This is a genomic window from Erythrobacter insulae (assembly GCF_007004095.1).
GTDB lineage: Bacteria > Pseudomonadota > Alphaproteobacteria > Sphingomonadales > Sphingomonadaceae > Erythrobacter > Erythrobacter insulae.
In genome coordinates this window covers 1,766,359-1,881,701 of the sequence record NZ_VHJK01000001.1, presented here as the reverse complement: position 1 = coordinate 1,881,701, position 115,343 = coordinate 1,766,359, and the positions used below count along the sequence as shown (strand labels likewise).

Here is a 115,343-nt window from a genome sequence, read left to right as displayed (position 1 = left end):
CGCTCACCGCCATCGACCGCCAGCTTGAAAGCGCGGCACAACCGCTGGACCGGGCGCAATCCGATCTGGTCATCGCCGCGCTGGAACAGGATGTATTTTACGGCGGCGCTTTGGGCCGCCTGACTGGTTCATATCCCGGCTGCACCACTGCAAAAGCGATCAAGAACATGGCATCCAGCAGGAGTGAGGCCGAAGAACGCGTGACCACACTGCTAACCCGCCGGTCCGAACAACTCGCTCAAATCCGCCGCCACCTGCGCATCCGTGCGCTGCTTGAAGTTTGGCTGTTCATCCACATTCCGGCGACCATCGCATTGATCGCCGCATTGCTCGCGCATGTCGTGAGCGTGTTCTATTATTGGTGAGGGCAAGAGCATGGCGTTCCTGATCCGCACCGTTGATTTCACCGCCGCCGGGCGGGAAATCGTCCGTGATCGCACCGTTGAGCAATCCGAGCTCACCATTGGCCGCGCCACCGATAATGACATCCACCTGCCCGATCTTGCGGTGGAGCAGCACCATGTTCGTATCCAAGAGGCGCCTGATGGCACGCTTATCATCGGGTCCGTTGGCGGATTGGGGTTCGGGATTGATGGCCGTACAGAGACTTCAGCCGAAATCGCTCCGTCTGCCGGGGCTGAATTGGCGCTCGGGTCTTCGCGCCTCACCATCGGGCGCGGTGGCACAACCAGCATCACGATCAAGCAGGCCGAGAATACCGACACCAAAGATGTTTTGCGGGGATTTGCGCTAGCAAGCGCCCTGCCCAGCAAACGGATTATGTCGTGGGCGTTTGCTGCGGTGATTTTGATTGCCCTTCTCACCGTTCCCATTGTCACGCACCTGACGCGGGATCCGGTTGAGAATGATCCTGAGTCCGAAATGCCGGGACAGGTTGTTTTCGATAGCACCTGGAGCACGGGCAAGCTCAGTCTGGCGCACCATCAATTGGAAGAAAACTGCGAGGCCTGCCACGTTACGCCATTCGTATCTGTGCAGGATGCGACCTGTCTGACGTGTCATGAGGAATTGGGCGACCACGCCGAAACGCCGCGACTGGCAAAAGGAATGCCGCCATTCAGCACCGGCGATGCCATCCAATGGAAGATTGCCGAAAGCTTTGGCAAGGAAGGCCCGCTGGGCTGCGTGAATTGTCACAGCGAGCACGAAGGACCTGTAAAGCTTGAGCCCGCCAGCCAGCAATTCTGCTCCGATTGTCATAATGAGCTTGATACCCGGTTGACCGACACTTCGATCGGTAATGCGCATGACTTTGGCGAGAAACACCCGCAATTCCGTCCGACATTCTACACCAAGCTCGCGGCGGAAGAACCGATGCGCGTATCCCTCTCTGCCGATCCCGTTGAGATGAGCGGCCTCATCTTCCCGCATGATATCCACATGGATGAACAAGGCGGCGCAGCCAAGATGGCTTTGAGTATCGGCAAATATGGCGCTCCGCTTGAATGCAGTGATTGCCATAGCGAAACAGAAGACAAGGTTGGATTTGAGCCGGTCGAGATGGAAGCATCGTGTGAAAGCTGCCACAGTCTGGTTTCGGGACGCTCCGGTTCGGGCTTTACCAGCTTGCGTCACGGCGACATTGATGATCTTCGCGCTGATCTGATGAAGGTCAATCGCGGGTCACGTCCCGCAGCTTCAAGCGGCCGCACGCGTCCGGGCCAATTCGCCCAAGGCCGCCGGTATTATTCCAACTTTGGCCGCCCATTTGGCGCATATCTTTCAATCACAAATGCGCTCGGCCCCAACGGTGTGTGCGGCGAATGTCACCTGCCAACCACCACGAACGGCACGCCGGATGTGATGCCGGTGAACCTGCCCGATCAATTCCTGATGCACGGCTATTTCAGCCACGAAGCGCACGAGGATGAAACCTGCGTAAGCTGCCATGCTGCCGACAGATCGGACGAAGCGACAGACCTGTTGATCCCGGATCTGGAAAGTTGCCGCGATTGCCACAAAGGCGAAGCCGCTGTGAAAACCAAGAAAATCGTGCCATCAAGCTGCGCTATGTGTCACGCTTATCATACGCCTGCGAAACCTTGGGCTCCGGATGAACCCGAGGATCTGCCGCCCAATCTGGTGGCAATTCTGGAAGGGATAAAGCGCTGAGGATTGGAGATTCCAAACCGGCGCTTTTGATCGCGCAGATTACCGATATTCATATCGGCTTCGATCCCAATGCGGGTGAGGAAGAATTCAACTACAAACGGTTTCTTGATGTGCGCGATCATATTCTGGCGCAAGATATTCACCCTGACATTTTGATCTTGTCAGGGGACTTGGCCGATGGCGGAGATCCCGATTGCTATGATCGGCTAAAGAAAGCTCTCGAGGCTTGCCCGTTCCCGGTGTACCCAATGACCGGTAATCACGACACGCGCGACGTGCTGGTCAAAGCCTTTCCCGGTTTCGAAGATGCTGACGGCTTTGTGCAATATGCAATCGAACTCGGCGGCTTTCGCGTGCTGTGCATCGACTCTCTTGATGAGGGACGCCATGGCGCCGGTTTTTGCGAGAAGCGTGCTGCCTGGCTAACGCGCGAGTTGGAATCCCATCCGACCACACCGACGATGATTTTCATGCATCACCCCCCGGTTGTTGCCGGAATCGACTGGATGGACCCCAAGACAACCGAAGACTGGTATAAGCGGTTCCACCGCACGGTGACCGGTTATAGCCACATTGTAGGCATTGCCTGCGGACATTTGCACCGCCCGCTATTCTCTGCTGTCGCTGGCATCCCTTTGAGTGTCACTCCTGCTGTAGCTCCGGCTGTCACTCTAGATTTGCGACCGCTCGATACCGAAATCGCGGATGAACGCGGCATCGTTGATGCAGAACCGCCATTCTACAGCCTTCATCGCTGGCATGACGATACGCTCGTCACGCATCTCCAGCCGGTGGGCAACTGGCAAACCCTGGCGCGGTATGGCGACAATCTAAAGCCGATGATGCAGGGCTTGCTCGACGAGCGCACCTGACATTTAATTACACGGGTAATCGCTTGTAGAATTGCGGCTACAATTGCGCAGGGCGCGCGGGCAGACGCAGGTCAGCAAAGCGCCCGAACCTGCCAGTCTATTCTCCCGGAAGCGCATCCTCACGCCGGCGCACATTTCGGGGCGCCTCGTCCAGATCTGCGCCCAGCCATGCGTTCATATTGACCTCGTCCGATACTTTCCATGGAATGCCGGATCGGGTCATGAACAATTTTTCCATCTCAGGCCGGGTAAACGGCCGCGAGCCTAACCGGCCAAAAACTGCCATCTGGCCGCCGGTTTCATCAACCGCGCGGTCACGCTCAAGCCCTTTTGAAAGCGAAATCGCCGGCGCCGAGGTTTTCGCAAACGCAACCAGTTCCGGCACCGGTTTCGGACTAAAGCCGTAAAAATTACGCTGGCTATCTGGGCTGGTGAGTTGGAGTACTTTCATACCGTTGCGACCGTCCGCTACATAGGCGAACAGGGACGCATTGGTCGATGCCACAATAACGTCTTCGGCATCGTTCAATGTGCCGCCCAACGTTACCTTTTGCGTGATGCGCGGGGCGCGCGGACGGGTCACGTCAATAATCACAAGCCCCTCATCCTTGGCCGCAACATAGGCATATGTCCGCGCCACATAAATCCGCCGCGCATCCGCAAGAGCCACTGTTCCATCGTCGACTGCGACAGGATTGCGCATGTCCGTCACATCAAACAGCTTCACGCCAGCGCTATCGGTCACCCAGAGATATCGGAACTGGATTGCACTGGCGCGGGCATCATCAAGCTCGCGAACCGCCGCAACTTTGGGTGAGGCGGGATCAGCCAGATCAACCACCACAAGCCCGCGTTCCGCCGTAATATAGGCAACCTCGCCAGCCAAATGGATGTGCCGTGCCCCGTTTAGAACACCGTTCGGGTTCCATGCGTTCGAGCCATCGGCAAACACTTTACGGTCAAGTTTGTTGTTGCGAAATTCGCCGTCAGCCAGCGTATTCACATTGACCAGTACCAATCCCTCGGCAGCGTCCGTGATCACCGCGTAATCGTAGATCGGCAGAAAGGCCTGTTCCTGATTAATCTTGCGCATTTCCGGTGTGCTACGCGTCGGGGCAATCGGTTGGTTTGTAGCCAAAGCCATGCATGTCGCATCGATCGTATCCACATGCGTATCATGACCCAGAGGCGAGAATGGCGCGGTGATGATCCGTTCCGACACACCCTTGTTCGCGATTGATGCCACATCATAAGCGCGGAACCCGCCGCTGCCCTCTGCAACGAACATATATTCGCCGCGCAATTGCAGACAGCCCACGCGATCCTTGGTTCCTTCGTGGGTATTGACGAATTCCTCAAACGGCTTGGTCTCACCGCTCAGATCATCGTCAAATGCCTGCCCGCGGATCCAGTCTTTGAGCTCGCGGCCATTCTTGTCGACATGCATGCCCCAATAATCGGGATAGGCGTATTTGTGCAGATATGATCCGATAACGGCCTGCGGCTCTTCGTATTCGGTGACCCTTACAGCGGTAAACCCGTCTTCCTGTCCGGTCCACGCATGCATCCCGACAAAGTTCACATAATTCGTGCCAAGCAGCAGCAGCTGCGACATGATGGCGTTGTTATCCTCTGCTTCGGACAAATGGCAATCCGAACAGCCCTTTGTCTCTGTGCCTCGCACCGTATGCGGGAAGTGCGGCGCAAAGGCCTGACTGGAAAAACCGATCGCGCTTATCGGCGGCTGCTGCACATAAATGCGTTCGCGGTTGATGTTGGTTGATGACAGGACCAGCGCCGAGGATGACCGGACCGGTGCGGTCTGATTGCCTTTGGTGGTCTGGTGCTTGCCCAGTTGGAACATCTGGTCACGGGCCACCTGGGGATTATACGTTGCGAAATTGCGGGTTTCGCCGCCTTCATAACGGTGAGACTTGGTCTTCCAGTTCGCCTCAATCGGCAAGTGACAACCGCCGCAAGACGTCGTCCAGGACAGGTGGCAGGTAAAGCACGCCATCTCCGGATCCTGATGCGCCCGGTCACCTTCTTCAACACCAGTGCCAAACTCGAAATTACCGGTCTCTGCGCCGTATTTGCTCATGAGTTTCGCACGCGCTGATTTCGCGTTGAAAGTTGGCGCTTTCGGGTCGACCGAATCTTTGACAAGGCTGACTTCCCACTCAAGTTCTGGATCGACAATTGAACGCTGGATCAGCTTGCGGGAGCCATCGCCTTGATCGATCCATTCAAACCGGCGCTGGCCATCCGGGTTGCGCAGCAGCGCAAGATCGTGACCCTTGGGCGGAGCCGCTGGGCCGCTGGTGCGCAAGGTCGGGTAATTGTCCGGTGTACCGTGGCAATCCTTGCAACCGATCTCAATCGCGTTTGCGACCTCGGCGTAGATCAAACCATTACCATGGCTGTCCTGTTCGTAATGGCAATCTGCGCATTGCATGCCGACTTCGGCGTGAATGCTCATCAGGTGAACGGCTTTCCCCGGATTGGTGCCGGGTTCCACGAATTTGCCTTCGCCTTCTTTGCGCCATTTTTCAGGATCGTCATTGTCGACAATCTCGCCGTCTTTATCGAGCAAGTTGCCTTCACGATCGCGCTTGAAAATTGCGCGGAAATTCCAGCCGTGGCCGTGGTAATCGGCAAATTGCGTGTCCTTGGCCTCTGCGTTGAGGTCATAGACATTGCGCAAGAAATCAAGATCGGCCCACTTGCCGCGCGGAGCCGCGCCTTCGGGATTGCGTTTGATGACTTCGCGCACTTCTTCTGCGGTCGGATATGCTTGTTCTTTCGGCCACATCAGCGGCGCGTCACTTTCGTAATCCCACATCGTGTAACCTAGATACGAATTCAGGAAGATGTTGGGCTGATGCATGTGGCAATTCATGCATTGCGCGGTCGGTATGGAACGGGTGAAAATGTGTTGGAGCGGGTGCCCCTTTTCTTTCATCTTGCCATCAATAGTCAGCGAATCATCGTCATAGGTCTTGCCCGGCTGTTTCAGCCCGCCGTGACCTTCATCATCCTTGTCATAGCTCGATGCTTTTTCAAGCTTGTTCGCAATCGTCGGATCGCTCGTGATCGTCTGACCATCACGGCCATATTTCGCGTAGGTTAGCGAATGGCGCGGCTCACGATCATTGGCATAAACGACATGGCAGCTGGCGCAGCCCGAGTGGCGATAATCGCCCGGCTGATCGTTGGTGCCCATGAACCATGTGAACGGATCATTGAGACGCGTCTTGTGAATGTTAAGCGCAGGGATCGCCACCCGCAATCCGGTGCCGGGCCCCCGGTTCGACTGTTTCAGATCAGGTCGTCCCGGCTCTTCCAACCGCTGTATCTGGCCAGTCGGATTAGGCAGGCCAATCTCGGGGAACTGCGAGTTTATCGTGCGACCGCCGCGTTCAAATACGCGGAAAATATCGCCCGGCGGGATCACATGCCATGTCGGCAGCGGATACATTTCCTTGATCGCGCCGCGCGCAATCTGGCGCTCTGTCAGCTCGCCCGTCGGGCCGGTTGGTGACACCAGCTTCGCAGGCTTTCCATTGCGCGTGTAAGCCTCTCCCAGCAGGTAGTTCTTGAACGGCAGAATTCCGTTGTTGTAGGATGCACCGCCCCACAACATGGCGCCAGTTGCCATAATCGATCGCTCTGCCGCTTCGATTGATTGGATGTGGCAGGAACCGCAGGCCTCACGCGCGACCCGGTAATCGGACGGGTTCACAAATTTGACGAATTCAGGCGCTTCTTTGTTCAGCAGTGCATATGACCGTTTCGGGTTCGCCGAAGACGGCCAGTGCCAGCTGTCAGGATATTTGGGCAATACATGGGCACGGTCGCGCGATGCGACATATTCGGGATGGTCATGCGGCAGCTCGGAATTGCCGCGCACACCTGCATCACCGCCATGACAATCGGTGCAACCTAGCCGAACAGCCGGCGTCGCATGCATGGTTGGAGCGTCTGTCTTGACATGACAGGTGTTGCACCCTTCCGATTTGGCCATCATGTCCGCGACCGATTGGTTCGCAGGAGCAGGCGGGGCAATCACGCGGCTGTAATCGCGTTTGACCGGTTTTTCCTTGTCCGCCGCCTGCGTCTCATTTGAAAAGACCGCGGCGCCAAGAGTAACGATCGCCAAAATCAGGGCAAGTTGCTGAAGCAGAGATGCACGTAGCTGTTTCATCAGTAAGTCAGCACCACATTAGCAAGGACGGAGACAAATTCATCGCCCCCGCCTCGCGCGTCGAATAGATCGCGGAAACCGTCACCGGCGACAAGCGCGGCGGCGGAAAGACGGAAAACAATGTTCTGGTTCGCTTTAGGCCGCCAGATTGCAGCGGCCGACAGGTCAAAGCCGATCTCTTTCGGGATAGACCCTTCATTTCGCAGGACCTCCAAAGAGGTCGTATCTTCGAACCAGAGGTGGTTGGCATTGGCGGATAGGCGGATTTCTGGGGTGAGATCGAAATCTGCACCAACTCCGGTCAAAATCAGGCCGGGATTGACGAAGTTCGATTGCCCCTGCTCTTTCGAGCTTCGTAAATTGTTGAGAATACCATTACGGCCATTCACCGATACTGCCCGTCCGCCGCCAGCGAACGGGACCGTTTGTCTGATCCAATAAGACGTGTCAGCCCCTGCAAAAACAGGGTTTTCAAAAATAGCGTCATAGCCGCCTTGCGTATCGTCAAACGGATCGCTGTCGCCGCTTTGATAGGCGCCTGACAGTCGGAACCGCATCCAGTCGCGGTCATAGCTGAGCTCGACAGCGCCAAACTGTGCGTTGATATCGGCTGGCTCACCCGTGAAGATGTTGTTGCGGTCTTCGCCTAATACCCAATAGGCACTCGCCGTCACATTGACGCGGCCGATGCGGCCATCGGCATTATAACCGATATAGAATGCGTCGTAATCGCGTCCACGCAAGTTACCGAGCAATGCCGGGCGAACCGGAAAACCATTATCGTCGATCTCGATATCGCCCGCTTCGCGGTTGCGGTTATAGGCGAAGGTTATCTGGCTCGTCAGTGCAGGGATCAAGAAATCCTGACGATAGGCGTTCGCGATAAACACGACATCATCACGCGGAGATTTCACGACCGAATTCAGGCCGCTATTGGTGTCTTTTTCCAACCGCCAAAACGCGCCAAGGTTGAATTGAAAACGGTTGTTGTCCCGGTTGCCAAACAACCTGACACCAAGCTGTTGATCGTTAAACAGGAACCCGCGGAAATCGGATTGGAACGGCTGAATACCGGCGCGGATTGAAATGAAATCGAACCGGTCATTATCAAACTGAGTAAAGTGATAATCGACGAAGGCTTCCTGAACACCAAGAAAGTGATCAAGCCGATCGCTTTCCAGCGACGGTTCAACAAACAGGACGCGACGCTCTGGGACGTCGACATAGTTCACATTGTAAGCAAGCGTTACACGGTATTCGACGCTGGGCGGTTTATACGCTGTGCTGCCTTTCAACAAAGCTGCGCCGACGATGAAAGTCTGCGACAGAACCGTCGAAAAATCATCGCCAAATACATCGAGACGATCAGCATCTTCGGTTGTCTGGACCCCGACGGGGATCGGAAAAGTGCGCGGCTCGTAAACGCTATCGCTGATGACATTGGCGACAAAAAACCAGTCATCACCTTTGATAGGAAGCCACGGAACCTTATCCGGATTGATCGGGCGATCACCCTTATAAGTGTTTTGATTATACGGATCTAGGATGTTCTCTTTAACGAGGTTCAGATCCTGAATCAGGCGCCAACGATCGGGAATAGGGATCTGATCGACGGGAAAAGCCTCCGGCGGCGGAGCGCGCAGCGCGCCTTCGTTTTCCTGTTCGACCCGATCGGGCAGCGGAGCATCAAAACCGGGCCGTTTGCGCCCGTCGATAATCTCCGGATCGACCTTTGGCGGTTCCTCTTCCCATTCCGGCTGCGCCGCATTCTCTTGCTGCTGCGTGCGTATCTGGGGCTGCTCGGCCTGCATCGCTGGCTGCGCAAGGAATACGAAAGGCATGAAGGCAGCCGACATTGTCAGAGACCCTCACAGACATTTTGCGCGTCCGTATCAAGAAACGGCGCGAACGGACAATTGACATAACGGAGCCGGACCTGACGTCCGCCTACTTGTACAACGATGCGATCCGCGCGGATATCTGGCGGCGCGTTGCCAACACCTCCCGCCCGCTGGCCCGCATTATGCAGACCAAGGAAGGAGATCATGTCATCCTGATCGATACCATCGCCTGACACGCCAATCCCGCCGACCAGCTCATTGCCGCGATAAATCGGCACTGATCCGGGGAAAATCTGGATCCCGTTATCAAGCCGCGTCTCGCCCGCGGCGATCTGGGGCAAAGACGTGCAATTGTCTGGCGTATCGGCATTCGCGCCCTGCACAAAGCCAAGATGCTGGCCAACATTGCCGACAATCAACGCGGATTGCAGACCGGTCGAGAACGGGTTGAATTGAGCGATAGGGCGAGAGAGCGGCCCGTGAGGCTGACCAACTTCCCCATCAGGAAAATATGGCCGCGACAGATTGCCTCCTGACCGATCAGCGAAAGCAAAGGCACCGGTAAGCGCAGCGGGGTCATTCAGAAACGTGCGAACACGGCCAACAAATTGCGGGATTTCACCGGGCGTCGCCAACAGTTCATTGGCGGCAAACGACCCCGAGAAGAAATTGGCAGTTCGCGCCTTTTGCAAGCTCACGTCGATCCCGAAAATCGGCGCATCGGGAGAACGCACAATGCCAAGAACGCGGCCGCGCGTATCGACGAGACTGATGGAAACTTGCGCGCGGCTATCAAGCGGTTGCCGGATTTGAGCACGTGCACGGCTCATGACCTTGAACGCTTCCTCCAGGATAGCGCGCGCCTCTGCGCTGGTGATCGGAGCGCCAATGTCTGCGCCGTCTGTTCCCCCGCGCACCGGAAAGCGGTTTGCGCCTGCTCCGTTCGACAGGACAAATGCATCGGTGATGGAAAATTCACCACTGGTCGAGGGCCGAATTCCCGATGCTTCGCTGCCATAGGCGGTGCCAGCAATCAACGCGGTGCCAGAATGATAGCCAGCTACCGGCACCAAAGCGCCCGGCGTACCAGCAAAGCTGACCCCGCCAACCGCGCTCAATTGGGAATAGGTAACGTCCGTGTAACGCAGCGAAGTTCCATCGGCAAAAATACGATCGGCACGAATGCTGACAGGCGCTTCGAACCCGATTGTACCTGCCAGCGCGATGGGTTCATCCGCATCATTATCAACGTCGAGAACATTCAGATCCGCGCCGTAAATGCCATCAGCGATGACGCCCACTCCGCCGACCACAACGCCATTCTTGTAAAGCGGGAAGCCGCCCGGATCAGCAGACAGCCCAAGCGGCGAACGCTGTGGTCCGATCATTCCATCGCTGGCGCGGTTAACGAGATCAGAGCACGGGAGCTGGCTGAATTGCACCCCAAACAAAGGCCCGCTTTCCAGCCCTACTGTTGTGGGAGCTGGGGGGAAATGCTCCTGCACGATCATACTGGCCGTGCGACTTGAAAATGCATTGCCGCCGCTGGAAAGATAAGCGCCCGTAATGGCTTTGGCGATGGCCGCGGTCGTTGCCGGGATCGTCAAGCCTTGAGCGTCGATATTCTGTCCATTGGGCGCGCCCGGAATGGCAGCCGTTGCGCTTGCACCCGGCATTTGAAACACGCCCAGAACATTGCCTACGCGGTCTGTAACAGCAATTGTTGCAGCCTCGCCCTGCTGCCCCGCCTGCGCGGCTGCCTGAGCGATGATTGTACCGACTTCGGACGCGCTCAAACTCTCCGCAGCGGGTACGCTGTAAACGCCATTTGCAGGGGGCGGATTTGATGGCGGCGGTGTTGCCGGACCTGATCCTGTACCGCCGCCGCTGGGCGTAGACCCCCCGCCTCCGCCGCATGAAGCCAGCACCATGAGCGGCGCTGCGGTCAATATTTTCCAGCCCCCCGCCATCAATTACCGCAACCTGCCAATTGCACCAGAGGCGGATCTGAGCGCCACGCGGAAATCAGCCGGACGATATCCATTAGGCTCTGAAACCGCAGCATAGGCCCGGTTAATGTCTCTTCGAATACCGGCCGCCGCGCCAACTGAGACACGGCCCTCTTTGACAAGCGCATTGAGCAAAGTGTCTATCGCCATCACAGCCTGAACCGATCCGGCATAATCGGTAAAACGAGCCGCAGTTGCTTCGCCTGAAATAATATCGATCACCCGGAACGCGTCGGCATTGGCGTAGGCCCGCTGGCTTAGAGCATCGGAAAGAGCATCGGCGCTGCGCGAAAGTGTTTGTGCAGCCGCACGGGCATCCGATGCGCTCGCCCCCATTGCGCGGTGAAAATCGCGGCTTGCAGCGCGGAAACTATCCGCTTGGCCCGGAACCAGAGCCCCTGCGACGGCCGATAGCATGATGATATTCTCATCATTGAACGGTGGATTGCCGAATGGAATCGGGCGTGCCGGATTGGTCTCAAATGTCAGCTTGCGCTGCTGCGCGTCGGTGATTGTACGGTGACATGAATGACAATCGTAGAAATAAAGCTGCGGGAACGCACCTTCTGATCCAAATTTTGGCTTTGCGAACAGGCTGGTCGCGCGCTTGACCGCCTCGGCCTGACCTACGGCCCAGAAACGCAGCGCATTCGGAGCGCGTTTGCGTGCGGTGTAATCCTGATCAATATCGTGATGCTGTTGCAGCGCGCTAAACAGGTCGAGCTCGAAGGAGACACGCGGGTGTCCCGCCGCCATCATGGAGTGCGTGACAAACTGGCCCGTCTTGGCCGAACCATAGTGGCAATCGAGGCAAACATTGGCGCGTGCCTGAGGATTTTCCAGCGGCGTCAGCCCCTTGGCAACATTGGAGGCATGGGTTGCAGGCCGCGCATAATGGGCCGCCAGCCATTCACCTGACGGACCATGGCAGCTTTCACAACCGACACCGTCGGATGTCAGAAACCGGTCGCCGCGCTGGGCAGATGGAACATAGGTCGCGTGACAGCCAAGGCAGGCTGGAGCCTGCGTTGCTTTACCAAGGCCGAGCGTGGAGGCAATTTGTTGACCCCGTTTGCCTGCCAAGACAGCATAGGCGCGGCTGTGGGCACCGCCGGGCGAGGAAGGTTCTTGCCACGTTGCGATTTCATCCTGACGAACAACGGTGCCGTTGCCTTCGGCGCGCCCGTGACAGGTCGATCCGGCACAACTGGCGACGCCTTCATAGGTCGCGTTTCCATTGGCAATGCTGGTAGGCACGGCAAGCAGCATGAAAAGAGCCGCCACAATTCTGGCCACGAATCCAATATTCCGGCCGGTCGCCTCTACGGGCAGCCAATGCAACTTTGGTGTCGTCATCTCTTTCCCCCCGCGAGATGCGCCTGTGTCTTCAATGTCCGCCGAACCAGACCCCAATCAATTCGGCTTCGACCGCTATCTCATCAAAGAGACTAAAGGCCTGCAAGGCAGAACGCTTGTAAGGTACCGCCACGTTCGGACTTTTAAGCCCGACTTTTACTGATCGTGCAACCCTGCATCTTGTCCCAAGTGTTGGCATACTACGCAACAAGAATTCGCAAAAGGGGCAAAAGCGGCCTTTGCGCGGCTTCGCGAGCGGAAATGAGCAGGTATCAGAAGTTCAGCCCGGCGCGGATATTAATCTCCGGGTCGTCGCCTTGATCGCGCGCGCCGGACCCGCCCAAAGGAAAGGCGCTCTCAAACTCAAGATCGACAATTCCCAAGCGTGCGCGCAGTCCCGGTCCGGCAGAGAATAAAGAGCCCTCCCCGCCTGACCGCGCGATGTCAGAGACATATCCGCCATCCGCGAATGCATAAAATTGCAGAAAGTCGAGCGGCAGGTCGCCGGTATCGACGGTGTATCGCATCTCAGCGAGTCCATAGATGCCTTCATCACCCAGCACCTCTGCAAAATCATAACCACGCGTTCGATAGGCCCCGCCCAGCCCGATTTCATCGCTTGCGAGCAAGGGACGGTCCGCAATCTGACCGCCAACGGCCAACAAAACGCTTAACCTTTTGGCCAAAGACACCCTTGTGTCCGCATTGAAGCGGACTTTTGTAAAGACCCCGTCTCCATCAAACCGGGATGCCAGAGCATCGCCCAATCGCGTCGCGCCCAGGACACCCAGTCCGCGTTCCAGCCACACCCCTGTTCGCGCGCTACCTCCTGCAAACGAAACTTGCGTGCGCAGGCCAATAGCTGCGGTGACAACGGTGTCAGTGCGCAGCAACGCGCCGAGATCATTCTGTTCGATGGAAATATAGGCAATTTCACCTTCCACCCATGCGCTGGCATCCTTGGTCCGCTTAACCGGCGCGGAAAGCCGGGCGCTTAGCCGCCGCGTATCCCCGCTGATCCCAGACCCGTCCAATGCACCGCCGGGATCGGTGCTGCCCAACCCGCCCGAAACATCCAGCGTTAATCCCTGCGCATCAAGCTGCGTCTGGTACGAGCCTGAAACGAATAGCAATTCGTCCGGTTCGATCGGATTGATCCGAACCAGAGTGCGCACTTCATCGGCCGAAGAAATCACATTGGCAATTCGCGCAGAGCCGCTCGCCCGGATCGGCCCGAACGTATCCGTGCCATAATTGTCGATCCCGATGCGGCCTTCTGCGCCGCGCTCATCAAGGGTGACGACAAGGGTGTTTTGGCCGTCTGACCGGCTGAGCTTTGCCCCGCGCAGGATCACTGACGGAATGTCCGATACCATCAACAGCGCCGATTCCAGATCGCGTTTCGATGCTGCCTTGCCGATCAGACGATCAAGCGTCCGCCGCGCCATCACGTTATCAAAGCCTTGGATCGTGATATCATCGATCCTGCCTTCATCAACTTGAACCTGCACAATACCATAGGCCGCAGCACCGCGATCAATCGTGGTGCGCGCGTATGGAAATCCTTCTTCCTTGGCCAATGCGGCCAATTCATCGGACAGCTGTTCGAGAATTTGATCCGTTAACTGTTCGCCAAAGAAGGCTTCTACGCGCGCCTGATATTTTAACTCGTCTATCGCTTCGTTTCCGGTGACGAGTACGGCGCTAATCGTGGGGCCGGATTCGCCGGGGCTGTCCGGCTCAGGCTCGGCAATTCGCAGAACATCAAGGAACGCGATTTTTGGACTGTTTTCAATGCTTTGAGCATGTGCTGAGGCAGCAGGAGCGCATGCTATCGCCCCCATAAACAGCACCTTTTTCGAAATCATTGCAGGCCTCCGGTTCGGGGAGCCAGATATCGAAACACACCTAAGAATTCCTTACCTCAATCCGCGAATTAACGCCTTCGAAAGGATCGGCTTTCACGCTTTGTAGACAAGCATAGGCCAAAGCAGGGGTGTAGAAATCCTTTTGTTTGTATTGAGATTATTGATGTTCAACCTTGCCAAACGAACGATCGCATTTGCGGCTTTTCTAGCCAGCACGAGCGCGCTCGCATCGACGCCGGACTGGAAAGTGTCCGAGGCAAGCGGAAGTGTCAGCATCGTTCGCGGCGGCCAAGTTTTGACAGCCACCAAGAACAGCGAACTTGAGCCCGGCGATCTCATCCGAACAGGCGCGAAAGGCCGGGCCGTTCTGGTGCGCGGTGAAGAATTCGTAGTCGTCTCTCCCAGAGCTGAATTGCAAGTTGCAGAGCCGCAAGAGGCAGGGCCGGTCATTCAATTCTTCCAATATCTCGGGAATGCGCTTTTCAAGATCGAAAAGAAAACGACCCCGCATTTTGGCGTCAAGACGCCTTATATGGCCGCCGTCGTGAAAGGGACGACATTCAACGTGTCCGTTTCCGCTTCGCGGGCGAGTGTTCAGGTCACCGAAGGCGCGGTAGAAGTGGCAACCAACAACGATCTGGAAGCAGCCTTGCTAACGCCCGGTCTTGTTGGTCTGGTCGGCGCAGACGATCTTGAAAGTCTGATGGTCATCGCTCCGGGCCGCTCCGAAGGTGAGAATATCAGCGCGACTGTACGCGGTGCCCCCAATTTCGTCAGCGCTCCGCCCTCAGCTGCGGCTAGCAATGACATCGCAAGTACACCGGCAGCCAGCGAAAATCGCGGTCAACCGCGTGCAAATGCCATGCGCCAGAACACTGCTGCTGTTACGAATGATACGCCCGCTGCAGGCCAGGCAAACACGAACATTGTGCGCAGCAACCAAAGCGATAACGGCGCAAATGCCATAGGAAGCGATAGCGGTCCTAATGTTGACCTCAATATCGCTGATGACATCGTCGATGATAGCGGCGTTGGACCTGCGGCATCACAGGCCGACCAAGCACGCGGCGATGGCCCCAGCGAGGGTCGCGGCATTGGCGGCGGCGCGGGACAGAACTATGGGGCCGAGCAAGACCTGATCGAGTCCGTTCTGGAAATCGAGGATCGTTCAGGTCGCGGCGATGCATCAAACGAAGACGGAAACGAGCGCGGCCAAGCGGATGAACAGGATCGTGCGCCTGACGGGATCGATGGTAAAGGCGAAAACCGCTCTGATCCATCCGCTTCCGACAATGCCGTTGCGATAGAAATCGGTGCGCCAGAAACCGCTGGTAAAGAGGCAGGCAGCGCAGCCACACCGTCTACGGCAAATGGCGCAGCTTCGAGCACCGATCTAGGCGGTCCTCTAGCAGATGCAGCCGGACAAAAAGGCGGCGATCCTTCGACAACTGGCGCCGCCAACGGTGCGCGTGATCAGGACATCGATCTGGGCCTCGGCGACAATACAGCTGAACCGGTGGATGCTCCCGCTGCGAAAGCGCAAGGACCAGGCGGCGATAAGCCGGACATTGAGCCTCCGACCGCCAAGCCGACTGGTCCGGAATCAGATATCGCGGACGGATCAGTCTGCACGGGCAGCACCTGTGCAGGAAATGGTCAGAGCGGCGGGAATGGCGGTAACGACCGTCCCGAAGCCGGAGCCAATGCAAATGACAATTCCGCAGGTGGCAATGTTGAGGCCGCTGAACTCGGTACCGCCGATGGTGATGTCTCCGATGTAAATGCCGCTGACAGCGCTCAAAGCGACGATATCAATGTAGGTTCGGATCTGGGTCTTGGCTTAGACCGGAATGGCAACGCGGATGGTACGGGCGGTGACGCATCCAATGGCAGCAACACCCGCGATAACGGGTCAGATGACCAAATCGACGAAACTGCGCCCGGTAATAAAAGAACCGATCCGGGGCGCATCGACAGAAGCGGTTTTGAGCTCGGCACGGATGACATCGCATTTGACAATGGTGAAACCGATCTCAGTTTCCAGCGATCCTCCGAACCCCGTATGGGAGCCGGAGAAGACCAATTTCGCAGCGCTGATCAGGACAACCTTCGCCCGTTCTAGGCACACGAACATGATGCCGATGCGCAGCTCGGCCAGCGCGCAAACCAGCCAGTAACACTTTTACTGCATAAGCAACCTTCGACCCGCACACCATTTGCGGAAATCTTGGAGGATGCCGGTTTTGGGCACGCAATCAAAGCATCAGAAAGCCGGCACGCGTATCAGCGGCATCGCTTTTGCGATTGCCGCTGTGATCAGCATGATCATCACCGTTTCAGGCTTTGCAAGCGGGGTCGAAAATGCGATCCGCGATAGCCGGGACCAGCTGCGGATGACGCCTGCTTCCGGGCAGATTGCAATTGTTGAAATCGACGGGCGATCACTTCTCGAATTGGAAAAATGGCCATGGCCAAGGCGGCATTATGCCGACGCCATCAAAGAGCTCGACCGTCTTGGCGCCGAACAAATCGCGTTCGATGTCGATTTTTCGTCCAGCTCCAATCCGCAAGATGATCGTCTGCTTGCTCAGGCCATAAACAATATCGGCCAACCTGTTATTCTGCCGACTTTCCGCCAGTTGAACCAAACAGCTGATGGAGAAATGGTTTCCGAAGCCCTTCCCATCCCGGAATTGCAGGAAAATACCTTTCTGGCTTCGGTCAATGTTTTCCCGAGCGCCGATGGGAAGATCACCTTTTATCCGAACGGGGTGACAACCAATGGAACGGCGCGGCCATCGCTGCCCAACATGCTCGCCAAACAAGGCGGCGAAGTCGGTGTTTCATTCCGCGTTGATCAAGCCATCGACGTTTCGACCATTCCGCGCATATCTTTCGTCGATCTGATCGAAAGACGCGTCGCACGCCGTAATGTGGCGGGTAAACGCTTTGTATTCGGCGCAACCGCCATCGAGCTTGGCGATCGGTATCCGACCGCGCTGTTCGGAGTTCAACCCGGCGTCGTGATCCAGGCTCAAGCAGCCGAGACCCTGCTTCAAGACCGTGTGCGCGGCGAAGTACCCTCCGCGTTAATGCTTCTTGTGTTGATTCCAATTTTAGCGATAGCGCTCTATGCCAACAAGAAATCCTCTCGGTTTCAGTTTAAACCGATCGGAATTACTCTTGCGGTGGGCCTGTCATTGACCGCAGTCGCCATGGCTTTCGATCAGGCATCCTGGATCTATCTTCCCATTGCTGGTCCCATCTTGTTTCTTTCCGGGTTTGTCGGATTAGAGCGCAGCCTGAATGCGGCAGCGGATCTGAAAGCGGAGCGAATGACGGATATCGCGTCCGGCCTCGCCAATCGCGCCGCTATGGATAAAGCTCTCAAGCGTAAATCCGATGCTGTGATCGTAGTCGCTCGCATGGCAGATTTTATTGATGTGATGTCGGTGGTTGAAAAAGACAGACTGGCCGCGCTTGATGGTCAGATTGTTAACAGACTTGGCCTGCTTGCCGGGCATAATACAGTTTACCGATTGGATAGCGGCCTTTTCGGATGGCTAATCGAAGCGCAGGAAAGCACCGATCCGGAAAGCCTGTTCGCTGGAGCTCGCGCCTTGTTCACGGCTCCGATTGAAATCGACAATGAACGCTTTCGCATCAACGCGAATTTTGGGCACACCCAATCCTCAATCGACGGGGCAATTTTTGCATCCGCTGATGCGCGCAAACGCGGACTTGTCTGGTCGTCCAACACCGAAGACGTGCATGAAAAAGCCCAATTCCGTCAACGTATTCTGGGCGAACTCGCAGATGCTTTGCATGATGGCGCAATTTCGGTTGTGTATCAGCCCAAATTACGGATCAAAAGCAACACAATCGATAGCGCAGAATGTCTCGTCCGTTGGTTTAGCACCAAGCTAGGCCATATTTCGCCAGCTGAATTTATTCCGATCCTTGAAGCACGAGGCAGGATCGATGAGTTAACGCGTTTTGTGCTGATGCAGGCGATTGGCGATCTTGAAACCTCGCGTGAGGCCGGTTTTTACCCAAGCGTCGCTGTGAATATCTCCGCTCAACTTTTGAGTGACGATAGTTTCCTAGACTTTGCGACCACTGTCATCGAAACGCTGGATCAAACGTCTGAAGGCGGGATCACGCTAGAGATTACGGAAAGCGCGCCTCTGGTTGACTCGATCAAGGCCCGTCAAGCGGTCGAGCGATTGCAGGCCGCCGGCGCTCGTATATCAATCGACGATTACGGAACGGGGCAGGCAACGCTCAACTATTTGCAGGATTTCCCAGCACAAGAACTAAAGCTCGACCAGAGCTTCATCCGCAGTCTGATCGTGGATCGCAAGGATCGAATTATGGTCCAGTCGACGCTTGAGCTCGCCAAAGCCCTCCAATACGATGTCGTCGCCGAAGGGGTGGAGGATGAGGCAACCTTGAATGCTTTGCGCGAAATGGGATGCGATTATGCGCAAGGCTGGCATATCGGAAAACCGATGCTGTGGGACGAATTTACCAAGCTGGCTTCTGGTCAGCGCAACATAACCGACGCAGCATAACCGGCGCAGAGTAGCCCGGATCAAAAAAGCCTTGGCAGGTTGGCGTATGGCTGCGCAATACTACACTCATAACATCATGAGCCCAATTCGATCCTTGAAGACGATGATATTACGCGCCGAAATTATCCTCGGCCTGATGTTCGCGCGCGTTTTGATCAAGCTTGTCCCATTCCGATGGTGGAAGCGTTTGCTTGGACCAATAGACAGTCAATCACATAGCGATCAGCAACGCCTTTCCGCCAAACAGATAAAGCAAGCGTCAGACATCGGCCGAATGATAAAACGATTGGCGCGCAAACAAAAATTCGAAGCCGTCTGCTTCCCACAGGCAATAACAGGCCGCTGGATATTGAAACGGCGCGGAATTCCATCGAACATTCTCATCGGTTCCCGCAAGGATCCCGGCACAGGCATGGCCTTTCATGCGTGGCTAAAGGTTGGCGATCAGGTCGTGACCGGCCAGCACGAATATTAACAGTTCGCGGTCTTTGGTCGCGGCGACGCAAGCCGTTAAGCGGTCTATTCGGCCAGTCGATCCGCAAGCTGAGAAAGCTGGGTGTTGCAACCGGCAGCGATCAAGGCTTCGGCCAACTGATCGGCGCGGCCATAGTCGCCTTCGATAAATGCAAAGGTGACTTCGGCGCTCGTTCCGCCTTCTGCCAGACTGGAAATCGAATATGTGCCACCGGGCGTTATCGACATCAGCACCGGATCAAGCGGTGTAACGCTGTCTTTGGCATCAAAGGTGATGTCGGCTGATCCGTCATCATTGCTGATTTTGTATGTCGCAATGGCTGTGCTGTCGGGTCGCCAGAACCGGACTGCGCCCAAATCGTTGAGGCAGATTGTTCCGCCCTGCGTCACATCGACATACCAGAGGTTGGGATTGGTTGGCGTGACAGAAGCATCATTGCTGCCACGGACGGCTCCTGTGCGGACCCGGTTGGCTGCACGTTTGCGTGTGAGTGCAGAAAAACGTGCGCGCGTCGCTTTGGGACGTTCACCGACTTTAAAAGAGCCCGCGCCTTTCATCACCTTGGTTCCGCGTGAAGTCAGCACTGTGATGCTGTCGCCCGCTTTCAGGGTGATGGTGGCGGTATCGGCAACTTTCGCGCCGACTGGATACTTCGCGGAAGAAGGCCCCGTTGATTTCACCACTACGCCTGCCATGGCGGCTGCGGGAGCAGCAAATATTGCAGCGGCCAAAGCCAGTCCTGCAATCCGTGTCTTCACTTTAGCCGAGAACATACGTTCCCCCCTCATCCAAATTGTCCAAGCGATTGATAAGATTCAATAGCGCCAAATCCTGCGGGTGGCCAGTGAGCACCTCCACTGCCAATTGCACAGCCATAGCAGGATCGGTTGCTGCAAGATTGGAAGATTTCGCCAATTTTTCCCTGTCTTCGGACGGGAACCCAGGCACGGGCTCAAATATATCAACCGGTCTGGCTCTTCCGCGCAGGCGCACACTGCCCATGGCCCGCCACCAATCCAGCCCGGACCGCTCGGCAAATTCGCGGCTTGCCATGACAGACGATTGCAGCGCCTTGTTGGCGGCCTCCAGCCGGGCGGCGGTGTTCATACTGTCGCCCAGCGCAGTATATTGAATTCGGGTTTCTCCGCCGAAATTACCGATCACCGCTTCGCCAAAATGCAAACCGACACGTGTCTTGCCGATTTTCGGAAGGCTTTCGTCCATCGCGGCGACTTCTTGGCGAAAGGCCTCTCCTGCCTGCCAAATCGCATAGCCGGCCTTTGCAGCGCGCTCTCCATCATTGTCTCGCGCAATTGGCGCGCCCCAGAACGCCACAACTGCATCGCCGACAAATTTATCAATGACACCGCCATGGTCGAGCACGACCTGGCTGAGCATTTCAAGATAACGGTTGAGCAGTTTTGCAACCATCTCAGGTTCTATCGCATGGCTCATCTTGGTAAAGCCTTCCAGATCGGAGAACATCACGTAGATCTCTCGTTTTTCTCCGCCCAGCGATAACAGCTCGGGTTTGTCGATAATCTGTTGGGCAATGTCTTTTGGAATATATTTCCCGAGGGCGCCTGTGGCGAAATTTCGCTGCTTGCGGCCTACGGATCGCGCGGCTGCCGTTACCGCGGTAAAGGCGATAATCCAGCCGACCAGCCACCCGACCGCGGGAAGCCCGTATGTATCGACACCGCGAACATGCAGCAGAACCGGAATGCCAACGAAAAGCGCGGCCATTAACAACAACAGCGGGACAAGACGGCGTGCAGGCCATTCAAGCAAGGCGGTGAGAACCGCGCTTAACACCACAATACACGCCATGATCCAAAGCACAGCCGGAGATATCTGCGGCATCACCCGCCCATCCAGCATTTGAGAGATCATTTCCGCATGGACCGCGATCCCCGCAGGGACATTGCCTGTTACCGATGTGAACGATGTCTCGACCCGGTCATAATCGACAATATCCCCGCCGATCAGGATATATTTGCCCTCAATCGCTTCGGCGAAGAACGGGATAACTTCAGGATCCAGGTCGACGAATGCTGCGATGTCGAGCGACTGGAAGAGTGGCTGAGAAGTATTCTCGTCACTTTTGGTCAATTCATCAGCGGATTGCTCTTCAAAAAGGCTGCGGCGATATTCGATTGATCCCTCGTACCCTTTGAACAGATCAACTGGCCCGCCAGCATCTTCGAGCATAGCCCGGCCCAACAGCGGCGGAAGATCCGCCTCGATGCTGGGCCAAACTCTGGTCGCGCCGAATGTATTGTCCAATCGGATGCTGGCCGGTTTTGCATCGCTGCCGTCCAGCGCTGCGATAAACTCTTCAAGATAAAGCTGCTGCTCATACGTAATGTCGGCCTCGTTCGTCGCGACGGACGCATAACCGACCGCTACCGGCGTATTCATACCGCGAAGCGTCTCGATCAATTCGGGGTCTTCATCCTGCGGTTGATCAAAGAGAATATCGATCCCGATTGCTTTCGGGTTCATTTGGTCCAGATTGCGCAACGCCTCGGCCAGCAGATCGCGCGGCAAAGGTGAGCGTTTGCGAGCATCGATAAGCGTCTGATCGGTAAAAACGACCAGAACCACACGGTCATCCTGCTCTACAATATCCGCCGCGAAATAACTGCGCAGATCGTACAGAGCCCGCTCGGCTTCGCTAGTCAGAGGGGTCGGCAACTCGCCATCGGGCAAGGTCCAGCTGAACCGGGCAATAAACAAAGCAAACGCGACCAGAACGATTGTCGCCAAGATCTGAATCGTGCCGGCTTCGCGTACGTTACGCCATCCACGGTGCAACACGCGCACGCCCCACGGAGCCTGCTTGGCTGTTTCAGACATAAATGCAGATACCCCCCAGATATCTAAGTCGCCAAGCCAATCGCAAAGCCACTGCGCTCCTGTCTTAACGAACGGAGCGTGCCAGAGACGATACGAGAATTCGTCTTGAACTCAAGTGACCAGCAATAATGAGCCTGCATCGCCTGGCTCGAACGCTCAAGCTTGAGGTCTAAACTGCGCATCACAGCGACCATCTGGCTGGCTAATGCCGCCGTATTCCAACGCCATTTCGTGACAAGGTAACGATTGGATCGACGGTAAAAACCGGCATCATGGTTAATTTTGCGGTCACACTTTTGAGCCCGAAAGTGCCCCCCGATTGCCCCCTCCTGCGGCCAATTTTTCGGCCAGTTTGCGCGGAAAACCCCTCTCGAAAACCCGCCTGATTAGCAGCCAAACGAACATTATCAGCATATATTACAGTCACTTGAGACCGATTAGCCTTTCCTTTTCCTGCTATGGCTTGGGCTATGCCCCGGACATGATCAAATCTGTTCTTGCGCCCTCCGATCGTTTGTCTGCGGCCTGCGTCCGCCACATGTAAAATAGCGTCACAAGTCGGCGACTTGAAGTTTTCGTTAACCAATTTGCGCAAGAAGTGAGCTCGTACTTTTACAGAGGCGTCCTCGAAACCGACCAAACGGTCAGTCCGCAGCGCCACTGTATCAGGAAAAATTGAAACCCAGTCGGGCACCGGAAATGCGAATTTTTTCGCAGAACGCAAAAAGTCAAAAGGCGTTTTGCAAACCAGTGCTCCAGGATTTCTGAAAAACCGCAGAAAACTGCGGATCAACGGGTTTGGCACGGTCCTTGGATATCAAGGATCAAGCAGGACGAACGGAGACTGAAATGCAACGCATGTCCCACATTTCGTGGAACAGTATTGGAAGGGTAGGCAAGACTGCAGCAATGGCTGCGGCTCTTGGCGCTACTTCTGTTTGCTTTGCCGATGAGGCCGCCGCCCAAACCACAACCTTCACGACCCAGTCGGTGCCAGACACATGGACCGCAGTGTACGCCGATGCCGACGGCCGCACCATCACGGTTACAATGCAACCGCGAGATGGCTCATGTGCGGCAATTAATGCTCTCGGTACCATTGGATCCTACGCCACTTCGAGCGTCGCGGCTTGTGATAGAGCAATCAGAATTACATACGTGACATCAGGTTTTCTGGTGCAGGAAATCCGTATTAACGACATTGATGACATGGACGGCACCGGCCCTCGTGACGGTGTGGCCATGACTGTCCCGGGCACATGGTCTTCAAGCACGATTGAAGTGCACTCGTTCGCTGCACCGCCGCTGTTCGCGAACCAGGCCGCAAGGCTTACCGCCGCTGGCGGCGTCGGCACCTTTATTGCCAATGCTGCCGGGGACAACCCTGTTAACGAAGCGGCCACATTCACAATGGCAGCTCCGACAAACACTTTTACCATGCTGCATGATGATGTTCAGGATGGTCGCGATGCGCTGTTCAATTTCGATCTGAACGGAATGACCATAACAACCGCCGAGGGTAACATTCTTACCGTCGATGATAGCGGATCGATCGCATCCACTACCGGCGGCACTAATGTTCTCAACGTCTATGACGGCGATACACTGAACGGCGTAGCCGCTGCACCTATCAACACCGATGTAAGCCTCGTCAGCGGAACCACGCTGCAGCAAGGCATCACTTTCGATGCCGCCACAGGCGAAGTATCCGTCGCGGCAGGTACTCCTGTCGGTGAGTACTCTTTCGATTACGAGATTTGCGAAGTCGGTTTTGCCGCGAACTGCGAAACAGGCACCGCAACGGTAACCGTAACCGGGAACGTCGATCTCGACATCACGAAAACGAATACGCCGGGCGTGAACGGCGAAATCGATCAGGCGACCGACACAGTGCTCGCAGGATCGAACACCACCTACACGGTTATCGTGACCAACAACGGGCCCAACCCCGTCAATGGCGCAGTCGTGTCTGACACTCCCGGATCAGGGATCACGTGCGACGGAGCAACTCCAATCACACTAACCGGAAGCGGCGTTCCTGCCGGATCCTACACTTTTGCTGACATTTCGGGTGTGGGGATTTCGCTCGAAACTCTTTCAACCGGTCAATCAACCACACTTTCTTATTCTTGCCAGGTGAACTAAAATGATGAACTTAAACAACATTTCTGCCGACAAGTTCGCGGTTACGAAAGCACCGACCCTGCCAATGGCTCGTATGCTGACCAGCGCACTTCCTTTTGTGGCTTTGGCCGTCCCGGGGACTGTTTACGCACAGAGTGCGGAAAACACCGCGACAATCACAGCTCCTGCCGGTGCAATCGAAACCAACACCGCTAACAACTCAGCGACAGATAGCGATACTGTTTTTGCCGCTCTTGTTGCCAACAATGACAGCGCAACAGGCCAATTTGGCGGAGGCGCAACCGGTGTTGTGAACATCCTCGGAAACGACACGATTAACGGCGGAACCCCGGTTTCGACGGATGTCGATATCTCGGTCGCTTCCGGCTCTTCACTGCCTTCGCAGCTTACATTTGACACTGCCACCGGCGATGTCGGCGTGACCGCGAACACCCCGGCCGGTGTATACACATTTGATTACACGATTTGCGAAGCAGGCACTTCGAATTGTACCGACGCAACCGTAACGGTGACTGTCGAAGCACCCGTTATTGCAGCGGACAATGACAGCGTGTCTGCTGTAAATGGTCTGACAGGCGGCGCCGATCTTCTTGATGTGCTCGACGGTGATACAATCGGCGGTGCAGGCGCGACAACCACCAATGTCGACCTGACTGTCCTGACGCCTGCAACTGCAATCAACGGCGGTCCGGTTCCGACACTGGATGTTACCGATGGTTTGATCAGCGTCCCTGCTGGGACACCGGCTGGCGATTACACGATCGCATACCAAATCTGCGACGCCATAAACCCGGGCGTTTGCGATGACGCGGTCGCAACCGTAAACGTCATCGCAGCGACCATTGTGGCCGATGATGACAGCATTACCGGCGTCGATGGCACGGCAGGTGGCACCAATATCCTGAACGCGCTCGAAGGCGATACGCTTGGCGGGAATCAGGCTCCGCTTAGCGATGTCACCTTGTCTGTTCTTACACCAGCGGCCCCGATCAACGGCGGTCCGGTTCCAGCGCTCGATCCTAGCACCGGCTTTGTATCGGTTCCGGCGGGCACGCCTGCTGGCACATACACAATCACATACGAGGTCTGCGAAGATCTGAACGCGGGCAATTGTGACGAGGCAACCATCAGCGTGACTGTTGCCGCCCCAACAATTGTGGCGGATGCCGATAGCGTAACCGGCATTAGCAGCGTGACTGGCGGCAATGATGTTCTCGACGTAATCGACGGCGATACTTTGGATGGAAATCCGATTACCGCTGCCGACGTCAATATCAGCGTCCTGACCGGAGCAACTCCGATCAATGGCGGCCCTGTGCCAACACTCAACACCACCACCGGTCTTGTATCGGTCGATCCGAACACACCGGCCGGTGTCTACGAGATTTCGTATCAGATTTGTGACCCGATCAACCCGACCGTGTGTGACAACGCGCTGGCTTCGGTCACAGTCGAGGCTCCGGCAATCTTTGCCGACGATGACAGCCTTACTGGCGTTGACGGCGCAGCGGGTGCAGCGGATGCACTCGATGTGCTCGACGGTGACACATTCAACGGTGCACCGTTCAATGCCGGCGACGTCACACTTTCCGTCACAACCGGCGCAACGCCGATCAATGGCGGTCCGGTGCCAACGCTCAACACCGCAACCGGTCTCGTATCGATCCCGGCAGGTACGCCTGCAGGCACATATACGATCACCTATCAGATCTGTGATCCGATCAACCCGGCGAACTGTGATACCGGCGTGGCGACTGTCGAAGTCATTGCAGCGGTCATCACTGCAGATGCTGACAGCGTTTCGGGCCTGAACGGGGTCACCGGCGGCGCCGATGTGCTCGACGTGCTTGATGGCGATACAATCGGCGGCGCACCTGCCACACCGGGTAATGTCGATCTTACTGTGTTGACACCGGCAACCCCGATCAACGGCGGTCCGGTTCCAACTCTTGATCCATCAACAGGTCTGATCACATTGCCAGCCAGCACCCCTGCCGGCACATATGAGATCGAATACCAGATCTGTGACCCGCTCAATCCAACCAATTGCGCAACCGAGACTGCGACAGTTGTTGTTGCACCGTCGGTTGATCTTTCGATCACCAAATCGAACGGTGTCGACAATGTGACGTCGGGGCAATCGATCACCTACACACTGGTGGTCAGTAACGCTGGTCCAGATGCTGCGGTTGGTCCGGTTCTCCGCGATGTTCCAGGTGCAGGTCTGTCTTGCCCAGTTGGCAACCCGGTCACCTTCACCGGCGATGGCGCACCAAGCGGGTCCTTCACGATTGGCGACCTTACCGGTCCTGGCATCACGCTGGGTACGCTGATCTCGGGCGGCTCTGCCACCATCACCTACACCTGCTCGGTCGATTGATTCAAAGAAAGTGAACGGGCGGATTGCCAATGTATACCTCACAACATAACACAGGTTTGCCTGGCAATCCGCTTCGGGGGATGCTGACAAGCATCCTCCCGTTCCTTGCGATCGCAACGCCGGGTCTGGTCATGGCCGCTGTCGTGACCAACACCGCGTCAATCAGCGCGCCTGATGACGTTATCGAAGTCAATACGGCTGATAACACGGTCCAAGACAGCGATACGCTTTTGCTTTCTATCGCACCGTCGAATGATGTCGCGGTGGACGTTAATGGCACCGCTGGCACCCCCGGTGTGGTGAATGTTTTCGATGGCGATACAATTGGCGGCCTTCCTGCCGACCCTACAAATTCGGTCGTTTCGCTTGCCGATGGCAGCACTTTGCCGCCGGGAATCTCTTTCGATCCTGCAACGGGTCTGGTCGATGTAGCGCCGGATACGCCTGCGGGCGATTACGGTTTTGACTATGTGATCTGCCAGATCGACGTGCCTGACAATTGCGAAACCGCTTCTGTCTCGATCAATATCGTTGCGCCTCCTGCTGCTGTCTCCGGTACAGTATATCTCGATGCGGACAGCGATCGTGTTCTTGGCGACGGTGAAGTTCGGCTTGGCGGTTGGATCGTCGAGGTGTGGGATAACGGTACTGCTGTTGCGACAGTGGTCACCGATGCCAACGGTTTCTACGAAATTCCGGGCCTCGCCGCAGGCACCTCTTATGTGATCACCTTCCGTAATCCGACAACGGGCGTTGTCTATGAGCGGATTTCAGGTGTTCAGCTCAACGATGCGAGCACACTGCCTGACCAGAATTTGCCGATCGATCCTTCGGGCGTGGTCTATGATGCGGTAACCCGCGCGCCGGTATCCGGTGCCGAGCTGACTTTGGTCGACAGCAGCGGAAATCCGCTTCCTGTTGATTGCTTCATAGACGCCTCGCAGCAGAATCAGGTGACAGATGCTTCGGGCGATTATCGCTTTGACATCGTGCCTGGCGCGGCTGCGGCATGCCCTCTTGGTGAAACACAATATGTCATCGAAGTTGCGCCGCCAGCCGGATACAGCTTCATCTCGACCATTATCGCGCCGCAAACCGGCTCTCTTGATCCAACCGGCCAGGGCGAACCCCTTCGCGTCGATAATGTATCGACCGCGCCGACATCGGCGGATCCGACCTATTACCTGTCGTTCCTGCTTGGGACGGGCGATCCCGATGTGATCAACAACCACATTCCGCTTGATCCATTCCTGTCGCGCGGCGATCTGATCGTCACCAAGACCTCTACCAAACGCAATGCCAGCACCGGCGATCTCGTTTCGTACGAAATCACGGTCCGCAACGAAGAATCGTTCCGCCGCGATGATATCGATGTCATCGATGTTCTTCCGGCAGGCATGACTTATGTACTGGGCACAGCGAGCGTTAACGGCGTTCCGGCTGATCCGGAACAGACCAATGGCAGCCGCGAACTTGTTTGGCGCGATCAGATTATCCCTGCCAACAGCACGGTGCGATATAATCTGACGCTGATCGTCGGTGCGGGTGTTACCGAAGGCCAGGCGGTGAACACCGGCCTTGCGGAAAATAATCTTGGAGAACCGGTTTCCAATCGCGGAACCGCGACTGTTTCCATCACCCCAAGCACGATTTTCGATTGTTCGGAATTGATCGGCCAAGTTTACGTTGATGCCAACGGCAACGGCTATCAGGACGAAGGCGAACGCGGCATGCCGTCTGTCCGTCTGGCCACGGTCAAAGGCGAGCTCATCACCACAGATGAATTCGGTCGTTATCACATTGCCTGTGCCGCTGTCCCCGACGCGCGCATCGGCTCAAACTATGTCCTCAAACTGGACGAAGCCACTTTGCCTGAAGGCTGGGCCATGACGACTGACAACCCCCGGTCGATCAGGCTCACACGAGGCAAGATGGGCGAACTGAATTTCGGTGTCGCTCTGGCGCTTCAGGCGAGCATGCAATTTGACGCACGCGCCTTTGGCCGCTCCGGTGAAATCCTGCCTGAACATCTGCTCAAACTGCAAAGCTTCGCGGCAGAGCGCGATGGATCAACGATTATCCGCGCGATCTATCTGATCGACGGAACAGAAACGCGTGATCAAATCACGTCCAGAATTACGGCCATCAAAACTGCCATCGAGGCAGCTTTCGCGAACGGAGACAGCGAGGCATCGCCGGTCATTCAGGTGCACGCCGTCGCGCAATCTGAAGCGGGAGCCCAATAATGAAACACCTATTCTCCCCCACCCCGCGTCTGTCGCAATCTAGCCTGAAATCAAGCACTCGCTTGATGCTGGGTGCCTCAGGTCTGGTTTGTGCAGCTCTCGCCACCCCGGCTTTCGCTTCGGGTGCGACTGTATCTGCCGATTTTGGAAGTCTGGCTGCAAGGGCGCTCGCGCCAAGCAGCGCGGCTTCGACAAATCACGCTCCTGCCGCGCCGGCAGCCGCCATCAGCAGCGCATCATTTGCGCCTGTTCACAATACAATCGCACCGGTTCTGTCTTTCGGCCTCGTCGATTTTGACAGCACCGTTCAACGCGGCACAGCTGCACGCTTTCTAGGCTTCACAAACTATCCTGCCTTTGCCGTGAAGTCAGAGCTGCGTCTGTATTCCGCCGATCAGGATGTATCAACGCCGCCACACGCGATCATTCCCGCGAACAAAGATGGCGTGATGATTTGGACGCCAACCAATTATGCCGAAGAGCGCATGAAAGCGGTTTACCGCGTCTATGATGCTGACGGAAACTTTGACGAAACGCAGGTTCAATATCTTGATGTCGTCCCTGCCGGTCGCGTCATGCAACCACAAGGCAATGCGCGCCCTGATTTCGGGATCGTAGATAGCGCGGCCACGCGTTCTATCCCGCTTGATAAAGCGCAAAGCGCTGTCATTTCGGGCCTGGCGGGCCGCGGCGTGGAACGTGTGCGGATCGCTGGTCAACTGGTAGCGCATGATGCAACATCAGGTGATTTTTCATCGGCACAGTTAATCCCTGCCGCTTGCGTCCAAATTCCCGTGACCGCCGAAAAAGTCTGCGGAACCAACACAGTTGTGCATGCAACCAAACAGGCACAGCAGGCAATTTCTGGTCAACCCGGAAACGGGCTGAACATTACTGTGCTGGACCCGGATCAGGCCGAGGATACCCCGCAGCTTGAAGAGCGCGGCATCAATCCCGACACCACAAACGGGACAGAGAACTACCAGATCGAAGTCCGCAGCGATGAGCGCAAGCTGGAACCGGTTCTGGCAATCGGAATGGTCGAATCCGAACGTCTTGTGGCGCGCGGCGATCAGGTGACCTTCATCGGTTACAACAATTACCCTGCGTTGATTGCGCGTCAGGAAGTGCGCATTTTTGAAGCTGGTGTCTCGATGACATCTGTACCGCTTGCGGCGCTTGATCTGGATGATAGCGGCTTTGCACGCTGGTCGGTCGGCGCAGAGATGCCAGACCAATTGGTATATGTTTTGCGTGCCTATGATGCCGACGGTCGCTTTGATGAAACCGCGCCTCAAGAACTGGTCGCTCTAGATGAACTGAAAGACGATCAGACCAGCCCTAGCCGTCCAAATTTTGGACAGCATGATGAAGCGGTCATCCGCACCATCAAGATGCGCCGCGTCGCCACCGTGACTGTCACGGGCCGAGCGGATCCAGATGCCGAAATCGTCCGGGTCGGCGGCCAATTTGTGCCAGTCGATGCTGAAGGAAAATTTGTTAGCGAACAGATTGTGCCTGATGACACCAAAGACATTTCGATCATGATTGGCAAAGGCGAAGAAATCCGTTTTGCCGCCGTGCGTGATCTGAACTTTGAACGCGAACGCTGGTTCGTGGTGGCTCAGGGCGAGGTCACAATCGGGCGATCATTCTCCAGCGGCCCTGCCGAAATCGTAAGCGGTAGCACTCTGGCAGATGGCGATTATGCAATTGGCCGGACGGCATTCTATGCCAAAGGTCCGATCGGCGGTGACTGGAAACTGACCACCGCTCTGGACACGGGCGAAGCACCACTGGAAGATCTGTTTTCCAATCTCGACCGGAAAGATCCGCGTCAGCTGCTTCGCCGCCTAAACTCGGAACAGTATTATCCCACATATGGCGATGATTCGACATTGGTCGAGGATGCGCCAACGCAGGGCCGGTTCTATTTGCGCGCAGATAACGGCACAAGTCAGGCTGTAATCGGTAATTTCATTGCAGAGGTAACCAGCACCGAGCTGGCTCAGCTGGATCGCGGATTGTTCGGTGCACTTGTTGACATCAACAGCGCAGGAACCACCGATTTTGGCGAACGCGATGCACAAGTTATCGCCTTTGCATCCGATCCGGGCACTGTCCCTGCACGTGAAGAATTCCGCGGAACAGGTGGTTCGCTGTATTTCCTTGAGCGTCAGGATGTATCGATCGGTTCAGAACGCGTCCGGGTCGAGATCCGCGACCGGGAGACAGGGCTGGTCTTGGAGACCCGCGAGCTCCACCCGCGCGAAGATTATGACTTTGATCCCTTCAATGGCCGTCTGACACTGCTGCGTCCACTGCCGACCACAGTCAGCACCGGACGCACAATTCGCGAAGGCAGTTTGGCCGGAAATGTCCCGGTTCTGGTCGTGCGTTACGAATACACGCCAGCTGTCGGGGATATTGATGGTTACACAGTCGGGGGCCGCGGTACAGTCTGGATCGGCGATACCCTGCGACTGGGTGTAACCGCGCAGAAAGATTCCACCGCCGATGTCGATCAGACATTGCTGGGCGCGGATGCGATTGTTCGCATCACCGCTGGCACTTATGTAAAGGCCGAGCTGGCTCAGACCGATGGCGCAGGCTTTGCGCAGTCAAATTCGATCGATGGCGGTTTGTCTTTCAATGATTTCGCCGCGCCAATTGTGGCTGATGAAGCCTATGCCTGGCGGGCAGAGGGTGCGATCAATTTTGCAGAGCTTGCCAACAAACAGGGCGATCTGGGCAAAGTCAGCGCGTTCTATGAACAGCTGGATCGCGGATTTTCGAGCGCGGGTCGCCTCACTATCGAGGATACCGAGCGTTGGGGCGCTGCAATCGAATTGCCGTTGGGCAAGAACGGTGCGATCGCAGCGTCTTTCGATCAAGTCGCAATTGAAAATCGCGGCACCAACCGGACCGGCGAAGTGGACGTTTCCAAAGGCTTCACGCTTTCGGGCGGAACTTTGAAAGCCTCTGCCGGGGTGCGTCACGAAGACCTCGCCCCTGCGACACTTTTCAATTCAAGCCAGAACGGCGAACGCACCGATGCAGGCGTAGAGCTGGAATTCCAGCCTGCAGGCAGCAGCTGGACATTGCATGGCTTTGGCCAGGCCAGCCTATCGCGTGACGATACCCGTGCCAGCAACAACCGTATTGGTGCCGGTGCGACAGCCCAGATCACTGATCGTTTGTCATTTAAAGGCGAACTGTCAGGCGGCGATGGCGGTTTTGGCGCCGATGTCATGCTTAATCACCGCATGGGCGAAGGCGCGGAAAGTTATGTCGGTTATCGTCTTCTTGCAGACCGAACCGATACCGGGCTGGAACCGGAAAATCTGTTTACCGACAATCAAGGCGGCGCTTTGGTCGTTGGGTCGCGGCAGCGTTTTACCGACAGTCTATCCGTGTTCGGTGAAAACCGCATTGGGATCGGCGGCGACGCTTCGACACTGGCTCGCAGTTTCGGGCTGACTTTTACTCCTAGCGAGCAGGTCAGCGTATCCGGGACGTTTGAAAATGGCCGTGTCGATGATCCGTCAACCGGCCCGTTCGAACGCACCGCAGGCTCCGTTTCGGTGGGATACACGACCGATGCCGTGCGCGCCGGTGCGGCGGTTGAAATCCGCGATGAAGGCAATGGAACCGGTGACCAAACCGTTTGGCTGATCCGCTCCAACCTCAGCTATGCAGTCAATCCCGATTGGCGCTTTGTCAGCCAGCTTAATCTGGCGCGCGCCGATACCGAGGGCACCAGCATTCGCGCAGCCGAATTTACCGAGGCGATTGCAGGCTTTGCATTCCGCCCCGTTGAAAATGAACGCGTGAACGGTTTGATCCGTCTGCAATATTTCGAAGATCTGGGCCCAGTGGGCCAGTTCACCGGATCCGGCCAAACGGAAAGCCCGAAACAGGTCAGCACGATCTTTAGTGCCGATTTCAATTTCGACCTTTCGGAAAAGCTCACTCTTGGCACACGCTATGGCTATCGCGGAGGCAAAGTATCACTGGGCCGCAATTCGGAAGAATTTGTCAGCTCTGATGCCCATCTCGCGGTGCTCCGGGCGGATTACAACGTCCTGAAACAATGGGACTTGCTTGTCGAAGGCCGCGCATTGTGGGTTACTCAGGCGGACGATCTGCGTTTGGGAGCTTTGGCCGGAGCCTATCGCCATATCGGCGACAATGTGAAGATCGGCTTGGGATATTCATGGTCGGATTTCTCGGACGATCTCACCGATCAAAGCTATTCGAGCCACGGACCCTTCTTGAACATCCTGGGCCGTTTCTAATCGAAAGCTGCGGCGCGCGCTGCCCCGCGGCATGAACACAGCCATGTAAAAACATGTGTGATCGCCGCGCTCCGCTTGGAGCGCGGCGCGTCATGCCCTAAGCTCGGTCCACGCGGTTTTGGTATTCGAAAAGGGGTAATGATGTCGATCAACTGGACTAAAGGCGCATTGCTGACAGCGACTGTCTTGTTCGGCATGCAGGCACCAGCCTTTGCCGAGAGCAATGGTACGGTCGAATACCGGATTCAACGAGGCGACACGCTGGTTGAGCTTGCGCGTGATTACTTCGTCAATGCCCGCGCGATCAAAACAGTGATGACATTGAACAATATCCGCAATCCGCGCCGGTTGCAGATCGGTAAATCGCTTACCGTTCCGCGCGACGTGCTGCGCTATAAATCAGAGCCGCTGCGCGTTCAGGCATTCTCCGGACCCGTCACGATTTCTCGTCAGGGACAGGCAGCCCAGCCAGAAATCGGCGACATTGTTGCTCAGGGCGCTGTAATCAGCACCGGCAGAAAAGGCTTCATCTCGCTTGTCGGGACCGGCAATTCGCGCATTTCCATACCATCGAATTCTTCCGTGCGTTTGAGCGGAGCGAAGCGCTATCTGATCAATGATGCGATCGATTTTGACGTACGCGTGCTGCGCGGTCGCAGCGAAGTGAAAGCGCCGACGCTTAAAGGCGAGGAACGGTACCGCGTGGGAACGCCGCGCGCGGTCACCGCCGTTCGCGGCACCGAATTTCGGGTTGCCTTTGACGAGGGACTAGAGCGCTCTTTAACCGAGGTCACCGAAGGTGAAGTGCTCGTGGCGAGCGGAACACGCGAAGTCGCGACACCGGCGGGATTGGGTGTTGCGACGTCTGCTAATGGACTTGGGACCCCTGAAACGCTTTTGAATGCGCCAGAATTGGTGGACCCGACCAGCATCAGGACCGATGCGATCGTGCAGTTTCAAGCCAAGCCTTTGGAGGCCGCTAAAGCCTATCGGACCCAAATCGCCCGCGATGCTGGCTTCCTGGAAATCATCGCCGAGGACGTGTCCGAGGATGGCGATATCACTTTCGATGATCTGGACGATGGACGACTGTTTGTGCGCAGCCGTGGGATTGCCGAGAGCGGTCTAGAAGGATTTTCGAACAGCTACAATTTCCGCCGCAAACGGCTTGGTGTGACGGGCGGTGTGGAACCGTCTCCTTTTGCCGATGCGTTCAAGTTCGTCTGGCTGCCCGAAGGAGAGGGGAACTCCTTCGGCGCCTTTCAACTGTGGGATACAAAGGCGCCAGATGTTCTGTTGGTCGATGAAGTGGGGCTAGAGACAAACGGATTTTACGTCAGCAACCTCGAACCCGGCTCGTATAAGTGGCGCGTTGCGACATTCCAGATTGACGAAGGTGAGACCATCAAAGTGTGGGCGCCAGCTCAGGAATTTACGGTTTCCGATTAAAGCAGAGTTGAATTGGTGGGTTCAAAATTGACGAGAACTTCGCGTCTGTTCGCGGAATGGGCGCTGCTTCTGGTCGCTGCGATGGGCCTGATGGTGTTTGCCCAGCGCGGCGAATGGACAGAGCGTCTTGATCTGCAGATATTGGACTTTGCAGCGCAAGGAATGGCTGACGAACCCGACCCTTCGATTGTTCTTATTGAAATCGATGATCGCAGTCTGGCCATGCTTGGCAGCTGGCCGTGGGGCCGCGATATCCACGCCCAATTGATCGCGAACCTATCGGCAGCCAAGCCGAAAGCGATTGGCGTCGATATTCTGTATATTGAGCCCAGCGACCCGAAGGCCGATGCCAAGCTTGCAGAAGCGGTCGCCAATGCGGGTAATGTTGTGTTGGCTCATACATTTGGTGACGGATCGCCAGCTGAACCTGCAACAATTCCGGTCTTCCCCATCGCGCCCGTCAATGAAGTTGCAGCGGGTGTCGGCCATGTCAGCGTAACGCCACAAAGCGATGGAACTGTGCGCAGTTTCGGCCTGTCGACTACAGAAAACTCGGTCGATTATCCGCACTTCACCAAAGCGTTGATGGCGCTGACAGAAGAAAGCGGCGATTTGTCATCACTACCGGCCGAGGCGATCGTGCCATATCATCAAAGCGGCGCGTTTCGCACCGAACCGGCAGCCAACGTTTTCAACAACGAATTCATTCCCGATTTCTTCGCGGATAAGATCGTCCTGATCGGTGCAACGGGACAAGGCCTGGGCGATCAATATTCCGTCCCCGGATATGCCGGTGGTCTGATGAGCGGTGTCGAAATCCAGGCCAACCTGCTGAGCGCAATGAAGCAAGATCAACTCATCACATCAGCATCACAGCGCGGGATATTGGCACTGCAAGCGCTCGCAATTCTCATTCTGTTTATCGTGTTTTGGCGCTCATCGCCGCGGTTCAGCCTGATTATTGCAGGCGGACTTATCGCTGCGCTTTTGTTCACGACCTTTGCGACCTTGCGGATCGGCCATGTCTGGGTTTCAACCGGACCTGCGATACTGGCCATCACCCTGGCATATCCATTGTGGGCTTGGCGACGATTGGCAACAGTCAGCCGGTTTCTAGAAGCCGAAGCATCATCGCTGCGTTCCGCAACAGATGATCCCGAGCGGCGCGCAGGCGAAGGGTTTGATGTCGTTGCCCGTCAGGTTTCACGAGTGAAAATGTTAAGCGGCGAAGTTCGCCGTAACCTGCAATTGGTGCAGGATGTGATCAACGCTTCACCTGATGCAATGCTGGTTTTTGATGCAACCGGTTCGATTTCACTGGCCAACACAGCGGCAAAGAGACTGTTTGGTGCAAATTGCGTGGAGGAGGCGTGGACCTTCACCGAACTTTTGATGACCTCAACGCTCACATACGATGAAGAGCGTCAGGAACTCGAATTCGAAGATGGGTCCTGTTTCCTGCTGGCCAAAGCCTCAATCGATCCTTCGGTTGGCAGCGAAGTGATCGTGATGCGCGATATCACTGGTATTAAGGCGGATGAAAGACAGCGGCGCGAGACATTGGAGTTTCTTTCCCACGACATGCGATCACCTCAGGTCGCCATCATCGGGCTGACCGGTAATTCAGGCGACACGTTGGCGAAACAGGAGCGTCTGAAAAGGATCGAGAGCCAGGCAAGGCGCACTCTCAAACTCACCGATGATTTCGTCCAGATTGCGCGTATTTCGACCGAAGGCATCGTCCGGGAGGAAGTCGAACTCAATTCGATCCTGTTCGAAACCGCTGATCGGGCATTCCCGCTGGCGCATCGCAAGGCGATTTCGGTTGTTACGCGGGAGAGCGAAGATCCGATCTTTGTGAAACTTGATCCCGCAGCAATCGCGCGGACGCTCGACAATCTGGTCGGAAACGCGATCAAGTTTTCTCCCGAAAACGCCGAAGTCATCCTTTCGGTCGATGTCTCTAACGACGATCATTTCGTGATCGGGGTCCGCGATTTTGGGCCGGGACTACCACCGGAAAGGGTCAAGGATCCTTTTGCCCGCTTCGGCGCCAAAAGCGACAGCGCCGGCCCCAGTGCAGGATTGGGCTTAGCCTATGTAAAGCAGGTGGTGGACAAGCATCGCGGCAAAATTACGATTGAAACGAGCGCGGGTAAAGGCACCGAGTTCAAAGTCTCGATCCCTTATTCCTGAACTTGTCCTGCGGCGGTCTTGTCTTTGACAGAGCTTACAAGCAGCGTGGCCAGATCATTCAAACGGGCGCGATCTCCGGGACACGCAATGAAGTGCCCTTCTGATTTTGCGACCAGACGATTGGCTTGTCTTTCAAACACCGCAAGGCTGGCGCGAACCCGCTCCGGTTTGCATTTGTGATACCATTTCGATTTGACGCCGTGTGAGGCGTCTGGACCTTGGCCCTCTGCGCCATCACCTATCGGCGTAATCGAAACCTCGGCCGGATGAGACGATACAGCAAAATCCGCGATCCAATCGCTGTCCGCACTCGGTGCAACCTTTTCCGCTGCCAAAGCCAGCGAAAGCGATCTGGCAAAGGCACTTCGAAGGCCTACAAGGTCTTCATCTTGCGCTAGATCGACGGTGGTGATCGCAATCGGCATCGCTGGCCGCTGCGTTAAAGTGGGGGCTTGCTCTATTGCACATGCCGAAAGCCCGCAAACCGCCAGAGAGGCAGCTGCGAGCTTGGCAGTGAAACTAATGAAATTTGCAGTCATCGTGACCGGGGACCTGATTTAAAGTGACGGCTTCACTCCTCAGCATACTGATCCATACGATAACCGAAACCAAAAACCGTCCGGATGACAAATCCGTTTTCCGGAGACAGCTTCAGTTTCGACCGCAAACGCGACACATGCATGTCGATTGTGCGGGTTTCGATCTCCGTATGACCGCCCCAGACCCGCGAGAAAAGATAGCCGCGCGACAAGGGTCGATCCAGGTTTTGGAAAAACAGATCAGCGAGATCAAATTCCTTTGCCGTCAACTGAATCGATTGATCGTCCCGCTTGATGGATTTTTCCATGCGGTCGATTTCATAACTGCCGAACCATTCGTGACGTTTATTTTCCGGGCTGGACGCACGGCGACCTGCGGCTTCGATCCGCGCGCGAATAACTTCGTCTGATTCCGGCTTGATAACATAATCGATGGCGCCCGCTTCCAATCCGCTGACGACATCGGATTTGTCCTGACGACTGGTAAGCATGATGAATGCTGGAGGGGAATCGAGATTTTCAGTGGACCATTTGAGGACTTCGAGCCCAGTCATCCCGGGCATGTTCCAATCGAGCATGACCACATCGAAGGTTTCGCGTTTCAAAGCGTTCAGGATTGAGATGCCATCGCTAAAGCAGTTCACATCGTGGCCTGCATTTTTCACAACAAAGGACACCTGATCAAGGATGTCCTTCTCGTCGTCTGCCAATGCAATCCTCATTTATCCATTCCTCAATCATTCCGCAATTTGCAGTCTTCTTTTTACATGGAACTTTAAAAAAGACTATATTCCAGCACTTGAAAGAGCGTGTAATTTACAAGTCTTTACCCAAAGCACCCTGCGCACATCCGTAGTTTTAGCGTGCTGTGCTTATCGCGGCTTGCTGAGTGACTTGCACCGGCGATGATATGGCCATGCGGTCAACCGGTCGCTGCGCAAAGGCGGCCATCGCGAAACACGATACAACAGAAACAATCCCAAGCCCGATCGCAAGGTGAAGAACGTGCTTGTTGCTTTGCGAGCTTGTGTTTTTGTGATCCATGATTGGCCCCCTGGTCCGAATGGTTAACATTCCGCATCTGGTAACACCGGTTGGCCGCTAATAGTTGTAAAGACATGCAAAACCTGAAGGTAAAGTTTGCGCGCAGTTATCCCAGCGCGGTCAAAACCAATCGCAATCCGAGGCCTGCGGCGATCAATACAACGATCCCGCCCAGGGCATTGGCAAGCCAGCCATTGGCAAACCGCCCCAACAGCTCACGGCGGTTGACAACATAAAGCAGAAAAGCGGCAATGATCGGCAGCAGCAGCCCGTTGGCCAGCTGCGCCAGCACGATAATTTCTATCGGTTTGGTTCCGGTCAATGACAACAATACCCCTATGGCAATCACGCTTAACGTGATCAATCGAAACGCGATTGAGCTTTGGCCGCCCTTCACTTTCAGGATTTCTGTCATCGCATATCCTGTCGCAAGCGGCGCAGTGATGGCGCTTGTCAGACCGGCTGCAAACAATCCGACCCCCAAAAGATATTTCGAATAAACACCAAACAGCGGCTCAAACTGGCTTGCCATATCGGCCGCATTGGTCGCCTCTATACCAGCGGAAAACAGGCTGGCGGCAGAAGTGGAAAGGATCAGGATGGCGATCACACCGCCCAGCCCGATTGCCACGGCGGTGTCCGTGCGCACCGCACCCAGATTGTGTGCACTTGACCATTTTTGCCGGACAGCGGTGGAATGCAGAAACAGGTTATAGGGCACCACAGTGGTGCCGATTAACGCGACGACGGTCATCATCGCTCCTTCAGGTATGGTCGGCGTTACCAACCCGGAAAACATCGCACCCAGATCGGGCCGCACAATTGCGAAGGTTGCGACAAATGCGGCTGCCATGATCCCGACAAGGACCAGCAAAGCCCGTTCGATCACCCGATAGCTCCCGCTCAAAAGCAGCGCCGCTGCCAGACTGGCAATGCCAAGAATGGACAGGTTGAAAACCCACTGCGCTTCTCCGGCAATCGCGGCGATCCCCAAAGCGGCTCCTGAAAGATTGCCCGCCTCATACGCTGCATTGCCGAGATACAGCGCAAGCCCGACCAGCACAATAAGCGGCCATTTCCACACGCTTTGCGCAAGCAGATCCGCCAGAGTTTCACCAAGCCCCTTTTGCGTCACAACACCGAGCCGCGCAGACATTTCCTGCAGAATGATCGTCGCTATCGTCGCAAAGACGAGCGCCCAGATTAGCGCAAAACCGAAATTGGCACCTGCAATCGTGCAGGCGGTGACCGTGCCCGGCCCAATAAACGCCGCCGTCACCAGCGCACCGGGGCCGATATTGCGAAGCCGCTTTATCACTGAGCATCCGCCCTTTTGCCGCGTTTGGAAACCGGGCCAAAGCCCCCGCCGGTCGGGGTTCGGATCACAATCCGATCACCGGGCTCGACATTTGTCTGTCCGCTGCCACCCAGATCCTCGATCTGCCCGTCAGCCCGTTCAACACAATTGCGCCCGACACGCCCGTCCTCACCGCCAAGAAGACCAAAAGGAGCGATCTTCCTGCGCTCTGACAAGATTGAGCATTCCATCGCCTCAAGAAAGCGGATCGTCCGCGTTATCCCGTCACCGGCATTCCATTGCCCCTTCCCGCCAGATCCGCGATCAATGCGAAATTCATCGAGCACGACCGGATATCGATGTTCCAGAATTTCGGGATCGGTCATTCGCGTGTTGGTCATATGCGTGTGCACGCCATGCGCTCCATCAAATCCGGGGCCAGCCGGCGCACCTGAACAGATCGTCTCGTAATATTGATAACGTTCGTTTCCAAATGTCAGATTGTTCATTGTGCCTTGACCCGATCCCAGCCGGCCGAGCGCCGCGAATAGGGCATCAGTGATCGCCTGACTGGTTTCGACATTGCCCGCGACAACAGCAGCAGGATAAGCAGGGTTCAATAAACACCCCTCTGGCACGATAATCTCGAGCGGTTTCATACAGCCTGCATTGAGGGGTATCTCGTCTGCGACAAGGCAACGTATGACATACAGAACGGCGGCCTGTGTCACCGCACGCGGCGCGTTAAATGCGCTGTCCAGCTGGCCGCTGGTTCCGGTGAAATCGATCTTTGCCGATGCATTCTCATGGTCGATCGTTACCCGAACCGATATTTGCGCGCCGGAATCGAGCTTCAGGCGAAAGTCACCATCTTCCAGAGTTCGCAGCAAGCGCCTGACGGAGCTTTCGGCGTTATCCTGGATATGCTGCATATAAGCGCGCACGACCGGCAGGCTGTATGCTTTGACAAGTCTGCGCAGCTCAGCTGCTCCTGCGGAATTGGCCGCAACCTGAGCCATCAGGTCGGCGAGGTTTTGCGGAATGTTGCGCGCAGGATATGAACCCTTGGCAAAGGCCTGCTCTATCCGATCAGTCATAAACTCGCCGGCTTCGACCAGTTTGAGATTGTCGAGAACGATCCCCTCTTCGTGGATAGTGCGCCCGTGAGGGGACATGGATCCCGGCGAAATTCCGCCGACATCTTCGTGATGCGCCCGTGATGCAACGAAAAACAGGATCTCCGTTCCGCCCTCGTCGAACACCGGCGAAACAATGGTGATGTCGGGCAAGTGCGAGCCGCCATTGTGCGGGTTGTTCTGTACAAAGGCATCGCCCGGTTTGATCGATTGACCGCTGGCGATCACCGTTTTGACGGTCGCGTCCATGGAACCCAAATGCACCGGCACATGGGGCGCATTGGCTACCAACGCCCCGTCCGCCTCGAATATGGCGCAGGAAAAATCGAGCCGTTCCTTCACATTGACCGATTGCGACGTGTTGCGCAGGATAATGCCCATCTGTTCAGCGATAGAGCGGAACAGATTGTTGAAAATCTCAAGCATGACGGGGTCCGCTTCGGTCGAAACCACTTTCGCTTTTTCCGCACGCTCATTTGCGTTCAGGATCAAATGCCCGTGCCGGTTGATCGCCGCATCCCATCCCGGCTCGATCACGATGGTGCCGGTTGGCTCCGTGATAATAGCGGGGCCGCTAATCCGGTGGCCATGGGCCAGCTGGCCGATTTCGAATACGGGCGCATTGTGCCATGCGCCTTTAGTGAAAACGCGCGTTGAGCTGACCGGATCAGGCAATGCGCCAAGTGGCCCGGCCTGCACAGAATTGGTGATGCTTTCGCCCCCTGCGCTGCTTTCTACGATCAACGTGTCCAAAAGCACGCCTTTATCCTTTGCGGTAAAGCCGTATTGCGATTTGTGCGCAGCCTCAAACGCGTCCTTCATAGCGGCAGGATCAGTGACCTTCACGCTTAGCGTAGTGTCAGTGCCAAGGTATCGCAGCAAAGCAATCGCCTGATGCGATATGGCGTCCGGCTTGACCCCTTGGCCGCGCAAATCGGCTGAACCCGATTGCGCGAGAGCCGCGATAATCGCTGCCATTTCTTGCGCGATTTCGGCGGTCAATTCGCGCCCTACCACTTGCTGGCGTTCGACCTGTGTTGCCGCCAGCCCCATCCCATATGCGGAAAGAACACCCGAAAACGGATGCAGCAGGATCGTGGTCATGCCCAATCGCTCCGCGACGAGGCAGGCATGTTGTCCGCCTGCTCCGCCAAAACAATTGAGCGCGTACCCCTTCACGTCGTGCCCGCGTGCGGTGGAAATTTTCTTGATCGCTTGCGCCATGTGTTCGACTGCGATGTCCAGAAACCCTTCTGCTACATCTTCGGCGCTGCGTCCGTCGGCGATGGTTTGCGCTATCGCGGCAAAGCCATCGCGGGACGCGTCCCGATCCAAAGCCTGATCCTGATTGGGGCCAAAAATATGCGGGAAGTATTCGGGATTGAGCTTGCCCAGACATACATTGATGTCTGTCACCGATAACGGACCGCCTCGGCGATAACAGGCAGGGCCCGGATTGGCTCCGGCGGATTGCGGCCCGACGCGAAACCGGCCATCCTCATGCCGCAGCACCGATCCGCCGCCTGCGGCAACCGTATGGATATGCAGCATCGGCACGCGCATTCGAACCCCCGCGACTTCGGTTTCGTATACCTTTTCAAATGTCCCGGCGTAATGCGACACGTCTGTCGAGGTTCCGCCCATGTCAAACCCGATGACTTTATCGAAGCCCGCTTGCCGCGCGGTTTCGACACAGCCGACAATGCCGCCAGCCGGGCCAGACAAAATCGCATCGCGCCCGCGAAAACTTTCCGCGTCAATCAATCCGCCTGATGACTGCATGAACAGCAATTGGCCAGGTTTCTGGTCGTCTGAAAAAGCGCCTGCGACCAGATCGATATAATTGCGAAGAATCGGCGTCAGATAGGCATCGACCACGGTAGTCTCTGCGCGCGGCACAAGTTTGGTCAGCGGGCTGACATCATGACTAGCGGATATCTGGTCAAACCCGATTTCGCGGGCCAGACGAACCAGCGCCTGTTCGTGCGCTGGATATTTGTACGCATGGATCAAAGCTATCGCAGCAGCGCGATATCCTTTGTCAAAATGCTTTTGCAAAGCGGCGCGTGCCTGAACCAGATCGATCGGCTGTTCGATGGCCCCATCAGACCTCACCCGTTCTGTAATCTCGACCACGTCATCATACAGCAGTTCGGGTTTGTGAATATCGAGTGCAAAGGTATCGGGCCGCGCCTGATAGCCGATTTCGATTACATCGCGAAACCCGCAGGTGGTCACGAAAACTGTCGGCTCCCCCTTACGCTCAAGCAAAGCGTTGGTTGCGACAGTTGTGCCCATTTTGATCGCGCCAATTTTTTCGCCGGGGATCGCATCCCCCTCATTCAGCTGCAATGCCTCGCGAATGCCGTAGATGGCTGCATCAGCATAGCTTTCTGGATTGACCGAAAGATATTTGCGCGTTTCCAGGTTCCCGTCTGGCGTCTTTATGACAAGGTCTGTGAAAGTGCCGCCGCGATCAATCCAGAACTCCCATTTTCCCGCCGCCTGCGCGTTGCCGTTTTCCATAAACACCAGCTAATTGCCCGTTTTCACTATCTGCTCCGGCTTGTGCGGGAGCGGGGAAGCGTTTGCAATGAAAGCGCTGTTTGGCACGCTTGTGTTGTGAAGTCTTTGTTTGCTGTCTATCCTTGGACAGGGGCGCATCAAGGTGGGAGTACCGTGATGAATTGGACGATCAGAGCAGCTTTGTGCGGGTTAGCGCTGCAATGCGGATCGGCATCGCTGGCCCAGGATCCTGATCAACCCATTGATCAGAGAGACGATGATGCCGAGCCGCTGGAGCCAACCAAGCCCGGCGAAGCCCGCACCTGGCCCTCTTTGATCGTCAAGGTTTCCGGCGATCTTGATGAAGCACAGCGACGCACAGTTATGGCTGTGATTGATGCCATGCCGTCGATCAGAACAGGCGATAATGCCACCCACGAAATTGCGCCCGACCCGACCTTTGCCGATCATGTCGTGCTGTTCGAAATCAAAGGCGCAAGCGAGCAACATTTCCGCACCGAATTGAGAATTGAAGGAAATCCAGACTTAAGAGACGTTTTCGATTTTTATGGATCTGATTTCATGCGTAAACACGCATGGGCTGCCAACGTTCACCTTCCGATTGAGCTGGGCGATGCGCAAAATGATGGATTTGCAGAGGAATTGACCTCTTATCTGACCGGCTTCGCCCGCCGCGCTTCAATCATCAACATGGCGCGGGAAGATAGAGAAGAACCCGTCGCCGCCTGCCTCAGCAATGCGATTTCGCCGCTGGATTCCTGCCCGATGCCGCGCGATGGATTGGCGTGGAACCAGGTTGCCAAAGAAAGCCCAAGCTATCTTACTGTTTCCAGCATAGCGTCCGGCCCGCGGCATTTTTCGGTTGCCGCCATGGACCGGACCGGAACCATTTTTCCCATCCCACTTTATCCGGCCGAAAGCGAAGACAGTTCACCGGATCAAGGCGAAGCATCGCGAAGGTCCGTTTTCGCTGTATCACAAAGCGACGTCGCGCAGGCTCTTCCGCTGGGGAGTTATGATCTACTCGTCGCATCGAGCCCATATCCGATTGACCCGAGGCTGTGGCAAAGCGGCGGCGATACAGATCTCTACCCGCAAGTGTGTGACCAACCCTTTGAACGCGCCCTTTGCAGTGCATTAAAAGGAGAACAGGGCGGCATGATTTGGAATTGGGAGGGAGGTTTCGCTGCCATTCCAATTTCGGTGACAAAGAAAGTAAGCCCGGTTCGGCGGTTGATCCGGGGCAGCTTTGCCATTCCAGCAGTAAGCCGGTGGCAGGCTCAATTGCTGCGATATCCGCCAGCACAGGAACGTGCCGCTTCGCCATCTGCCTCGCGCACCGATTTTATCGGGTGGCACAAATGCGGCGGCACCTATCTTGGCGATGGTTTCGTCCTGACTGCGGCGCATTGTATCCTTGATAACCCAAAAGAAATGCGGGTTCGGCTGGGCACGCGCCACATCAAATTCGGCGGCACCACGTTTAAGGTCAGGTCGCTGGTCCGGCATAGCGCTGGGTCATCCGGTGATGGCAGAGTGGATCTCGCGGTCTTGCAGCTTTTGGCAAGCAGGGATCAGCTGTCGAATGTAGGCGAACTCGCACCGCTTAATCCATCGACCGCTGCCAACCCGTCATTCAACCGGCTGAGCGGGATCACCGTGACTGGCTGGGGCTTTGAAAAACCCCGCAAAGCCGGCGAAAGGGGCTGGATCGCAGCCGATGGAACGACGCAAACGCGGCCAGATCGCCTTAAGCAATTGGAGCTCAAAAACCTGGATAAGAGCGAGTGCACCAAGGAAAGCCAGTTCTCTGCATACAAAGCGGACGACATTCTTTGCATGGTGGGCGTCGAAGAAGGCGGGGATGCATGTGCAGGCGATAGCGGGGGGCCAGTAAGCCGGCGTGCATCGGGCAGACGCGAATTGATTGGCGTTGTGTCGTCGGGGATTGGCTGCGGGCTGAAAGGCAAGGCGGGCGTTTATGTCAATGTCGGTCGATATGCCGGCTGGATCGAACGCGCTAAAACGATGATGAAAAATAGAGAACCTGGCAATTACAGCCTCGGCGGGCGCTAAATCTGATCGTGGACCGCTGATCGAAAAAGGCCTGCTGATCGAAAAAGGCCTGCTGATCGAAAAAGGCCTGCCAACCCGGGAGGGCGGCAGGCCTGCAATCGGATTGCAAGATCAGTTATTGACCCATTCGGCGATCATCGGTGCCAGTCGGTGCCATTTCGTCCGGTCCGGTGCGATCATCTGGTCCCGTGCGGTCATCGCCTTCTGTGCCATCACCGTCCGCGCCGTCGCCATCGGTGCCTTCCTCGCCGCCTTCGGAGCCTTCTTCAGGAACACTCTCGTCTAAAGCTTGCTCTGCCTCTGGCGCCATCATCTCTTCGCCTTCGCTTGCCTCGTCGGCGGGCGCGCCGCAGGCAGAAAGACCCAATGCCAAAATGGCCCCTGTCAAAACGGTTGTTTTCTTCATTTCCATTCCTCCTAAAAATCGACCCTGTTCGTTACTCAAAACCCATCCGGCGAACCAATTGGTCAAACCGTGGTTGCTCTCTCAAACTATCCACCAGCGGATCCTTGTAAATTTGGAGAAGTCCGCTGTCGCGTGCAACCCACGCAGCTTCCATCGCTTCAAGGGCGGCATCCTGATCACCCCATTGCGCCTGGATTTGCATGTACTGATAATTGCTTTTGTCGCCCTGCTTATCCTGTAATTCGGCAAAGTGCGCCTGCGCCGTCTCGATATTGCCAAGTTTATGCTCGACAATCGCCAGCCCGGTCTTGTTCCAAACGAAGAACTCATCCGCTTCAAAGCTGGTCTTTGCCGCGTCTAGATCACCTAGCGCCAGTTGCGATAGCCCGACGTGGTAGTGATAACTGGAAAGCGGATTTTGCAACTCGATAGCTTGATCCAAGCGTTCGATTGCTTCGGCATAATTGCCGGAATAATATTCGATGTATCCGGCAAACCGAAAGACCCGGGCATTTAACGGATCAAGCGACATCGCAGCTTCGATAGCTTTGCGGGCACCATCTGCATCTCCTATCCGGCCGCGGAATACGGCATAACGGCTCAAGATTTCGGCATCGCCTGCGCCCAATGCATACGCTTTCTCATACGGAGCCCTTGCGGCCTGCATGTCCAGCTTACCGCTCACTTGAATCCATCCCAAAACCTGATGGCCATTGGGAAATTCAGGAGCAATCGCGATTGCTCGTTCAGCAGCCTTGATCGCGCCGCCATACACCTGTTCGCGATTGGCGGGTCCGGTGTACAGGTTTCCGATCAGACCGAGCGTACGGCCTCTCATCGCGGTAGCGGCGGCATATTCCGGGTCCAGACGGATTGCTTCGTCAAACAGAGCAAGAGCCGCACGGTCGGTTGCTTCGTCGGTGCTGGAATCGTACATTTCCTGCCCGCGCAAAAATGCATCATAAGCCGCAAGATTGGCCGTGCCGCCAATCTCTTTTCCAGACAGCATTCGTCCCTGGGAACCTGCAAGTTCCTGAATGATTTCGGCAGCAATTTTTTGCTGTAAGGTCAGAACATTGTCGAAGGGGGCATCGATCTTGAATGGCCGGACGACTCTGTCCGACCTGCCATCCTCCAGCTGGGAGCTGCCAATCAAGCGTCCATTTTCAATCCGAACATCACCGTTCAGCAGAAAATCGACGCCCAATTTCTCGCAAATCTCGCCCGCTGTCGCGCTCACGCCCGTGAACGCGCTCGACGATGTCTTGGCCGCCACGTGCAATAGCGGGTTTCGCGCAAGCAAGGATCGGATTTCTCCGGCAAACCCTTCTGCGAAATAGACCTGATCTCCCGGATCGCCCAGCACGTCAAACGGCATTACCGCCAGTCGCCTGCTGGAGCCTCCTCCGCTGAAAACACCTGCGCTCCATGCGCCAATGCCCGCAACCGAAAGCGCGAGCGCGCCCACGCCGCCGCCAATGATCGCAGTGCGGCGCGAAATTATCGGCGCTGTCTGGATGGTATCTGCTTGCTTGGCCGGCGGGCTGACCGTTTGTGCAAACAATGCCGGTTCGCTGATTTCGCCATCGCGCTTCGCGGCAATGGCATGGATCAACTTTTGAATTTGCGGATCGCCAGCAGTCCAATCGCTGTTCGAAACGTCAATCCATTGAAACTGACGGAAACCAAGCGGTGGCAGCGTCCCGTCGATTGAAACAGGGATCAGACACCCACGGTCGCGCCCGCGCGTCGCCTCGTCATGCACCCAATGCGATTTGGTCGATACCTCAGACCACAGCACCACGACCGCCGCAGCGTTTTCAAGATTTGCTTCGGTAACTTCGTGGAAGCGCGCGCCGCCCTCCAGCATGGCATCCCACCACACAGAAATGCCGGCCTCTTCCAACAGCTCGAGAATCTTGCGAGCCCGCGGCTGATCGTCGCGCGAATAGCTGAGGAATACGTCGCTTCCCCGCTTATCGATATCGGCAGGCTGTTCAGAGCCGCTCATTCGCTATTTCCCCAATTCGTCATGCACTTGGCCTGTGCCCTCGGCGATGTACGACCCGCGCTACTATTATCGCAGCTTTACCCTTGTGTCGATCAGTCTAATTTGATCTGTCTGTGCCTGACGATCCTTGTCGAATGATCGCGGCACGGCTACGAAACTACGGTTGGAAGCGGGCAACCAGCGGGGGACAGCCCAATCGCGTTTTTATCACGATCGCAATCCGTTGCTGCGCCGTCTCCGCCGACGCCTATACTGGCGATCGGCGTGACTGGGCATCGCAGCTCGCACCCGTCTTTTCCAAACGATCCATCAGCTTTGGAGGCGGCTATTTCGGCGCTTTTGGATCAGATCCAGAGGTCCGCCATACGGGCACCTATTGCCGGTTTAGATGATACCGCCCGCGAATTTCGCATCATCACGCTTTTGGCCGATGGCGCCGATCATATGGCAGCACACGAAGCGATCAAGCGCGAATGGCCGGTGGTCGCACCTCTGCCGTTCGGTCAAGATCTGAACACAGCCATCAACGCTCAACCCAAGACCGGCAGCGATGCCAGAGCGATTTTGCGCGGTACCGATCCGGAGGATGACGCCACTCGGGCCCGCGTTGCGGCCATTCGGGATTTGGCAGACAAGGCGCAAGTTTTGGAGCTGGCCGATCAGGATGAGATCATCACGCCTGCTTTTCTGGCCGCCTGTGAGACACCAGAAGACCCTGCGATTGTGAGTGAATTTGTGCATCTTGGATCGCGCCGCGCCGAATTGGCTGGACGCATTCTGATTGAACAATCTGATATTCTCATCGCGGTTTGGGACGGCGCAGGAACTGTAAATCCCGGGGGAACAGGACACACTGCGCGATTGGCGCTTGAGGCGGGGATCCCGGTCATGTGGCTTAACCCTGCAGATCTGAGCCGCACTCTTATCGTCAAAACGCCGGAGGCATTGGCAGACCGCTGTGATGCGATGACGGCAACGTCGGATGATATGGCCGGTATCGATGAGCTTGTCTTAGCCTGTATGAGCCTGCCCCCACCGACCGAGCCTGGCGCGATGGCCGGAATAGCCGCCCTTCAGGATTGTAAGTGGCGGGACCAGAGCAGCCTGATTACCCACCCCTACCGGCGGATCGAAGCGATTTTTGGTGAAAAGCGGATTGGCCAGAAGCTCGCTTCGGTCAAAATGAAGAACGAACGACCCGATCAGATTACAACTGGCAGCGCAGAGGCGATGCTGGACGCAATCGGATCGATTGGTCGGGACGCGGGTGGCGCAAACCAAAAGGCCGTGGCCGATAAAATTGCGATCGAGGTTATGCCGCGTTTTGCATGGGCCAACGGGATCGCGGCGTGGCTGTCGAACAGTTACCGCTCGGGCATGGTGATTAACTTCACGATGGGTGCCTTGGCGATCGTTGCCGGCGTGCTTTACCTCCCGCTCGTCGATACGTCGCAAAAATGGATTTTTGCTGGGATCGAATTCGCATTTCTGATCGGAATTCTTCTCAACACCATGATCGGGCAGCGGTCCCGTTTCCACGGTCGCTGGCTGGAAACGCGCCGCGTTGCAGAATATCTGCGCCACTCTCCTGTCCTGTTTGCGCTGGGCATCGCCAGGCCCAGCAGCGCGTGGCCGAAAGTTCTGCGAAGTGTCTGGCCGGAATGGTATGCCAAAATGCTGGCCCGCAAGATGGGCCTTCCCGAGGTCCGGATCGACAAGCATTACCTGCGCGAAGCGGCGGGTGTCCTCAACGATCATTTCGTAATTCCGCAGCGCGATTATCATCTAGCCAAATCGGAACGGCTGCACCGCGCGCATCATTCGATTGAGCGTTTTGCCGAGGCCATGTTTGCGCTCGCTGTGTTGGGAGTGGCGATTTATTTGGCAGCGTTTGGCGCTTCGCAATTTGGTCTGATCGATCAGGCTTTGGTCGATAAGGGCGCAAAATGGTTTACTGTCCTTGCCGTCGCATTACCCACAATCAGCGGCGCTTTTGCAGCCATCGGTTATTTCGGAGATTTCGACCGCTTTGCCGATGTCTCACAATTGACCGGAGAGCGTTTGCAAGAGCTGGCGGCAAGGATCGAACAATACCAGCATCTTCCTGAAGAACGGATGAGTTATAGTCAGTTGGCCGATCTGGTTCGTGCCGCCGATGAAACCACTTTTGCCGAAATCCAGGCATGGCAAGCCGTGTTCAGCGGCAAACGGACAACTGTACCGGCCTGATTGCGGGTGGCCTGCCAATCTGATCAGACCAAGGAACGGCGTTTGCCTTCATCAGCCGGTTGAGGCATTGGCAATCCAATGAAAAATTGGGTTTTTTCGGCTATCTGGATCCTGTTTGCCGCTTGGCATGGCCATGCATTGGCGCAAGAGAGCGAAAGCAGCGAGATGGCTTCATCGCCGGATTCAATATCTCTATCACCTGCCCAATTGTTCGAGTTTGCTGACAAGGCACGCAGCGGCGGTAATTATGACACTGCGGAATCTGCCTACCGTGCTTTGATCCAGAACAGCCCGATGGAATTGCGCAACGAAGCGCGGTTTCGACTTGCGTTGATGTTCGCCGATGATCTCGACCGACCTCAAACCGCCGCCATTCTGCTGCGCGAAATTCTCGATGAACAACCTGATGTCGCCCGCGTAAGGCTTGAACTGGCCAGAATGCAGATCAAGCTGGGCAACCTGCGCGAAGCCGAACGGCAATTGCGTGCTGCGCAAGCTGCAGGCCTTCCGCCCGAAGTAGAACGAGCCGTCAGGTTCTTCACCTCTTCCATGAGCGCCGCCAAACCGTTTGGCGTCGATTTTGAAGTTGCCTTGGCACCGGACAGCAACATTAACCGGGCCACACGATCGGACTCGCTGGAAACTGTGATCGGTGATTTCACACTGTCCGATGACGCTCAGGAGACGTCAGGTGTCGGGCTCGCGCTTCAGGGACAGGCCCGGTACCGAGAAACCCTTGCCGGATCGACAAACCTCAATCTGAGCGCCAGTGCGCGGGGACGATTGTACCGCGAATCGCAGTTTGACGATTACATCGTCTCGCTTCAGGCCGGACCGGAATTTCTATCGGGCAGCGACCGGATACGAATGAACGCCACAGCATCGTGGCGCTGGTTTGGAACGCGCCCCTTTACGTTTTCCTATGGTGCAACGGCCGATTTCAGGCACATTCTGGCAAAGCGGGCACAGCTGCGTATGGACGGAGCCATTGTTCATTCCGATGACCGGCTGAATGACTTGCGATCCTCTGATCGGATTAGCCTGTCGGCGGGAGTAGACCGGGCGTTCACGGCCCAATCAGGCGGCGGGATCCGGGTTTCCGGCGCGCGCGCGATCGCCAATGACCCGGGGTTTTCCAGCGTCGATGCAGGGATCGACATGTATGCCTTTCGCGAGCTTGGGCCGGTCACGCTTGTGGCAAGTGCCGGATACAACCGGTTGGAATTTGACGAACGCCTGTTGTTGTTTCCACGGCGGCGGATCGATGATCGCGTTGAATTGAGTTTGTCAGGTACGTTTCGCAATCTGCGCATCGGTCCTTTGGCGCCGGTTGTGCGCATTCGATTTGAGGACAATCAATCGACAGTAGGAATTAATGATTTTCAAAGGGTTGCCACAGAGTTCGGATTTGGGATAGCACTCTGATTTTATGGCCTGACGGGTTTGGGGGCGCATCATGAAATCTAATAAATTCGTATTTAGTTCTGTCGCGACTGCTTTGGCATTCGCTCTATCAGCGTGCGGCGGGGGCGGCGGCGGCGGTGTTACCAGTACGCCTACCCCTCCCCCTGGCGGCGGCGGCGGTAGCGGCGGTGGTAGTGGTGGCGGCGGTGGCGGAGGAACGCCTGCACCAACTCCCCCGCCCAGCAACGCCAACGGGGATCTCACCGGAACACTGTTAAGCGAAACATTCACCAACGTTGCGGCGTCAGCCTCTCTGAGTGCCAACAGCACAAGCGTTACCGTATCCGAAGGGGCGATCACGGCGACAATCGTGTATGATGCAGACACACAGTCTTACACATTAGAAACTCCGGGCGGATCCATCACCTTTGCCCCCACCGATATTGACGACTCGCAAAGCAATAGCGGCGCGGTGGTGTATTCCATCACCAACGGCGACACGACCAATACGCTCACTCTGACACGGCCGGGCACATCGGGCGCGCTTACATTCCAGTATGTCGGCAGCGCTTTCTGGCAATCGACCACTGTAGGAACCACTACTGGATCGGGGCGGATTGAATCGATTGTCTATGGTGTGGAAACACCCGATGGGGGCGTGCCCTCCACCGGTTCCGCAGACTATGCGATTGATCTGATCGGTGCAGTGACCGTTGGTGAGAACGTTTCTGGTCTTGCAGGTATCGGCACGGCCTCGGTTGATTTCGTTTCGGGCAATATGATCATTGTAGGCCAATTGACTTTGGCCCCCTTCCTCGGATCGGACAGCAGTTTTAGCGGCGTTGCGAGCCTTTCTTCTTCAAGCGGTGCATTCTCCGGCACGTTCAGGCTCAACGATTTCGGTCAATTCGATGGTGACATCGCCGGGCGGCTTTTTGGTCCCAACGCCGAAGAGATAGGCGGTGCATTCTCGCTTTCGAATATCGGAGCGGACCGGGTGGCCACCGGAACAATCATGGGACGCCAGGATAACACCCCGCCCAACACCCAGTTTAACGACGATGAGCCTCTGCTGGACAACAGCCAGACATTTACTGCGACCGAAACTGTGCTCTCTTTCAACGCAGTTGATCGATCAGGCCAGCCGGGATTTTTGAATTTCGATTCAATCGGCACCGCGCAAAGCCAGCTTTCGATCCGGTATGATGCCAATTCCGAGCGGTTTCTGTTTTCGGGTGACGGGGTAGAGGGTCTGCTCGATCCCGTGTTCGGCTTTCAAAATCTGGGGCCGCGCACTCGGGCCAGCATTTCATCGTCGCGGCTCACCTATGTCAACGCATCAGGATGGAAGCTGTCCGATCCTGACAATCTGAGCCCGACATCGCGGCATTCCTTTTTCGTGTACGGATTTGAAACACCGGTAGGCGATCTGCCGACGACAGGGAGCGCAGGATACACATTGAACTTTTCGGGCAGCGGTGTCGATCCTGACTACAATGCTGACCTTTTGATCGATGGCACAGGTGTCCTGATCGCAGACTTTGAAACTGGCGTCCTCGATCTAAGCGGCGGGCTGAACATTCGCGAGAATATTTTCCTGTCGGGTGTTCCCAGTTTTCAAACGGTCGCCAACCTCACCGGCTCTGGCATGATCGCATCCGGCGTGAATTCATTCAGCGGAACTCTCTCGTTCGACTCGCTTGGCAATTACACAGGGACGTTCGACGGTTCATTCTTTGGCCCGGCGGCGGAAGAAACCGGTGGCACATTCACAGCAGCGGATGATAACGGCCAGATTGTTGGCAGCTTTATCGGCGAACAAGACGATACGCTGACAGGGGGGCAGACTTTGGCCGGCGCAACTGAGCCAGTCGATGCCTACGCTCTGTTTACGACCGGTGGATCGCTACCTCGCGGAGACGATGTCCGGTTTGATCCGGCCACCGGCACATACGAAATCGTGGTCAATCCCGACTCGCAGCAGGAGTTCAGTCTGGCACTTTCAACAGCCAATCTGGATCAGGCCCAATCGAACGATACGTTCTCGGTTTACACGCGGCCAGGTGAACCCGGTGTAATCGACCGTATCCTTACTCCGGGAGACGCGAATTCGGCGATTGCGCTCACCTACACTTCATTTGCGCAAATCGGGCTTCAGACCTCGCCACGCGGGCTTGAATCACAAACGATGGGTGTGTTTGGCATTCAGACGCCCTCTGCCGCTTTACCGAAGGCAGGAAGCGGAACATATGACGGAGTGGTATTTGCCATCGGTGAGGTTGCGCCGACTGGATATCGGGGCGAAATCAATGGGACTTCGGAATTGATTGCCGATTTTAGTGCCGGAACGCTCGGGCTGACATTCAACCTGACGCAAGCCGACGCAATGAACACTGTGATCGGTACCTACCTGTTTGATGGCACAATCGCCACCAATGGATTTTTCGGCGGGGCGCGGCAGGGCGAAGGTTTTGTCGGCTCTTTGAACGGGGCATTCTTTGGGCCCAATGCACAGGAATTCGGGGCAGCATTCGACATCATTGACGATGTTCCTGCGGGCCGCACCTTCATCGAAGGCGTAACTGTCGGTAAGAGGCGGTGAAGCGGTATATCCGATTGCAGTCAGGTTGGGGGCCAATAGGGGCATTGAAAACCAACCTGGCCCAGCCTTTTCTCAAGCGCAGTATCAGCCTGGTCTAGCTCATCTGCCTAGCTCGTCTGCGGTGGGCGCAGCTACTGCATCATTAGGGGCAACCCGCCACAGGATCTCCTCCTCGGGATCGACCGCCTGCTTTTCGAGCAGGTCGGTATCCTCCCGCGCGATCACACACCCCGGTCGCGAAGGGACACACTCTGCTGGTGGTCCCACAGGCTTGCCTGATCTGCTTGACGCAGGTTGAAAGGGCGGGCGCCGGGTTCCTAGTCGTGCCGCATTGGCTCATCATCCGCGAAGCAGCGAAGGTTGATGACCTAGCGGAAGGTGCAAACCGTGTGTCTGCCATGCCATAACACCTGCAGAATTGAGGAACGGCAATGAACATTCAACAGCAACATTTCTACGGCTCCGATCGGTCAGGGGCATGAGTCTGCGCATTCCTCCGCCGCTTGTGGCGCTTCTCTCGGTGCTGCTGATGTGGCTTTTCACCGAGCACCTGCCGAGCTGGCAGTTCGCTGTTCCATATGCCGGTTTCATTGCAGGTGCCCTCATAGCGGCAGGCTTCGGCATCGATATCGTTTCGGTGCTGGCATTCCGGCGCGCCAAGACGACTGTTACCCCTCTCAAACCCGAAAAAGCATCGCGTTTGGTCGTGTCCGGATTCTATCGGTTCTCCCGAAATCCCATGTATTTAGGAATGTTACTGATTCTCGCTGGCGTCGCAGTGTGGTTCGGCTCGTTTGCCAACATTATCATCCTGATCGCGTTCGTGTTCTACATCACAGCGTTTCAGATAAAGCCTGAAGAAGCGCGTCTCGATCAGCTATTCGGCGCGGAATATCGAGCGTATCGGCAGCGGGTGAGACGATGGCTCTAAGCGTAACAGGACAAAGTGAACCGCCCGTCGAAGCCATCAGAAAGGAAACCTTATGTTGCTTGAGAAAATCAAGACGCCCGGCCTCTCCCATCTCTCCTATCTGATCGCTTCCGGCGGCAAAGCGGCCGTTATCGATCCGCGGCGTGATTGCGAAATCTATGTCGAGAAAGCGCGCGCGCAGGGGATGGAGATCACCCATATCTTCGAAACCCATCGCAACGAGGACCTGGTCACAGGGTCCCCGATATTAGCGGAAATGACCGGGGCAAAGGTTTATCATGGTCCCAATGCGGCGGGCGAGGTTGCGTTTGCTGAAACGGCTCGAGATGGAGAGAAATTCGATATCGGTCAGCTCACGATCGAAGCCCTCGAGACACCCGGCCACACCGATGATCACCTTGCTTTCGTGATACATGATAATGGGTATTCGGATGGACCGGTCGGCGTGTTTACCGGTGACGCGCTGTTTGTCGGCGATGTTGGTCGCACCGATTTTTATCCCGAGCGCAAGCGGGAAGTCGCTGGCATGCTGTACGACTCGCTCCAGAAGCTTTTGGCATTGGGTGATCAGGCGATCATCTATCCCGCGCACGGAGCAGGATCGGTGTGCGGATCAGGCATGGCGGAGCGCGAGTTCTCGACCATTGGTCACGAGCGCCGCAACAATCCGCGGTTACGCATCGATGGGCGCGGCGCATTCATTGATGCGAAAATTGCAGAGCATCACTATCAGCCGCCTTATTTCCGTTTGATGGAGCGGCTTAACCTTGAAGGAGCAAACGCGGCGCCGCGCATCCTGAGGCCCCGCCGGCTGGATTTGGGCACATTGCGAAAGGATCAGTCCGACCATGTGATAGATATCCGTGACCCGATGGCTTATGCATCGGGCCATTTCCCCGGCTCTATGTGCCTGCCTGTCGGAATGATCTCGGCATTCGCTGGCTGGTTCATCCACGAAGATCAATCAATCAGGCTGGTGGCGTCTGACGAGGATCAGCTTTCACAGGCCATGTCGCATCTTGTGCGCATTGGCCTTGATAATGTTGTCGGTGGCTATACCGGCGTCGTTCCGGCGGCGGCCAATGGCGTGACCATGAAAAGCATACCGATGATATCGACCGGCACTGTCAAAGAACGGCTCGACCAGAACGCATCCGACTGGACGCTTCTCGATGTGCGCGATGCCGGCGAACGTGCGGCTGCCTCCATCGAAGGATCCAAGCACATTTACGTCGGTGAGCTTAACGAACGCTGGCAGGAGCTCGGCAAACAGCATCACTATACCGTGATGTGCGCCAGCGGCATGCGCGCCTCGGTGGCAGCAGGATGGCTAGCTAGCCGGGGTTTTGAAAAGCTGGATATCTACCTTGGCTCGATGGGGGCGTGGAAGTCTGCTCATGGGTGATCCCATTTATCACGCACCATTGCAGGGTCGGCCCGCCGGAGCCATTGAAGCTGGCGGACAGGAGGCGTGGGTCAGTCGGCATTTTGGCGGTCGAGCCATTTCGTCTACGCAGGCTCCGCATCGGCCAAAATGCAGACTGACCAGTTAATGGGTAAAGTCCTTGCCCTACCGTTGGACCCGCCCCGATCCGTCGCCGCCCATTAGCTTTTCCACTTCGGGCACCGTCACGCGGTTAAAATCGCCCATGATTGTGTGTTTTAGCGCGCTCGCGGCGACTGCAAATTCCAGGCTCTGCTGGCGGTCTTCATAAGCGTTGAGGCCGTAAATCAATGCCGAGGCAAAGCTGTCTCCGCCGCCAACACGGTCCACGATATCGGTCAGTTCGTATTTCTTTGAGAGCATGAAGCCATCTTCGCGTGTGCGCAGGCAAGCAGACCAGTTGTTACGATCCGCGCTAAGGCTTTCACGCAGGGTGATCGCGATGGTGTGCATGTTGGGATAGATATCAAGCACCTTCTGGCCCAGCGCTTCATACTTCTTTGTATCAAGTTCACCGCTCTCCACATCGACATCAACGCTGATATCGAGCGACTTCTGGCAGTCTTCTTCGTTCGCAATACCCACATCAACATATTTGACGAGCTCGCGCATCACTTCCGGCGCGGTCTTACCGTATTTCCAAAGCTTGCCGCGGAAGTTGAAGTCGCAAGAAACGGTGACGCCCGCTTCCTTTGCCGCCTTAACGCAGGCCATCGAAAGATCGGCAGCAGACTGGCTCAGCGCAGGCGTGATGCCGGTGATATGCAGCCATTTTGCGCCTTTGAAGATGGTCGGCCAATCAAACTCGTCCATGCTCGCATTGCAGATCGATGAGTTTGCACGGTCATAAACCACCTTGGAGGGGCGCTGGTTGGAGCCTGTTTCAAGGAAATAGATACCGACACGGTCGCCAGAGCGGCTCACATAGGCTGTATCCACGCCGAATTTGCGCAGCTCCATAATTGCGTTCTCGCCAATATCATTATCGGGCAGCGCGCTTACAAAACCAGCATCGAGCCCGTAATTTGACAGCGCGACAGCAACATTCGCCTCGCCTCCGCCAAAGGTCGCTTCGAATTCGTGCGATTGAAAAAACCGTTGGTGTCCCGGCGTTTTAAGGCGAAGCATGATTTCGCCGAATGAAAGAAAGTCAGCCATGAAGATATCCGTATTGAAGGTGAAGTTATCGTAGTTCCACAGTGTTGATGAGAGTGTCAGGCTTTGCTGAACATAAAGTCAGTGCGATCGAACGTTCGCTTCGTCTTGGCAAGAGAGCCCGTTTTCTGATCGCTGTTTGGGTAGGGCCGCTCTTCCAATCGCTCGGAAAATCGAAGCAGAAACTGCCGAGCCAGACCCGGCCCGCGACGGTCGCCTAATTCCGTGTTCCACAGATCGCAGCCAGCGCATTCGCCGATTGAGGTGGGAGTATCGGCCGCCTGCAAAGCAGAGCCGAGGAGCGACAAAGGCAGCGCGAGTAGCAAAACAGAGACGCGCGCGTGCCATGGCGAAACATCAATCTGATACATTAGCGCGCTAGCCAGCCGCCATCGACTGCGAGAATATGGCCTTGGACATAACGCGCCGCATCGGACGCAAGAAAAACGGCTGCACCGCCAAGATCCGATGGCGCGCCCCAGCGACCTGCCGGGATACGCTCCAGAATTTGACGATTGCGCGCCTCATCCGATTGCAGCGCGGCAGTGTTGTTGGTCGCAATATAACCCGGAGCAATCGCATTCACCGTGACATTCTTTGAAGCCCACTCATTCGCGAGCAGCTTTGTCAGGCCGCCGACACCGCTTTTGGAAGCGGTGTAGCTTGCGACTCTGATACCGCCCTGAAAAGTCAGCATCGAAGCGATATTGATAATCGATCCGCCACCGCTTGAAATCATGTGCTTGCCAGCTGCTTGGCACAGGAAAAACAGAACCTTCAGGTTCGTGTTCATCACAGCATCCCAATCATCCTCGGTGAAGTCGGTTGCGTCATTGCGGCGGATGATGCCTGCATTGTTGACCAGAATATCGAGCCGGCCAAGACTTGAAACAGTCTCCTCGACGATCCTTTCACACGGATCAGTCGATGAAAGGTCGGCTTTGATCACACACGACCGCGAACCGGCTTTTTCGATCAGGCTGGCAGTTTCGGTCGCATCGCTCCGCGTAACCAATGCGATATCAGCACCAGCTTCGGCGAGAGCAACGGCAATACCCTGACCGATACCAGTGTTAGCGCCAGTGACAACGGCCACCTTGCCGCTCAGATCAAACGGATGTGCGGTCATAACAATGTTACCTCAAGATCAGGGATTAAAGACCGCGCAGATAAGCGCTGATCTCTTCGTCTTGCGAATTCGCATAAAAATACTCGGCAAATTTTTCGCCGGCGATTGCCGATTTCAGCAGGCTCTGATCGACATTTTTAAGAACGCTCAGCATGTCGTGGCACGAGGCTGCTTTCATCTCTGTCAAAATGTCGCGGTTGGTAGCCATGATTGCTGCGCGCTCTTTGGGATAACCCACACCGGGCTCATTCTCGAAGATCTTGCGAAAGCAATCCTGCAAATTCAGTTCCGCCGCCCAGCCGAAGCCTTTGGCATAAGGCATAGACATGCAGTTGCCAGCATTAATCTGGCTGAACAGAAACGCATCGGTCGGATCGATCACCAATCCGCAAAAAACGCCGGGCATCGCGTTGCAAGCCAGCATTGATCCCATACCCGTTCCGCATCCGGTCACGACGAAATCAGCAGCTTTGGAATTGAGCAAAATGCCCGCCAGCAGCCCGTTCATATTATACGTAAGCGAGGCGGCGTCTTCCGGCGTGTACATGCCGTAATTGAAAACCTCATGCCCGAATGGCGCGGCTTCGGCTGTCAAAGCATCGTGAATAATGCCGTTTTTGGCGGCCTGGCTGTTTTCCGTAATCAAAGCGATTTTCATGATTTACCTTCTCCGATCGGCCAGCAAAACACCATGTCATGCGATCATGTCATGCGATCGCTGAACCCAAAATTCGTTACTTTAGGTAACCGGTGTCATTATCTTAGGCAAGAGCTGATTTGAGGCTGCGCAGCCCTGTTGCCAATCGTCTGCGTGATGCTGTCAGTTTATTCGAAACTTGTTTCCGATTAACTTGGCTAGCCGGTACCAGCCTTCAGCTCAGGGGGGTGAAGTTCTGCCGCCCAGCTGGCGCGGCTGAACGGGAGGCTATTGTAAATCTGTTGATCAGCGAGACGGCGCGCTGCGCTAAAGTGATTGCAGCCCTTGCCGCGGGCTGAGGCGAAACTTCTGTTATAATTTCATTTGTAGGAACCGCAGCGCAGGTTTTTGGGCAAGATCTGGGCATCGCTTTGCCCAACGCCAGGTGCCTCAACCGTCAATCAGGTGCATTTGCTTTAACAGTGCCCTACGACGCAGGCGCGCCGTCCATTTATCCGCGCGCCAACAGGAGTGAATATCGATGAAGGGTTTCAAGGAACCAAGCCACCAAGACAGAATAGCTGCAGCTTCGAAGGCGAAGAACAAGGTTCTGGCCAAGCTTAAAGCCGTGCCCAAGCCTGATGAAGCAGAATTGGCAGCCATGGCAGCGCGAAGGGAGCAACGCGAAGCCAAAGCCGAAGCGAAGCGCGCCGCCGCTCGGGAAGCGAGGCTTGAAAAGCAGCGCCTCGCCCAGGAAAAGCGGGCAGCGGCAAAGCAAGAGCGTGCCAAGACCGACGCGCCCAAGCGATCAGAGGCGGAATTAAAGGCTGCCCGCGATGCGCGCTATGCGGCTCGCAAGGCCCGCAAGTGATAGAGACATCGATGCATCTGCGAGATTTCGATGCTGATAAGTTTCTAAGCGAATATTGGCAAAAGAAACCGCTACTGATCAGGTCGCCCTGGGCATCCTGGTCCAATCCGGTCGAACCGGATGAACTGGCAGGCCTGGCCTGCGAGGCGGGTGTGGAATCTCGTCTTATCACGCAAAGCGCCCCTGAATGGGGCCTCGAAAATGGCCCTCTGCCTGAAGACCGCTTTGACCGGCTAGGCAAAGACCCTTGGACATTGCTTGTTCAATCTGTCGATCATCACATCCCCTGTGTCGCGGCCCTCCTTGAATCTTTTCGGTTTGTTCCAAACTGGCGGATCGATGATGTCATGGTCAGCTATGCTGTCGATGGCGGCGGAGTGGGCGCGCATTTTGATCATTATGATGTATTTCTTGTTCAAGGCCTAGGCCGACGCCGATGGGAACTGGGCGAATTATGCGACGAGAATGTCGAACTTTTGCCGCATTCCAACCTGTCTTTGCTCGCCGACTTTCAGCCCACCGATGAATGGATTCTTGAGGCCGGTGACATCCTGTATGTCCCACCTCGCATTGCCCATCGCGGCACTGCCATTGGGGACGGTTGCATGACCTATTCGATCGGTTTCCGCGCACCTTCATGCGCCGAGCTCATAGACAATTGGGCGGATGATCTGGCGGACGGATTGCTCGATCAAGATCGTTACACTGATCCTGGGCTGGCCAAACAGGACAATCCCGGTGAAATTGATCCAGACGCTATCGCCCAGTTGCACAGCATGATTACCGAGAAAATCCTCGACCGCAGCAGTTTCGCACGGTGGTTCGGTCGATACAACACAAGCCCGAAAAACCCGGATATCGATTGGAGGCCTGAAACTTCGGCAGAAGTGGATGATATTAGGCGCAGCCTGGCAGAGGGCGCGGTAATCCTTCGCAATCCGGCTAGCCGTTTCTCCTTCATTCGCGAAACACCATCGTCGGTCCTGCTGTTTGTCGATGGGCAGTCTTTTGAGTGCACTGGAGCCCAAGCAGAATTGGCGGAAAGAATTTGCGCGGAACCCAGGCTGATCTTGGGTTCAGACAAATCGCGCTCGGCGCTGGATCTGCCAACGCTAAGTCTGATTGCCGATCTGTTTAACCAAGGCAGCGTGGCTCTTGATCTTTAGGAGGCAAACGATCCAGCAGATCGGCGCATCTTGCCAATTCTATGGCGTCGCCTTTTTCCATTGTCCGGGAGCTATCCCTTCAACGGTCCATTCGCCAATGGACCATCGCACCAGCCTCAAAGTGGGTAACCCCACCGCCGCAGTCATCCTGCGCACTTGCCGGTTGCGCCCTTCGCGGATTGTGACCTTTAGCCAGCAGTCGGGGACGGTTTTGCGCTGACGGATAGGCGGATCGCGGGGCCAAAGATCCGGCTCTGCAATGCGCTCAATCTCGGCCGGTTTGGAGACGCCGTCTTTCAGACGAACCCCTGCTCTGAGACGGTCCAAGTCTTGTTCCTGAGGGTCGCCTTCGACTTGCACTAGGTAAGTTTTGGCCATCTTGAAACGCGGATCAGAAATCCGCGCTTGCAAACGGCCATCATCGCATAACAAGAGCAGCCCCTCGCTATCTCGATCAAGCCGTCCTGCCGGATAGACATCTTTCAATTGGATGAAATCTGATAGCGTAGAACGCACGGTTTCAGACCCGCGATCTGTAAATTGCGAGAGCACTCCATAGGGTTTATTGAACGCGATCAGCTTGCCCATGGCACGCGCTTTACGGTCCTGTCATTCTAATCGCAACTTGTCTCTGAACGGCGCAGCCGGCCCCTTCACAGGTTGAGTCCTAGCCCATAATGTTCACCGCTTGGCTTGGACAGCTAACCAGACTTTTTATCGCAGGTCGTAGTGACGCAGGTCGTAGTGACGCAGGTCGTAGTGACGCAGGTCGTAGTGACGCAGGTAGCCAATTTCTCGCCCGCCTTATCCACTGTGCGCCAAAGGTAGTGCCGCTTTCCATTGATCTTCGCAGACACCTCACCGAGTTGAGAGATCGAAACGGGCTGGCTTTCAATCAAGCGCGAATTCGGCCCAGACTGGCAAATGGTCGGAGGCCCGCGCAGAGACTGCGCTGCGATGGACCCCGTAACCGCTCGGCAAAAGCCGGCTGCAATGCATGATCCGGTCGAGCTGCCCGATAGGGCGCGTCGCGTGGTAGCTTGGGCCGCAATTGAGAATCTGGAAATGCCGACCGAACTCGCGAAAGGTTCTTGCGCGGCTACGCCACTCGTTAAGATCGCCCATGAGCACTGTCGCCGACGAATTGCTGGCCGCAGCGGCAAGATCGGCGATGACTCGCGCCTGCCTTCGGCGCCACAGGCCGGACAGATCAAGATGCATGCCGAATACTGTAATGGCCTGCCCCGCTACAGATAATGTCGCGGTCACGACACCGCGTGGCTCAAGGTAGGGAATATGGATGATGTCGTGATGCACGACCTTGATCCCGCGCCGAACGAGGATCGCATTTCCGTGCCAGCCTATTGAATCGGTCTGCACGTCGAGGGGCACCGGCTCATAATCAGTGTGGTTCTCGATCAGAACCCGCGGGAGTGCGCTGGCACGCGCGCCAAATCGCCGGTCGGCTTCCTGCAGCGCAACAATGTCAGCATCGACTTCCTGCAACACGCGCAGGATGCGCAAGGGATCTCGGCGGAGGTCGAGGCCGATGCCTTTGCGGATATTGTAGCTCGCAACCTTTATGTTCACCGGCTTACCAGCCATTCACTTGTCTTCGCTTTCTCTTTCAGTTCGCCTTCAAGCCGCAGCGGTTGAAGCGTCGCAGTAAGAATGGCCACGGTTAGGCTGCTGTGTCGACCAGTCGGCGCTCTGCGTCGAAGTACCTGTGTACGTTTGCATGGACGTTTGGACGTTTTAGGGTGCTGTCAGTCTAATCGCAACTTGTCTCCGATCGGCGCAATGGCCCCTTCCCCGCTTGGTTCTCAAGCCATCAGGTTTCGCCACTCAACCAGTGCGCCTGAGCGGCTTGCCTTGTAAGTCTATGGGTCGGTTAGATGGCGTTCTGAGTTGAAGTGGTTGTGAACATTTGCGTGGACTGAGGCGAATTTCTGTAGCGATTTCATCTGTCGAAATCTGAGCATCGCTCGCTCTCGTCGTCGGAAGGGTAAGTGTGAGTTTTCCGCGCGATTGTGCTGCCAGCGCCCCATTTTTGGACGGTCGAAATTGCCAAGTTCGCGCATCGCTGCCGGGTAGGATTTAAGGCCGTCGGTGACGATGGATTCAGCTCTGCCGTAATGCTTCAGTGTCTTGTTGAAGAAGCGTAAAGGGCCAAACCGGTTCCACCAATGCCGCACACTCTCGTGGCCAATGTCGATCCCGCGATCGGCCAGCAGGTCCTCAACATTACGCAAACTAAGCGGATTACCCCCGGCGCAGAGTTGAAATAACGAAACAGGCTGGCTGGTTTGCGAGGTCTGTCCGTGGCCCCTGCCCTAGCCCAATTGCCTCAACCCTCAATTAGGTCCGTTTGGTCTGACAGTGCCAAATAGGTCGAGTACCCGGACACTCGGATCGAACCTGCTAAGATTCGGCGCAATACCGACCAATCCTGTCTCGCTAACTCCCATCCATGCTGCGAGCGTTGCTGCTAAGCTATCAATCGGGGTCGACGGCACCAATCGCCCCCCCAATACACTATCTGGGCTTCCGACACCCACCACCGGAGGCTTTCCGAGTATCTTTCCTCCGGCTACGGCTCCTCCCATAACAAACTGGGCACTGCCCCAACCATGGTTAGTGCCACTACCATTGCTGGTAAGCGTTCGTCCAAAATCAGATACAGTAAATGTCGTTACTGATGAGCCAATTCCCCATCGTTCCATAACACGCCAAAAACCATGCATTGCATCTGCAAGGCGTTTAGAGTTGTTGTTACTTTCATCTGTCGTTGAATGAGCATCCCAATTGGGGAGCTTCGCGAAGAAAACCTGCCGTCTCATACCCATTACCCTCGCGCCAGCGATTGTCTTTGCAATTGCCTTCATCTGACGGCCAAGCTCGTTATTGTTCGTAGGCAAGTCAGCCAAATCTGACTCAGGGATTTGTGAAAAGACTGATGCGAAGAGATTGCCTGCATAAAGTGCCCTTCGCATGATTTTGGCATATTCATTACGGAAGACATTGTTGGATACGGCGGTGGTAACCGTGCGAAGTAGGGCTGTAGTTGCATCCTCTCGCCCACCAAAGATCAATTTAGCGCCATTTTCATCTATGGCGTATGGCGTTAACGTTCGACCCGATAAGAATGGCGAGCTCGCTGCAGCAGCATTGATACAAGTGAACTCTCGGTATGCATTGTAGCCGACTAACTGATCAGCGATACGCCCTCCCCAACCGGTTGCACCTCCGCCATCTTCGCCCGTCAGTACAAAATCGGACTGGGTGTTATGACTAAAAAGCCTACTAGGGAGCAATCCGCTCTCGTTCATGAACATTGCGGCTGAGGTAGGTGCCATGAGTGCGCCAATATTCTGCAAAACCGCTAGGTCACCTGCGTCAAAAACTTCTAATAAGGGGCGCATCGAAGGATTTAAAGCATAGCTGTAACCACCCAAATCGTTGGATTGTTTTAGGTGAGTGGCATTTAGATTAGCTTGGCTGAAAGCAATATTGGGCCGCGCCGAGAAATAGTTGCCATGACTAATTCTATCGAAGGGTACCAAGGTGTTCCAATTGTCGCTTCCGCCCTCGAGAAAGATGCAGACGATTGCTCGATAGTCGTCACTCTCTGCTGCTGCGAGATCGGACGACATCGCAGATGGAAGACCAAACCCACCGATGCCGCCAACCGCCATGCCTTTTAGCAATCTGCGTCGACTAACACTGCTATTCTGGCGGATGATGCTCATGCCACAACCAAGAAATCAGGTGAGGCCAATATCATCAACGTTGCAAGCTTGACCCGGTCCTCAAGACCTTTTCGATCGTCGGCCGCAATAAATTGCGCTTGGACTGCAATCTCGTTCGCAATATTCGGCGATATTTGGCCAGCCGCTAAAACTATGTTGAGGCGCTCCACCAAAGCTGTTGGTTCTTTCGCTACCTCAATGTAATTATCAAAGCTTGGATCGAGGCCCCGGCTTGCCCAAAACCCTTGCAGTGCGTTGTTGATGAAGTTGATATATTCGACAACAGTCTGCTCACTTGCAATCTGGAACCCGGGCGCCGCCAACCCTTGAGCTTCAACATCAGAGAGTGGTGGAGAGTATTCAGCATCAAAAAAATTGAAAACCGTGGGGCTCCAACCTGGCGACTTCAGCAATGTCCCATGCAAGTATGGACCAACTAAGTTTTCTGCTGCTGGTTTTACATCAAATGCACGCGCCCAATTTAGCAAACGTTGGGCTGGGTCTCGGAGCTTTCCAGATTGTGAAGTCGGTTCTTGGCGGGCTTCGCGGTCAAGTAAGACTGCTTTGACGATTGCTCTGAGATCACCGCGCTCGCCCTGCCCATTGTTAGAAAAAACCCGTGCTACTCTCTGCACATAAGCAGGAGAGGGGTTGCTCGTTACAAGCCTCAGAATCAGCTGCTTTGAGATGAATGGTCCAACATTTGGATGATTGAATAAGATATCAAGGGCTTGCGAAACCGCTTGCTCACCGCCACCCGAAATTGTCTGACCCAGAACCACCTTATCGCGAGTGTCATTGAAGGTGGGGTCAATTACTAGCCTCTCGCGGTTTCGACCTCGTTGGCGAAAATCTGTCTCGATTGGGACAAAACCTGTGAAGACCCGTGCCAATTCCGATACATCAGCTTGAGTATATGCTGGGATTTGAGAGCCATCGGGTCCCAGTTGGTGCGTGCCGTCTGCGTTCAGTCTATGCAGCCCGAGAGTAAAAAGCTGCATTAGTTCACGAGCATAATTTTCATCCGGCAGACTGCCACGCGCATCTGCCTTTTTGCTACCGGTATATGTGAGCCAATCCCCCATCGCGGTCGAGAAAGTGATTGCTTCGATGAGCTCACGAAAGTTTCCGAAACTATGATCGGCCAAGATGTCGAGGTAGTTGGCCATACTAAATGACCTCCACCCGGGATGAAGCGTGCCGATTCCAACTACAAAAATGTCGAGCAGAGCCAATGTAACGCGCTGACGGAGAGTATCCCCGTCATGCAACAAACCGTGCCAGAGTGCTATTTCCCAGTCAGCAAGTGCAAAGGGTCTACTGTCATCGGCAAAACCGTTGTTCTCTAGCCAATCCCAATAACTTCGCTCCCGCCCAAGAGCAAATTGAGCATTAAGCCAACTTTCTACTCCCGATTTAGAAACGTCCTCAATCGTCGCATAGTCGGTCCCGTTTGTCGCTTGCGCCAAAAAGCGCGCTGCATCCTGTTTGGAAATAGCTGTGACGCCTGAAGCTGCGACAGAGCCACTACTTGGCTTGCTTGAGGTGGAACCATCACCGCCGCAAGCTGCCACTGACGTAGCCAAAACAACTGTTGCCGCTGCTTCTGGTAGCGGCGCCGTTTCCGGTGAATGGGTTCTCTGCATGCATGCCACTCCTCGATGACGATGATCGAGTGCTCGTCTGCATTGCATAAACCTAACATTTGCAAAGAAGTGAATCCGGAAGAACGCCTATTAAACTGATATGCGGCCGGGGGTACTCCAAGTGCATCAACCGTCAATCAGGTGCATTTGCTCTGACAGTGCCTACTAACGTGCTACATGAATTGTCAAACGCTCGCTCTCAGTCAATCGAGGGCGCTGTCTATCGTCGTGTCGGCCTTCGAATCGAAAATTAAAATTTTCTGAAATTGAAAAGTCAATAATTTTTTCGATCAACGGTAAAGTTTTAACCTATCATTCTGAACCTAATTTTCATGCCCTACAGGTTTTGTTAACTGGCACCTTAGACATGACTAAATAGCCTGACCGTGTTTTTTCAAGGATAGCTATGTCAAACACAAAATTTTGGGCTTCGGCTCCGCAAATCCAAAATCTCAGGCAAAAAGAGGGTTTTGAGGGCTCACAGTCTTTAAGGGATCGAAGAGCAGCCGTGTTCTTCGAGATCTCCTCGCGCGCAGCCAAAGTTGAGAGCCTTCCAACAAGTTGGCGCCACCCCTTAGCTTGGTCGATCTTGCTGGAGCTATATCGTGCTAGGCTTGAGTTGGAAGTCGCTAGTGTCAAGACCATACAAATCGCCAGCGGCGGCGCCTCGGCGACTGTAATTCGGCATATTGACGCGCTCGAACAGAGCGGCTGGGTTAACCGTGATCGAAACGCGGACGATGCCCGAGTGACGAACCTGACACTGTCTCAAGCTTCGATTCAGGTTCTTAATCAATGGGCCGATCAGAGAGCCGCAAAACTTCAAACGCTTTCCAGTTGCAATCACTGACATGCTAGGTTTTGGAGGCTGAGCCGGTGCTGTCAGTCTAATCGCAACTTGTCTCCGATCGGCGCAATGGCCCCTTCCCCGCTTGGTTCTCAAGCCATCAGGTTTCGCCACTCAACCAGTGCGGCTGAGCGACTTGCCTTGTAAGTCTGTCGATCAGTTAGATGGCGTTCTGAGTTGAAGTGGTTGTGAACATTTGCGTGGACTGAGGCGAATTTCTGTAGCGATTTCATCTGTCGAAATCTGAGCATCGCTCGCTCTCGTCGTCGGAAGGGTAAGTGTGAGTTTTCGGCTCTGTTGTTCTGCCAGTGGCCCATCTCCTGTCGCTCCGCATTACCAAGCTCGCGCATTGCCGCAGGATAGGATTTGAGACCATCAGTGACGATTTCCTCGGCCTTGCCATGCCACTTCAACGTCTTCTTGAAGAAGCGCAGAGCGGCTGATTTGTCCCGCTTTTTCGTGACATAGCTCTCGAGGATCTCGCCTTCATGATCGACAGCGCGCCACAGATAGTGCGTCTCGCCGTTGATCTTCACGAACACCTCATCGACGTGCCAGCGCCAATTTCTAAAGCCTCGCATCCGGCATATCCGCTGGCGCTTGATATCTGCTGCAAACAGCGGGCCGAACCTGTTCCACCACATCCGCACCGTCTCGTGACAAATGTCGATGCCGCGTTCCGCAAGCAAGTCTTCGACATTCCGCAGGCTCAGCGCAAACCGCACGTACATCATCACGACAAGACGGATCACTTCTGGCGACGAGTTGAAATAGCGAAACGGACTGGCTGGTTTCTTGGGTCTGGGCATCGTTCCGCCCTACCCGAACATACGAATTCGGCTAGAGGCACATTTGCTCTGACAGTGTCCTCGGGCGTGATCGCAAAGGCATGCCGCTGATCGAGATCTCCCCTTCGGCGGCCTACCTTCGCATGTTGCTCAAGCTCGCATTCCTAGCACCGGACATTCAGCGCGGCATTCTTGAAGGTCGCCAACCAGGCTCGTTGAACCTCCAGCAACTCATCAAAATGGACATTCCGCTCTGCTGGAATGAGCAGCGAACAGCGCTGAATTGGCCCAGCGCGAATTAGCCTGTTCCGGCGAATAACAGGCCTGTTATGTCGAATTCGCACCCTGTTATGGCCAAATAAGTACCCTGTTATGGCGAATAACAGGGAAACCCCATTTTTGAGCACCTAACCCTCGGTAATCACGTGCTTTTACTGGTGGTATTCAGTCGTATTTGGCCAATTCAGCCTGTTTCGAGCTCTGAATGAACATTCTTCCCTGTTCTTTCCCTGCTAAACAGGGAAACTCATCTGATTGCGATTGACGCAGAGACTAGCCGCGCAAAAATCGCCTGATATGCCCAGAGACTGATGCTGAAGATCCAGCGAACGGCGGTTTGGCCTGTTCAAACCCGCGTGCACCGCCACTTTGCGGACGCGCCCTGTAACCAGAGACTGGTGCTGAGGGTGGTTGGCGGAGCGGGTGGGATTCGAACCCACGAAAGAGTTACCCCTTTACACACTTTCCAGGCGTGCGCCTTCGACCACTCGGCCACCGCTCCGCATACCTGTATGGCAGAAGCGGGCCTCTAGCTTTCCTGCCATTGCAGCGCAAGCCACATGATGGCACCACAGGCAAATGAAACGATCAATTCTGGCCATTGCCGCTCTAACCCTGCCGATTTCGCTTGCCGCTCAGGACGCGCCGGAAGGGGCGCCCTCGCCCAACGCCATAGTGGATGCCGCGCCCAAAGATGCATGGAAACAGATCGCGGCAAAAGATCTATTGGTGATGACGCTCGCTCCCGATGGGGATGGAAATGCCCGTGAAGTGGTAATCCAGTTGATGGCCGCGCCGTTCTCGCAAGGCTGGGTCAGCAACATCAAAACCCTCGCCCGTGCCAAATGGTATGACGAAACCAGCGTAAACCGCGTGCAGGACAATTACGTCGTCCAATGGGGCGATCCCGGATACGACAACCCTGAAAGCGGCGAAATGGAGCAAAAACCGCTGCCCGAGGGGTTAAAGGTGATGGGGGAAGATGAGTATAGCGCCCCGGTCAATTGGAACATGCGCATCGACGATGGGATTGCCCATGTCTATTATCGCTCGCCCAGAATTAGTCTGATCGGGGGCCCTCTGCTTGACGCAATGCCCGCCGGCATGTTGGCCCTTTCCGATCGCGTTGAGGGATACCCTGTCATGACAGGGTTTTCTTCGGGTTGGCCCATCGCAGGAACCTTTACCCGTGGCCATTCAATCGAGCAGGCCGAGGCGTGGCCCGTCCACTGTTACGGGATGGTTGGCGTAGGCCGAAATTACTCACCAGATACCGGCTCCGGCGCTGAACTCTACACCGTGATCGGCCATGCGCCGCGCCATCTGGATCGCAATATCGCGCTCGTCGGGCGGATCATTGAAGGTATGCAGCATTTGTCCTCGCTCCCGCGCGGCACGGGTGAGCTTGGCTTTTACACCGCGGAAGAAGCGGAAAAGCGTACGCCCATCCTCTCCGTCCGTCTCGTGAGCGATCTTGCGGCAACGGGCACCTATGAGGAGCGCGACGCGATCGAGCGGAAATATGCTTTCGAATATCTCTCTACCGAGAGCGCAGCCTTCGCCGGCTATGCCGAGGCGCGGGCCAATCGCCGCGATCCGTTCTTCATCCAGCCCGCAGGCGGCGCCGATATTTGCAATATCCCCGTTCCGATCCGCAAATTTGAGTATGTCAGGTACAAGCCGCTGGATGGAGAATGAGCGAAACGCTTAGCGTGACCCTACCCCTGACACGCTGGCAGGGGGATCGCGGCACCTATCGGCTGGTAACCGTGACCGGCGATGCTGCCGAAACACTTGCAATCCATGCCCGTCTGCACAGGCTTGAATTCGGGCGCAGCCGCGGGTTTGGATCGGTCAAAGTCGTCGCCCGGATCGGGGAGACGGAATGGAAAAGCTCGGTTTTCCCGCAAAAACACTCATCGCAGTGGGTGCTCCTGATCAGCAGGAAGGTCATCCAGCGCGAAAGTTTGACCGATGGCCATCCGGTCCAGGTTACGCTCAACCTGATCTAGGCCTGCTGCATCAATTCGATGCGATTGCCGAACGGATCGAAAGTGAAGAATCGCACATATCCTTCGACCGGTTTGTCATCCTGCGCTGTGTATCCAGCCTGTGTTAGCCGATCCCGCAACACCTCCAGATTATCGACCAGAAATGCCGGATGCGCTTTGCGCGCAGAGACGAAATCGGGATCGACACCAATATGCAGCTTTGCGCCGCCACCCTCCAACCAGAGGCCGCTGGGGGAAAGGTTATCGGGTTTCGGAACTTCTACCATGCCCAGCAAATCGCAAAAATACGCGCGCATCTGTTCTTCGCCGCCTGCCGGTATCGCAAGCTGAACGTGATCCAATCCGATAATTCCGGTCACAGCCGGTCTGCCTGAGCCACCGCATCGCTTGCCCGCAGCGCGCTGAGAATCCGCGCCAGATGGGCAAGATCCTGAACCTCGGCATCGATGTCATAGGTGACGAACGGATGGTCGAGCTGACTTTGGGATAGCGAGGTGACGTTGCTTTTGTTCTGAGCAAACAGGCCGGCCATTTCGGCAAGGGTGCCGGGGCGGTCATAAATCGTGACAGACAGCCGCCCGATCGCGCCATGCGAGCGCTTCCCCCAGGAAAGATCGAGCCAGTCGGTATCAACACCGTTGGCCAGTTCCAGACAGTCGATCGTATGGACCAGGACGGCTTCACCCGGACGCCGCAATCCCACAATCCGATCACCGGGAACAGGATGGCAGCAATCGGCCAGCTTAAACCCGACGCCGGGCGTCATGCCCTTGATCGAAATTGCGCGGTCACGCGGGGACCAGCCATCATCATCTTCAAGATCGGCTGTGCATCCGGGCACCAGCGCTTCCATAACCTCGCGATCCGTCAGCTTGGCGGAGCCTACCGCAACCATAAGGTCTTCCGGACCATCCAGACCCAGACGCTCAATCGCGGCGCGAATGGCTTTTTTGCCGATGCGCGCGGGCACCCGTGCGGCGATCTCGTCAAACAATTGGGAACCCAGCTGCGCCACTTCGGCGCGTTCCTTTTGCCGGACGGAACGGCGAATTGCGGCGCGCGCTTTGCCGGTTACGACAAAACTGAGCCATGACAGCTGCGGCTCTGCGCCTGCGCCCTTGATGATCTCGACCACATCACCGTTTTGCAAAGGGGTGCGCAGCGGCATGTGCCGTCCGTTTATCTTAGCACCAAGGCAGGACAGACCAAGGTCGGTGTGAACGGCAAAGGCAAAATCAACCGCGCTGGCGCCCTTGGGCAGCTGAAACAGAGCGCCTTTCGGCGTGAAGGCAAAAATGCGGTCCTGATAAATCGCAAGCCGCGTGTGCTCCAGCAGCTCTTCGGCATCGTGACTGGCATCCACAATTTCGATCAGATCGCGCAGCCAGGCAACTTGGCCGTCGGCCTTGTCGTGCTGTTTATAGGCCCAATGCGATGCCAGTCCGAATTCATTTCGCTGGTGCATTTCGCGGGTGCGGATCTGGACTTCGACCCGCATCGAATTTTCATACATCAGCGATGTATGGATGGATCGGTAGCCATTGGATTTGGGCGTAGAGATATAGTCTTTGAATTTGCCCGGCAGGAACTGCCACGTTCTGTGCAAGACCCCCATCGCGGAATAAATGTCTGCTTCGCTTTCGGTGATGACGCGAAACGCCATGATATCAGTCACCTGTTCAAAGCTGACATGGCGTTCGGACATTTTGGTCCAGATGGAATAGGGGTGTTTTTCGCGGCCGGACACTTCGACCTTAAGACCGGCCTCGGCGAGCGCTTGTTTAATCTTAAGCGCGATCGCATCGACCTGCCCGCCATCGGAGCCGCGCAGCCCCTCCAGCCGCTTGGTGATGGTTGCAGCAGCTTCGGGCTCAAGCTGTTCAAACGCGAGCGCCTGCATTTCGCGCATATATTCATACATGCCCACCCGTTCGGCGAGCGGCGCGTAGATATCCATCGTCTCGCGCGCGATGCGCTGGCGTTTCTCGGGATTCTTGATGAAATGGAGCGTGCGCATATTGTGCAAACGATCCGCCAGCTTGACCAGCAAAACGCGGATATCCTCGGACATCGCGAGCAGGAATTTGCGCAAATTCTCTGCGGCGCGCTCGTTTTCCGGCATCGCCTCGATCTTGGACAGTTTCGTCACACCATCCACCAGCCGCGCGACTTCGGGGCCGAAATTCGCCTCGATATCCTCAATCGTTGCCAGCGTATCTTCGACTGTGTCGTGCAGCAGCGCGGTGATGATCGTTGCCTGATCCAGCTGCAAATCGGTCATCAACCCGGCGACTTCGACCGGATGCGAAAAATAAGGGTCACCGCTCGCGCGTTTTTGACTGCCATGTTTCTGGACAGTGTAGACATAGGCGCGGTTCAGCAGCGCTTCGTCAGCGTCCGGGTCATAATCGAGGACCCTTTCAACAAGTTCATATTGGCGAAGCATAATTGCCAATGTGCGTCGGCGCGCGCGCACCTGCAAGCATTAAGGGCGCAGGTCAGCCGATTATCGGATCCTGCGCAGGGTCGCGGCGCGGGGATCCCCTGCCGACAGCCCCCATTGCCAGCCATGTCGCAGCAGTGATTGTCCCGACCCGCCCGATAAACATCAGCGCCACCAGCACCATCTGGCCGTCTACTGGCAGATCACCGGTGATGCCCCGGCTGAGGCCAACCGTAGCGAACGCGGATATGGTTTCGAACATGATATCGGTCAGCGAATGCGGCGTGCGCACCGACAAATAAAACGTCGCGACAAATATCGCGGTGAGGGCGAACATGATAACGGTCACCGCCTGGCTTGCCAGCCGGTTGGAAATGCGCCGGCCGCTCATTTCCGCCGCGCCCAGCCCGCGAATCTGGTACACGAGTATCGCAAATAGCACCGCAATCGTCGTGATCTTGATCCCGCCCGCGGTTCCCGCGCTGCCGCCTCCGATGAACATCAGCACGTAATTGAACAGCACCGTCTCATCGCGGAACGCCCCCACATCGAGGCTGTTGAAACCGGCCGTGCGCGGCATCGCGGAGTGCATGAATGCATTCAGCGCCCGTTCGCCCCAGCCCATCGGGCCAAGCGTGTTGATATTGCCGCTTTCTGTGATGAGGATCACCAGAAAGCCGAGCAGCAGAAGCACAGCTGTGCCGATCAGCGTGATACGCGAATGAAGCGTCCAGTCCGACGGGTTACGCCCGCATTTGATAATATCCTGCAAAACAGGAAAGCCGAGCGAACCGATGATCACTGCGACGATTATCGGTAACAGAACCGCAGCATCCGCGCTGAACCCCATCAGGCTATCGGAGAATGTCGAAAAACCGGCATTGTTAAACGCGCTGACAGCCTGAAACAGCCCGTGCCAGAATGCCTCGTCCAGCGGCATGGAATATTGGACATGAAACCGGTACGTCAGGATCGATGTCGCGACCGCCTCGACCACGAGAGTGATCAGCAGGATCAGCTTGATCGCGAATGACGCATCGGAAAGACTCAATTGCTCGCGCTCGACCTCGCGCTCTACGGTGCGGCGCAAAACAAAGCCCCTCCCGACACTAAGCGCGAAAAATGTCGCTGCGGTTTTGGTGCCAAGGCCTCCGATCTGGATCAGCACCAGAATCACGATTTGCCCGAACATACTCCAGTAAACCGGAGTGTCCTCGACTATCAGGCCAGTAACCGCAACGGCTGAAACCGACGTAAAAACAGCCGTCGAAAGCGGCGCACCCAGATCGCCAGCGCGCGATACCGGCAACCATAAGGCCGCCGTACCAAGCGCAATCGCCAGCAGATACAACAGCGGCACAAGCCGGATAGGGTTACGAAACGCCCAGAGCATGGCAAGCCAACGGGCCAGACCCGGATTGGCTCCCTCAAAAAATGAGGATTAAACAATGCCGCCCAAAAAACCGGTGTCAGCACGCTGCGCGCCGAATTGGCGGCTGCTACGCCGGACCGGAAGCACGCTTTGAAATCATCCATTCAGCGGCGGTGATACAGTAAAAATCAGGGTTGCCGCGGCGGCGGTATCAAACAATTTTGAAAGGCCCGCCGCAAAATCGATGCGGCTTTACGGGCGCTTTACAGTAAGCGCGTGGCGGTTCAACTCCACGTTGCCCTTGGGGGGAGGCTCATCAGGATTGCATCGATGTTTCCGCCTGTTTTCAGGCCAAAGATCGTGCCCCGGTCATAGACCAGGTTGAATTCGGCATAGCGCCCGCGATATTCGAACATCTCGGCTTCGTCTTCGGGTGTGAATTCGGTTGCCATCCGCTTGCGCACGATTTTCGGGTAAACATCGAGGAATTGTTTGCCGATGTCCTGAATGAACGCATAGTTGCGTTCCCACGCGGCATCATCATCACATTCCAGATGGTCGCAGAAAATGCCGCCTACCCCGCGATGGACTTCGCGGTGCGGGATGTAGAAATATTCATCCGCCCATTTCTTGTAACGATCATAATAGGTCGGATTGTGCGCCATACACGCCGCGCGCATACTCGCATGGAATTCCTCTGTGTCTTCTTCGTAAGGAATCGGCGGGTTAAGGTCCGCGCCCCCGCCAAACCATGCTTTGCCCGTGGTCAGGAACCGGCAATTCATATGAACCGCCGGCACATGCGGATTGTGCATATGCGCGACAAGACTGATGCCAGTCGCGGTGAAGCCAGGATTTTCAGGATCCGCGCCGTTGATATTGGCCGCGAATTCCTTGGGGAAATTGCCGCGCACGGTCGAAACATTCACCCCGACTTTTTCGAACACTTTGCCCTTCATTAAACCCTGAACACCGCCGCCGGGGTCTTCATTGCCCTCTTCCTCGCGTTGCCACGGGGTGTATTCAAACGCTGCGTCGGAGCCATTGTCACGCTCGATCGATTCAAACGCTGCGCAAATTTGATCACGCAGGCCTTCAAACCATTCTTTCGCTTGTGCCGTCTTAGGCGCCCAATCGCTCATTCAATAATTCTCCGTCCGATTTCGGTCACGCAACGCGCTATGACAGTCCTGCTGTCCATCCGCTTTGACACAGATCAAGTCAACAGCCTGTTGCCCGCGATCATGCTTGCAAAACACGGGAGACCGCGCCAAAGGCTGTGCATGGTTCCCGTTTCGTTCGCCCCACTGGATTTCGCCGGAGAAGAGCTGGTCCTGATGAAAAGCAACGCGCTTTTCTGGCCGAGTGAACGCGCGTTGCTGGTTGCGGATCTGCATCTGGAAAAAGGCAGCTGGTATGCCAAACATGGCCAGATGCTGCCGCCCTATGACAGCCGCGAAACGCTGGAGCGGATTGCCGATAGCGTCAAAGCAACCGGCGCGCGGCGGGTGATCACGCTGGGCGACAATTTTCATGACGATGCGGGCACCCACCGGCTCGATCCCTATGCGGCCGGCATGTTGGAGGCGCTTACCCGCGCGCTCGACTGGGTGTGGATCACGGGCAATCACGATGAAAATATGCATCGCAGTTTTGGGGCGACTTTGGTCGAAGAGCTGGAGATTAATGGGATCATTTTGCGCCATGAGGCAAAACGGGGCGAAACACGGGCGGAGCTTTCAGGTCATTACCATCCGAAAATGCGGCTAAAGGTGAGAAACCGCCATATCGCCCGACCATGCGGCGTTATCAGCCGGCAAGCGGGACAGAAAACGGGACAACATACGGGGCAACATGCGCGACAGGGAGATCGGATGATCTTACCCGCGTTTGGGGCCTATACAGGCGGAATGGATGCAGGATCGCCTGAAATTCTGGACGCTCTTGGCCCTGCCAGCCGAATTGATGCTGTGCTGCCTGCAAAGGGCAAATTGGTCACATTTCCGCTTTATCGCGCCGCAGCTTAAGACTCATCTGGCGTTTCCGCCCTGCAGGCACTACATAAAGCGCTTAAACACCAAGGCTATTACAGGAGATTCTCACATAGCTCGTCCACCTCGGCGTTCGATGGCCCCGCCTACTAAAAGCGGCCCTCGCTACGATAGTTTCATTCAAGTCCCCAAGGTCCGCGTCATTGATGACGAAGGCGAAAACCTTGGCGTGATGTTCACCAAAGAAGCGACAGAACAGGCCAACGAAAAAGGCCTTAACCTTGTCGAAGTGTCCCCGAATGCGGACCCACCGGTGTGCAAATTTCTGGATGTCGGCAAATATCGCTTCGAAGCCCAGAAAAAAGCCAACCTGGCGCGCAAATCGCAAAAGACGCAGGACATCAAAGAAGTCAAAATGCGTCCTAATATCGACACGCATGATTATGACGTGAAGATGCGGAACGTCGATAAATTCATCAACAATGGCGACAAGGTCAAAGTCACCTTGCGTTTCCGTGGCCGCGAAATGGCGCACCAGCACCTCGGCATGGATCTGCTCAAGCGGGTTCAGGATGATGTCGCGGATATCGCCAAGGTCGAAGCATTCCCGCGCCTCGAAGGGCGCCAGATGCTGATGGTGCTCTCACCGAAATAATACGCCGCACACGGTTTACGCCACGGTGTACGCCGGTGCAGAAACAAAAAGGGCGGAAAAAGAAAGCACATGCTCTCTTTTTCCGCCTTTTTGTATGCGTCCTTTACAAAGGCGCTATGGCTATCAGCGTCCGATATGCTCGTCGACGAAAGTCAAATACGCTTCTGATGCCTCAATCCGGTTTTCCTTTTTACGGAAGCCGTGGCCCTCATCTTCGAACAGGACATATTCGACCGGTACACCGTTCGCTTTGACGGCAGCGACCAGCTCGTCGCTTTCAACCTGCAGCACGCGCGGGTCATTCGCGCCTTGGACCACCAGCATCGGTTTCACGATGTTTGATGCATGGAACAACGGCGAGATTGCGCGCAGGCGTTCTTCATCCGTCTCCGGGTCGCCCAGTTCATCATAAAGCGCAATTCGGTTTGCGCCCCACCATGCCGGGATCGATTTGAGTGTCCGCACCCAGTTGGTCACGCCAAAGATATTGACGCCCGCGTCAAACACTTCGGGTTCAAAGGCTAAAGCCGCTGCGACCATGTATCCGCCATACGATCCGCCCATGATCGCAATCCGATCATCGGCGACCCAATCCATGCCCTGTAAATAGGCTTTGGATGCGACGACATCTTTCAGGTCGGCGTCGCCGTGGCGTTTGTCATCCATATGAAAGAACGTCTTGCCATAACCGGACGAGCCGCGATTGTTGATCGCATAGACGGCATAGCCGTTGTTTACGAGATGCTGGATCGCCGGGTTGTAACCGCGCCGGCTTTGTCCGCCGGGCCCGCCATGCACCCAGACAATAGCCGGTACCGGATTTTCGGCATCGGCACCGTGGGGACGGTACAGTACGCCGGGAACTTCGACCCCGTCATAGCTCGCGAACCGACCGATGGTCGCGGTGACCAGATCATCTTCGTCGATCGCGGGATTAAGCGCGCTGGTCAGCCGCATCGCCTCTCCCGACGCGAGATCCGCGACATAGATATCAGAAGGCGATGTGTCAGATGACAGCGTGAATGCAATCCGGCTTTCATCTTCGCTGAACCGGATACCGCCCAAATTGCCTTCCGGCACGCCGGTCAAGGCAACTTCGGTCCCGCTTTGCTGATCCAGCAGAGTGACCTCAGTCAACGCATCGGCGTTCACGCCGCTTACGCGGTATCGTCCGCTGGGGGAAAAGCTGACAAAACTGACATCCCAATCGGCTTTCAGATATGGCGCGGTTTCTCCGGTCGCCAGATCATAAGTCATCGCCTGATTGAATTCGCCGAGTTCGTTGGTGGCATAGATCAGTTTGGAGCTGTCGCGGGTAAAGCCATAGCTGCCATAGCTGATATTGCCTTCGTGTTCGGTGATCAATTTCGGCGTCTTGTCGCCTTGCAGATCGACCAGGAAAAGATCGCTGTCGGCGCTGGAATTGTTACGCGAAACAACCATCCAGCGGCCATCATCGGACATGTCGCCCGGGAAAAATTGGCCCGGATTTTCGAACAGCAATTCACGCGAATAATCATCCGCATCATAGACATAAATGTCGAACGCCTGCGGATTGCGCTCATTCGAAGACACGTAGAAGCTTTCGCCGTCTGCGCTCCATCCGGCAAAGCTCGCTGTGTGGCCTTCACCCGGTGTCAAATCGCGCACGCTTCCATCAAGCTCGCGCAGATAGACATGGTTCAGCTCGTCTCCACCGCCATCCGAGCCATAGATGATCCGGTTATCATCGGGAAAGAACGTGCTGGCAAAGATCGCATTGGTCGTTGAATCAGTCAGCGCAATCGGTTCGCCTCCACCAACAGGCAGCAGATAGGCGTTGAACACACCGCTACGGTCTGAATTGATGAGCACATATTCGCCATCGGCTGAAAACACATGCCCGCCGGACGAACCAAGGCCGAACGCCGTCGAATTGTAAAACTGCTCTGCAGTGTAGGTTTTAACAGCTTCGGCTTCCGCGCTCGCTTGTGCACTTGCGGCGGCGGCACGCTCTTCATGGGCGATCGCCGGTGCAGACAGCGCCATCAGCGATACCGCAGCGGCCAATTGGAAATGGATTCGCATCAAAACTCTCCTGTAAAATCGGCGCCCTCCCCCCTTGTCGGGCGCATGGATGGGCAAACGGTAGGGTGCACGGTCATCAAGGGCAAGCGGCAACGATTGCGCTGCCTTGACGCTGTTGCTAGCTCGGCTGCGGTAACGTGCGGCGGAGGGGACAGAAACAATGACAGCGCGCCGTATCGGCCTTGTTTTTGGCCCTGCGATATTTGCGATCACCGCGTTTAACGCGCCCCCTGCGGGGATGAGCGCAGAAGGCTGGCTGGTGGCCGGGCTCGTGGTCTGGATGGCCGCGTGGTGGATGACAGAGGCCGTGCCGCTAACCGCCACAGCCTTGCTGCCGTTTGTGATCTTGCCATTCGCCGGTGTTTCAAGCGCGCGCGAGGTTGCCAGCACATATTATTCGCCCATCTTGTTTCTGCTGCTTGGCGGCGCATTTCTGGCGCTGGCGATAGAGCGCACGGGATTGCACAAACGATTGAGCCTCGCGATTCTGCGTGTCGTCGGGCGCGGCGGCGGTCAGGTACAGCTGCTGCTTGCCTTTATGATTTCGGCTGCGCTGCTTTCGATGTTGATCTCCAACACATCGACTGCGCTGATCATGATGCCGATGGCGCTTGCGGTTCTGGCTGGCGGAGAGGGGCTATCGCCGACTTCCCCGCCATCCGAAGTGCTAAACAAAGAAGGGCTTTCCGGAGCGTTGCCGATGGGCATTGCCTTTGCCGCTTCTATCGGCGGACTTGGGACGATTGTCGGATCGCCAACCAATGCGATTGCCGTGGGCCTGCTCGACACGATGATCGGCATGGAGATCACCTTTGCGATGTGGACGCTGTATGGCCTGCCGATTGTCATCGTGTCGGTGCCGCTCGCGGCGTTTATCATCGCCAAATTTCAACGCGTGGCCGATCACCCGTTTGACGTTGGCGCTGCACGCAAAGCCATCGACGATCATGCCGCATGGTCGAGCGCGGAAAAACGGCTGATCCCGGTTGTGGCGCTTACATTTGTTGCTTGGATGACGGTTGGATTGGTGCGCCCGTTTCTGCCTGACGGATCGTGGACCAACGGCACAATCGCAATCATCGCCAGCTTTGCACTGTTTCTGATCCCCGATGGCACGGGCCGTCCGCTGCTCAACTGGAAAGAGGCAAACCGCGCACCGTGGGGCGTGATCATGATGTTCGGCGGCGGGCTTGCGCTTGCCGCAGGAATGGATGCATCGGGCCTCGCCACGTGGCTGGGCGAGGCTTTGCTGCCGCTCGAAACGCTGCCGCTGTTCGTTGTTGCCCTGTGCGTGGTCGCGATGATCATTGTCATCACCGAATTTGCCAGCAATGTCGCGACCGCGACCGGCATCATTCCCGTCATTGCGGCGCTGATTGTTGCTTTGGGCGCAGATCCGATCCTGCTGGCGATGCCGGCTGCGCTGGCGGCCAGCTGGGGCTTTATGCTTCCAGCGGGCACCGGACCGAATGCGATTGCATGGAGCACCGAACGGATCCGCATAGAACGCATGGTCGGCGCGGGATTTGTGCTCGATATCGTTGGTGTTTTCCTGATCGTTACAGGTGTCTGGGCGGTGGCGGCGGTGGTCTAAGCGGCAATGCGTGTCTGGCCGCGTCCGGGCCGGCTGCTGGCGGTCTCAAACCCGGTCGCTGTCTATCTGCATGACGTTTCCGAGCCACCGAATGGCCGATAGGTTTGCGGAAATCCGCTGGTCAACCGGTTGCAAATGAAACTTCTTCGCGATACCGATTACCCATTGCACGGCTTTACGGGAGAAGCGTTTCTGCGGAGGTTAGAAACGGGCGCCCGCAGCCCTGCCAATGAGCTCCTGCCTTCCTGGGGGCGTATGTTCTGGAAGGTACGCGTATGACCGACGCAATCGACGCCATTGAAACCCCCACCCCGCGCCGCAAACCCAAACCGGAAAAGACCAGCATTGGCGGGCGCGAGTTGAAACCATCGACCCTGATGATGGGTCACGGCTATGATCCGGTTCTATCAGAAGGCTCGCTCAAGGCTCCGATTTTCCTGACATCGACGTTTGCATTTGAAAGCGCAGCGGCAGGAAAACGCCATTTCGAAGGCATCACCGGCAAACGCGCAGGCGGCGCGGAAGGGCTCGTCTATTCGCGCTTTAACGGCCCCAATCAGGAAATCCTCGAAGACCGCCTGTCTGTATGGGACGGCGCGGAAGATGCGCTGACATTTTCATCCGGCATGACCGCGATCTGCATCCTGATGATGGCCTATGTCAGCCAAGGCGATGTGATCGTCCATTCCGGCCCGCTTTATGCCGCATCCGAAGGCTTCGTATCGAAGTTCCTGTCCAAATTCGGCGTGACCTATGTCGATTTCCCAGCCGGTGCGACCCGCGAAGAATTGGATGACGTGCTGAAACGCGCCAAAAAACAAGCGGGCGAAAATGGCGGAAAAGTCGCCATGATCTATCTCGAAAGCCCGGCGAACCCGACCAACGCTCTGGTCGATATCGAAGCGGTAAAAGAAGCGCGCGATGCAAACCTGAATGGGCCAAATGAACAGCGATGCCCGATCGCGATCGACAACACGTTCCTTGGCCCGCTGTGGCAGCGTCCGCTCGATCACGGCGCAGACATCGTGTGCTACTCGCTAACCAAATATGTCGGCGGTCATTCGGACCTCGTTGCAGGATCGATTGCGGGCGCGAAAACATGGATGGACCCGGTGCGCGCGCTGCGCAACACGATGGGCGGCATCGTTGATCCGAACACGGCATGGATGCTTCTGCGTAGCCTTGAAACGGTTGAACTGCGGATGCAGCGCGCGGGCGAGAACGCGGCAAAGGTCTGTGATTTTCTGAAAAGCCATCCCAAAGTCGAAGGCTTGGGCTATCTCGGCCTGATCGATGATCCGCGCCAGCAGGATATCTATGATCGCCACTGCAAAGGCGCCGGCAGCACATTCAGCGTATTTATCAAAGGCGGCGAGGCGGAAAGTTTCCGTTTCCTCGACAATCTCACCATTGCCAAACTCGCGGTCAGCCTCGGCGGGACAGAGACGCTCGCCAGCCATCCTGCCGCGATGACACACCTGTCTGTACCGCAAGAACGCAAAGACGCGCTTGGGATCACAGACAATCTGGTTCGGATCAGCGTGGGGATCGAAGACGCCGATGATCTGATTGCAGATTTCGCGCAGGCACTGGAACACGTCTGATTGCTGGCCTACTCTCTCCCGAACCAATCGGGAGAGAGCCGTGCCGACACGCAAACCAGTATTTCTTGTCATCGGAGCCGGCGCCGGGATTGGCGGCCATGCGGCAGCGCGCTTTGCGGCGGGCGGCTATCACGCGGCGCTTGCACGGCGATCAGATGAAGCAGGCCTTGCGCGGCTTGTAAGCCAGATCGAGGAAGCAGGAGGCAGCGCCAGCGGCACTCTGCTCAATGCGGCAGAAGACGGCTCGATCGAACAATTGGTGGAACGGACCGAACGTGACATCGGACCGATTGATTGCGCGCTCTACAATCTCGGCGCGCAGATCGGGAACCGCGCGCTGCAAGACACGCCGCACCGCACATTCGAGCTTGGCTGGCGGCTTGGCACTTTTGGCCTGTTCCGGCTTGCCCATGCCATGTTCCCGGCGATGGCCGAGCGGGGTAAAGGCACAATGCTGGTCACCTCTGCGACCTCTGCCGTGCGCGGGAATGCCGGTCAGCACAGTCACGCCGCCGCGATGGGCGGGCGGCGAATGCTATGCCAGACACTCAACGCAGAATTCGCACCGCAAGGCATTCATATCGCGCATGTCGTGGTGGATGGATCGGTCGATGCGCCTGATACCCTTGGCAAGATGCTGGGTGACAATTTCGAAGCATATAAGGCCATGAAGGGCGAGGACGGGGTAATTGATCCCGCCGCGCTTGCTGAAACCTATTGGCACCTGTCTCAGCAACCGCGCAATTGCTGGACCCACGAAATCGACGCGCGGCCATGGACCGATACACCGTGGTGGAATGACAATCCCAACCCGCAGATCAACACCGGCGGCAAACCAAAAGATTAACTCGCGAGCGCCGCGATCAATTCTTTCAGTTGCGCATCCAGTTCGGCATCAATCAGCTTTCCGGCATCAACATCAAAATTTTCGCCGAAACTCGGGACGGACATATGCCCGGCCAGATTGCCGCCAAAACGCGGTATGTGACCGGCGGCAAATTCAAGCACACCCTTGCCCCCGCGTCCGCCGGGGGATGTTGACAGCAGCACCATCGGTTTGTCCTGCCAGACATCGCGGCCCACCCGGCTGCACCAGTCAAACAGGTTCTTGAACGCCGCAGTGTATATTCCGTTATGCTCTGCAAAAGAGATGATCAGCGCATCTGCCGAACCGACTTTCGCAAGGAAATCATGCGCGAGCTGCGGAATGCCGGCCGCTTCTTCGCGGTCGTGGCGGTAAATCGGCATTTCATAGTCGTGAATATCCAGCATCTCGATCTCGGCACCCTCAGCCAGCCCGGCCGCATAGGCCGCGAGCTGTTGATTGATCGAGACTGATGAATTGCTGGCGGCAAAGGCCAGGATGCGCATGGTAACCTCCTGATTACAATGTGATCGGGATCACCCTTTCCACTCGCGGCGTTCTTCGGCAGCGCGCAACACTTCGTAACTGACCTGAATGGCCTGAAACTGCTTGGCGGCCTCGTCATCGCCCGGTTTTACATCGGGGTGAACTTCCTTGGCCTTGGCGCGGTATGCTTTCTTGATCGTAGGGTAATCGGCGTCAGCCTCAAGCTCCAGCACCTCTAGCGCCATCATCTCGTCGGCGCTGCGCGACCCATCGCCGGAACCGGTCCAGCCATAGTGCGAAGCCTCGGCATAGCCGGCGCTTTCCTGACGCTCGGATTTGGCGCGCTCTTCTTTCTGCTCTTTATCGAGCCCTTCGAAGTAATCCCAACCCTTGTTGTATTCCGCCGCATGTTTCTGGCAGAAATACCACCTGTCGGGGCTGTTGGGAGACTTTGGCGCAGGGCATAGGCCCGCCTCGCCGCAGCCATGCCTGTCGCATTCACGCTGAGCCACTGTCTCACGCGAGGATTCGTACGAGCGCCAACGGGGAAAGCCCCAATCGTCTGAACGGCGCGCCTTAGGCATCGGAATGTGTGTTGTTTATCGAGAGCATTGTGCGCTTTACCTAGGGGAGGTGGCGCGGAATGCAAAGGCGTTGAATGTTAGGAACCAGTTTCGATGTGAAATGTTGCATTGCAATAACACGTTTACCAATCGGCGTTATCGGGCATTTGACCGACCAGCCAAATACGAGATCCTGATGAGCCAGCAACTTGCCTTTTCCAGCCTGTTTTCCGCACTTGCGCTGGCATTTCTATGCCTTGCCTCGGTCAATGGCATGATTGGTTCGGCAAACGCGCCATCGGCTGCGGTTCAGCCGCTGACCATTCAGGCCGAGTTTGCACCCGGCCTGAATGGCTGATCCAAGATCCAGATCAGATCAGATCAGATCAATTGATAACAATGCTGGCTGCGCGGCGGTTCTGCGCCCACGCCGCCTCGTTTGAGGCCAGCGCGACAGGGCGTTCCTTGCCATAGCTGACCGTGCGGATGCGATTGGAATCCACACCCAGACTCACCAGATAATTCTTGGCCGAATTGGCGCGGCGCTCACCCAGAGCGAGGTTGTATTCGCGGGTACCGCGCTCATCGGCGTGGCCTTCGACGGTAAAGGTCAGCTGCGGATATTGCGCGAAATACTGAGCCTGCGCCTGAAGCGCGGCGGCATCGCTGCTGTCGATGTTGAACCGGTCCGTATCGAAATAGATCACGGTCGAACTGCCCACAGCGTTGGCGAAATGGTCTTGCGAACCCACAATCGGGCCTGACTGACGCGGCGCGCTGTCAATTGGAGCCGGCGTCGGCGAGGTAATCGGCGCAGGCGGCAGTTCTTCGGGCGGTTTTTTGGAACAAGCGGCAAGAGCAGTGGCCGAAGCGACCAGCAGCATTGTTGCTTTCATCGTATTCATAATTCTCATCCTTTCGAGAATGGCCTTTGGTATTCGGGAGCAACCCCGTGAAAGTTGCACTGTTGAAAAATCAATTGCGGATCGGACCCCATGCCGGGTCAGAGGCATCGACCGGTGTCGGCAGACGTCGTTCATTGGCGCCGGTCAAATCGACCTGCCACAGACCGGAGCGGCCCGAATTGCGTTCCGTGCGGAAAAACTGGATGATGCGGCCATTCGGCGCCCAGGTTGGGGCTTCATCCTGCCAGCCCTTGGTTAACACACGCATCCCGCGGCCGCTGGGTGACATCACCGCAACGTTGAAATCACCGGCGATGCGCGTGAACGCGATCTGGTCCCCGCGCGGGCTCCATTCAGGCGTCGCGCAGCGGCCCCCGAAAAAGCTGATGCGTTTCTGGTTCGATCCGTCCGCATCCATGACATAGCATTGCTGTGATCCGGAACGATCGCTTTCAAACACGATTTTCGATCCGTCCGGTGAATATGACCCGCCGATGTCGATGCCCGGCGTGTTGGTCAATCGGACGCTGCGCCCTCCGTCAACTGGGACGCGGTAAATGTCGGTATTGCCTGCAACCGCCATGGAATACAGCACAGAATTGCCATCGGGCGACCACCGCGGGGCCAGCGTCGGATTGCTGTTTTCGGTCACCAGCTGCTGTTGGCCAGTCCCGATATTGTAGACATAGATCCGCGGGTTTCCATCGACATAGGACAGATACATAATCTTGGAATAATCGGGCGAATATCGCGGTGTAAGCGCCGTGGCGCTGCCCAGGGTCAGGAAGCGGTGGTTTGCCCCGTCGCTGTCCATCACCGCAAGGCGTTTGACGCGTTTATCCTTTGGTCCTGTTTCGGCGATATATGCGATGCGGCTGTCGAAAAACGGGCTTTCCCCGGTTAGACGGGCATAGACAAGATCGGAGCATTTGTGCGCCGCGCGCCGCCAATCGGCAGGGCGCACTTCGTAGCCTTCGCGGATCAATTCATCCTGAAGCGCGACATCATACAGATAACAGCCAACCACCAGCGAACCATCAGGCCGGGCATTGGCATAGCCATGAACCAGCATTTCCGCACCGCGTCCGCCCCATGTTCCCCAGCTGGGTGAACGGATTTGCGCAAAGCCGGGCTGCGGCAGGCTGTCGGGACCGACCGGTTTGAACAGCCCGTTGTTCCGCAGGTTTGCTGTGATCACCCGGGCGATTTCGCGGCCAAGCGCGGCAGTGCCATCGCCATTGGCAGGCGTGGCCTGATCGCGCGCAGTGGCAAATGCGGGGATGGCAATGCCGATATCGGACCAGTCGCTTTCATCGGTTACAGTCCCGCGAAGCGGCCCGTCATCATCGCCGGAATCGCCATCAATTGCGACATCCGCGACAGTGCCCCCTTCGCCCAAAGGCTCTCCAAGGTCTTGATTTTGCGCCCCGACAGGTGCGGCCAGAATGCCCGCGCACGCAGCGAGGAAAATCGTAAATCTCATAATCAAAGCCTTCTGTCGAATTGCCATTCAAGCTCGTCCCAACGACTATAGAACTGCTCGGGTAAGTTAAAAGGCGCAGCGCGCCGAACCGCACGGATTGCACGGTCGCAATGCAAGCCCGCCTGAGGGCTGTTGGATGCGTTGATACTGCCCGGATCGGTCCGGCAGGTGGGATTTCCCTTGAGCGAACCGTCTTGGTTCAGTTCCCATGAAACAGTCGAAACCAGCAATTCGGCATCAACCCCGTTGGGCGCGGTCCAATGACGGCGCAATTGCCGCGTAATGGCAGAGGAAAGAGCGGCCCGCTCTGTCCGGCCAAATGTCGCCGCCGGTGCGCGCGTTTCCTGTGTCGTGGTTGAGCTGCCCTGCCCCGGCAGAAAATCATCACCGATCCGGCTGCCGCCGCCGCGTTCGGCGGCGCGGGCAGGAGTTGATACAGGTTTTGCTGCGGGTTTTGCTGCGGGTTTTGCCGCAGGCTTCGACTGTGTGCGATCAGGCCGCGAGCGATCGCGAGACGGGCTTTGTGCAGGGGCGGCCGCGGTACGGCGCGTTACTGTAACAGGCGGCGAAGCCGGCGTTTCCGGGACAGCTTCTGCAGGCGTTTCGGGATTCTCGGGCGCAAGAACCTCACCCAGAACAGGCGCGATCGCAGCACTGCTTTGCGCGACAGGATCCGGCGCGGTCGCCTCAAGACTGACTTCGGTGGCAAGGCTCACACTCATCCGCTCGGGAAACGGCATAACCTCGTCACGCACAGGTTGCAGCACCAATATCGCTGCAACGCCAACATGCAGCGCAATCGCCAGCGGCAGCGCGATGCTGTCTTCTTTGCGAAAGATGCCGGTCTGTTGGATCATAGCCTCTGACATATTGAGCAAATTATGGCGGCGAGACTGAACCGCTGGTGACCAACGATATATTGGTAAAACCAGCGCGGTTTAACTCGCCAAGGACCGCCATCGTCCGCCCGTATTCCACCGCCCTGTCCCCGCGAAAAACGATAATCGGCAGCTGGCCAGTGGCGCGGCGCTCGATCGCGGCCAGTGCTTCGGGGAAAGCGCCCACGGCAACGGCTTCGTTATCGATATAGATCACCCCGTCCCCATCGACCGAAATGGTGATCTGTTCGGGCGTCTGCTCCACCGGATTTGCCCGGCTATCCGGCAGTTCAATCGGCACGCCCACGGCCAAGAGCGGCGCGGTCACCATGAAAATGATGAGCAGCACCAGCATCACATCGACAAATGGCGTGACGTTGATTTCCGCCATGGGAGCACGCCGCGACCGGCGGCCCGAACGCGAAGAGGCAAGCCCCATAGCCATTATTTCTTGTCCAGATCGCGGCTTAGCCCGGCATGCACCCTGTCCGCGAAACGTTGAAGCTTGGCCTCGTACCGGTTCACGCGGTTTGAAAAACGGTTGTACGCGATCACCGCGGGGATGGCGGCGAACAGACCGATAGCGGTGGCGAACAGCGCCTCCGAAATACCGGGGGCAACCACCGCAAGCGAAGAGCTTTCCTGTGCGCCAATCTGAAAAAAGCTGTTCATGATGCCCCAGACTGTCCCGAACAGACCAACAAATGGCGCAACCGATCCGGTGGTGGCCAGAAAGTTCAAGCGCGAAGCCAGTTCATCCGCTTCATGCGCGACTTGCCCTTCCATCGCGGCATTGATGCGATCACGTGCGGCACCGGTGTCAATCGCAGCGCCAGAGGTTGATCGCCGCCATTCATCCAGACCCGCCGCAGCGACCCGCGCCGAAACAATGTCGCGGCGTTGCTGTTTGGTCAGCAAGCCATCGCGCTCGCGTGTTTCCCAGAACTCTGCTTCATAATCAGCCGATCGGCCTTCCATTCGGTTCATTCGCAAACTGAAGGACACGATGATGGTCCAGACACCGACACTGGCGATCAGCAGGCCCGCCATCACCGCCTGAACGACGATATCCGCGTCCACAAACAGTTCAATCGGATCGAGCCGCGTAGGTGCAGCGGCAGCGAGTAGTTCAAGTGTGATTGTCATGAGGCCTCTTGGTCCATGAAAGATTGGAAAGCGGTGCGCCACGGCGCAGGCTGCCGTTTGGGCCGCCCTTCGAGTGAGATATAGCCGACGCGTAAAGTGGCCTCGCACAGCGTTTCATCGCCGCGCCGCGCGATCTGGTGCATCCGGCAACTGGCCGCGCCAAGTTCCGTGCAGGTTGTTTCGATCACGACATCATCATCGAGTTTGGCCGGGCGCAGATATTTGAGATGGATTTCAGAAACCGCATAGGCCCCGCCGTCTGCTCCGGCCTCAATTTCTGCGCGCTGATCAATTTTCAGCATGCGCAGCAAATCCGAACGCGCGCGTTCAAACCAGCGCAGATAATTGGCATGATAGGTGATGCCCGAAAGATCGGTATCTTCGTAATAGACACGCACAGCATAAAGATGCCGCGATCCGTCAAATACACCGCCAGGAGGAGTTGGGTTAACCATTAAGCGCGCTTTTAGCCTAGCCGTGATTCGGTGGAAAGCCGAGATTGGGCAAAGCTGCATGAATGGTGATGAAACGAGTCTCTCGCACGGCGAAACTTCGCTATTTCTTGCAGATCATCGGCCCCAATGGCTCACCGCCAAAGATGTGGACGTGCAGGTGCGGAACTTCCTGACCGCCATGCGCGCCGATATTCGCCATCATCCGAAAACCGGGCTCCACCAGCCCCTTCATTCGCGCAACTTCGCCGACTGCGCGGACAAAGCCGCCGATTTCTTCATTGCTCGCCTTGGCAGAGAAATCATCCCAGCTGACATAGCGCCCTTTTGGGATCACCAGAGTGTGGATTTCCGCCTGCGGATTGATATCCTCAAACGCAAACGCCCAATCATCCTCATAGACTTTGTTAGACGGGATTTCCCCGCGCAGAATCTTTGCGAAGATGTTTTCATCATTATAGGGCAGCGTCGGATCAATCGGCATTGTTACTCGCTCCTGCTCGCTTTTTCATCGAGGCCCGATAGCCCTTCGCGGCGGTCCAGTTCGGCCAGAACATGATCGAACGAAACGCCTTTCGCGCCGAGCAGCACCATTAGGTGAAACAGCAGGTCGGCGCTTTCACCGACCAATTCTTCATTGCTGCCTGAAACAGCCGCGATCACGGTTTCGGTGGCTTCCTCACCCACTTTTTGCGCCATTTTCGGTAAGCCTTTGGCGTTGAGCTTGGCGACATAGCTGCTGTCTGGCGAAGCGCCGCGACGCGCCGCGATGGTTCTTTCAAGACGCGCAAGAGTATCGGTGTGTGTGCTCATGGCTCGGCTTTCTCTCTCAAACGCCGCGCGCGGGCAAGCCCGCCGCTCTCAACGCTTCGTGGGCCTCGGTGATTGTGTGCTGGCCAAAATGAAAGATCGATGCGGCCAGAACCGCGCTCGCGTGCCCTTCTTTCACTCCATCGACCAGATGATCCAGCGTACCCACGCCCCCGCTGGCGATGACAGGAATGCTGACCGCATCGGCGATTGTACGGGTCAGTTCAAGATCGTAGCCCGCCTTTGTTCCGTCGCCGTCCATACTGGTGACAAGCAATTCGCCCGCGCCCAGCTGCGCCATGTTCTTCGCGTGCTCGATTGCGTCGATCCCGGTCGGTTTTCGCCCACCATGAGTAAAGATTTCCCATTTCGGCCCCGGCTCGCCAGTCGTCGGTACAACCCGCCGCGCATCGACGCTGGCGACGATACACTGGCTGCCGAAACGCTCGGCAATCTCGCGCACGACCTCTGGCCGTTTGACTGCAGCAGAATTCACCGCGACCTTGTCCGCGCCCGCCAGCAGCAGCGCGCGCGCATCTTCAACCGATGCAACCCCGCCGCCAACCGTGACCGGCATAAAGCAGACCTCTGCGGTGCGCTTTACGATATCGAGCAAAGTGCCCCGGCCTTCATGCGTGGCGGAAATATCGAGGAAACACAGCTCATCCGCCCCCGCCGCATCATAGGCGCGCGCCTGCTCAACCGGATCGCCTGCGTCTTTCAGATCGACAAAGTTCACGCCCTTCACCACGCGCCCATCGGCGACGTCGAGGCAGGGGATGACGCGGATACGGACAGTCATTGTGCATTCTCAGGAGGGTTTACGATCCGAACTTCCGTTTCGAGACATTCGTCACCCTCGCAGCCGTCGCTGGCGAGGATCATCACATAGGGCCATAGGAAGCTGACAAAAAACGCGCCCGCCATACCGTATACCAGCCCCTCTTGCCCGAAACGCGGTTCGAGAAATTTGGCAACGCCCAGCGCAAGCACGAGAAACACGACCATATTGATCAAAGCGATCTCGAGCGTTGCCACCGTAATGCCTGCAAGAAATGTCAGGATCAGGAAAAGGGAGCCGATCAGACGGATCATTTACGCCCGCGCTCCCATCGCAATTGCAGCTGCCAGATCGAGTTTGCCTTCATACAGCGCGCGGCCTGTGATGACGCCTTCGATGCCCTCATCCGCGCTGAGCGAGAGCACGTGAATGTCATCAATACCTTTCACCCCGCCGCTGGCGATGACTGGAATGTCGACGCGGCGCGCCAGATCGACGGTCGCGTCGATGTTCACGCCTTTCAGTAAGCCATCACGGCCAATGTCGGTAAACAAAAGAGCGGCAACGCCTGCGTCCTCAAACCGGCGGGCAAGATCAACCACCGGCACATCGGACAACTCGGCCCAGCCCTCGGTCGCGACCATACCATCTTTCGCGTCCACCGCGACGACGATGCCGCCTTCCCATTCGCGCGCCATGTCTTTCACAAATTCGGGATTTTTAAGCGCGGCAGACCCCATCACGACGCGCGACACGCCCAGATTGAACCAGCCCTCGACGCCAGCCGCATCGCGGATACCGCCGCCCAGTTGCACATGGCCGGGAAACGCTTTGACGATCGCTTCGACAGCTTCGCGGTTCCGGGTAGCGCCTGCAAAACTGCCATCGAGATCAACGACGTGCAAATACTCTGCACCGGCTTGTGCAAACAGCATGGCCTGCGCAGCGGGATTGTCACCATAAACAGTCGCGCGGTCCATATCGCCCTCGGCAAGACGCACGACCTCGCCCGCTTTCAGGTCAATCGCCGGGAATACAATCATATGTTCCACTCCAGAAAACGGGTCAGGGTCGCAAGGCCATACGCCTGGCTTTTCTCAGGGTGAAATTGCACGCCCAGAATGTTGCCGCGCGCCACCGCCGCCACGAGGCCCTCGCCGTGGTCGGTCATGGCTGCGACATCTTTGGCATCCGTCACGGCAAAGTGATAAGAATGGAGAAAATATGCCTCACCCGCTTCGACCACTGCCGATCCGCGCGCATGGGGCATAATCGCGACATCATTCCAACCCATATGCGGAACCTTGATCGCGGGGTCTGATGGCTTAATCAGCCGCACCTCGCCCCCGATCCAATCGAGCCCCGGTGTCGTCCCGTGTTCCAATCCGCGCGTGGCCAGCAATTGCATGCCGACACAAATGCCAAGGAACGGCGCGCCGCCGATCAACACACGTTCGGTCATGGCCTCTGTCATGCCCTCAATCGCGGCCAGACCCTGGGCACACGATTTGAACGAGCCAACGCCGGGCAAGACAATCCGGTCCGCCGCCCGCACAATGTTCGGATCAGCAGTCACAGACACATTCGCGCCGACAGCTTTCAGCGCGTTATGAACCGAATGAAGGTTGCCTGCGCCATAATCGATCAGGGCAATGATCTCAGCCACTCAGCGCCTCAAGTCCCGGCCCCACAAAGCGGGGGGTCCATTCGATCATTTCGCTTTTGGCGGCGCCTGCGGTGATAAACGGATCGCTCGCGGCAAAGCGTTCTGCTTCGCTGCGGTTTTGCGCCCGAATGAAAATCAAACCGCCATCGCGCGGCTCTCTTGGCCCCCAAGCCATAAACTGGCCGGATGCATGGCCCGCCTTGAGCCATTCCAAATGAGCAGGCAGCAAAGCGTCGATTTCTTCGATCGGCACCGTGTAGGTCAGCGACGCGATAAAGATGCTAGCCACCAAGCTGCCCCTTGGTGCTCGGGATTGCGCCGCCTTTGCGCGGATCGCGCTCTACCGCGATGCGCATCGCACGGGCGAAACCTTTGTAAAGGCTTTCGCAGATGTGGTGATTGTTGGCACCGTAAAGCAGCTCGCAATGCAGCGTCAGGCCCGCGCTTTGCGAAACTGAATGGAACCAGTGCTCGATCAGTTCGGTATCCCATTCGCCCAGTTTTTCCTGAGTGAATTTTGCGTTCCAGATGAAATACGGACGGCCAGATATATCAAGCGCCACGCGGGTCAGCGTTTCATCCATCGGTGAATAGGCATGACCATACCGGCCAATGCCGGCCTTATCGCCAAGCGCTTCGGAAATCGCCTGACCCAGCGCAATCGCGGAATCCTCGGTCGTGTGGTGTTGATCCACATGCAGATCGCCGTCGATCTTCATCGACACATCAATCAGGGAATGTTTCGAAAATTGTTCGACCATATGATCGAGGAAACCGATGCCGGTGGACACATCATAGGTGCCGGTTCCATCGAGATTCACAGTGATCGCGATCGCCGTTTCGGCGGTGTTGCGCTCTACCGAGCCTGTGCGGCCGGTTGCAGGGGCGGGGGAAGAGGTTTCAGACATGCTCTGCGCTATAGGCGGGTGAGCTGTCAGTGCAAGATGCAGCGACGCCTCGATTTGGGGGCTGACAGACTGATTCTACGCCTGTATCTTCGTTAACGCTTGACCCGCGCCCCGCGTCTCGCCACGAGCTATTGAGTTATGACAGAAGACACACCAGACAGCCTGATCCCGTATGATGAGATCGTTCAGGAAGCGCTCCGCGCTGTGGTTGGCCGTGTGCTGGGTGAAATAGAACAGGGCGGCAGCGAGCTTCCCGGCAACCATCATTTCTACATCACCTTCAAAACAGAAGCGCCCGGCGTTTCCATCCCGCCCCATCTGAAAGAACGGTTTCCTGACGAAATGACAATCGTCCTGCAAAACAAGTTCTGGGAATTGGAAGTGCGCGAAGACGGGTTTTCGGTTGGCCTGTCCTTCAATCAGATCCCGGCCAAATTGCAGGTGCCGTTTTCCGCCATCACCGCGTTTGTCGATCCGGCGGTTGATTTTGGCCTTCAGTTTCAGGCCTCTGCCAGCGATACCGCGCCAGAGGAACATGACGATGCCGAGAATGACGGTTCCGAAGGCAGCATAAAATCCGATGCGGGAAGCGATGACGGATCCAATGTCGTCACCGTAGATTTCGGAAAAAAGAAATAGACGCGGCCTCTTGCCGGATCATTTTGGATCGCGAGGGGTTGATTTGATACAATGACCAAACCCAAACCCGCCAATTCTGACCCTAAACCGAAGCGCGCACAATCTTTGCTGCCGCCCAGCCCGAATGCTGCGACCAATCTGTTGATCGCGGATATCGTTGTGCGCGGCGCATCATCGCTGTTTCGTAAAGGCGTTGAAAAACGGGTGGTCGAAAAAACCGCGAAAGACAGTGAACAGGCTCAACATCTGCTGGACGGGCGCAGCATCATCACGACGCTGGCCCTGTACGGCGCAAGCAAGATGGCCACCAAATCACCGGTCGGCCTTGGGCTGGTTGCAGGCGGATTGGTGCTGAAAACGCTCTATGACCGGGGCAAAGACCGCCAGCAGCGACGCCGCAAACAGGCAGAATAGCCCTCTTTGCCCTCTTGATTTCAGGCATCAGTTGCGGCAGAGGGGCGCATGGGCGATTTCAAAACCATCGATAAACTGGCACGGCGCGGCCTGCTGTTCATTTTGTCCTCTCCATCGGGGGCAGGCAAAACCACGCTTTCGCGCAAATTGCTTGAGGCGGACGATGATATCAAACTGTCAGTTTCCGCCACAACCCGCCCTCCCCGCCCCGGCGAAGTGGACGGCGTGCATTATCAATTTGTCTCCGATGCAACCTTTGACCGGATGGTTGAGGAAGATGACTTTTATGAATGGGCCCATGTTTTTCACCACCGCTATGGCACGCCCAAAGGCGCCATTCGCGAAGGGTTGAAGGATGGTCAGGATTACCTGTTCGACATTGATTGGCAGGGCACGCAGCAGCTTTATCAAAAAGACCAACAGGATGTGGTCAGTGTGTTTATCCTGCCGCCAAGCCTCGATGAACTGCGCCGCCGCCTTGAAAGCCGCGCGCAGGATAGCAGCGATGTGATCGACAGCCGCATGGAGCGCGCCCGCGCAGAAATCAGCCACTGGGCCGAATATGATTACGTCGTGATCAACGATAATGTCGATGAATGTTTCGACCGCGTGCGCGAAGTGCTGGACGCGGAACGCATGCGCCGTACGCGGCAGACCGGCCTGATCCCGTTTGTGCGCGAATTGATGGGGTAATAAAACACCCTAACGACATGTCCGCTTACGACCCGATTGCGGACATCCGAGGGCCGGGGGTGACTGCGGGTTACGTGCCTGTTAGGTGAGACCGATAATGGCGATCGGAAGTCGATCAGCCTTCAGGAGAGTATGCATGCTTTTTCACACCATGGTCGGATCGAACGACATTGAACAATCCAAGCGTTTCTACGACACGGTGCTCGGCACCTTGGGTGCAGGGGAAGGGACGCGGAACATCGCCGACAGCGGCCATACCCGTCTGATCTACAATAACGGCAACGGAACCAACTTCATCGTCAGCCAGCCAATCAACGACGAACCGGCAAGCGTCGCCAACGGCAGCACAGTCGCCTTTTCCTGCGACTCGCCCGAGCAGGTGAAGCAGCTTCACGATACCGCCGTTGCCGCTGGCGGAACCTCGATCGAAGCTCCGCCCGGACCGCGCGAAACTGCCTCCATGGGCACCATCGAACTGGCCTATTTTCGTGATCCCGACGGCAACAAACTGTGCGGAATTCATTTTCCTGCCTGATCCGTCCGGCACGGGTCTGCTTCTAAAAATAGCGGACTTCGAGCATGCGATCCGGCGAATGTCCGCTTTCCATCCCACTTTGGAACGTTCGCTGCAGCCCGGTAAGGCTCCCGAAAGCTGTCCGGCTGGTATCGCGTGAAATGACCTGAAAGCGGACAGGCAGGAAACGACCCAATTGCGGACGTTCATCACGTTGTGATCGGACACGTTCAAGCAACGGAAAAACTGAGAAACTCATTCATGATCAAGTTCTTCTTCATCTCGTTGGCTCTTTGGGATCATTGCCATCGCAATGGCGACCACCACCCCAAACACCTGCAGAATGCTCAAAGGAATGGCCCATAGAGGAGACCATCCCGTCGCCTTCAAGATTACAGCGGAAAAGAGCCCGAAGATGAAGATGCCAAAAAATCCAAGACCGCCGACAGCTATAAACGCTAGCATGGCAACTAGGTCGGAATTGAGCAAGTCGTGCATCGAGGTAGGTTAGACGTGCTTTCGACTTTAGGTCAATGAGGCTATCTTCGATCCCTACGGACACGCCTAAGTAGGATGGCCGGTTACACGCTATGACCGCTTTCCACCCCATTGCGGACATTCAAGGCGGCGTGCTCGGTCCTGCATCGGGGCTCCATCCCGAATTACCGCGTCTTCCTTTGGTTTTCCTACTTCGCGGCGAGCCTCTATCCGTGGATTTGCTCTTTCCCATTGTCGGTACGCCTGCCCGCCTCCCCGCCTCTGCTCCCTAAGCGGTGCGGCAAGATAAAGTTGGACAGTTGTCACCTGTGTCCTACTTGATGTTTTGGTATATAAATTAGAGGTTTAACCCTGTAGGAACCGCATGACATGTTGGAGAATGTGTCACCCGTTGCCTACAGGCCAGGCACAAAAAAGGCCGCCTGATTGCTCCGGCGGCCTTTCTCGAATTTGTTTGATGATGCCCGCGTTAGCCTGCCGGATCGTTGAACATCGCTGGAAGAGCCGCATTCACGACGCCGCCATCGACGGTAACGGTGTCGCCGATCACATAATCGCCTGCGCGGCTGCACAGATAGATCGCGGCGGCGGCCATGTCTTCCTTGGTACCGACGCGTTTTGCAGGGATCATCGCCGCCGATGCGTCTGGCGCGTTTTTCGCAGCCTTGTTCATCTCGCTCGGGAATGCGCCCGGCGCGATTGATGTGACGATGATATTGTCCTGAATAAGACGCGCAGCCATCCGCCGCGTCAGCTGGATCACCGCAGCTTTCGATGCCTGATACGGATAGGTTTCCCACGGATTGATCCGTTGACCATCAATCGAGGACACGTGGATCACCTTTGCTGGATGTCCGGATTTTCCGCCCGCGACCAGAAGATCGTGCAGCTTTTGCGTCAGAAAGAACGGCGTCTTGACGTTCAGATCCATCGTGCGGTGCCAACCTGCTTCGCTGAATTCGAGGTATGGCTGGCCCCATGCAGCGCCGGCATTGTTGATCAGAATGTCGAGCTTGTCTTCGCGCTTGGCCATTTCATCGGCGAGCGATTGCATCCCGTCCATCTGGCTAAGATCGGCAGGAATACCGATGACCTTGTCTTCGCCAAACTCGGCGATGGTTTCCTGCATCTGCTCAACCTTGCGCGCCGAGATATAAACCCGCGCACAGCCCGCCGCGAGCAAGCCTTCGACGAACATTTTGCCGATGCCGCGGCTGCCGCCGGTGACCAGTGCAACGCGGCCATCAAGGCCAAAAAGTGATTGAATATCCATGATTAATACCCGTTCAGTTCTGCAACGCGATTGGCGTGGAAATACGCATCGCCGAGGAATTCCTGCAAAGCGCGATCACGCTTCATATACAGGCCGATATCGTATTCGTCAGTCATGCCGATGCCGCCGTGCATCTGCACGCCTTCTTTTACAGCAAGGCCTGCGGTTCTGGCGACTTTCGCCTTGGCGACCGAGCTCATCAGTTCGGCTTTTTCGCTGCCACCATCAAGCAATTGCTGCGCTTTGATCACCGCCGCACGGGCGATTTCAACTTCGGAATAAAGGTGCGAAGCGCGGTGTTGCAGAGCCTGAAACTCTCCGATCAGCTTGCCGAATTGTTTGCGCTGTTTCAGGTAATCAACGGTCAAATCCATTGCGCCGCGGGCAACGCCCACGCCTTCGGCAGCGGCGCCGATCCGCCCTGCGGTGAGCATGGCGTTCAACACTTCGCGCCCGCCATCGACCTCGCCGATGACTGCGTCGCCATCCAGATCGACACCGTCAAATTTGGTGTGGGTGGCCATCGAACTGTCAACAAGACGAACCGAGTTGTGGCTCATATTCGCGGCATCCTTTGGAACCGCGAATAAAGTGATGCCGTCTTCATCGTCATCAGAACCGCTGGTCCGTGCGGCGACAACGAGCATATCTGCGCTCGCGCCCTGAATTACAAAGCTCTTGGAACCGGACAATTTGAAACCGTTGCCAGATCTTTCAGCGCGAGTGGTAATGCGGCTGGGGCGGTGCTTTGCAGTTTCATCAATAGCGACCGCAAACACGCTTTCGCCTTCGATCAGGCCTGGCAGATAGCGGCCTTTCAGATCGTTCGATCCGTGTTTCAAAGCGGTTGCAGCCAGAACGGACGATGTCAGAAACGGTGACGGTGTCAGGTTGCGGCCAATCTCTTCGAGCACGATGCCCGCTTCGACATGGCCCATACCAAGCCCGCCATCGTCTTCACCAACCAGCATTCCGGTAAAGCCCATTTCGGCCATCTGCTTCCACAATCCATGGCCAAAGCCATCGGGGCAATCACGGTCGCGCCAGTGACGCAGTTGGTCTTTGATATTGCCTTGCTCGGCCATGAAACTGGTCGCGGTATCGGCCAGCATCGCCTGATCTTCATCGTGATAAAGGGGCATATCCCTTGTTCCTCTTCCGGAAATTGTTTTATGCGGGCCGCCCTCGTTGATGGCGGGGCGGCCCTGCTGAAATGTTGGAGTGAATTAGGCGCCCGGCAGATCAAGAATGCGCTTGGAAATCACATTGAGCATGACTTCCGAGGTGCCGCCTTCGATCGAGTTAGCCTTGGTCCGCAGCCAATTGCGCGATGGCTTGCCGCCGCCGGTTTCTTCGCTTTCCCATTCAAGACTGCGCGATCCGCCCGCTGACATCATCAATTCGTGACGCCGCTTGTTCAGCTCGGTTCCGGCATATTTCATCATGTTCGGCTGTGCCGGATGCGCTTTACCGACCTTGATCTCGTCGAGGAATTTCTCACCCATCGCGCCGTAAGCCAGCGCATCGACATCAAACATGGCGAGCTCTGCGCGCAGCACCGGATCAAGCTCGTCACCGGATTTGGCAACATGGCGCGACATTGCCGAACCGACTGTTCCGGTGTTGCCGCCATCGGCGCCTGAAATCATCTCACGCTCATGACCGAGCAGATATTTGGCCACGTCCCAGCCGCGATTGATCTCTCCGACATAGGCCGGAATACCTTCGCCATATGACTTGGGTACCTTCACATCTTCCATGAAAGTTTCGCAGAACGGGGAATTGCCGCTGATCAGTTTGATCGGCTTGGTCGAGCAGCCTTCGCTGGCTGTGTCGAACAGCATGAAGGTGATGCCTTTATACTTGTTCTCTTTATCGGTCCGCACCAGACAGAAAATCCAGTCGGCTTGGTCAGCATAGGATGTCCAGACCTTTTGACCGTTGACGACCCAGTGATCGCCTTTGTCTTCGCCATAAGTCTGCAAGCTGACGAGGTCGCTGCCCGAACCGGGCTCCGAATATCCCTGACACCAGCGGATTTCACCACGGGCGATCTGGCCAAGGAAATGTTTCTTCTGTTCTTCGGTGCCGAAATGCAGCAGCGCCGGGCCGAGCATCCAGATGCCGAACGAGCTGAGCGGCGGGCGGGCGCTGATGCGGCTCATTTCCTGACGCAGCACTTTGGCTTCGGCAGGGGCAAGGCCCGCGCCGCCATATTCTTTCGGCCATGCAGGCACGGTGTAGCCTTTGGCGAGACAGGCATCGAACCACGCTTTCTGTGCGTCATTCTTGAACTTCGCGCGGCGACCGCCCCAATAAACGTCCTCTTCATCGCGGACGGGCTGGCGCATTTCGGCCGGGCAGTTGGCCTCCAGCCAGGTGCGGGTTTCTGCGCGGAATGTTTCTAGATCGGACATGTGCCGACTCTCCTCTGTGTAATCCCAATTGACGCTCACGTTATGGGAAGATTGGGTCTCGCCGCAAGCGCCGAAATCGCACAATCGCTGTGAATGGCGATGCCGTAACGTCAAACAGGTTTCATTTCGCTATGGATTGACGCGCGAGCCAGCGGCCTTAGGTTTGCGATGGATGAGTTGGGAGAGAGATGTGACGGGATTCGGTGATGGCTGCTGGGAAAAAAGGTGCCAAACGTGAGCCTTGTTCCGGGTAAGCTGCCTTTGCGGCTAAAACTGATCCATGGTTTTGGCGCAGTAGCGTTTGGCGTCAAAGACACCGGTTTTTCTTTCTTCCTGCTGCTGTTTTACAACCAAGTGCTGGGCATGGAGGCTTGGCTGGTCAGCCTTGCACTTTTGATCGCCCTGCTGGTCGATGCGGTCGTCGATCCGATCCTCGGCAATCTGTCCGACCGAACATACACCAAATGGGGCAGACGTCTTCCGTGGCTATATGCCGCCCCGATCCCGCTGGCCTTTGCATGGGTATTGCTATGGTCACCGCCGGGCGGAGAGGCTCCGAGTTTTCTCGGGCTGGTCGGGATTGCTGTTGTTGTGCGTATTCTGCTTTCAGCTTGTGAGGTCCCATCGATTTCACTGCTGCCGGAAATCACGTCGGATTACGTCGAGCGGACAACATTGTTCCGGTATCGTTACCTGTCCGGGTGGCTCGGCGGGTTGTTCATGATGGTGCTTGCGTACAGCGTATTTTTGTCCGGCGAGAACGGGCTGTTGCAACGCGAAGGCTATTTCAGCTTTGGTCTGTTCGGCGGGATATTGATGGTCATATCTGTCATGGGTTCCGCGATTGGCCAGCACAAGCTGGTGGCCAATCTGCCTGCGACCAAACCGCCACCTTTCAGCATCAAAGCCTGCTTTGCGGAGATTTATGAAGCTTTCAGCGAGAAAGCATTCCTGATCTTTGCTGCGGGCGGATTGGCCGCTTACATCAGTCAGGGCATGAGCTTTTCCATGTCGAATTATCTCAACGTGTTCGTCTGGCGGCTTGATGCGACGCCGCTTGGAGAAGGCGGCGCGACGATGCTGGACATTTATCCGCTGGCGCTGTTCCTGTCGGTAATCGTGATGTTCTTTATTGTCGGGCCATTGCATCACCGGCTTGGCAAACCGAAAAGCGCTGCGATGTCTGCAATTGGCTCTTTGGTGATCCTGTTGTCCCCGTATGGCGCGCTGCTGGCCGGGATATGGCCGGATACCGGCACATTCGCCTCTGCCATGCTGCTTTACGCCTTGCTGATCCCCGGCAACGCATTGGCCATTACGGTTATGATTTCGGCTTCCTCGATGATTGCCGAGATTGTGGAGGCCTATCAAGAACGCACAGGCAAACGGGCCGAAGGCGCGTTTTATTCGGGCAACTGGCTGGTGCAGAAATGCGCAACCGGGGTCGGCATCTTTCTCTCAGGCCAATTCCTGTCTTTGGCGCAGCTTTCCCCGTCCGCCGATCCGACCGCCGTTCCGCAATCGGTGATCGCTGATTTGGTTGTGTATTTCGGCATCGCGACGGTCTTGCTCGCGCTGATCGCGGCATATTGGCTCGGCCGTTTCCCCATCAATCGCGAAGATCATGAGGCGCGTGTTGCGGCGATGAACGCTGCGGCGATGCCTGCCCCTGTAGAACCCTCGCCCCCAATTCGGCGGTAACAAATGAGAGCTTGGCGCGGCTGCCTGGCTCTGCCACGGTCGCCATCAACAGATTCGATTTCAATTAGAGACTAGAGAGGAAACCCCGATGGATTTTCAGCCTACAGAACGTCAGGTTTATTGGCGCGACCGCGTGCGCGATTTTATCGAGACGCATGTGCGCCCGAACATGGACATTTACAAAACGCAGGACGCAGAGGGTGACCGCTGGAAGGTGATCCAGATCATCGAAGACAAAAAGAAACTCGCCAAAGAAGCGGGCATCTGGAACCTCTTCATGCCCCCCCGCAACGAAGGCCATCACCATGTCGAGGAAACATTCGAGTTTGAAGGCCCTGGCCTGACCAACCTCGAATACGCCTTGTGCGCAGAAGAAATGGGCCGGATCGGATGGGCAAGCGAAGTCTTCAATTGCTCCGCACCCGATACCGGAAACATGGAAGTGTTCCACCGCTACGGCACGATTGAGCAAAAGGAACAGTGGCTGCGCCCGATCATGAACGGCGAAATTCGTTCTGCCTTCCTGATGACCGAGCCATTTACGGCGTCTTCCGACGCGACCAATATCGAAACCCGCATTGAGCGTGACGGCGATGAATATGTCATCAACGGCCGCAAATGGTGGTCTTCGGGTCTGGGCGATCCGCGCTGCAAAGTCTCCATCGTGATGGGTAAGACCGATCCGACTGCGGGCCGCCATGCACAACAATCCATGCTGTTGATGCCAAACGATGCGCCGGGCGTGAACATCATCCGCCACCTGCCGGTATTCGGATATGACGATGCCCCGCACGGCCATATGGAAGTCGAAATGAAGGACGTTCGCGTCCCTGCTAGCAACATGTTGCTCGGCGAAGGGCGCGGTTTCGAGATCGCTCAAGGGCGCCTCGGCCCAGGCCGCATCCACCACTGCATGCGGACAATCGGCGTGGCAGAGGAAGCGCTCGCAAAAATGTGCAAGCGCCTGCAAGAGCGTGAAGCCTTCGGCAAACCGATTTACAAGCATTCGGTCTGGGAAGAGCGCGTTGCGCGCGCCCGTATCGATATCGACATGACCCGTCTGCTCTGCCTGAAAGCGGCCGATATGATGGACAAGGTCGGCAACAAATCGGCCAAGCAAGAAATCGCGATGATCAAGGTTCAGGCGCCGAATATGGCTCTGAAAATTATCGATGACGCGATTCAGGCCCATGGCGGCGGCGGCGTGTCGAACGATTATGGACTCGCCAACGCTTACGCGCATCAGCGTACGCTGCGTCTGGCCGACGGTCCTGACGAAGTTCACGCTCGCTCGATCGCGCGCATGGAATTCGGCAAGCATGTTCCCGAAGCCGGACCGACAGCCAACGCCCTTCGCGGTGACAGCGGGCGTGCGGCCAATGACAGCGGCAATCTGAGCTCAGGCGATATGGGCGCAACGCGCTAAGCCGCGCGCTAGGGAGAGAGGCCTGACATGGCGAAAGCAGCAATTCTGGAAACTCCGGGTGAAGGACTTGTGATCGGAGAGGTAGAATACTCCGATCCCGCCCCTCATGAGGTTTTGATCGACACCAAAGCGTGCGGTCTGTGCCATTCCGATCTGCATTTTATCGACGGAGCGTATCCACATGCGCTTCCGGCGGTACCGGGACACGAGGCCGCCGGTATCGTGCGGGCAGTGGGCAGCGAAGTGCGCACAGTGAAGCCGGGCGATCACGTGGTCTCCTGTCTCAGCGCATTTTGCGGAACCTGCGAGTTTTGTGTCACGGGCCGAATGGCTCTTTGCCTTGGCGGGGCGACCCGCCGCGGCAAAGGCGATGCCCCGCGCATGACCCGCGCCGATGGTTCACCGCTTGCACAGATGTTGAATCTCTCCGCTTTGTCAGAACAAATGTTGATCCACGAAAATGCGTGCGTCGCGATTGACAAAGATATGCCACTGGACCGCGCCGCTGTAATTGGCTGCGCGGTCACCACGGGTGCTGGCACGATCTTCAATGCCTGCAATGTAACGCCTGGTGAAACCGTGCTGGTGGTGGGATGCGGCGGGGTCGGCCTTGCCACCATCAATGCGGCCAAGATTGCGGGCGCTGGAAAAGTTATCGCCGCTGATCCGCTTCCGGAAAAGCGGGCTTTGGCCGCAACCCTAGGAGCGACACATACCGTCGATGCGATGGCAGATGACGCGGTCAAACAGATCATGGAAATCTCGGGCGGCGGCGTTGATTGGGGTATCGAAGCGGTGGGCCGTCAGGCCTCCGCCGATCTTGCCGTCGCCAGCCTTCGCCGCGGCGGGACAGCCGTGATCCTCGGCATGATGCCGCTGGATTGCAAGGTCGGCCTTGGCGCGATGGATTTGCTCGGCGGTAAAAAGCTGATGGGTGCGATCATGGGAATGAACCATTTCCCGGTTGATTTGCCCCGCCTCGTGGATTTCTACATGCGCGGGCTGCTCGATCTCGACACGATCATCGCTGAAAGGATCAGTCTTGACGATGTGAACGCCGGTTTTGATAAAATGCGCGCAGGAAGCCATGCCCGCAGTGTGGTAATGTTCGACTGATGGATATTGATTTCGATGGATATTGATTTCGACAAGGAAATGGTCGGCACGGTCGAAGTGCCAGACGCTGACAAGTTGGACATGGATAAACTGACGGCATGGTTCAAAGCCAATGTCGAAGGTTTCGAAGGCCCGATCAGCTACACCAAGTTCAAAGGCGGGCAGTCGAACCCGACCTATAAAATCGAAACGCCGCGCGCCAATTACGTGCTGCGCCGCCAACCATTTGGGAAATTGCTGCCAAGCGCACATGCAGTCGATCGTGAATACAAGGCGATGACCGGATTGTACCCTACCGGTTTTCCTGTTCCGAAGACGTATGGCCTGTGCGACGATCCCGACGTGATCGGATCGATGTTTTTCGTGATGAGCATGGCCGACGGACGCTCCTTGTGGAACGGCGCGTTGCCAAACAGCTCACCAACAGAACGCCGCGAGCTTTATAACGCATTGATCGACACAATCGCCGATCTGCATCTTAACAAGCCCGAGGAAATCGGCCTTGGCGATTACGGCAAACCGACCGATTATTGCGCGCGCCAGATCGCGCGCTGGTCAAAACAATATAAGCTGTCCGAAACCGAGCACATGCCGGAGATGGAAAAGCTGATTGAATGGTTACCGCAAACCATCCCGCCCCAGCACGGTAACTCTGTGGTCCATGGCGATTACCGCCTCGACAATGTGATCTTTCACAAGACGGAAAGCCGTGTGATTGCGGTGCTGGATTGGGAGCTTTCTACGCTGGGAGATCCGATTGCCGATTTCAGCTATCTGATGCTCAACTGGTTTCAGCCTTCCGATGATGGGCGCGCAGGATTGCTGGGCCTTGATCTGGAAAAACTGGGCATTCCCACAGTCGAACAAGCTGTCGAACGCTATGTCGCGCGCACCGGTTATCCGGTGCCGCCGATGGATTGGTATTTTGCCTACAACCTGTTCCGGCTTGCCGGCATTATGCAAGGCATCAAAAAGCGCGTTATCGATGGCACCGCATCATCTGCTCATGCGAAGGCGATGAGCGACCGCGTGTCACCGCTGGTCGAGCGGGCGGCGCAGTTCGCCCGCGCCGCCGGGATGCCCGATTAAGCAAGCCTTTTAGAAAGAAGCATTGAAGCTTACGAGCGCGCCCATATCGCTGGGTGCGCTCGAAAAGTGTCCGGGCTCATGCCGGTAAAACACGCTTGCACGCGCATACCCGATGAACAGCGGCGAGCCCCAGGTAAACTCTCCCATCAACTCGCGGCCTTCGGGTGAAAGCGACAGTGTTTGACGGCCGATAATCGGCGCCTCGGTTGCGTAGTCATACGCCACCGGCAGAACCAAATTCAAACCGCCGCCGCTGACCCGCAAAGGCTGGCTGATGCGGAAACCGACAGTGTCGCTCGCGCTGAAAGCCCGGTTACGAGTGACGTCGAGAGACCAGGCATTGCTTAGCAATTGCGATCCACCGCCCAGCAATTCGCCGCCGCGCGGGCGCGTCAGCCCCGCCCTGCCCGATGCGCCAAACCGCCAGTTCGGAGCAAACCGCCACGCCGCATCCGCATCCGCAAACACCGTATTGGCACCGCGCAGGCCCAGTGCAGCATTGAAATGGCCGCCGAGCAATGTGCTATCTTCAGACAGCCAAGTCAGCGCGGTATTGATGGCAAGATCGCCAAAATCGCGATCTGCGGCCAATCCTGCGCTTTGTGTTGGTCGGCGTTCACGTACGCCGAAAACGACATCGCTTGCCCGGCGATTATCGCCAAGCCATGCCCGGCCGCTTTCGGCAGAAAGGGTTAAACCCCACTGCCCAAGCTCGCGGCGCGCGGCAAAAGACACGTCGCTCGTGGCGAGAAATCCGGCATCAGCTCCGGCGCGCGGGGCAATCGCAAAAGCGGGACGATCAGCACCCTGAAGCTGCGCGACCAGCCCGTTTGAGCCTTGCGAAATGGCAAAACCGAGCTGAAGATCGGGAGCGATTTTTGCGGCAACGCGCGCTGCCAAGACCCGAGCGCCCAAGGCTTCTTCGGGTGTAAGCTGCAATTCGTTGGACCATGCAAGCCCCGCTGCGCGGTCACTTTCTCCAACGGTAACAGCCAGCGACAAGCCATTGCCGCCAGCCCTGCGTGTGAAACCGCCTTGTTGCACAGCACCGCGCAACCTTTGGACTTGCGCCGCATTTTGCGTCTGATTGCCCAAAGCAGCGGTATAAGCCCGGCTGTATTCATCCAGCACAACTGTATTGATGGATGCGCCCGACAAAGCATCACCCATTGCTGCTGATCCGAGCGCAAAATTATCCGCCAGCGCGAGCGCATTGTCTGTTCCAGCAACCGTAGTTGTTCCAGATGGCGCAATCGCTGCGGCAATATCCAAAATGCCTGTCCCAAACACAGCGTCCGTTCCCGGAGCGCCCGCATCGCGCGCTGTATTCAACAGGATCTCGACGATCTGCTGCGCTGTCAGATTAGGGAACGCCTGAGCCAGCAAGGCGACCGCGCCGGAAACCTGCGGGGCAGCAAAACTGGTCCCTGAAAATACAGTTACAAACTGCTGACCATCCACATTTTCGACAAACAGCTCGCCGTCATCATAGACGCAGCAAACCCGTTCACCCAAGGCACTCAGATAGAAGGCGGCATCGTTGCCTGCGCGGTTGCTGAAATCGGAAATTTCACGTTGATCATCGACCGATCCAACAATGATGACATTGCCGTTGCCGGCGTCCAGAATGCTCGCTGCAAACGGATCTGGTTGATCGGGATCGATCCCCGCCTCTGATCCGTCTCCGCCATTACCGGCAGCGACAATCACGACTATACCGACGGATGCCGCCCGGCCCACGGCATCAACAACGGATCGGGATGCCGCGCTGCCGCCAAGGCTTAGATTGATGACAGTCGCACCTGCATCAATAGCGACCTGGATTCCAGCTGCGATATTGCTGTCATCAAACGAACAGCCAAGGGTTGGATCATCGGGCGTGTCGGTCCCGCATGATCCGATGCTGTCGGCGCGCAGAGCAAGCAATTGCGCATCGAACGCAATCCCTACGACACCCGTGCCATCGCGAGCAGCAGCCGCAATTAGGGCAACATTGGTGCCATGATCGTCCTCGGGGTCCACCCCGCGATTGCCCGCGACATCTTGTGATAGCGGGTGGAGACGCCCTTCGAATTCCGGACTATCGCTGTCTGCGCCGGTATCGACGACCGCGATGATCTCTCCGCTACCAGTGAAATTTTGACGCCATGCTTCGACCACACCGTGAAACTCTGGCCCATCGGAGCGCCTGAATTCAGCGGTATTGAAATCGCCGGTCGGCGGAGAAGGCGGCGGCGGTGGGGGTGGCGGCGGCGGAGCAGGCGGCGGCGGCGGTGTTGGAGGCGGTACCGAGGAGATGGGCGTGTTTGAGCTTGGCCCTCCCCCGCCGCACGCGCTGAGCGCCGCGCACACTGTGGCAGCAACCGCAGCTTTGCCAACAACGCTCCAACTGATCGGAGCGCGCGCGTCATGGTTTGGTAGAAAGGCATGGCGAGGGGTGGCTGGCATGGATGCGACCTTATGTTGAAAACCCCCGCGCAATACTAAACGTAGGTTGCGCATAAGCACAAGAGAACATTGCAATCGTTGCTATCGACTTGTCGGACCGGCTTTCCGCGTCTAGCAGCGGCGATGCTCATCTGATCAAACGTGCCAGAGGAAACATGACAGAAACACTCATTGCCGATATCGAAACCGCTTGGGATAATCGCTCCGAAATCACTCCGGGCAGCGACGTTCGCCATTCTGTGAATGAAGCCCTCACCATGCTGGATGACGGCACAGCGCGGGTCGCGGAGCCTGATGGCCATGGCGGCTGGCACGTCAATCAATGGCTGAAAAAGGCGGTGCTCCTGTCATTTCGCCTGCGCGACAATGGCATCATGGAAGGCGCGTCAGCCGGCGAGCGCGCATTCGACAAGGTCCCTAACAAGTTCGCAGGATGGGGTGAAAACCGCTTTCGTGAGGCTGGTTTCCGGGTTGTGCCCGGTGCAGTCGCTCGGCGCGGCAGCTTTATCGGAAAAGGCGCCGTTTTGATGCCGAGTTTCGTCAATATCGGCGCTTATGTTGATGAAGGCACGATGGTTGATACCTGGGCCACTGTTGGTTCATGCGCCCAAATCGGCAAAAACGTACATATTTCGGGCGGCGCTGGAATTGGCGGCGTTCTTGAGCCGCTTCAGGCGGGACCGGTCATTATCGGTGATGGCGCATTCATTGGTGCCCGAAGCGAAGTCGCCGAAGGCGTGCGGGTTGGCGAAGGGGCCGTGCTTTCGATGGGTGTCTATCTCGGCGCATCGACCAAGATTGTAGACCGCGCCACGGGTGAAATTCACATGGGCGAAGTGCCTCCCTATGCTGTTGTTGTGCCGGGCGCATTGCCGGGTAAACCGCTGCCTGACGGTTCGCCGGGGCCTTCGCTTTATTGCGCAGTCATCGTCAAAACAGTGGACGCGCAGACGCGCTCCAAGACCGGAATTAACGAGCTGCTACGCGATTAATCTGGAACGAGGCCTTTCGCGCACCGTTTCAATCAATATAATCGAAATACCGGAGGGCACATGGCCGACAATAAAGATGAAATTCACATAGAAGACGACGATGCACGCGCTGCGCATACCACAGGTAAGATGCGGTATGTGCTCGGCATCGGGCTGCTCATCGCGATCATTGCGATGACCGTGGTCTGGATTCTGCCGTATCTCACAGGAGTTACGCGGTAAAACGTGATGGCGGGCGGAACCACGCCCGCCGTTACTCATTGATTTCCTGAGACTTCAGGAGATAACGATGAGCAATCCGAATAGCTTCCAGACGGGTCAATACGTCAAATGGAATTGGGGTAACGGCGAAGGCAAAGGCCAGATCGTCGATCGCTTCGAAAGCGAAGTATCACGGACCCTGCAAGGCACAGAGGTCACCCGAAATGGTGATTCTGATAATCCCGCTTATCTCATCAAACAGCAAGATGGCGACGAAGTGCTTAAGCTTGGTAGCGAGCTTGAGGCACAAGATTGATGCCCAAAGCGACAAGCAAAGCGCAGCAACAGGCCGCAGGTGCCGCCCTTTCGGCAAAGCAAGGCGACCTGGACAAATCCGACCTTCAAGGTGCCTCGATCGAAATGTTCGAAAGCATGGCTGAGGATGAGTTGGAGGAAATGGCCTCCACCCCTCACGATGAACTACCGGAGACAGCCGCCGAGGGCTGAACCCGGTTCAGGGTGCTACTCCTGCGTCTGTAGGATGGTTTCGATTGGCAGTTCATCGGCAACACCCGCAGCATATTGCTCGGCATCTCTCAGCGCGCGAATTGCATTGCGGCTGGATATCATTTCAAGCTCGACTTGCGAATAACCGCGCCGGGCGAGCTCGGCAAACAAGGCCGGATAGCCGGTCACGTCTTCCATACCCAAAGGGCCGGTTGGCATCCCGTCATAATCCGCGCCAATGCCGATATACTCCACCCCCGCGACCGATTTGATATGGTCGATATGGTCCGCCATGTGGCTGATCATGGTCTGCGGCTCGGGATTGGCAGCATCCCATTCCGCCATCGCGCGGGCCCAGATGTCTGGTTGACCACGATAAAGCGACATTTGACGGGCAACCTCTGCTTCGCGCTCCGCATACCATTGACGGTTCTCATCATTCAAAAAGCCGGGCAAGCCAACCACCATCACAACCCCGCCATTGGCAGGCAGACGCGCCAGGACGCTATCGGGAACGTTGCGCGCATGGCCGTTTATCGCGCGGGCCCCGGAATGGCTGAAGATGACAGGCGATTTCGCCACATCAAGAACGTCCAGCATAGTCTCTTCGCTGACATGGCTTAGATCGACCAACATGCCGATCCGGTTCATTTCGCGGATCACATCCTTGCCAAAGTCGCTCAAACCGCCATGCTCGGGCCTGTCGGTTGCGCTGTCTGCCCACGGTGTGTTGGAAGAGTGCGTGAGTGTCATATACCGCGCGCCAAGTGCATACATCTGGCGCAGCACGGCGAGGCTCGACCCGATCGAGTGCCCCCCCTCCATACCCAGCATCGACGCGACTTTGCCATTCGCCATAGCGGTTTCCAGCTGATCCGCTGTCTCCGCATAGCTCAAGCTATCGGGATACCGCGCAATCAGGCGCTTCATGACGTCAATTTGTTCCATCGTCATCTGAACCGCTTCGGGTTCGGTTAGGCTAGCAGGCACATAAACCGACCAATATTGCGCGCCCACCTTCCCTTTGGCCAGCCGGTTGAGATCGGTGTGCATCACGCGGCCTTGCGGATGGGTCTCTCCGGTATTCAGAGTATCGGTGAAGTTAAAATTGTTGATCTGATTATCAAACCGCGATCGCAGCTGGATCGGCACGTCGTTGTGGCCATCAAACACAGGCGCTGCGTCCAGAGCCGCATTCGCCAGCGCCTCAGCCGGGTCTATCGCGACCGCCGGATCATCTTGACCGCTCATGCTTTGCGCGAAAGCGGGAACAGCAAGGCAGGTTGCGATGGCGGCGAGTGAAAGAGCGCGGTATGACATTAAAAATGGAACTCCCGTAAAAAGGGGCACAGACAAGGACACAGATGTAGCCATGAACGATAGCGCGGACGCACTGATCAAACAATTGCAGCTACAACCTCATCCCGAAGGCGGATGGTACCGCGAAACGTGGCGCGCAGGCGATGATTCCACTGGCCGAGCGCGCGGTACCGCGATCATCTTTCTTTTGAAGGCTGGTGAAAACTCGCATTGGCACAGGGTTGATGCCGATGAACTGTGGCTGTGGCAATCGGGCGATCCGTTGGAGCTGCGATTGTCCATGACAGATGCCGGACCGGTGCAAACCCTGACGCTTGGCAAAGGCTTTGACGATGGCGAGAATCTCCAAGGTCTGATCCCGTCAGGCGGCTGGCAAGCGGCACGGTCCCGCACACCGCAGCATGACGCGGCAGGGTACACGCTCGTTTCATGCGTTGTCGTGCCAGGATTTGATTTTGCAGGATTTGAACTTGCCGCGCCGCAATGGGAACCAGGACAATGATCAAAACTATCCTTCGCGTGATACTCGCGCTGTTTTACGGGTATGCCGGCTACGCGCATCTTGTCCGGCCTGAACCCTTTTTGACTATCACGCCCGGCTGGGTGCCCTTTCCCGAGGCTGTGGTTTTATGGACAGGGGTGGCAGAGATTGCCGGCGCGGTCGGCCTTCTCCAGCCATTTTCCAAACAGTTACGGCAGGCTGCAGGCATTGGCCTTGCGCTTTATGCGCTATGTGTCTGGCCCGCCAATATCAATCATTTCGCGATGGATATGGCGCGCGCTGATGGCGGACTTGGACTTGGCTATCATATCCCGCGCATGATTGCTCAGCCGATCCTGATCTGGCTGGCCCTTTGGACGGGAGGTGTCGTCGGACCAAAAGCCAAAGTGCGGCAACCTTAAACAAAGAAACAGCGGCACAGGCCAATGCCCACGCCGCTGCTTCTTAACGTGCCTCAAGAGGCTTGGTACTTAGGTGAGGTGCTTTGACACCGCAGCTGTCATCTTGAACATCGAGATCTGATCTTTACCGATCACCGCGCCAAGCTTGGCATCGGGATTGATCTGACGTTTGTCTTTGTCATCCTGAAGGCTGTTGCCTTTGATGTATTCCCAGACTTTCGAAGTGACCTGTGCACGGGTCATCGGGCCTTTACCGATTACCGCTTCGAGTTCGCCTGAAAGTTGCACCGGTTTCTGTAGTGCGTTCGTCTTGCCAGCCATGGTATTTCTCCCTTTTATAACGGCAGGTTAGTTTAGTTCTTCTTCGTCCCACGCCGCACCGACATCGGCTTCGACGCCGGTGAAAGGTGCAGTAAGAACCGCGCACCCCGTGATCGACCCTTTTAAAGAGGCCACCAAATCGTCGCGACTTGCGCCGGGCATGAGTGTGAGCGGAAGCTCGGTTGCGAATAACTGGAACACGTAGTTGCGTGTCTTTCCTACCGGTGGATCCGGCAGCAGCCATTCAGAATTTCCAAGGTGGTTTTTACCTGTGCGAGGCGGAACTTCGCCTTCAAGCAGTTTGCCGCGCTGTCCGGCAAGACCCCAAACCAGCCAATGGCATTGCGGCACATCGCCATCTGTGGTCGCGTCTTCTACGATCAGGATCAGCTCTTGTGATCCCGCAGGAGGCGCAGTCCACTCCAGAGGCGGGGCCACTGCGTCTTCTTCTTTAGCGGTAAAACACGGATCAAGTTCTTCACCGGTATCAAATGCCGGACTGGACAGCACAAAGCCGCCGCGCCCGAAAGAACGCTTGTCTCCCAGCTGCGCAATCGCAAGGCCGGGATGCCGCGCAGCTTCGGGCAGATTGGGAGTGAGCCAATCGGGAAGTTCAGTCATGATTCTGTCTTTCCATATGTCTTTAGCTAGTCGGATATGGGGCAGTAAACGAGCCGCAAGGGCGCGATTTGCCCCGCTTTCTGCGGAAAACTCTGCAAATTCTCCCAAAAATACCTGAATTTACCTCCAGAGGCAGATCAAAGGCGTGTTCGGCCTTGCAGTCATAAATAGTCCATTGCATGGTCAGCGCCCGTTCTAAAGGCGTATTTGCCTTAATTTCCAAGCCAAAAATATCGAACCAATTCCCGGAGTCGCATTGCATGAATTTTGGTCGCACCGCCGTTTCAACAACGCTCGCTTTCGCGCTGGTCGCCTGCGGAGGCGGCGGTTCCGCGCCGCCGACGAATAACAATCCGGCACCCCCGCCAACCAGCTCACCTGCACCTTCGGCCTGTTCGATTGCCAATCAGCTGGATTTTGCCGATGCAGTCCTCGACGAATGGTATCTGTTCCCTAACCTGCTGGATAACACGGTCAGCCGCGACGGTATTTCGGACGTTCAAACCTATTTGAATGCGCGCGTGGCACCTGCACGCGCTCAAAACCGCGATCGCGGCTTTACCTTCGCCACGTCCATCGCCGAAGAAAACGCTTTGATCAGTTCCGGTTCAAGCGCAGGTTTCGGCATCCGGCTTGCCTATGACACCGTGAACAACCGCGTGTTCCTGTTGGAGGCGTTTGAGAACGGCAACGGATTTGGCGCTGGTATGGATCGCGGCACCGAACTGTTGGCAATCGGTACTGACACCAACAATCTTCAAACAGTGTCATCCCTGATGGCCGCTGGCGGCCCCCAATCTGTGGTCAATGCGCTCGGCCCGTCTGATGCCGGGGTCACGCGTGTCCTGCGCTTTGCACAAGCGGGCGGTGCAGTGATTGAGCAAGCGATTGCCAAAAGCGATTTTTCACTCGATCCGATTTCCGATCGTTATGGCGCGCTGGTTCTGAATGATGGCGGCAAAAAAGTCGGCTATATCAATTTGCGGACCTTTATCGTTTCGGACGCAGCCGACCAGTTGCGCGCGGCATTCGCGCAATTCGGGACAGAGGGCGTCACCGAGCTGATTATTGATTTCCGGTATAATGGCGGCGGTCTGGTTAGTGTTGCCGATACATTCGGCGATCTGATGGGGTCTGGCCGCATCAGTCAGATCTGGAGCGAAACGATCTTGCGGGCTTCAAAGTCCGAAGAAAACTCGACCCGCCGGTTTGAAACCGAACCCAACGCAATTCAGCCGACCAAAATCGCCTTTATCGGGCGGCGCAGCTCGGCTTCTGCCAGTGAGCTGGTGATGAACGCGATGATCCCATATGTGGATCCGGCAAACATCGCGCTTATCGGAGAGAACACATCGGGTAAGCCGGTTGGACAGTTTGGTTTCGACCTTGACGCCTGTGATCTGCGCGTTCGTGCCGTCACGTTCCAGACTGTCAATGCGGATGGCCGGGGTGAATACTTCTCCGGGATGGCCAGCGAAATGCCCAATACATGCCTGGCGAATGACGATATTTTCAACCCGCTGGGCAGCGCATCGGAAGCCTCAATTTCCACTGCACTGGATTTCCTTGCAGGGCGAAGCTGTACCGCAATCAGCGGGGGCACCGGGCAAACCACGCAAAGCGTTGGCGGCCGCGAAGTCTTGCAGCCTGAACGCCCCAATGCAGCGCAGTATGAAATTCCGGGTCTGTTCTAGAATCGTTAATCGGCGGCGGGGCGCTTAGCGCCAGTCTCGCCGCCGTTCGCACATGCGATGGCGGCGCTGATTACATTTTCGGCTGACGATGGCTTCGCGATAAGCGGCGCGTCCAAAGACCGGATGTGCTCGTCATGCCGATTGAGATCGCCCGAATGCAGGATAAACGGGATATCACGTTGTCTTAGCGCATCGGCGATTGGGAAACAGGTTTCCCCGCCGCCGAGCGAAACATCAAGCACCGCCACATCTATTGCATCTGGATTGTCGCCAATAATCGACATCGCATGGGTGCAATTGGTGGCTGTATGCACAGAGCAATGCCGATCCTCGGCTGCGAATTCCAAATCCATGAGGATCAATGGTTCGTCTTCAACGATGAGAAGGCGATAGGTCTGCGTCATGCGGCGTTCCGCGTGGGCACCTTCACCGTTACAAACAAACCGGTGTCGCGCCATTCACGGGTAATTGACCCACGCCCGCCTGAAAGCAGCCGGTCAACAATCGTGGTGCCAGTGCCCTTTTCAATGGCAGCTGAGTCCACTTTCGGGCCGCCGTGCTCTTCCCATGTAATCGCAAGCGCGCTGTCATCGTCAACAAGCGACCAATTGACCAAGACCCTGCCGCCTTCCGATGCCCATGCGCCGTGTTTTGTAGCGTTTGCAGCGAGTTCGTGCAGGATCAGGCCGACAATTGAAATGGTGGTGAACGGCATGCTCGCGCTCGTGCCATCGAACTTCAATCGTTCTTCATCGCGGTCATAAGGTGACAGGACAGCGCGGATTGCCTCGCCAATTTCGATGCTGCCGCTGGATGCATTATCCAAAGTGGTTTCGTAGGCGCGGCCCAATGCCTGAATACGCGAATTGATCTCGGCTGCCTCGCTTTGGATGCCGCGCATCCGGCCCGTGACATTGACGATGCCGGAAATCACCGCGAACATGTTCTTCATGCGGTGCGAAAGCTCTCGCGCCATTTCTTTGGCGTGCTGTTCTTCGGCGCGGGCAGCGCGGACATCCGAGACATCCCACTGGCTTCCGAAGAAATAGACCAGCTCG

General features: G+C 56.4%; 100 protein-coding genes, 1 tRNA gene and 1 pseudogene (2 of these 102 only partly in view). 45 read left to right on the top strand and 57 right to left on the bottom strand.

Annotated features, from left to right (window positions below; all coding sequences use genetic code 11):
• The 3 genes in view from FGU71_RS08885 to FGU71_RS08875 are tightly spaced (at most 26 nt apart) and all read left to right on the top strand, a layout consistent with a single transcriptional unit that may run on beyond the window.
• Nucleotides 1-365, top strand: partial view of a hypothetical protein gene (locus FGU71_RS08885; RefSeq protein ID WP_142788233.1) — the final stretch only. 499 nt of this gene lie to the left of the window's left edge; only the last 365 of its 864 coding nucleotides appear in the window; its start codon lies beyond the left edge, outside the window; the stop codon is at nucleotides 363-365.
• 10 nt (nucleotides 366-375) lie between these two features.
• Nucleotides 376-2,133 (top strand): cytochrome c3 family protein, encoded by a 1,758-nt coding sequence (locus tag FGU71_RS08880; RefSeq protein ID WP_142788232.1) that lies wholly within the window; start codon nucleotides 376-378, stop codon nucleotides 2,131-2,133.
• Nucleotides 2,134-2,159: 26 nt separating this feature from the next.
• On the top strand, nucleotides 2,160-3,005 hold the full coding sequence (locus tag FGU71_RS08875) for a metallophosphoesterase (protein ID WP_234035704.1): 846 nt from the start codon (nucleotides 2,160-2,162) through the stop codon (nucleotides 3,003-3,005).
• Between the two features lie 97 nt (nucleotides 3,006-3,102).
• On the opposite strand, the gene FGU71_RS08870 is transcribed toward FGU71_RS08875, so the two are convergent.
• The 5 genes from FGU71_RS08870 to FGU71_RS08850 all read right to left on the bottom strand — a co-directional run bounded on the left by FGU71_RS08870 (nucleotide 3,103) and on the right by FGU71_RS08850 (nucleotide 14,283).
• The gene (locus tag FGU71_RS08870; RefSeq protein WP_142788230.1) at nucleotides 3,103-7,209 is read right to left on the bottom strand and encodes a hypothetical protein; all 4,107 of its coding nucleotides are present in this window, start codon (nucleotides 7,207-7,209) and stop codon (nucleotides 3,103-3,105) included.
• Nucleotides 7,209-9,065 carry a hypothetical protein gene (locus FGU71_RS08865; protein WP_142788229.1) on the bottom strand — a complete coding sequence of 619 codons (1,857 nt, stop codon included), beginning with the start codon at nucleotides 9,063-9,065 and terminating at the stop codon, nucleotides 7,209-7,211. Before FGU71_RS08865 ends, FGU71_RS08870 begins: the two co-directional genes overlap by 1 nt.
• A gap of 2 nt (nucleotides 9,066-9,067) precedes the next feature.
• A complete protein-coding gene (locus FGU71_RS08860) occupies nucleotides 9,068-10,981 on the bottom strand; it encodes a heme-binding protein (protein WP_234035703.1) in 1,914 nt (637 codons plus the stop codon).
• A gap of 42 nt (nucleotides 10,982-11,023) precedes the next feature.
• Nucleotides 11,024-12,415 carry a multiheme c-type cytochrome gene (locus FGU71_RS08855; RefSeq protein WP_142788227.1) on the bottom strand — a complete coding sequence of 464 codons (1,392 nt, stop codon included), beginning with the start codon at nucleotides 12,413-12,415 and terminating at the stop codon, nucleotides 11,024-11,026.
• A gap of 272 nt (nucleotides 12,416-12,687) precedes the next feature.
• The gene (locus FGU71_RS08850) at nucleotides 12,688-14,283 is read right to left on the bottom strand and encodes a ShlB/FhaC/HecB family hemolysin secretion/activation protein (RefSeq protein ID WP_142788226.1); all 1,596 of its coding nucleotides are present in this window, start codon (nucleotides 14,281-14,283) and stop codon (nucleotides 12,688-12,690) included.
• Nucleotides 14,284-14,446: 163 nt separating this feature from the next.
• On the opposite strand from FGU71_RS08850, the gene FGU71_RS08845 reads away from it, so the two are divergent.
• The 3 genes from FGU71_RS08845 to FGU71_RS08835 all read left to right on the top strand — a co-directional run bounded on the left by FGU71_RS08845 (nucleotide 14,447) and on the right by FGU71_RS08835 (nucleotide 19,332).
• Nucleotides 14,447-16,405 carry a FecR domain-containing protein gene (locus tag FGU71_RS08845; protein WP_142788225.1) on the top strand — a complete coding sequence of 653 codons (1,959 nt, stop codon included), beginning with the start codon at nucleotides 14,447-14,449 and terminating at the stop codon, nucleotides 16,403-16,405.
• Between the two features lie 121 nt (nucleotides 16,406-16,526).
• Nucleotides 16,527-18,857 carry an EAL domain-containing protein gene (locus FGU71_RS08840; RefSeq protein ID WP_185960250.1) on the top strand — a complete coding sequence of 777 codons (2,331 nt, stop codon included), beginning with the start codon at nucleotides 16,527-16,529 and terminating at the stop codon, nucleotides 18,855-18,857.
• Between the two features lie 76 nt (nucleotides 18,858-18,933).
• Nucleotides 18,934-19,332, top strand: coding sequence for a lasso peptide biosynthesis B2 protein (locus FGU71_RS08835; RefSeq protein ID WP_185960249.1), 399 nt, complete (start codon nucleotides 18,934-18,936; stop codon nucleotides 19,330-19,332).
• Between the two features lie 44 nt (nucleotides 19,333-19,376).
• Here the strand turns inward: FGU71_RS08835 and FGU71_RS08830 are convergent, their stop codons facing one another.
• From FGU71_RS08830 to FGU71_RS08820, 3 genes are all read right to left on the bottom strand, one after another.
• Nucleotides 19,377-20,105, bottom strand: a complete 729-nt coding sequence (locus FGU71_RS08830) for a hypothetical protein (RefSeq protein WP_142788222.1) — start codon at nucleotides 20,103-20,105, stop codon at nucleotides 19,377-19,379.
• Nucleotides 20,092-22,191, bottom strand: a complete 2,100-nt coding sequence (locus FGU71_RS08825; protein WP_142788221.1) for an adenylate/guanylate cyclase domain-containing protein — start codon at nucleotides 22,189-22,191, stop codon at nucleotides 20,092-20,094. The genes FGU71_RS08830 and FGU71_RS08825 overlap by 14 nt, the downstream gene beginning before the upstream one ends.
• Nucleotides 22,192-22,393: 202 nt before the next feature.
• A complete protein-coding gene (locus tag FGU71_RS08820; RefSeq protein WP_142788220.1) occupies nucleotides 22,394-22,984 on the bottom strand; it encodes a hypothetical protein in 591 nt (196 codons plus the stop codon).
• A 116-nt stretch (nucleotides 22,985-23,100) separates the two neighbouring features.
• Between FGU71_RS08820 and FGU71_RS08815 the strand changes: the two genes are divergently transcribed.
• From FGU71_RS08815 to FGU71_RS08790, 6 genes are all read left to right on the top strand, one after another.
• On the top strand, nucleotides 23,101-24,336 hold the full coding sequence (locus FGU71_RS08815; protein WP_185960248.1) for a DUF11 domain-containing protein: 1,236 nt from the start codon (nucleotides 23,101-23,103) through the stop codon (nucleotides 24,334-24,336).
• Between the two features lies 1 nt (nucleotide 24,337).
• Nucleotides 24,338-26,716, top strand: coding sequence for a beta strand repeat-containing protein (locus tag FGU71_RS08810; protein WP_142788218.1), 2,379 nt, complete (start codon nucleotides 24,338-24,340; stop codon nucleotides 26,714-26,716).
• A gap of 80 nt (nucleotides 26,717-26,796) precedes the next feature.
• Complete coding sequence (locus FGU71_RS08805) at nucleotides 26,797-28,962, top strand: SdrD B-like domain-containing protein (RefSeq protein ID WP_185960247.1); 2,166 nt, start codon at nucleotides 26,797-26,799, stop codon at nucleotides 28,960-28,962.
• Nucleotides 28,962-33,260 (top strand): TonB-dependent receptor, encoded by a 4,299-nt coding sequence (locus FGU71_RS08800; RefSeq protein WP_142788216.1) that lies wholly within the window; start codon nucleotides 28,962-28,964, stop codon nucleotides 33,258-33,260. The genes FGU71_RS08805 and FGU71_RS08800 overlap by 1 nt, the downstream gene beginning before the upstream one ends.
• 138 nt (nucleotides 33,261-33,398) lie before the next feature.
• Nucleotides 33,399-34,709 (top strand): FecR domain-containing protein, encoded by a 1,311-nt coding sequence (locus FGU71_RS08795; protein ID WP_142788215.1) that lies wholly within the window; start codon nucleotides 33,399-33,401, stop codon nucleotides 34,707-34,709.
• A 27-nt stretch (nucleotides 34,710-34,736) separates the two neighbouring features.
• Nucleotides 34,737-36,905, top strand: coding sequence for a CHASE2 domain-containing protein (locus tag FGU71_RS08790; protein ID WP_142788214.1), 2,169 nt, complete (start codon nucleotides 34,737-34,739; stop codon nucleotides 36,903-36,905).
• On the opposite strand, the gene FGU71_RS08785 is transcribed toward FGU71_RS08790, so the two are convergent.
• From FGU71_RS08785 to FGU71_RS08765, 5 genes are all read right to left on the bottom strand, one after another.
• A complete protein-coding gene (locus tag FGU71_RS08785) occupies nucleotides 36,896-37,444 on the bottom strand; it encodes a hypothetical protein (protein WP_142788213.1) in 549 nt (182 codons plus the stop codon). The two genes, FGU71_RS08790 and FGU71_RS08785, sit on opposite strands and share 10 nt — an antisense overlap.
• A gap of 32 nt (nucleotides 37,445-37,476) precedes the next feature.
• Nucleotides 37,477-38,166 carry a response regulator transcription factor gene (locus tag FGU71_RS08780; protein WP_142788212.1) on the bottom strand — a complete coding sequence of 230 codons (690 nt, stop codon included), beginning with the start codon at nucleotides 38,164-38,166 and terminating at the stop codon, nucleotides 37,477-37,479.
• Between the two features lie 136 nt (nucleotides 38,167-38,302).
• Complete coding sequence (locus FGU71_RS08775; protein ID WP_142788211.1) at nucleotides 38,303-38,488, bottom strand: hypothetical protein; 186 nt, start codon at nucleotides 38,486-38,488, stop codon at nucleotides 38,303-38,305.
• Between the two features lie 106 nt (nucleotides 38,489-38,594).
• Complete coding sequence (locus FGU71_RS08770; RefSeq protein WP_142788210.1) at nucleotides 38,595-39,806, bottom strand: Nramp family divalent metal transporter; 1,212 nt, start codon at nucleotides 39,804-39,806, stop codon at nucleotides 38,595-38,597.
• The gene (locus FGU71_RS08765; protein WP_142789064.1) at nucleotides 39,803-43,447 is read right to left on the bottom strand and encodes a hydantoinase B/oxoprolinase family protein; all 3,645 of its coding nucleotides are present in this window, start codon (nucleotides 43,445-43,447) and stop codon (nucleotides 39,803-39,805) included. Before FGU71_RS08765 ends, FGU71_RS08770 begins: the two co-directional genes overlap by 4 nt.
• 156 nt (nucleotides 43,448-43,603) lie before the next feature.
• On the opposite strand from FGU71_RS08765, the gene FGU71_RS08760 reads away from it, so the two are divergent.
• Entirely contained in the window at nucleotides 43,604-45,523 is a 1,920-nt protein-coding gene (locus FGU71_RS08760) for a serine protease (RefSeq protein ID WP_142788209.1), read from the top strand.
• Between the two features lie 115 nt (nucleotides 45,524-45,638).
• Here the strand turns inward: FGU71_RS08760 and FGU71_RS08755 are convergent, their stop codons facing one another.
• Both FGU71_RS08755 and FGU71_RS08750 read right to left on the bottom strand, forming a co-directional pair.
• A complete protein-coding gene (locus FGU71_RS08755) occupies nucleotides 45,639-45,929 on the bottom strand; it encodes a hypothetical protein (protein WP_142788208.1) in 291 nt (96 codons plus the stop codon).
• Between the two features lie 31 nt (nucleotides 45,930-45,960).
• On the bottom strand, nucleotides 45,961-47,940 hold the full coding sequence (locus FGU71_RS08750; protein WP_142788207.1) for a TIR domain-containing protein: 1,980 nt from the start codon (nucleotides 47,938-47,940) through the stop codon (nucleotides 45,961-45,963).
• A 264-nt stretch (nucleotides 47,941-48,204) separates the two neighbouring features.
• Between FGU71_RS08750 and FGU71_RS08745 the strand changes: the two genes are divergently transcribed.
• The 5 genes from FGU71_RS08745 (at nucleotide 48,205) to FGU71_RS08725 (ending at nucleotide 56,511) form a co-directional block, all read left to right on the top strand.
• Nucleotides 48,205-50,169 (top strand): hypothetical protein, encoded by a 1,965-nt coding sequence (locus FGU71_RS08745; RefSeq protein WP_142788206.1) that lies wholly within the window; start codon nucleotides 48,205-48,207, stop codon nucleotides 50,167-50,169.
• A gap of 78 nt (nucleotides 50,170-50,247) precedes the next feature.
• Nucleotides 50,248-51,594 (top strand): porin family protein, encoded by a 1,347-nt coding sequence (locus FGU71_RS08740; RefSeq protein ID WP_142788205.1) that lies wholly within the window; start codon nucleotides 50,248-50,250, stop codon nucleotides 51,592-51,594.
• Nucleotides 51,595-51,625: 31 nt separating this feature from the next.
• Complete coding sequence (locus tag FGU71_RS08735; RefSeq protein WP_142788204.1) at nucleotides 51,626-54,175, top strand: transferrin-binding protein-like solute binding protein; 2,550 nt, start codon at nucleotides 51,626-51,628, stop codon at nucleotides 54,173-54,175.
• Nucleotides 54,176-54,653: 478 nt separating this feature from the next.
• The gene (locus FGU71_RS08730; RefSeq protein ID WP_142788203.1) at nucleotides 54,654-55,106 is read left to right on the top strand and encodes a methyltransferase family protein; all 453 of its coding nucleotides are present in this window, start codon (nucleotides 54,654-54,656) and stop codon (nucleotides 55,104-55,106) included.
• A gap of 52 nt (nucleotides 55,107-55,158) precedes the next feature.
• Complete coding sequence (locus tag FGU71_RS08725; RefSeq protein ID WP_142788202.1) at nucleotides 55,159-56,511, top strand: MBL fold metallo-hydrolase; 1,353 nt, start codon at nucleotides 55,159-55,161, stop codon at nucleotides 56,509-56,511.
• A gap of 165 nt (nucleotides 56,512-56,676) precedes the next feature.
• Here the strand turns inward: FGU71_RS08725 and FGU71_RS08720 are convergent, their stop codons facing one another.
• The 3 genes from FGU71_RS08720 to FGU71_RS08710 all read right to left on the bottom strand — a co-directional run bounded on the left by FGU71_RS08720 (nucleotide 56,677) and on the right by FGU71_RS08710 (nucleotide 59,492).
• Nucleotides 56,677-57,708: a sugar kinase gene (locus tag FGU71_RS08720; protein ID WP_142788201.1), complete on the bottom strand. Its 1,032-nt coding sequence runs from the start codon at nucleotides 57,706-57,708 to the stop codon at nucleotides 56,677-56,679.
• A gap of 367 nt (nucleotides 57,709-58,075) precedes the next feature.
• Nucleotides 58,076-58,834, bottom strand: coding sequence for a 2-dehydro-3-deoxy-D-gluconate 5-dehydrogenase KduD (gene kduD, locus FGU71_RS08715; protein ID WP_142788200.1), 759 nt, complete (start codon nucleotides 58,832-58,834; stop codon nucleotides 58,076-58,078).
• Between the two features lie 25 nt (nucleotides 58,835-58,859).
• Nucleotides 58,860-59,492 (bottom strand): RpiB/LacA/LacB family sugar-phosphate isomerase, encoded by a 633-nt coding sequence (locus FGU71_RS08710; RefSeq protein WP_142788199.1) that lies wholly within the window; start codon nucleotides 59,490-59,492, stop codon nucleotides 58,860-58,862.
• Nucleotides 59,493-60,012: 520 nt separating this feature from the next.
• Here FGU71_RS08710 and FGU71_RS08705 point away from each other — a divergent pair.
• Nucleotides 60,013-60,342: a DUF6481 family protein gene (locus FGU71_RS08705; protein WP_142788198.1), complete on the top strand. Its 330-nt coding sequence runs from the start codon at nucleotides 60,013-60,015 to the stop codon at nucleotides 60,340-60,342.
• 11 nt (nucleotides 60,343-60,353) lie between these two features.
• Entirely contained in the window at nucleotides 60,354-61,508 is a 1,155-nt protein-coding gene (locus FGU71_RS08700; RefSeq protein ID WP_142788197.1) for a cupin domain-containing protein, read from the top strand.
• A 39-nt stretch (nucleotides 61,509-61,547) separates the two neighbouring features.
• Here the strand turns inward: FGU71_RS08700 and FGU71_RS08695 are convergent, their stop codons facing one another.
• From FGU71_RS08695 to FGU71_RS08675, 5 genes and pseudogenes are all read right to left on the bottom strand, one after another.
• Nucleotides 61,548-62,096, bottom strand: a complete 549-nt coding sequence (locus tag FGU71_RS08695; protein WP_142788196.1) for a pseudouridine synthase — start codon at nucleotides 62,094-62,096, stop codon at nucleotides 61,548-61,550.
• A 303-nt stretch (nucleotides 62,097-62,399) separates the two neighbouring features.
• The gene (locus tag FGU71_RS08690) at nucleotides 62,400-63,113 is read right to left on the bottom strand and encodes an endonuclease/exonuclease/phosphatase family protein (RefSeq protein ID WP_142788195.1); all 714 of its coding nucleotides are present in this window, start codon (nucleotides 63,111-63,113) and stop codon (nucleotides 62,400-62,402) included.
• A gap of 275 nt (nucleotides 63,114-63,388) precedes the next feature.
• Nucleotides 63,389-63,804: pseudogene (locus tag FGU71_RS08685) on the bottom strand (DDE-type integrase/transposase/recombinase).
• Nucleotides 63,805-63,862: 58 nt separating this feature from the next.
• Entirely contained in the window at nucleotides 63,863-65,257 is a 1,395-nt protein-coding gene (locus FGU71_RS08680; RefSeq protein ID WP_142788194.1) for a DUF1501 domain-containing protein, read from the bottom strand.
• Nucleotides 65,254-66,903, bottom strand: a complete 1,650-nt coding sequence (locus FGU71_RS08675) for a DUF1800 domain-containing protein (RefSeq protein ID WP_185960246.1) — start codon at nucleotides 66,901-66,903, stop codon at nucleotides 65,254-65,256. The genes FGU71_RS08680 and FGU71_RS08675 overlap by 4 nt, the downstream gene beginning before the upstream one ends.
• Before the next feature lie 406 nt (nucleotides 66,904-67,309).
• Between FGU71_RS08675 and FGU71_RS14320 the strand changes: the two genes are divergently transcribed.
• Entirely contained in the window at nucleotides 67,310-67,753 is a 444-nt protein-coding gene (locus tag FGU71_RS14320) for a MarR family transcriptional regulator (protein ID WP_142788192.1), read from the top strand.
• A gap of 89 nt (nucleotides 67,754-67,842) precedes the next feature.
• Here the strand turns inward: FGU71_RS14320 and FGU71_RS08665 are convergent, their stop codons facing one another.
• Entirely contained in the window at nucleotides 67,843-68,559 is a 717-nt protein-coding gene (locus FGU71_RS08665) for an IS6 family transposase (protein ID WP_142788191.1), read from the bottom strand.
• 80 nt (nucleotides 68,560-68,639) lie between these two features.
• Here FGU71_RS08665 and FGU71_RS08660 point away from each other — a divergent pair, with 80 nt between their 5' ends.
• Nucleotides 68,640-68,840: a hypothetical protein gene (locus FGU71_RS08660; protein ID WP_142788190.1), complete on the top strand. Its 201-nt coding sequence runs from the start codon at nucleotides 68,640-68,642 to the stop codon at nucleotides 68,838-68,840.
• Between the two features lie 389 nt (nucleotides 68,841-69,229).
• On the opposite strand, the gene FGU71_RS08655 is transcribed toward FGU71_RS08660, so the two are convergent.
• Nucleotides 69,230-69,319 (bottom strand) — tRNA-Ser (locus tag FGU71_RS08655).
• 77 nt (nucleotides 69,320-69,396) lie between these two features.
• Here FGU71_RS08655 and FGU71_RS08650 point away from each other — a divergent pair.
• Nucleotides 69,397-70,515, top strand: coding sequence for a peptidylprolyl isomerase (locus FGU71_RS08650; protein WP_142788189.1), 1,119 nt, complete (start codon nucleotides 69,397-69,399; stop codon nucleotides 70,513-70,515).
• Nucleotides 70,512-70,829 (top strand): DUF1905 domain-containing protein, encoded by a 318-nt coding sequence (locus FGU71_RS08645; protein ID WP_142788188.1) that lies wholly within the window; start codon nucleotides 70,512-70,514, stop codon nucleotides 70,827-70,829. The genes FGU71_RS08650 and FGU71_RS08645 overlap by 4 nt, the downstream gene beginning before the upstream one ends.
• Here the strand turns inward: FGU71_RS08645 and FGU71_RS08640 are convergent.
• The 4 genes from FGU71_RS08640 to hemF form a co-directional block, all read right to left on the bottom strand.
• Nucleotides 70,826-71,188: a VOC family protein gene (locus FGU71_RS08640; protein WP_234035702.1), complete on the bottom strand. Its 363-nt coding sequence runs from the start codon at nucleotides 71,186-71,188 to the stop codon at nucleotides 70,826-70,828. The genes FGU71_RS08645 and FGU71_RS08640 overlap by 4 nt on opposite strands.
• The gene (locus FGU71_RS08635; RefSeq protein WP_142788187.1) at nucleotides 71,185-73,275 is read right to left on the bottom strand and encodes a RelA/SpoT family protein; all 2,091 of its coding nucleotides are present in this window, start codon (nucleotides 73,273-73,275) and stop codon (nucleotides 71,185-71,187) included. Before FGU71_RS08635 ends, FGU71_RS08640 begins: the two co-directional genes overlap by 4 nt.
• Nucleotides 73,276-73,327: 52 nt before the next feature.
• Complete coding sequence (locus FGU71_RS08630; protein ID WP_234035701.1) at nucleotides 73,328-74,632, bottom strand: TrkH family potassium uptake protein; 1,305 nt, start codon at nucleotides 74,630-74,632, stop codon at nucleotides 73,328-73,330.
• Between the two features lie 296 nt (nucleotides 74,633-74,928).
• A complete protein-coding gene (hemF, locus tag FGU71_RS08625; protein WP_142788185.1) occupies nucleotides 74,929-75,786 on the bottom strand; it encodes an oxygen-dependent coproporphyrinogen oxidase in 858 nt (285 codons plus the stop codon).
• A gap of 141 nt (nucleotides 75,787-75,927) precedes the next feature.
• On the opposite strand from hemF, the gene pdeM reads away from it, so the two are divergent.
• Together pdeM and infC are read left to right on the top strand one after the other, a co-directional pair.
• Nucleotides 75,928-76,671 (top strand): ligase-associated DNA damage response endonuclease PdeM, encoded by a 744-nt coding sequence (gene pdeM / locus FGU71_RS08620; RefSeq protein WP_142788184.1) that lies wholly within the window; start codon nucleotides 75,928-75,930, stop codon nucleotides 76,669-76,671.
• 100 nt (nucleotides 76,672-76,771) lie between these two features.
• Nucleotides 76,772-77,290: a translation initiation factor IF-3 gene (infC, locus tag FGU71_RS08615; protein ID WP_142788183.1), complete on the top strand. Its 519-nt coding sequence runs from the start codon at nucleotides 76,772-76,774 to the stop codon at nucleotides 77,288-77,290.
• Nucleotides 77,291-77,413: 123 nt separating this feature from the next.
• Here the strand turns inward: infC and FGU71_RS08610 are convergent, their stop codons facing one another.
• A complete protein-coding gene (locus FGU71_RS08610; protein WP_142788182.1) occupies nucleotides 77,414-79,357 on the bottom strand; it encodes a S9 family peptidase in 1,944 nt (647 codons plus the stop codon).
• 160 nt (nucleotides 79,358-79,517) lie between these two features.
• Between FGU71_RS08610 and FGU71_RS08605 the strand changes: the two genes are divergently transcribed.
• The 3 genes from FGU71_RS08605 (at nucleotide 79,518) to FGU71_RS08595 (ending at nucleotide 83,402) form a co-directional block, all read left to right on the top strand.
• Complete coding sequence (locus FGU71_RS08605) at nucleotides 79,518-80,951, top strand: SLC13 family permease (RefSeq protein ID WP_142788181.1); 1,434 nt, start codon at nucleotides 79,518-79,520, stop codon at nucleotides 80,949-80,951.
• A 275-nt stretch (nucleotides 80,952-81,226) separates the two neighbouring features.
• Nucleotides 81,227-82,555: a cystathionine gamma-synthase family protein gene (locus tag FGU71_RS08600; protein ID WP_142788180.1), complete on the top strand. Its 1,329-nt coding sequence runs from the start codon at nucleotides 81,227-81,229 to the stop codon at nucleotides 82,553-82,555.
• A gap of 40 nt (nucleotides 82,556-82,595) precedes the next feature.
• Nucleotides 82,596-83,402, top strand: a complete 807-nt coding sequence (locus tag FGU71_RS08595) for an SDR family NAD(P)-dependent oxidoreductase (RefSeq protein WP_142788179.1) — start codon at nucleotides 82,596-82,598, stop codon at nucleotides 83,400-83,402.
• Here the strand turns inward: FGU71_RS08595 and FGU71_RS08590 are convergent.
• A complete protein-coding gene (locus FGU71_RS08590; RefSeq protein ID WP_142788178.1) occupies nucleotides 83,399-83,926 on the bottom strand; it encodes an NADPH-dependent FMN reductase in 528 nt (175 codons plus the stop codon). The two genes, FGU71_RS08595 and FGU71_RS08590, sit on opposite strands and share 4 nt — an antisense overlap.
• Nucleotides 83,927-83,956: 30 nt before the next feature.
• Nucleotides 83,957-84,490: a J domain-containing protein gene (locus FGU71_RS08585; RefSeq protein ID WP_142788177.1), complete on the bottom strand. Its 534-nt coding sequence runs from the start codon at nucleotides 84,488-84,490 to the stop codon at nucleotides 83,957-83,959.
• 100 nt (nucleotides 84,491-84,590) lie between these two features.
• Here FGU71_RS08585 and FGU71_RS08580 point away from each other — a divergent pair, with 100 nt between their 5' ends.
• The gene (locus FGU71_RS08580; RefSeq protein WP_142788176.1) at nucleotides 84,591-84,827 is read left to right on the top strand and encodes a hypothetical protein; all 237 of its coding nucleotides are present in this window, start codon (nucleotides 84,591-84,593) and stop codon (nucleotides 84,825-84,827) included.
• Between the two features lie 28 nt (nucleotides 84,828-84,855).
• On the opposite strand, the gene pal is transcribed toward FGU71_RS08580, so the two are convergent.
• The 14 genes from pal to hisB form a co-directional block, all read right to left on the bottom strand.
• Entirely contained in the window at nucleotides 84,856-85,374 is a 519-nt protein-coding gene (pal, locus tag FGU71_RS08575) for a peptidoglycan-associated lipoprotein Pal (protein ID WP_185960245.1), read from the bottom strand.
• A gap of 70 nt (nucleotides 85,375-85,444) precedes the next feature.
• Nucleotides 85,445-86,857, bottom strand: a complete 1,413-nt coding sequence (gene tolB / locus FGU71_RS08570; RefSeq protein WP_142788175.1) for a Tol-Pal system beta propeller repeat protein TolB — start codon at nucleotides 86,855-86,857, stop codon at nucleotides 85,445-85,447.
• A 2-nt stretch (nucleotides 86,858-86,859) separates the two neighbouring features.
• Nucleotides 86,860-87,714: an energy transducer TonB gene (locus FGU71_RS08565; RefSeq protein WP_234035700.1), complete on the bottom strand. Its 855-nt coding sequence runs from the start codon at nucleotides 87,712-87,714 to the stop codon at nucleotides 86,860-86,862.
• 22 nt (nucleotides 87,715-87,736) lie between these two features.
• Nucleotides 87,737-88,180, bottom strand: a complete 444-nt coding sequence (locus tag FGU71_RS08560; protein ID WP_142788174.1) for an ExbD/TolR family protein — start codon at nucleotides 88,178-88,180, stop codon at nucleotides 87,737-87,739.
• The gene (tolQ, locus tag FGU71_RS08555) at nucleotides 88,180-88,875 is read right to left on the bottom strand and encodes a protein TolQ (protein ID WP_142789060.1); all 696 of its coding nucleotides are present in this window, start codon (nucleotides 88,873-88,875) and stop codon (nucleotides 88,180-88,182) included. The genes FGU71_RS08560 and tolQ overlap by 1 nt, the downstream gene beginning before the upstream one ends.
• 2 nt (nucleotides 88,876-88,877) lie before the next feature.
• On the bottom strand, nucleotides 88,878-89,336 hold the full coding sequence (locus tag FGU71_RS08550; RefSeq protein ID WP_142788173.1) for a YbgC/FadM family acyl-CoA thioesterase: 459 nt from the start codon (nucleotides 89,334-89,336) through the stop codon (nucleotides 88,878-88,880).
• Nucleotides 89,337-89,436: 100 nt separating this feature from the next.
• A complete protein-coding gene (locus FGU71_RS08545) occupies nucleotides 89,437-89,817 on the bottom strand; it encodes a histidine triad nucleotide-binding protein (RefSeq protein WP_142788172.1) in 381 nt (126 codons plus the stop codon).
• Between the two features lie 2 nt (nucleotides 89,818-89,819).
• The gene (locus tag FGU71_RS08540; protein WP_142788171.1) at nucleotides 89,820-90,146 is read right to left on the bottom strand and encodes a phosphoribosyl-ATP diphosphatase; all 327 of its coding nucleotides are present in this window, start codon (nucleotides 90,144-90,146) and stop codon (nucleotides 89,820-89,822) included.
• Nucleotides 90,147-90,162: 16 nt separating this feature from the next.
• Complete coding sequence (gene hisF, locus FGU71_RS08535; protein ID WP_142788170.1) at nucleotides 90,163-90,945, bottom strand: imidazole glycerol phosphate synthase subunit HisF; 783 nt, start codon at nucleotides 90,943-90,945, stop codon at nucleotides 90,163-90,165.
• Nucleotides 90,942-91,238: a hypothetical protein gene (locus FGU71_RS08530; protein WP_142788169.1), complete on the bottom strand. Its 297-nt coding sequence runs from the start codon at nucleotides 91,236-91,238 to the stop codon at nucleotides 90,942-90,944. Before FGU71_RS08530 ends, hisF begins: the two co-directional genes overlap by 4 nt.
• A complete protein-coding gene (gene hisA, locus FGU71_RS08525; protein WP_142788168.1) occupies nucleotides 91,239-91,967 on the bottom strand; it encodes a 1-(5-phosphoribosyl)-5-[(5-phosphoribosylamino)methylideneamino]imidazole-4-carboxamide isomerase in 729 nt (242 codons plus the stop codon).
• Complete coding sequence (gene hisH, locus FGU71_RS08520) at nucleotides 91,964-92,590, bottom strand: imidazole glycerol phosphate synthase subunit HisH (RefSeq protein ID WP_142788167.1); 627 nt, start codon at nucleotides 92,588-92,590, stop codon at nucleotides 91,964-91,966. Before hisH ends, hisA begins: the two co-directional genes overlap by 4 nt.
• Complete coding sequence (locus FGU71_RS08515) at nucleotides 92,583-92,879, bottom strand: YciI family protein (RefSeq protein WP_199799166.1); 297 nt, start codon at nucleotides 92,877-92,879, stop codon at nucleotides 92,583-92,585. The genes hisH and FGU71_RS08515 overlap by 8 nt, the downstream gene beginning before the upstream one ends.
• A complete protein-coding gene (hisB, locus tag FGU71_RS08510) occupies nucleotides 92,872-93,498 on the bottom strand; it encodes an imidazoleglycerol-phosphate dehydratase HisB (protein ID WP_142788166.1) in 627 nt (208 codons plus the stop codon). The genes FGU71_RS08515 and hisB overlap by 8 nt, the downstream gene beginning before the upstream one ends.
• A 138-nt stretch (nucleotides 93,499-93,636) precedes the next feature.
• On the opposite strand from hisB, the gene FGU71_RS08505 reads away from it, so the two are divergent.
• The 4 genes from FGU71_RS08505 to FGU71_RS08490 all read left to right on the top strand — a co-directional run bounded on the left by FGU71_RS08505 (nucleotide 93,637) and on the right by FGU71_RS08490 (nucleotide 95,779).
• Nucleotides 93,637-94,137: an SspB family protein gene (locus tag FGU71_RS08505; protein ID WP_142788165.1), complete on the top strand. Its 501-nt coding sequence runs from the start codon at nucleotides 93,637-93,639 to the stop codon at nucleotides 94,135-94,137.
• A 51-nt stretch (nucleotides 94,138-94,188) separates the two neighbouring features.
• A complete protein-coding gene (locus FGU71_RS08500) occupies nucleotides 94,189-94,551 on the top strand; it encodes a hypothetical protein (protein WP_142788164.1) in 363 nt (120 codons plus the stop codon).
• A gap of 48 nt (nucleotides 94,552-94,599) precedes the next feature.
• The gene (gene gmk, locus FGU71_RS08495) at nucleotides 94,600-95,244 is read left to right on the top strand and encodes a guanylate kinase (protein WP_142788163.1); all 645 of its coding nucleotides are present in this window, start codon (nucleotides 94,600-94,602) and stop codon (nucleotides 95,242-95,244) included.
• A gap of 136 nt (nucleotides 95,245-95,380) precedes the next feature.
• Nucleotides 95,381-95,779: a VOC family protein gene (locus FGU71_RS08490; RefSeq protein WP_142788162.1), complete on the top strand. Its 399-nt coding sequence runs from the start codon at nucleotides 95,381-95,383 to the stop codon at nucleotides 95,777-95,779.
• A 22-nt stretch (nucleotides 95,780-95,801) separates the two neighbouring features.
• On the opposite strand, the gene FGU71_RS08485 is transcribed toward FGU71_RS08490, so the two are convergent.
• The 5 genes from FGU71_RS08485 to FGU71_RS08465 all read right to left on the bottom strand — a co-directional run bounded on the left by FGU71_RS08485 (nucleotide 95,802) and on the right by FGU71_RS08465 (nucleotide 99,946).
• The gene (locus tag FGU71_RS08485) at nucleotides 95,802-96,017 is read right to left on the bottom strand and encodes a hypothetical protein (RefSeq protein WP_142788161.1); all 216 of its coding nucleotides are present in this window, start codon (nucleotides 96,015-96,017) and stop codon (nucleotides 95,802-95,804) included.
• Nucleotides 96,014-96,256 carry a hypothetical protein gene (locus FGU71_RS08480; RefSeq protein ID WP_142788160.1) on the bottom strand — a complete coding sequence of 81 codons (243 nt, stop codon included), beginning with the start codon at nucleotides 96,254-96,256 and terminating at the stop codon, nucleotides 96,014-96,016. The genes FGU71_RS08485 and FGU71_RS08480 overlap by 4 nt, the downstream gene beginning before the upstream one ends.
• A 469-nt stretch (nucleotides 96,257-96,725) precedes the next feature.
• The gene (locus FGU71_RS08475; RefSeq protein WP_142788159.1) at nucleotides 96,726-97,529 is read right to left on the bottom strand and encodes an SDR family oxidoreductase; all 804 of its coding nucleotides are present in this window, start codon (nucleotides 97,527-97,529) and stop codon (nucleotides 96,726-96,728) included.
• Nucleotides 97,530-97,531: 2 nt separating this feature from the next.
• A complete protein-coding gene (locus FGU71_RS08470) occupies nucleotides 97,532-98,671 on the bottom strand; it encodes an acyl-CoA dehydrogenase family protein (RefSeq protein ID WP_142788158.1) in 1,140 nt (379 codons plus the stop codon).
• Between the two features lie 84 nt (nucleotides 98,672-98,755).
• Nucleotides 98,756-99,946, bottom strand: coding sequence for an acyl-CoA dehydrogenase family protein (locus FGU71_RS08465; RefSeq protein ID WP_142788157.1), 1,191 nt, complete (start codon nucleotides 99,944-99,946; stop codon nucleotides 98,756-98,758).
• Nucleotides 99,947-100,180: 234 nt separating this feature from the next.
• Here FGU71_RS08465 and FGU71_RS08460 point away from each other — a divergent pair, with 234 nt between their 5' ends.
• The 4 genes from FGU71_RS08460 to FGU71_RS08445 all read left to right on the top strand — a co-directional run bounded on the left by FGU71_RS08460 (nucleotide 100,181) and on the right by FGU71_RS08445 (nucleotide 105,278).
• On the top strand, nucleotides 100,181-101,647 hold the full coding sequence (locus FGU71_RS08460) for an MFS transporter (RefSeq protein WP_142788156.1): 1,467 nt from the start codon (nucleotides 100,181-100,183) through the stop codon (nucleotides 101,645-101,647).
• 88 nt (nucleotides 101,648-101,735) lie between these two features.
• Nucleotides 101,736-103,073, top strand: a complete 1,338-nt coding sequence (locus FGU71_RS08455; RefSeq protein ID WP_142788155.1) for an acyl-CoA dehydrogenase family protein — start codon at nucleotides 101,736-101,738, stop codon at nucleotides 103,071-103,073.
• 27 nt (nucleotides 103,074-103,100) lie between these two features.
• Entirely contained in the window at nucleotides 103,101-104,189 is a 1,089-nt protein-coding gene (locus FGU71_RS08450; RefSeq protein WP_142788154.1) for a Zn-dependent alcohol dehydrogenase, read from the top strand.
• Nucleotides 104,190-104,204: 15 nt separating this feature from the next.
• On the top strand, nucleotides 104,205-105,278 hold the full coding sequence (locus tag FGU71_RS08445) for a phosphotransferase family protein (protein ID WP_142788153.1): 1,074 nt from the start codon (nucleotides 104,205-104,207) through the stop codon (nucleotides 105,276-105,278).
• Nucleotides 105,279-105,287: 9 nt separating this feature from the next.
• Here the strand turns inward: FGU71_RS08445 and FGU71_RS08440 are convergent, their stop codons facing one another.
• A complete protein-coding gene (locus tag FGU71_RS08440; protein ID WP_142788152.1) occupies nucleotides 105,288-107,726 on the bottom strand; it encodes a S8 family peptidase in 2,439 nt (812 codons plus the stop codon).
• Nucleotides 107,727-107,881: 155 nt separating this feature from the next.
• Here FGU71_RS08440 and dapD point away from each other — a divergent pair, with 155 nt between their 5' ends.
• From dapD to FGU71_RS08425, 4 genes are all read left to right on the top strand, one after another.
• Nucleotides 107,882-108,718, top strand: coding sequence for a 2,3,4,5-tetrahydropyridine-2,6-dicarboxylate N-succinyltransferase (gene dapD / locus FGU71_RS08435; protein ID WP_142788151.1), 837 nt, complete (start codon nucleotides 107,882-107,884; stop codon nucleotides 108,716-108,718).
• 60 nt (nucleotides 108,719-108,778) lie between these two features.
• A complete protein-coding gene (locus tag FGU71_RS14115) occupies nucleotides 108,779-108,940 on the top strand; it encodes a hypothetical protein (RefSeq protein ID WP_185960243.1) in 162 nt (53 codons plus the stop codon).
• A gap of 67 nt (nucleotides 108,941-109,007) precedes the next feature.
• Nucleotides 109,008-109,235: a hypervirulence associated TUDOR domain-containing protein gene (locus FGU71_RS08430; protein WP_142788150.1), complete on the top strand. Its 228-nt coding sequence runs from the start codon at nucleotides 109,008-109,010 to the stop codon at nucleotides 109,233-109,235.
• Nucleotides 109,235-109,426 carry a DUF3008 family protein gene (locus FGU71_RS08425; RefSeq protein ID WP_142788149.1) on the top strand — a complete coding sequence of 64 codons (192 nt, stop codon included), beginning with the start codon at nucleotides 109,235-109,237 and terminating at the stop codon, nucleotides 109,424-109,426. The genes FGU71_RS08430 and FGU71_RS08425 overlap by 1 nt, the downstream gene beginning before the upstream one ends.
• 15 nt (nucleotides 109,427-109,441) lie before the next feature.
• On the opposite strand, the gene FGU71_RS08420 is transcribed toward FGU71_RS08425, so the two are convergent.
• Nucleotides 109,442-110,746: a dipeptidase gene (locus FGU71_RS08420; protein WP_142788148.1), complete on the bottom strand. Its 1,305-nt coding sequence runs from the start codon at nucleotides 110,744-110,746 to the stop codon at nucleotides 109,442-109,444.
• 52 nt (nucleotides 110,747-110,798) lie between these two features.
• Between FGU71_RS08420 and FGU71_RS08415 the strand changes: the two genes are divergently transcribed.
• Together FGU71_RS08415 and FGU71_RS08410 are read left to right on the top strand one after the other, a co-directional pair.
• The gene (locus tag FGU71_RS08415) at nucleotides 110,799-111,248 is read left to right on the top strand and encodes a cupin domain-containing protein (protein ID WP_142788147.1); all 450 of its coding nucleotides are present in this window, start codon (nucleotides 110,799-110,801) and stop codon (nucleotides 111,246-111,248) included.
• Nucleotides 111,245-111,649, top strand: coding sequence for a DoxX family protein (locus FGU71_RS08410; protein ID WP_142788146.1), 405 nt, complete (start codon nucleotides 111,245-111,247; stop codon nucleotides 111,647-111,649). Before FGU71_RS08415 ends, FGU71_RS08410 begins: the two co-directional genes overlap by 4 nt.
• 69 nt (nucleotides 111,650-111,718) lie before the next feature.
• Here the strand turns inward: FGU71_RS08410 and FGU71_RS08405 are convergent, their stop codons facing one another.
• Nucleotides 111,719-111,970: an SWIB/MDM2 domain-containing protein gene (locus FGU71_RS08405; protein WP_142788145.1), complete on the bottom strand. Its 252-nt coding sequence runs from the start codon at nucleotides 111,968-111,970 to the stop codon at nucleotides 111,719-111,721.
• Between the two features lie 27 nt (nucleotides 111,971-111,997).
• Nucleotides 111,998-112,591, bottom strand: coding sequence for a YbhB/YbcL family Raf kinase inhibitor-like protein (locus tag FGU71_RS08400; protein ID WP_142788144.1), 594 nt, complete (start codon nucleotides 112,589-112,591; stop codon nucleotides 111,998-112,000).
• A gap of 260 nt (nucleotides 112,592-112,851) precedes the next feature.
• On the opposite strand from FGU71_RS08400, the gene FGU71_RS08395 reads away from it, so the two are divergent.
• A complete protein-coding gene (locus tag FGU71_RS08395) occupies nucleotides 112,852-114,285 on the top strand; it encodes a S41 family peptidase (protein ID WP_142788143.1) in 1,434 nt (477 codons plus the stop codon).
• Between the two features lie 5 nt (nucleotides 114,286-114,290).
• Here the strand turns inward: FGU71_RS08395 and FGU71_RS08390 are convergent, their stop codons facing one another.
• Both FGU71_RS08390 and FGU71_RS08385 read right to left on the bottom strand, forming a co-directional pair.
• The gene (locus FGU71_RS08390) at nucleotides 114,291-114,689 is read right to left on the bottom strand and encodes a response regulator (protein ID WP_142788142.1); all 399 of its coding nucleotides are present in this window, start codon (nucleotides 114,687-114,689) and stop codon (nucleotides 114,291-114,293) included.
• A protein-coding gene (locus FGU71_RS08385; RefSeq protein ID WP_267901812.1) for a PAS domain-containing protein crosses the window boundary here: on the bottom strand, nucleotides 114,686-115,343 show its 3' portion. 428 nt of this gene lie beyond the right edge of the window; only the last 658 of its 1,086 coding nucleotides appear in the window; its start codon lies beyond the right edge, outside the window — the gene reads right to left on this strand; it ends in the stop codon at nucleotides 114,686-114,688. Before FGU71_RS08385 ends, FGU71_RS08390 begins: the two co-directional genes overlap by 4 nt.

What these genes read in the sequence shown, in the direction of transcription:
- FGU71_RS08880 (WP_142788232.1), top strand. Translation starts at nt 376, where the DNA reads ATGGCGTTCCTGATCCGCACCGTTGATTTCACCGCCGCCGGGCGGGAA.
- FGU71_RS08870 (WP_142788230.1), bottom strand. Translation starts at nt 7,209, where the DNA reads ATGAAACAGCTACGTGCATCTCTGCTTCAGCAACTTGCCCTGATTTTG.
- FGU71_RS08865 (WP_142788229.1), bottom strand. Translation starts at nt 9,065, where the DNA reads ATGTCGGCTGCCTTCATGCCTTTCGTATTCCTTGCGCAGCCAGCGATG.
- FGU71_RS08860 (WP_234035703.1), bottom strand. Translation starts at nt 10,981, where the DNA reads ATGGTGCTGGCTTCATGCGGCGGAGGCGGGGGGTCTACGCCCAGCGGC.
- FGU71_RS08855 (WP_142788227.1), bottom strand. Translation starts at nt 12,415, where the DNA reads ATGACGACACCAAAGTTGCATTGGCTGCCCGTAGAGGCGACCGGCCGG.
- FGU71_RS08850 (WP_142788226.1), bottom strand. Translation starts at nt 14,283, where the DNA reads ATGATTTCGAAAAAGGTGCTGTTTATGGGGGCGATAGCATGCGCTCCT.
- FGU71_RS08845 (WP_142788225.1), top strand. Translation starts at nt 14,447, where the DNA reads ATGTTCAACCTTGCCAAACGAACGATCGCATTTGCGGCTTTTCTAGCC.
- FGU71_RS08835 (WP_185960249.1), top strand. Translation starts at nt 18,934, where the DNA reads ATGAGCCCAATTCGATCCTTGAAGACGATGATATTACGCGCCGAAATT.
- FGU71_RS08830 (WP_142788222.1), bottom strand. Translation starts at nt 20,105, where the DNA reads ATGTTCTCGGCTAAAGTGAAGACACGGATTGCAGGACTGGCTTTGGCC.
- FGU71_RS08825 (WP_142788221.1), bottom strand. Translation starts at nt 22,191, where the DNA reads ATGTCTGAAACAGCCAAGCAGGCTCCGTGGGGCGTGCGCGTGTTGCAC.
- FGU71_RS08815 (WP_185960248.1), top strand. Translation starts at nt 23,101, where the DNA reads ATGGCTGCGGCTCTTGGCGCTACTTCTGTTTGCTTTGCCGATGAGGCC.
- FGU71_RS08810 (WP_142788218.1), top strand. Translation starts at nt 24,338, where the DNA reads ATGATGAACTTAAACAACATTTCTGCCGACAAGTTCGCGGTTACGAAA.
- FGU71_RS08805 (WP_185960247.1), top strand. Translation starts at nt 26,797, where the DNA reads ATGCTGACAAGCATCCTCCCGTTCCTTGCGATCGCAACGCCGGGTCTG.
- FGU71_RS08800 (WP_142788216.1), top strand. Translation starts at nt 28,962, where the DNA reads ATGAAACACCTATTCTCCCCCACCCCGCGTCTGTCGCAATCTAGCCTG.
- FGU71_RS08795 (WP_142788215.1), top strand. Translation starts at nt 33,399, where the DNA reads ATGATGTCGATCAACTGGACTAAAGGCGCATTGCTGACAGCGACTGTC.
- FGU71_RS08785 (WP_142788213.1), bottom strand. Translation starts at nt 37,444, where the DNA reads ATGACTGCAAATTTCATTAGTTTCACTGCCAAGCTCGCAGCTGCCTCT.
- FGU71_RS08780 (WP_142788212.1), bottom strand. Translation starts at nt 38,166, where the DNA reads ATGAGGATTGCATTGGCAGACGACGAGAAGGACATCCTTGATCAGGTG.
- FGU71_RS08775 (WP_142788211.1), bottom strand. Translation starts at nt 38,488, where the DNA reads ATGGATCACAAAAACACAAGCTCGCAAAGCAACAAGCACGTTCTTCAC.
- FGU71_RS08765 (WP_142789064.1), bottom strand. Translation starts at nt 43,447, where the DNA reads ATGGAAAACGGCAACGCGCAGGCGGCGGGAAAATGGGAGTTCTGGATT.
- FGU71_RS08760 (WP_142788209.1), top strand. Translation starts at nt 43,604, where the DNA reads ATGAATTGGACGATCAGAGCAGCTTTGTGCGGGTTAGCGCTGCAATGC.
- FGU71_RS08755 (WP_142788208.1), bottom strand. Translation starts at nt 45,929, where the DNA reads ATGAAGAAAACAACCGTTTTGACAGGGGCCATTTTGGCATTGGGTCTT.
- FGU71_RS08750 (WP_142788207.1), bottom strand. Translation starts at nt 47,940, where the DNA reads ATGAGCGGCTCTGAACAGCCTGCCGATATCGATAAGCGGGGAAGCGAC.
- FGU71_RS08740 (WP_142788205.1), top strand. Translation starts at nt 50,248, where the DNA reads ATGAAAAATTGGGTTTTTTCGGCTATCTGGATCCTGTTTGCCGCTTGG.
- FGU71_RS08735 (WP_142788204.1), top strand. Translation starts at nt 51,626, where the DNA reads ATGAAATCTAATAAATTCGTATTTAGTTCTGTCGCGACTGCTTTGGCA.
- FGU71_RS08730 (WP_142788203.1), top strand. Translation starts at nt 54,654, where the DNA reads ATGAGTCTGCGCATTCCTCCGCCGCTTGTGGCGCTTCTCTCGGTGCTG.
- FGU71_RS08725 (WP_142788202.1), top strand. Translation starts at nt 55,159, where the DNA reads ATGTTGCTTGAGAAAATCAAGACGCCCGGCCTCTCCCATCTCTCCTAT.
- FGU71_RS08720 (WP_142788201.1), bottom strand. Translation starts at nt 57,708, where the DNA reads ATGGCTGACTTTCTTTCATTCGGCGAAATCATGCTTCGCCTTAAAACG.
- kduD (WP_142788200.1), bottom strand. Translation starts at nt 58,834, where the DNA reads ATGACCGCACATCCGTTTGATCTGAGCGGCAAGGTGGCCGTTGTCACT.
- FGU71_RS08710 (WP_142788199.1), bottom strand. Translation starts at nt 59,492, where the DNA reads ATGAAAATCGCTTTGATTACGGAAAACAGCCAGGCCGCCAAAAACGGC.
- FGU71_RS08705 (WP_142788198.1), top strand. Translation starts at nt 60,013, where the DNA reads ATGAAGGGTTTCAAGGAACCAAGCCACCAAGACAGAATAGCTGCAGCT.
- FGU71_RS08700 (WP_142788197.1), top strand. Translation starts at nt 60,354, where the DNA reads ATGCATCTGCGAGATTTCGATGCTGATAAGTTTCTAAGCGAATATTGG.
- FGU71_RS08695 (WP_142788196.1), bottom strand. Translation starts at nt 62,096, where the DNA reads ATGGGCAAGCTGATCGCGTTCAATAAACCCTATGGAGTGCTCTCGCAA.
- FGU71_RS08690 (WP_142788195.1), bottom strand. Translation starts at nt 63,113, where the DNA reads ATGGCTGGTAAGCCGGTGAACATAAAGGTTGCGAGCTACAATATCCGC.
- FGU71_RS08680 (WP_142788194.1), bottom strand. Translation starts at nt 65,257, where the DNA reads ATGAGCATCATCCGCCAGAATAGCAGTGTTAGTCGACGCAGATTGCTA.
- FGU71_RS08675 (WP_185960246.1), bottom strand. Translation starts at nt 66,903, where the DNA reads ATGCAGAGAACCCATTCACCGGAAACGGCGCCGCTACCAGAAGCAGCG.
- FGU71_RS14320 (WP_142788192.1), top strand. Translation starts at nt 67,310, where the DNA reads ATGTCAAACACAAAATTTTGGGCTTCGGCTCCGCAAATCCAAAATCTC.
- FGU71_RS08665 (WP_142788191.1), bottom strand. Translation starts at nt 68,559, where the DNA reads ATGCCCAGACCCAAGAAACCAGCCAGTCCGTTTCGCTATTTCAACTCG.
- FGU71_RS08660 (WP_142788190.1), top strand. Translation starts at nt 68,640, where the DNA reads ATGCCGCTGATCGAGATCTCCCCTTCGGCGGCCTACCTTCGCATGTTG.
- FGU71_RS08650 (WP_142788189.1), top strand. Translation starts at nt 69,397, where the DNA reads ATGAAACGATCAATTCTGGCCATTGCCGCTCTAACCCTGCCGATTTCG.
- FGU71_RS08645 (WP_142788188.1), top strand. Translation starts at nt 70,512, where the DNA reads ATGAGCGAAACGCTTAGCGTGACCCTACCCCTGACACGCTGGCAGGGG.
- FGU71_RS08635 (WP_142788187.1), bottom strand. Translation starts at nt 73,275, where the DNA reads ATGCTTCGCCAATATGAACTTGTTGAAAGGGTCCTCGATTATGACCCG.
- hemF (WP_142788185.1), bottom strand. Translation starts at nt 75,786, where the DNA reads ATGAGCGATTGGGCGCCTAAGACGGCACAAGCGAAAGAATGGTTTGAA.
- pdeM (WP_142788184.1), top strand. Translation starts at nt 75,928, where the DNA reads ATGGTTCCCGTTTCGTTCGCCCCACTGGATTTCGCCGGAGAAGAGCTG.
- infC (WP_142788183.1), top strand. Translation starts at nt 76,772, where the DNA reads ATGGCCCCGCCTACTAAAAGCGGCCCTCGCTACGATAGTTTCATTCAA.
- FGU71_RS08610 (WP_142788182.1), bottom strand. Translation starts at nt 79,357, where the DNA reads ATGCGAATCCATTTCCAATTGGCCGCTGCGGTATCGCTGATGGCGCTG.
- FGU71_RS08605 (WP_142788181.1), top strand. Translation starts at nt 79,518, where the DNA reads ATGACAGCGCGCCGTATCGGCCTTGTTTTTGGCCCTGCGATATTTGCG.
- FGU71_RS08600 (WP_142788180.1), top strand. Translation starts at nt 81,227, where the DNA reads ATGACCGACGCAATCGACGCCATTGAAACCCCCACCCCGCGCCGCAAA.
- FGU71_RS08590 (WP_142788178.1), bottom strand. Translation starts at nt 83,926, where the DNA reads ATGCGCATCCTGGCCTTTGCCGCCAGCAATTCATCAGTCTCGATCAAT.
- FGU71_RS08585 (WP_142788177.1), bottom strand. Translation starts at nt 84,490, where the DNA reads ATGCCTAAGGCGCGCCGTTCAGACGATTGGGGCTTTCCCCGTTGGCGC.
- FGU71_RS08580 (WP_142788176.1), top strand. Translation starts at nt 84,591, where the DNA reads ATGTTGCATTGCAATAACACGTTTACCAATCGGCGTTATCGGGCATTT.
- pal (WP_185960245.1), bottom strand. Translation starts at nt 85,374, where the DNA reads ATGAATACGATGAAAGCAACAATGCTGCTGGTCGCTTCGGCCACTGCT.
- tolB (WP_142788175.1), bottom strand. Translation starts at nt 86,857, where the DNA reads ATGAGATTTACGATTTTCCTCGCTGCGTGCGCGGGCATTCTGGCCGCA.
- FGU71_RS08565 (WP_234035700.1), bottom strand. Translation starts at nt 87,714, where the DNA reads ATGATCCAACAGACCGGCATCTTTCGCAAAGAAGACAGCATCGCGCTG.
- FGU71_RS08560 (WP_142788174.1), bottom strand. Translation starts at nt 88,180, where the DNA reads ATGGCTATGGGGCTTGCCTCTTCGCGTTCGGGCCGCCGGTCGCGGCGT.
- FGU71_RS08550 (WP_142788173.1), bottom strand. Translation starts at nt 89,336, where the DNA reads ATGGTTAACCCAACTCCTCCTGGCGGTGTATTTGACGGATCGCGGCAT.
- FGU71_RS08545 (WP_142788172.1), bottom strand. Translation starts at nt 89,817, where the DNA reads ATGCCGATTGATCCGACGCTGCCCTATAATGATGAAAACATCTTCGCA.
- FGU71_RS08540 (WP_142788171.1), bottom strand. Translation starts at nt 90,146, where the DNA reads ATGAGCACACACACCGATACTCTTGCGCGTCTTGAAAGAACCATCGCG.
- hisF (WP_142788170.1), bottom strand. Translation starts at nt 90,945, where the DNA reads ATGACTGTCCGTATCCGCGTCATCCCCTGCCTCGACGTCGCCGATGGG.
- FGU71_RS08530 (WP_142788169.1), bottom strand. Translation starts at nt 91,238, where the DNA reads ATGATCCGTCTGATCGGCTCCCTTTTCCTGATCCTGACATTTCTTGCA.
- hisA (WP_142788168.1), bottom strand. Translation starts at nt 91,967, where the DNA reads ATGATTGTATTCCCGGCGATTGACCTGAAAGCGGGCGAGGTCGTGCGT.
- hisB (WP_142788166.1), bottom strand. Translation starts at nt 93,498, where the DNA reads ATGTCTGAAACCTCTTCCCCCGCCCCTGCAACCGGCCGCACAGGCTCG.
- FGU71_RS08505 (WP_142788165.1), top strand. Translation starts at nt 93,637, where the DNA reads ATGACAGAAGACACACCAGACAGCCTGATCCCGTATGATGAGATCGTT.
- FGU71_RS08500 (WP_142788164.1), top strand. Translation starts at nt 94,189, where the DNA reads ATGACCAAACCCAAACCCGCCAATTCTGACCCTAAACCGAAGCGCGCA.
- gmk (WP_142788163.1), top strand. Translation starts at nt 94,600, where the DNA reads ATGGGCGATTTCAAAACCATCGATAAACTGGCACGGCGCGGCCTGCTG.
- FGU71_RS08490 (WP_142788162.1), top strand. Translation starts at nt 95,381, where the DNA reads ATGCTTTTTCACACCATGGTCGGATCGAACGACATTGAACAATCCAAG.
- FGU71_RS08485 (WP_142788161.1), bottom strand. Translation starts at nt 96,017, where the DNA reads ATGAGTTTCTCAGTTTTTCCGTTGCTTGAACGTGTCCGATCACAACGT.
- FGU71_RS08480 (WP_142788160.1), bottom strand. Translation starts at nt 96,256, where the DNA reads ATGCACGACTTGCTCAATTCCGACCTAGTTGCCATGCTAGCGTTTATA.
- FGU71_RS08475 (WP_142788159.1), bottom strand. Translation starts at nt 97,529, where the DNA reads ATGGATATTCAATCACTTTTTGGCCTTGATGGCCGCGTTGCACTGGTC.
- FGU71_RS08470 (WP_142788158.1), bottom strand. Translation starts at nt 98,671, where the DNA reads ATGCCCCTTTATCACGATGAAGATCAGGCGATGCTGGCCGATACCGCG.
- FGU71_RS08465 (WP_142788157.1), bottom strand. Translation starts at nt 99,946, where the DNA reads ATGTCCGATCTAGAAACATTCCGCGCAGAAACCCGCACCTGGCTGGAG.
- FGU71_RS08455 (WP_142788155.1), top strand. Translation starts at nt 101,736, where the DNA reads ATGGATTTTCAGCCTACAGAACGTCAGGTTTATTGGCGCGACCGCGTG.
- FGU71_RS08450 (WP_142788154.1), top strand. Translation starts at nt 103,101, where the DNA reads ATGGCGAAAGCAGCAATTCTGGAAACTCCGGGTGAAGGACTTGTGATC.
- FGU71_RS08445 (WP_142788153.1), top strand. Translation starts at nt 104,205, where the DNA reads ATGGATATTGATTTCGACAAGGAAATGGTCGGCACGGTCGAAGTGCCA.
- FGU71_RS08440 (WP_142788152.1), bottom strand. Translation starts at nt 107,726, where the DNA reads ATGCCAGCCACCCCTCGCCATGCCTTTCTACCAAACCATGACGCGCGC.
- dapD (WP_142788151.1), top strand. Translation starts at nt 107,882, where the DNA reads ATGACAGAAACACTCATTGCCGATATCGAAACCGCTTGGGATAATCGC.
- FGU71_RS14115 (WP_185960243.1), top strand. Translation starts at nt 108,779, where the DNA reads ATGGCCGACAATAAAGATGAAATTCACATAGAAGACGACGATGCACGC.
- FGU71_RS08430 (WP_142788150.1), top strand. Translation starts at nt 109,008, where the DNA reads ATGAGCAATCCGAATAGCTTCCAGACGGGTCAATACGTCAAATGGAAT.
- FGU71_RS08425 (WP_142788149.1), top strand. Translation starts at nt 109,235, where the DNA reads ATGCCCAAAGCGACAAGCAAAGCGCAGCAACAGGCCGCAGGTGCCGCC.
- FGU71_RS08420 (WP_142788148.1), bottom strand. Translation starts at nt 110,746, where the DNA reads ATGTCATACCGCGCTCTTTCACTCGCCGCCATCGCAACCTGCCTTGCT.
- FGU71_RS08415 (WP_142788147.1), top strand. Translation starts at nt 110,799, where the DNA reads ATGAACGATAGCGCGGACGCACTGATCAAACAATTGCAGCTACAACCT.
- FGU71_RS08410 (WP_142788146.1), top strand. Translation starts at nt 111,245, where the DNA reads ATGATCAAAACTATCCTTCGCGTGATACTCGCGCTGTTTTACGGGTAT.
- FGU71_RS08405 (WP_142788145.1), bottom strand. Translation starts at nt 111,970, where the DNA reads ATGGCTGGCAAGACGAACGCACTACAGAAACCGGTGCAACTTTCAGGC.
- FGU71_RS08400 (WP_142788144.1), bottom strand. Translation starts at nt 112,591, where the DNA reads ATGACTGAACTTCCCGATTGGCTCACTCCCAATCTGCCCGAAGCTGCG.
- FGU71_RS08395 (WP_142788143.1), top strand. Translation starts at nt 112,852, where the DNA reads ATGAATTTTGGTCGCACCGCCGTTTCAACAACGCTCGCTTTCGCGCTG.
- FGU71_RS08390 (WP_142788142.1), bottom strand. Translation starts at nt 114,689, where the DNA reads ATGACGCAGACCTATCGCCTTCTCATCGTTGAAGACGAACCATTGATC.